125 protein-coding genes (1 of these 125 running past the window's edge) are annotated in these 113,055 nt (G+C 33.9%); 23 read left to right on the forward strand and 102 right to left on the reverse strand.

Annotation, left to right across the window (positions count from 1 at the left end; translation table 11 throughout):
• From AB9K26_RS06650 to AB9K26_RS06700, 11 genes are all read right to left on the reverse strand, one after another.
• A protein-coding gene (locus AB9K26_RS06650) for a hypothetical protein (RefSeq protein ID WP_369971760.1) crosses the window boundary here: on the reverse strand, positions 1 to 791 show its 5' portion. It extends 310 nt beyond the left edge of the window; 791 of the gene's 1,101 nt are visible here — the first part of the coding sequence; the start codon lies at positions 789 to 791; the stop codon falls past the left edge of the window.
• Between the two features lie 90 nt (positions 792 to 881).
• Positions 882 to 1,247 carry a fluoride efflux transporter CrcB gene (crcB, locus tag AB9K26_RS06655; protein ID WP_369971888.1) on the reverse strand — a complete coding sequence of 122 codons (366 nt, stop codon included), beginning with the start codon at positions 1,245 to 1,247 and terminating at the stop codon, positions 882 to 884.
• Positions 1,248 to 1,249: 2 nt separating this feature from the next.
• Complete coding sequence (locus AB9K26_RS06660) at positions 1,250 to 2,269, reverse strand: GyrI-like domain-containing protein (RefSeq protein WP_369971761.1); 1,020 nt, start codon at positions 2,267 to 2,269, stop codon at positions 1,250 to 1,252.
• A gap of 221 nt (positions 2,270 to 2,490) precedes the next feature.
• Positions 2,491 to 3,285 (reverse strand): DUF5723 family protein, encoded by a 795-nt coding sequence (locus AB9K26_RS06665; protein WP_369971889.1) that lies wholly within the window; start codon positions 3,283 to 3,285, stop codon positions 2,491 to 2,493.
• The gene (locus AB9K26_RS06670) at positions 3,245 to 3,814 is read right to left on the reverse strand and encodes a DUF5723 family protein (RefSeq protein WP_369971762.1); all 570 of its coding nucleotides are present in this window, start codon (positions 3,812 to 3,814) and stop codon (positions 3,245 to 3,247) included. The genes AB9K26_RS06665 and AB9K26_RS06670 overlap by 41 nt, the downstream gene beginning before the upstream one ends.
• Positions 3,815 to 3,956: 142 nt before the next feature.
• Positions 3,957 to 5,813, reverse strand: a complete 1,857-nt coding sequence (locus AB9K26_RS06675; protein WP_369971763.1) for a T9SS type A sorting domain-containing protein — start codon at positions 5,811 to 5,813, stop codon at positions 3,957 to 3,959.
• 92 nt (positions 5,814 to 5,905) lie between these two features.
• On the reverse strand, positions 5,906 to 6,529 hold the full coding sequence (locus AB9K26_RS06680) for a response regulator (protein WP_369971764.1): 624 nt from the start codon (positions 6,527 to 6,529) through the stop codon (positions 5,906 to 5,908).
• The gene (locus AB9K26_RS06685; protein WP_369971765.1) at positions 6,526 to 8,295 is read right to left on the reverse strand and encodes an ATP-binding protein; all 1,770 of its coding nucleotides are present in this window, start codon (positions 8,293 to 8,295) and stop codon (positions 6,526 to 6,528) included. The genes AB9K26_RS06680 and AB9K26_RS06685 overlap by 4 nt, the downstream gene beginning before the upstream one ends.
• Positions 8,295 to 8,846 carry a hypothetical protein gene (locus AB9K26_RS06690; protein ID WP_369971766.1) on the reverse strand — a complete coding sequence of 184 codons (552 nt, stop codon included), beginning with the start codon at positions 8,844 to 8,846 and terminating at the stop codon, positions 8,295 to 8,297. Before AB9K26_RS06690 ends, AB9K26_RS06685 begins: the two co-directional genes overlap by 1 nt.
• Positions 8,847 to 8,857: 11 nt before the next feature.
• The gene (locus AB9K26_RS06695; protein WP_369971767.1) at positions 8,858 to 10,021 is read right to left on the reverse strand and encodes a hypothetical protein; all 1,164 of its coding nucleotides are present in this window, start codon (positions 10,019 to 10,021) and stop codon (positions 8,858 to 8,860) included.
• 3 nt (positions 10,022 to 10,024) lie between these two features.
• Positions 10,025 to 10,321 (reverse strand): hypothetical protein, encoded by a 297-nt coding sequence (locus tag AB9K26_RS06700; protein WP_369971768.1) that lies wholly within the window; start codon positions 10,319 to 10,321, stop codon positions 10,025 to 10,027.
• Positions 10,322 to 10,764: 443 nt separating this feature from the next.
• Here AB9K26_RS06700 and AB9K26_RS06705 point away from each other — a divergent pair, with 443 nt between their 5' ends.
• Positions 10,765 to 11,151, forward strand: coding sequence for a hypothetical protein (locus AB9K26_RS06705; protein WP_369971769.1), 387 nt, complete (start codon positions 10,765 to 10,767; stop codon positions 11,149 to 11,151).
• Between the two features lie 26 nt (positions 11,152 to 11,177).
• On the opposite strand, the gene AB9K26_RS06710 is transcribed toward AB9K26_RS06705, so the two are convergent.
• Positions 11,178 to 12,248 carry a branched-chain amino acid aminotransferase gene (locus tag AB9K26_RS06710; protein WP_369971770.1) on the reverse strand — a complete coding sequence of 357 codons (1,071 nt, stop codon included), beginning with the start codon at positions 12,246 to 12,248 and terminating at the stop codon, positions 11,178 to 11,180.
• Between the two features lie 117 nt (positions 12,249 to 12,365).
• Here AB9K26_RS06710 and AB9K26_RS06715 point away from each other — a divergent pair, with 117 nt between their 5' ends.
• From AB9K26_RS06715 to AB9K26_RS06730, 4 genes are read left to right on the forward strand one after another with little or no spacing between them, the layout of a single operon-like run.
• Complete coding sequence (locus AB9K26_RS06715) at positions 12,366 to 12,887, forward strand: DUF4920 domain-containing protein (protein ID WP_369971771.1); 522 nt, start codon at positions 12,366 to 12,368, stop codon at positions 12,885 to 12,887.
• Positions 12,888 to 12,889: 2 nt separating this feature from the next.
• Positions 12,890 to 13,345: a hypothetical protein gene (locus AB9K26_RS06720; protein ID WP_369971772.1), complete on the forward strand. Its 456-nt coding sequence runs from the start codon at positions 12,890 to 12,892 to the stop codon at positions 13,343 to 13,345.
• 5 nt (positions 13,346 to 13,350) lie between these two features.
• Positions 13,351 to 14,025, forward strand: a complete 675-nt coding sequence (mnmD, locus tag AB9K26_RS06725; RefSeq protein ID WP_369971773.1) for a tRNA (5-methylaminomethyl-2-thiouridine)(34)-methyltransferase MnmD — start codon at positions 13,351 to 13,353, stop codon at positions 14,023 to 14,025.
• 53 nt (positions 14,026 to 14,078) lie between these two features.
• Positions 14,079 to 14,987, forward strand: coding sequence for a TIGR01777 family oxidoreductase (locus tag AB9K26_RS06730; RefSeq protein WP_369971774.1), 909 nt, complete (start codon positions 14,079 to 14,081; stop codon positions 14,985 to 14,987).
• Positions 14,988 to 15,043: 56 nt separating this feature from the next.
• On the opposite strand, the gene AB9K26_RS06735 is transcribed toward AB9K26_RS06730, so the two are convergent.
• A complete protein-coding gene (locus AB9K26_RS06735) occupies positions 15,044 to 15,715 on the reverse strand; it encodes a YceI family protein (protein ID WP_369971775.1) in 672 nt (223 codons plus the stop codon).
• Between the two features lie 161 nt (positions 15,716 to 15,876).
• Here AB9K26_RS06735 and AB9K26_RS06740 point away from each other — a divergent pair, with 161 nt between their 5' ends.
• From AB9K26_RS06740 to AB9K26_RS06795, 12 genes are all read left to right on the forward strand, one after another.
• On the forward strand, positions 15,877 to 16,425 hold the full coding sequence (locus AB9K26_RS06740) for a nucleotide exchange factor GrpE (protein ID WP_369971776.1): 549 nt from the start codon (positions 15,877 to 15,879) through the stop codon (positions 16,423 to 16,425).
• A gap of 46 nt (positions 16,426 to 16,471) precedes the next feature.
• A complete protein-coding gene (gene dnaJ / locus AB9K26_RS06745; protein ID WP_369971777.1) occupies positions 16,472 to 17,599 on the forward strand; it encodes a molecular chaperone DnaJ in 1,128 nt (375 codons plus the stop codon).
• 254 nt (positions 17,600 to 17,853) lie between these two features.
• Positions 17,854 to 18,780: an ABC transporter ATP-binding protein gene (locus tag AB9K26_RS06750; RefSeq protein ID WP_369971778.1), complete on the forward strand. Its 927-nt coding sequence runs from the start codon at positions 17,854 to 17,856 to the stop codon at positions 18,778 to 18,780.
• A 1-nt stretch (position 18,781) separates the two neighbouring features.
• On the forward strand, positions 18,782 to 20,095 hold the full coding sequence (locus tag AB9K26_RS06755) for an ABC transporter permease (protein WP_369971779.1): 1,314 nt from the start codon (positions 18,782 to 18,784) through the stop codon (positions 20,093 to 20,095).
• 1 nt (position 20,096) lies between these two features.
• On the forward strand, positions 20,097 to 20,927 hold the full coding sequence (locus AB9K26_RS06760) for a mechanosensitive ion channel family protein (RefSeq protein ID WP_369971780.1): 831 nt from the start codon (positions 20,097 to 20,099) through the stop codon (positions 20,925 to 20,927).
• Positions 20,928 to 20,975: 48 nt separating this feature from the next.
• The gene (locus tag AB9K26_RS06765) at positions 20,976 to 21,848 is read left to right on the forward strand and encodes a DUF6268 family outer membrane beta-barrel protein (RefSeq protein ID WP_369971781.1); all 873 of its coding nucleotides are present in this window, start codon (positions 20,976 to 20,978) and stop codon (positions 21,846 to 21,848) included.
• Between the two features lie 2 nt (positions 21,849 to 21,850).
• Positions 21,851 to 23,014 (forward strand): sigma-54-dependent transcriptional regulator, encoded by a 1,164-nt coding sequence (locus AB9K26_RS06770; protein WP_369971782.1) that lies wholly within the window; start codon positions 21,851 to 21,853, stop codon positions 23,012 to 23,014.
• 9 nt (positions 23,015 to 23,023) lie between these two features.
• Positions 23,024 to 23,905: a PPK2 family polyphosphate kinase gene (locus tag AB9K26_RS06775; RefSeq protein WP_369971783.1), complete on the forward strand. Its 882-nt coding sequence runs from the start codon at positions 23,024 to 23,026 to the stop codon at positions 23,903 to 23,905.
• Positions 23,906 to 23,975: 70 nt separating this feature from the next.
• On the forward strand, positions 23,976 to 25,385 hold the full coding sequence (locus AB9K26_RS06780) for a M20/M25/M40 family metallo-hydrolase (protein ID WP_369971784.1): 1,410 nt from the start codon (positions 23,976 to 23,978) through the stop codon (positions 25,383 to 25,385).
• 1 nt (position 25,386) lies between these two features.
• Positions 25,387 to 25,713 carry a hypothetical protein gene (locus tag AB9K26_RS06785; protein ID WP_369971785.1) on the forward strand — a complete coding sequence of 109 codons (327 nt, stop codon included), beginning with the start codon at positions 25,387 to 25,389 and terminating at the stop codon, positions 25,711 to 25,713.
• 1 nt (position 25,714) lies between these two features.
• Positions 25,715 to 26,278 carry a hypothetical protein gene (locus tag AB9K26_RS06790; protein WP_369971786.1) on the forward strand — a complete coding sequence of 188 codons (564 nt, stop codon included), beginning with the start codon at positions 25,715 to 25,717 and terminating at the stop codon, positions 26,276 to 26,278.
• Between the two features lie 6 nt (positions 26,279 to 26,284).
• Positions 26,285 to 26,659, forward strand: a complete 375-nt coding sequence (locus tag AB9K26_RS06795) for a VOC family protein (RefSeq protein ID WP_369971787.1) — start codon at positions 26,285 to 26,287, stop codon at positions 26,657 to 26,659.
• Between the two features lie 5 nt (positions 26,660 to 26,664).
• Here the strand turns inward: AB9K26_RS06795 and AB9K26_RS06800 are convergent, their stop codons facing one another.
• The 11 genes from AB9K26_RS06800 to lysA all read right to left on the reverse strand — a co-directional run bounded on the left by AB9K26_RS06800 (position 26,665) and on the right by lysA (position 37,385).
• Entirely contained in the window at positions 26,665 to 27,045 is a 381-nt protein-coding gene (locus tag AB9K26_RS06800) for a cupin domain-containing protein (protein ID WP_369971788.1), read from the reverse strand.
• A 9-nt stretch (positions 27,046 to 27,054) separates the two neighbouring features.
• Positions 27,055 to 28,359, reverse strand: coding sequence for an APC family permease (locus tag AB9K26_RS06805; RefSeq protein ID WP_369971789.1), 1,305 nt, complete (start codon positions 28,357 to 28,359; stop codon positions 27,055 to 27,057).
• A gap of 16 nt (positions 28,360 to 28,375) precedes the next feature.
• On the reverse strand, positions 28,376 to 29,773 hold the full coding sequence (locus AB9K26_RS06810) for a short-chain fatty acid transporter (RefSeq protein WP_369971790.1): 1,398 nt from the start codon (positions 29,771 to 29,773) through the stop codon (positions 28,376 to 28,378).
• Positions 29,774 to 29,787: 14 nt separating this feature from the next.
• Positions 29,788 to 31,146, reverse strand: coding sequence for an MFS transporter (locus tag AB9K26_RS06815; RefSeq protein ID WP_369971791.1), 1,359 nt, complete (start codon positions 31,144 to 31,146; stop codon positions 29,788 to 29,790).
• A gap of 3 nt (positions 31,147 to 31,149) precedes the next feature.
• Positions 31,150 to 31,407, reverse strand: a complete 258-nt coding sequence (locus tag AB9K26_RS06820; RefSeq protein WP_369971792.1) for a hypothetical protein — start codon at positions 31,405 to 31,407, stop codon at positions 31,150 to 31,152.
• Between the two features lie 148 nt (positions 31,408 to 31,555).
• The gene (locus AB9K26_RS06825) at positions 31,556 to 32,068 is read right to left on the reverse strand and encodes a nuclear transport factor 2 family protein (protein ID WP_369971793.1); all 513 of its coding nucleotides are present in this window, start codon (positions 32,066 to 32,068) and stop codon (positions 31,556 to 31,558) included.
• Positions 32,069 to 32,123: 55 nt separating this feature from the next.
• Positions 32,124 to 32,555, reverse strand: coding sequence for a hypothetical protein (locus tag AB9K26_RS06830; RefSeq protein WP_369971794.1), 432 nt, complete (start codon positions 32,553 to 32,555; stop codon positions 32,124 to 32,126).
• A 31-nt stretch (positions 32,556 to 32,586) separates the two neighbouring features.
• A complete protein-coding gene (locus tag AB9K26_RS06835; protein ID WP_369971795.1) occupies positions 32,587 to 33,321 on the reverse strand; it encodes a hypothetical protein in 735 nt (244 codons plus the stop codon).
• A gap of 141 nt (positions 33,322 to 33,462) precedes the next feature.
• On the reverse strand, positions 33,463 to 34,215 hold the full coding sequence (locus AB9K26_RS06840; protein ID WP_369971796.1) for a LytR/AlgR family response regulator transcription factor: 753 nt from the start codon (positions 34,213 to 34,215) through the stop codon (positions 33,463 to 33,465).
• Positions 34,215 to 36,101, reverse strand: a complete 1,887-nt coding sequence (locus AB9K26_RS06845) for a tetratricopeptide repeat protein (protein ID WP_369971797.1) — start codon at positions 36,099 to 36,101, stop codon at positions 34,215 to 34,217. The genes AB9K26_RS06840 and AB9K26_RS06845 overlap by 1 nt, the downstream gene beginning before the upstream one ends.
• Positions 36,102 to 36,179: 78 nt before the next feature.
• Positions 36,180 to 37,385, reverse strand: coding sequence for a diaminopimelate decarboxylase (lysA, locus tag AB9K26_RS06850; RefSeq protein ID WP_369971798.1), 1,206 nt, complete (start codon positions 37,383 to 37,385; stop codon positions 36,180 to 36,182).
• Positions 37,386 to 37,583: 198 nt separating this feature from the next.
• On the opposite strand from lysA, the gene sucC reads away from it, so the two are divergent.
• Positions 37,584 to 38,774 carry an ADP-forming succinate--CoA ligase subunit beta gene (gene sucC, locus AB9K26_RS06855; RefSeq protein ID WP_369971799.1) on the forward strand — a complete coding sequence of 397 codons (1,191 nt, stop codon included), beginning with the start codon at positions 37,584 to 37,586 and terminating at the stop codon, positions 38,772 to 38,774.
• Between the two features lie 218 nt (positions 38,775 to 38,992).
• On the opposite strand, the gene AB9K26_RS06860 is transcribed toward sucC, so the two are convergent.
• The 3 genes from AB9K26_RS06860 to AB9K26_RS06870 form a co-directional block, all read right to left on the reverse strand.
• A complete protein-coding gene (locus tag AB9K26_RS06860) occupies positions 38,993 to 39,694 on the reverse strand; it encodes a phosphoadenylyl-sulfate reductase (RefSeq protein ID WP_369971800.1) in 702 nt (233 codons plus the stop codon).
• A 79-nt stretch (positions 39,695 to 39,773) separates the two neighbouring features.
• Positions 39,774 to 40,016, reverse strand: a complete 243-nt coding sequence (locus tag AB9K26_RS06865; RefSeq protein WP_369971801.1) for a DUF1456 family protein — start codon at positions 40,014 to 40,016, stop codon at positions 39,774 to 39,776.
• Entirely contained in the window at positions 40,009 to 40,830 is an 822-nt protein-coding gene (locus AB9K26_RS06870; RefSeq protein ID WP_369971802.1) for an alpha/beta hydrolase, read from the reverse strand. Before AB9K26_RS06870 ends, AB9K26_RS06865 begins: the two co-directional genes overlap by 8 nt.
• Positions 40,831 to 41,098: 268 nt before the next feature.
• Here AB9K26_RS06870 and AB9K26_RS06875 point away from each other — a divergent pair, with 268 nt between their 5' ends.
• Positions 41,099 to 41,500, forward strand: coding sequence for a TerB family tellurite resistance protein (locus tag AB9K26_RS06875; protein ID WP_369971803.1), 402 nt, complete (start codon positions 41,099 to 41,101; stop codon positions 41,498 to 41,500).
• On the opposite strand, the gene AB9K26_RS06880 is transcribed toward AB9K26_RS06875, so the two are convergent.
• The 3 genes from AB9K26_RS06880 to AB9K26_RS06890 form a co-directional block, all read right to left on the reverse strand.
• Entirely contained in the window at positions 41,497 to 41,931 is a 435-nt protein-coding gene (locus AB9K26_RS06880; RefSeq protein WP_369971804.1) for an SRPBCC domain-containing protein, read from the reverse strand. The genes AB9K26_RS06875 and AB9K26_RS06880 overlap by 4 nt on opposite strands.
• Positions 41,932 to 43,938 (reverse strand): excinuclease ABC subunit UvrB, encoded by a 2,007-nt coding sequence (gene uvrB, locus AB9K26_RS06885; protein ID WP_369971805.1) that lies wholly within the window; start codon positions 43,936 to 43,938, stop codon positions 41,932 to 41,934.
• Between the two features lie 64 nt (positions 43,939 to 44,002).
• Positions 44,003 to 45,010: a glycosyltransferase family 2 protein gene (locus AB9K26_RS06890; RefSeq protein WP_369971806.1), complete on the reverse strand. Its 1,008-nt coding sequence runs from the start codon at positions 45,008 to 45,010 to the stop codon at positions 44,003 to 44,005.
• 80 nt (positions 45,011 to 45,090) lie between these two features.
• On the opposite strand from AB9K26_RS06890, the gene AB9K26_RS06895 reads away from it, so the two are divergent.
• Positions 45,091 to 46,995, forward strand: coding sequence for a peptidase M61 (locus AB9K26_RS06895; protein WP_369971807.1), 1,905 nt, complete (start codon positions 45,091 to 45,093; stop codon positions 46,993 to 46,995).
• Positions 46,996 to 47,051: 56 nt separating this feature from the next.
• Here the strand turns inward: AB9K26_RS06895 and AB9K26_RS06900 are convergent, their stop codons facing one another.
• From AB9K26_RS06900 to AB9K26_RS06920, 5 genes are read right to left on the reverse strand one after another with little or no spacing between them, the layout of a single operon-like run.
• Positions 47,052 to 47,834, reverse strand: a complete 783-nt coding sequence (locus AB9K26_RS06900; RefSeq protein ID WP_369971808.1) for a TIGR02757 family protein — start codon at positions 47,832 to 47,834, stop codon at positions 47,052 to 47,054.
• 8 nt (positions 47,835 to 47,842) lie between these two features.
• The gene (locus AB9K26_RS06905; RefSeq protein WP_369971809.1) at positions 47,843 to 48,223 is read right to left on the reverse strand and encodes a Rid family detoxifying hydrolase; all 381 of its coding nucleotides are present in this window, start codon (positions 48,221 to 48,223) and stop codon (positions 47,843 to 47,845) included.
• Between the two features lie 41 nt (positions 48,224 to 48,264).
• Positions 48,265 to 48,552: a hypothetical protein gene (locus tag AB9K26_RS06910; protein ID WP_369971810.1), complete on the reverse strand. Its 288-nt coding sequence runs from the start codon at positions 48,550 to 48,552 to the stop codon at positions 48,265 to 48,267.
• A 17-nt stretch (positions 48,553 to 48,569) separates the two neighbouring features.
• A complete protein-coding gene (locus AB9K26_RS06915) occupies positions 48,570 to 49,286 on the reverse strand; it encodes an acetolactate decarboxylase (RefSeq protein ID WP_369971811.1) in 717 nt (238 codons plus the stop codon).
• Positions 49,287 to 49,326: 40 nt separating this feature from the next.
• Positions 49,327 to 49,836, reverse strand: coding sequence for a DUF3124 domain-containing protein (locus AB9K26_RS06920; protein WP_369971812.1), 510 nt, complete (start codon positions 49,834 to 49,836; stop codon positions 49,327 to 49,329).
• Positions 49,837 to 49,984: 148 nt separating this feature from the next.
• Between AB9K26_RS06920 and AB9K26_RS06925 the strand changes: the two genes are divergently transcribed.
• Positions 49,985 to 50,614: a 2OG-Fe(II) oxygenase gene (locus tag AB9K26_RS06925; protein WP_369971813.1), complete on the forward strand. Its 630-nt coding sequence runs from the start codon at positions 49,985 to 49,987 to the stop codon at positions 50,612 to 50,614.
• Here AB9K26_RS06925 and AB9K26_RS06930 read toward each other — a convergent pair.
• The 14 genes from AB9K26_RS06930 to AB9K26_RS06995 all read right to left on the reverse strand — a co-directional run bounded on the left by AB9K26_RS06930 (position 50,594) and on the right by AB9K26_RS06995 (position 61,109).
• Complete coding sequence (locus tag AB9K26_RS06930; protein ID WP_369971814.1) at positions 50,594 to 51,106, reverse strand: hypothetical protein; 513 nt, start codon at positions 51,104 to 51,106, stop codon at positions 50,594 to 50,596. The genes AB9K26_RS06925 and AB9K26_RS06930 overlap by 21 nt on opposite strands.
• 48 nt (positions 51,107 to 51,154) lie before the next feature.
• The gene (locus AB9K26_RS06935; RefSeq protein WP_369971815.1) at positions 51,155 to 52,120 is read right to left on the reverse strand and encodes a DUF3887 domain-containing protein; all 966 of its coding nucleotides are present in this window, start codon (positions 52,118 to 52,120) and stop codon (positions 51,155 to 51,157) included.
• A 60-nt stretch (positions 52,121 to 52,180) separates the two neighbouring features.
• The gene (locus tag AB9K26_RS06940; protein WP_369971816.1) at positions 52,181 to 53,728 is read right to left on the reverse strand and encodes a TlpA family protein disulfide reductase; all 1,548 of its coding nucleotides are present in this window, start codon (positions 53,726 to 53,728) and stop codon (positions 52,181 to 52,183) included.
• A 131-nt stretch (positions 53,729 to 53,859) separates the two neighbouring features.
• Positions 53,860 to 54,894 carry an ACR3 family arsenite efflux transporter gene (gene arsB / locus AB9K26_RS06945; protein WP_369971817.1) on the reverse strand — a complete coding sequence of 345 codons (1,035 nt, stop codon included), beginning with the start codon at positions 54,892 to 54,894 and terminating at the stop codon, positions 53,860 to 53,862.
• A 3-nt stretch (positions 54,895 to 54,897) separates the two neighbouring features.
• The gene (locus AB9K26_RS06950) at positions 54,898 to 55,530 is read right to left on the reverse strand and encodes a low molecular weight phosphatase family protein (RefSeq protein ID WP_369971818.1); all 633 of its coding nucleotides are present in this window, start codon (positions 55,528 to 55,530) and stop codon (positions 54,898 to 54,900) included.
• A 9-nt stretch (positions 55,531 to 55,539) separates the two neighbouring features.
• Positions 55,540 to 56,007: a DUF6428 family protein gene (locus AB9K26_RS06955; RefSeq protein WP_369971819.1), complete on the reverse strand. Its 468-nt coding sequence runs from the start codon at positions 56,005 to 56,007 to the stop codon at positions 55,540 to 55,542.
• 54 nt (positions 56,008 to 56,061) lie between these two features.
• Positions 56,062 to 56,391: an ArsR/SmtB family transcription factor gene (locus AB9K26_RS06960; RefSeq protein ID WP_369971820.1), complete on the reverse strand. Its 330-nt coding sequence runs from the start codon at positions 56,389 to 56,391 to the stop codon at positions 56,062 to 56,064.
• A 57-nt stretch (positions 56,392 to 56,448) separates the two neighbouring features.
• A complete protein-coding gene (locus tag AB9K26_RS06965; RefSeq protein ID WP_369971821.1) occupies positions 56,449 to 57,291 on the reverse strand; it encodes an MBL fold metallo-hydrolase in 843 nt (280 codons plus the stop codon).
• Positions 57,288 to 57,794 (reverse strand): cupin domain-containing protein, encoded by a 507-nt coding sequence (locus AB9K26_RS06970; RefSeq protein WP_369971822.1) that lies wholly within the window; start codon positions 57,792 to 57,794, stop codon positions 57,288 to 57,290. Before AB9K26_RS06970 ends, AB9K26_RS06965 begins: the two co-directional genes overlap by 4 nt.
• Before the next feature lie 5 nt (positions 57,795 to 57,799).
• Positions 57,800 to 58,546 (reverse strand): sulfite exporter TauE/SafE family protein, encoded by a 747-nt coding sequence (locus AB9K26_RS06975; RefSeq protein ID WP_369971823.1) that lies wholly within the window; start codon positions 58,544 to 58,546, stop codon positions 57,800 to 57,802.
• Between the two features lie 110 nt (positions 58,547 to 58,656).
• Positions 58,657 to 59,565 (reverse strand): mechanosensitive ion channel family protein, encoded by a 909-nt coding sequence (locus AB9K26_RS06980; protein WP_369971824.1) that lies wholly within the window; start codon positions 59,563 to 59,565, stop codon positions 58,657 to 58,659.
• A 121-nt stretch (positions 59,566 to 59,686) separates the two neighbouring features.
• Entirely contained in the window at positions 59,687 to 60,367 is a 681-nt protein-coding gene (locus AB9K26_RS06985) for an ATP-binding cassette domain-containing protein (protein WP_369971825.1), read from the reverse strand.
• Positions 60,364 to 60,639 (reverse strand): hypothetical protein, encoded by a 276-nt coding sequence (locus AB9K26_RS06990; protein ID WP_369971826.1) that lies wholly within the window; start codon positions 60,637 to 60,639, stop codon positions 60,364 to 60,366. Before AB9K26_RS06990 ends, AB9K26_RS06985 begins: the two co-directional genes overlap by 4 nt.
• Before the next feature lie 26 nt (positions 60,640 to 60,665).
• Positions 60,666 to 61,109, reverse strand: coding sequence for a GNAT family N-acetyltransferase (locus AB9K26_RS06995; protein ID WP_369971827.1), 444 nt, complete (start codon positions 61,107 to 61,109; stop codon positions 60,666 to 60,668).
• A 354-nt stretch (positions 61,110 to 61,463) separates the two neighbouring features.
• Between AB9K26_RS06995 and AB9K26_RS07000 the strand changes: the two genes are divergently transcribed.
• The gene (locus AB9K26_RS07000; RefSeq protein WP_369971828.1) at positions 61,464 to 62,195 is read left to right on the forward strand and encodes a phosphatase PAP2 family protein; all 732 of its coding nucleotides are present in this window, start codon (positions 61,464 to 61,466) and stop codon (positions 62,193 to 62,195) included.
• Positions 62,196 to 62,294: 99 nt separating this feature from the next.
• Positions 62,295 to 63,533, forward strand: coding sequence for a hypothetical protein (locus AB9K26_RS07005; protein ID WP_369971829.1), 1,239 nt, complete (start codon positions 62,295 to 62,297; stop codon positions 63,531 to 63,533).
• Positions 63,534 to 63,546: 13 nt separating this feature from the next.
• Here AB9K26_RS07005 and AB9K26_RS07010 read toward each other — a convergent pair whose 3' ends face one another.
• The 53 genes from AB9K26_RS07010 to AB9K26_RS07270 all read right to left on the reverse strand — a co-directional run.
• Positions 63,547 to 64,566, reverse strand: a complete 1,020-nt coding sequence (locus AB9K26_RS07010) for a serine hydrolase domain-containing protein (protein ID WP_369971830.1) — start codon at positions 64,564 to 64,566, stop codon at positions 63,547 to 63,549.
• A gap of 154 nt (positions 64,567 to 64,720) precedes the next feature.
• On the reverse strand, positions 64,721 to 65,512 hold the full coding sequence (locus AB9K26_RS07015) for a DUF6090 family protein (protein ID WP_369971831.1): 792 nt from the start codon (positions 65,510 to 65,512) through the stop codon (positions 64,721 to 64,723).
• Positions 65,513 to 65,554: 42 nt separating this feature from the next.
• Positions 65,555 to 66,016 carry a GNAT family N-acetyltransferase gene (locus AB9K26_RS07020; RefSeq protein WP_369971832.1) on the reverse strand — a complete coding sequence of 154 codons (462 nt, stop codon included), beginning with the start codon at positions 66,014 to 66,016 and terminating at the stop codon, positions 65,555 to 65,557.
• A 97-nt stretch (positions 66,017 to 66,113) separates the two neighbouring features.
• Positions 66,114 to 67,568, reverse strand: a complete 1,455-nt coding sequence (locus AB9K26_RS07025) for a glycosyl hydrolase 53 family protein (protein ID WP_369971833.1) — start codon at positions 67,566 to 67,568, stop codon at positions 66,114 to 66,116.
• 9 nt (positions 67,569 to 67,577) lie between these two features.
• Positions 67,578 to 67,946: a hypothetical protein gene (locus tag AB9K26_RS07030; protein WP_369971834.1), complete on the reverse strand. Its 369-nt coding sequence runs from the start codon at positions 67,944 to 67,946 to the stop codon at positions 67,578 to 67,580.
• Complete coding sequence (locus AB9K26_RS07035) at positions 67,947 to 70,610, reverse strand: BspA family leucine-rich repeat surface protein (protein WP_369971835.1); 2,664 nt, start codon at positions 70,608 to 70,610, stop codon at positions 67,947 to 67,949.
• Between the two features lie 257 nt (positions 70,611 to 70,867).
• Positions 70,868 to 72,037: an alpha/beta hydrolase-fold protein gene (locus AB9K26_RS07040; protein WP_369971836.1), complete on the reverse strand. Its 1,170-nt coding sequence runs from the start codon at positions 72,035 to 72,037 to the stop codon at positions 70,868 to 70,870.
• A gap of 249 nt (positions 72,038 to 72,286) precedes the next feature.
• Positions 72,287 to 73,000, reverse strand: a complete 714-nt coding sequence (locus AB9K26_RS07045; protein ID WP_369971837.1) for a hypothetical protein — start codon at positions 72,998 to 73,000, stop codon at positions 72,287 to 72,289.
• Between the two features lie 168 nt (positions 73,001 to 73,168).
• The gene (locus tag AB9K26_RS07050; RefSeq protein WP_369971838.1) at positions 73,169 to 73,630 is read right to left on the reverse strand and encodes a hypothetical protein; all 462 of its coding nucleotides are present in this window, start codon (positions 73,628 to 73,630) and stop codon (positions 73,169 to 73,171) included.
• Between the two features lie 9 nt (positions 73,631 to 73,639).
• Positions 73,640 to 74,404, reverse strand: coding sequence for a DUF6090 family protein (locus tag AB9K26_RS07055; RefSeq protein WP_369971839.1), 765 nt, complete (start codon positions 74,402 to 74,404; stop codon positions 73,640 to 73,642).
• A gap of 79 nt (positions 74,405 to 74,483) precedes the next feature.
• Positions 74,484 to 75,026 carry a hypothetical protein gene (locus AB9K26_RS07060; RefSeq protein WP_369971840.1) on the reverse strand — a complete coding sequence of 181 codons (543 nt, stop codon included), beginning with the start codon at positions 75,024 to 75,026 and terminating at the stop codon, positions 74,484 to 74,486.
• Between the two features lie 153 nt (positions 75,027 to 75,179).
• Positions 75,180 to 76,475 carry a LamG-like jellyroll fold domain-containing protein gene (locus AB9K26_RS07065; RefSeq protein WP_369971841.1) on the reverse strand — a complete coding sequence of 432 codons (1,296 nt, stop codon included), beginning with the start codon at positions 76,473 to 76,475 and terminating at the stop codon, positions 75,180 to 75,182.
• 83 nt (positions 76,476 to 76,558) lie between these two features.
• Positions 76,559 to 76,843 carry a hypothetical protein gene (locus AB9K26_RS07070; RefSeq protein ID WP_369971842.1) on the reverse strand — a complete coding sequence of 95 codons (285 nt, stop codon included), beginning with the start codon at positions 76,841 to 76,843 and terminating at the stop codon, positions 76,559 to 76,561.
• An 11-nt stretch (positions 76,844 to 76,854) separates the two neighbouring features.
• Complete coding sequence (locus AB9K26_RS07075) at positions 76,855 to 77,358, reverse strand: hypothetical protein (protein ID WP_369971843.1); 504 nt, start codon at positions 77,356 to 77,358, stop codon at positions 76,855 to 76,857.
• Positions 77,359 to 77,379: 21 nt separating this feature from the next.
• Entirely contained in the window at positions 77,380 to 78,252 is an 873-nt protein-coding gene (locus AB9K26_RS07080) for an alpha/beta fold hydrolase (RefSeq protein ID WP_369971844.1), read from the reverse strand.
• 170 nt (positions 78,253 to 78,422) lie between these two features.
• Positions 78,423 to 79,184, reverse strand: coding sequence for a DUF6090 family protein (locus tag AB9K26_RS07085; protein ID WP_369971845.1), 762 nt, complete (start codon positions 79,182 to 79,184; stop codon positions 78,423 to 78,425).
• A gap of 136 nt (positions 79,185 to 79,320) precedes the next feature.
• Positions 79,321 to 79,872: a hypothetical protein gene (locus AB9K26_RS07090; protein WP_369971846.1), complete on the reverse strand. Its 552-nt coding sequence runs from the start codon at positions 79,870 to 79,872 to the stop codon at positions 79,321 to 79,323.
• Positions 79,873 to 79,892: 20 nt separating this feature from the next.
• The gene (locus AB9K26_RS07095; protein ID WP_369971847.1) at positions 79,893 to 80,180 is read right to left on the reverse strand and encodes a hypothetical protein; all 288 of its coding nucleotides are present in this window, start codon (positions 80,178 to 80,180) and stop codon (positions 79,893 to 79,895) included.
• Between the two features lie 140 nt (positions 80,181 to 80,320).
• The gene (locus AB9K26_RS07100) at positions 80,321 to 81,778 is read right to left on the reverse strand and encodes a TlpA family protein disulfide reductase (protein WP_369971848.1); all 1,458 of its coding nucleotides are present in this window, start codon (positions 81,776 to 81,778) and stop codon (positions 80,321 to 80,323) included.
• Positions 81,779 to 81,961: 183 nt separating this feature from the next.
• Positions 81,962 to 82,609 (reverse strand): hypothetical protein, encoded by a 648-nt coding sequence (locus AB9K26_RS07105; RefSeq protein WP_369971849.1) that lies wholly within the window; start codon positions 82,607 to 82,609, stop codon positions 81,962 to 81,964.
• 200 nt (positions 82,610 to 82,809) lie between these two features.
• The gene (locus AB9K26_RS07110) at positions 82,810 to 84,273 is read right to left on the reverse strand and encodes a T9SS type A sorting domain-containing protein (RefSeq protein WP_369971850.1); all 1,464 of its coding nucleotides are present in this window, start codon (positions 84,271 to 84,273) and stop codon (positions 82,810 to 82,812) included.
• A gap of 256 nt (positions 84,274 to 84,529) precedes the next feature.
• Complete coding sequence (locus AB9K26_RS07115; protein ID WP_369971851.1) at positions 84,530 to 85,570, reverse strand: T9SS type A sorting domain-containing protein; 1,041 nt, start codon at positions 85,568 to 85,570, stop codon at positions 84,530 to 84,532.
• A 32-nt stretch (positions 85,571 to 85,602) separates the two neighbouring features.
• Positions 85,603 to 86,196, reverse strand: a complete 594-nt coding sequence (locus AB9K26_RS07120) for a hypothetical protein (protein ID WP_369971852.1) — start codon at positions 86,194 to 86,196, stop codon at positions 85,603 to 85,605.
• 131 nt (positions 86,197 to 86,327) lie between these two features.
• Positions 86,328 to 87,062, reverse strand: coding sequence for a DUF6090 family protein (locus AB9K26_RS07125; protein WP_369971853.1), 735 nt, complete (start codon positions 87,060 to 87,062; stop codon positions 86,328 to 86,330).
• A 166-nt stretch (positions 87,063 to 87,228) separates the two neighbouring features.
• Complete coding sequence (locus AB9K26_RS07130; RefSeq protein ID WP_369971854.1) at positions 87,229 to 88,875, reverse strand: serine hydrolase domain-containing protein; 1,647 nt, start codon at positions 88,873 to 88,875, stop codon at positions 87,229 to 87,231.
• 233 nt (positions 88,876 to 89,108) lie between these two features.
• Positions 89,109 to 89,687 (reverse strand): hypothetical protein, encoded by a 579-nt coding sequence (locus tag AB9K26_RS07135; protein WP_369971855.1) that lies wholly within the window; start codon positions 89,685 to 89,687, stop codon positions 89,109 to 89,111.
• Between the two features lie 295 nt (positions 89,688 to 89,982).
• Positions 89,983 to 90,708, reverse strand: coding sequence for a hypothetical protein (locus AB9K26_RS07140; protein WP_369971856.1), 726 nt, complete (start codon positions 90,706 to 90,708; stop codon positions 89,983 to 89,985).
• 430 nt (positions 90,709 to 91,138) lie between these two features.
• Positions 91,139 to 92,044: a hypothetical protein gene (locus tag AB9K26_RS07145; RefSeq protein ID WP_369971857.1), complete on the reverse strand. Its 906-nt coding sequence runs from the start codon at positions 92,042 to 92,044 to the stop codon at positions 91,139 to 91,141.
• A gap of 302 nt (positions 92,045 to 92,346) precedes the next feature.
• Positions 92,347 to 93,150 carry an alpha/beta fold hydrolase gene (locus AB9K26_RS07150; protein WP_369971858.1) on the reverse strand — a complete coding sequence of 268 codons (804 nt, stop codon included), beginning with the start codon at positions 93,148 to 93,150 and terminating at the stop codon, positions 92,347 to 92,349.
• Positions 93,151 to 93,400: 250 nt separating this feature from the next.
• A complete protein-coding gene (locus AB9K26_RS07155) occupies positions 93,401 to 94,144 on the reverse strand; it encodes a DUF6090 family protein (protein WP_369971859.1) in 744 nt (247 codons plus the stop codon).
• Between the two features lie 201 nt (positions 94,145 to 94,345).
• The gene (locus AB9K26_RS07160; RefSeq protein ID WP_369971860.1) at positions 94,346 to 95,227 is read right to left on the reverse strand and encodes a hypothetical protein; all 882 of its coding nucleotides are present in this window, start codon (positions 95,225 to 95,227) and stop codon (positions 94,346 to 94,348) included.
• A gap of 255 nt (positions 95,228 to 95,482) precedes the next feature.
• On the reverse strand, positions 95,483 to 95,839 hold the full coding sequence (locus tag AB9K26_RS07165; protein ID WP_369971861.1) for a hypothetical protein: 357 nt from the start codon (positions 95,837 to 95,839) through the stop codon (positions 95,483 to 95,485).
• A 239-nt stretch (positions 95,840 to 96,078) separates the two neighbouring features.
• Positions 96,079 to 96,837, reverse strand: a complete 759-nt coding sequence (locus AB9K26_RS07170) for a DUF6090 family protein (RefSeq protein ID WP_369971862.1) — start codon at positions 96,835 to 96,837, stop codon at positions 96,079 to 96,081.
• Between the two features lie 156 nt (positions 96,838 to 96,993).
• Positions 96,994 to 97,653, reverse strand: coding sequence for a hypothetical protein (locus AB9K26_RS07175; protein WP_369971863.1), 660 nt, complete (start codon positions 97,651 to 97,653; stop codon positions 96,994 to 96,996).
• A gap of 235 nt (positions 97,654 to 97,888) precedes the next feature.
• Positions 97,889 to 98,641 carry a hypothetical protein gene (locus AB9K26_RS07180; RefSeq protein WP_369971864.1) on the reverse strand — a complete coding sequence of 251 codons (753 nt, stop codon included), beginning with the start codon at positions 98,639 to 98,641 and terminating at the stop codon, positions 97,889 to 97,891.
• 164 nt (positions 98,642 to 98,805) lie between these two features.
• Positions 98,806 to 99,747, reverse strand: coding sequence for a hypothetical protein (locus AB9K26_RS07185; protein ID WP_369971865.1), 942 nt, complete (start codon positions 99,745 to 99,747; stop codon positions 98,806 to 98,808).
• 215 nt (positions 99,748 to 99,962) lie between these two features.
• The gene (locus AB9K26_RS07190; RefSeq protein WP_369971866.1) at positions 99,963 to 100,505 is read right to left on the reverse strand and encodes a hypothetical protein; all 543 of its coding nucleotides are present in this window, start codon (positions 100,503 to 100,505) and stop codon (positions 99,963 to 99,965) included.
• Between the two features lie 151 nt (positions 100,506 to 100,656).
• Positions 100,657 to 101,382, reverse strand: coding sequence for a DUF6090 family protein (locus AB9K26_RS07195; RefSeq protein ID WP_369971867.1), 726 nt, complete (start codon positions 101,380 to 101,382; stop codon positions 100,657 to 100,659).
• A 175-nt stretch (positions 101,383 to 101,557) separates the two neighbouring features.
• Entirely contained in the window at positions 101,558 to 101,914 is a 357-nt protein-coding gene (locus tag AB9K26_RS07200) for a hypothetical protein (RefSeq protein ID WP_369971868.1), read from the reverse strand.
• A 166-nt stretch (positions 101,915 to 102,080) separates the two neighbouring features.
• Positions 102,081 to 102,380: a type II toxin-antitoxin system RelE/ParE family toxin gene (locus AB9K26_RS07205; protein WP_369971869.1), complete on the reverse strand. Its 300-nt coding sequence runs from the start codon at positions 102,378 to 102,380 to the stop codon at positions 102,081 to 102,083.
• The gene (locus AB9K26_RS07210) at positions 102,373 to 102,624 is read right to left on the reverse strand and encodes a type II toxin-antitoxin system ParD family antitoxin (RefSeq protein ID WP_369971870.1); all 252 of its coding nucleotides are present in this window, start codon (positions 102,622 to 102,624) and stop codon (positions 102,373 to 102,375) included. Before AB9K26_RS07210 ends, AB9K26_RS07205 begins: the two co-directional genes overlap by 8 nt.
• 331 nt (positions 102,625 to 102,955) lie before the next feature.
• Positions 102,956 to 105,331 (reverse strand): hypothetical protein, encoded by a 2,376-nt coding sequence (locus AB9K26_RS07215; protein WP_369971871.1) that lies wholly within the window; start codon positions 105,329 to 105,331, stop codon positions 102,956 to 102,958.
• Between the two features lie 234 nt (positions 105,332 to 105,565).
• On the reverse strand, positions 105,566 to 106,318 hold the full coding sequence (locus AB9K26_RS07220; RefSeq protein ID WP_369971872.1) for a hypothetical protein: 753 nt from the start codon (positions 106,316 to 106,318) through the stop codon (positions 105,566 to 105,568).
• Entirely contained in the window at positions 106,318 to 107,298 is a 981-nt protein-coding gene (locus tag AB9K26_RS07225) for a DNA cytosine methyltransferase (RefSeq protein ID WP_369971873.1), read from the reverse strand. The genes AB9K26_RS07220 and AB9K26_RS07225 overlap by 1 nt, the downstream gene beginning before the upstream one ends.
• A 242-nt stretch (positions 107,299 to 107,540) precedes the next feature.
• The gene (locus AB9K26_RS07230) at positions 107,541 to 108,005 is read right to left on the reverse strand and encodes a hypothetical protein (RefSeq protein WP_369971874.1); all 465 of its coding nucleotides are present in this window, start codon (positions 108,003 to 108,005) and stop codon (positions 107,541 to 107,543) included.
• 23 nt (positions 108,006 to 108,028) lie between these two features.
• On the reverse strand, positions 108,029 to 108,454 hold the full coding sequence (locus tag AB9K26_RS07235; protein WP_369971875.1) for a hypothetical protein: 426 nt from the start codon (positions 108,452 to 108,454) through the stop codon (positions 108,029 to 108,031).
• 178 nt (positions 108,455 to 108,632) lie between these two features.
• A complete protein-coding gene (locus AB9K26_RS07240) occupies positions 108,633 to 109,211 on the reverse strand; it encodes a YdeI family protein (RefSeq protein WP_369971876.1) in 579 nt (192 codons plus the stop codon).
• A gap of 2 nt (positions 109,212 to 109,213) precedes the next feature.
• Entirely contained in the window at positions 109,214 to 109,603 is a 390-nt protein-coding gene (locus AB9K26_RS07245; RefSeq protein ID WP_369971877.1) for a DoxX family protein, read from the reverse strand.
• Between the two features lie 7 nt (positions 109,604 to 109,610).
• Positions 109,611 to 110,075: an SRPBCC domain-containing protein gene (locus tag AB9K26_RS07250; protein WP_369971878.1), complete on the reverse strand. Its 465-nt coding sequence runs from the start codon at positions 110,073 to 110,075 to the stop codon at positions 109,611 to 109,613.
• A 2-nt stretch (positions 110,076 to 110,077) separates the two neighbouring features.
• Positions 110,078 to 110,401, reverse strand: a complete 324-nt coding sequence (locus AB9K26_RS07255; protein WP_303399241.1) for a helix-turn-helix transcriptional regulator — start codon at positions 110,399 to 110,401, stop codon at positions 110,078 to 110,080.
• Positions 110,402 to 110,708: 307 nt separating this feature from the next.
• Entirely contained in the window at positions 110,709 to 111,161 is a 453-nt protein-coding gene (locus tag AB9K26_RS07260) for a hypothetical protein (protein WP_369971879.1), read from the reverse strand.
• Between the two features lie 225 nt (positions 111,162 to 111,386).
• Entirely contained in the window at positions 111,387 to 112,550 is a 1,164-nt protein-coding gene (locus tag AB9K26_RS07265; protein ID WP_369971880.1) for a hypothetical protein, read from the reverse strand.
• A gap of 237 nt (positions 112,551 to 112,787) precedes the next feature.
• Positions 112,788 to 113,055: hypothetical protein (locus tag AB9K26_RS07270; RefSeq protein WP_369971881.1), on the reverse strand; the 268-nt coding region annotated here is incomplete at its 5' end.

Genomic DNA, 113,055 nt, shown 5'->3' on the forward strand with positions numbered 1-113,055 from the left:
CCTCCAGTTGACATATAGCTTATGGAATTATTGATGGTAAGTATTCTTCCCGTTGTTGGAGCAAATAGCGTATTAACACCATTTGAAATGAAAATATTATTGAACACAGTAACATCTCCAGTCATATTAGGAAAAATATTCACGTTGCCCCAAGTAAAATTAATTCTTACTACATTATTGTTAAATACTGTAGTGTCATTAAAGTAGCGTAAGGCATAAGTAGCCGAGGTGCTATTATTTAAAAGTGTAATGTGGTTATTGGTAATTACGGTATTGACGCATTTTGTTGGGTCTGCGTGTAGGTTAATCCCGTAATTAATAACATTACCTCGAATGATCCAATTGTTGTTTGTTGTGGTATGTGAAGCGGTAGCTGAACCAACATATATCGTCTGGTTAATGTAGTTGTCTTCAATCAAGACATTATCTGAAGTAGAAGTGCTTGAATTGTAAGTAATGAAAGTACTGATGTAGAATCCGCTAATTTTAATGTTGTCAGCATCAATTCTAACACTTGATAATTCAGATCTTCTACCATCGTTTAATTCAGGAGCATATCCAGAACCAAAAAGTGTGATTTCTTTGTCAATAGTTACGGCACCATAGCCAGTTATTGAAGGTTGTACATAAATGATATCACCATTATTTGCTGCTGAAATGGCATCAGTGATATTATCAAACATATGTGATGGAGTTGTGTCAACAACAGGATCGTTGTCAACAATTAAAATGCTTTGAGCTTGTGTATAGCTAAGTACAAGAAAAGATAACAGGGTAAATAAATGTTTCATGATAATTAGGTTTTTATTATTGATGGGTCAAAAATCCTAATTATGCGTAAGAAAAAACATACGATAAATGACGTATATTTAAATTTCGAGCTACTTAGCCATGTACAATCCGATAAAAACTGCAAGAAAACCAATGACGAAACTTGCTATGGTATATAAAGCAAATGAGGTAAAGTCACCTGATTTTAAGAATACGTGATTTTCATACGCAAACGTTGAAAACGTTGTAAAACCTCCACAGAATCCTGTAGCGAGAAGCAGTGTTTGGTTAGAAGTTAAAGCATCATTTTTAGCGGCCAAACCTAGTATGATTCCGATAAGCAGACTTCCTAAGATATTTGCAGCAAATGTTCCGTAAGGAATGCCATTTTCAGTACTATTGAGAAATTTTCCTAAGATAAAACGAAGCGAGCTGCCGACACCACCTCCTAAAAATACTAAGAGCAACTGTTTCAGCATTATTCTACGGCAATATAAATTTCAGTAATCCAATCAGCCGGATTTGGATATTCCATTGGGTCGTTAAGATAAGCTTCAAGCATTGGACCAGCTTCTATAATTTTCAGGTTATTGGTAGCGATGTAGCCCATGGTCTTGTCCCAAGCTTCCTTTAAATTTTCATAATTGCCTTTCAGAACAGTTTTAACAGCTTTAAAAGAATCTAACTGACCCGTAAGAACCTCAGGATCGGAAGTAATGACTTTTGATGTGGTTGGGATGCAACAGGAGAACATGACAGCATTGTTTTCTTCATCCCATTTATGGTATAAAACAAAAGGACTACCAGCAAATTTAATATTGTTGGAAATGGCATAACCTCCAATTTTAGGAAACATCTCTTGCATTTTGGCTTCGAAGTCGTCCATCTTACATGAGGTCGTATTATACAGATAGAATCCACCACTGTGTTGTGTAATGCCTTCAATTGAAATGGAATATACTTTCATGCTTTCTACAACAATACTATCGAGCATTTCCAAACTGCGTTCATAGTATGGTCCGACTTGTTTTTCCATATCTCCAGCAAAAGCTGTATAGGCTTTAAATAAGAATGGTAAATCTTGACCCTTAATATTCCATGTGACATCTGTGCTTCCTTCTTCATTGGATTGAAATGTCCAATTGACATCCGATTTTGGAAATTCTCCAAATTGCATCTCTTGTGAAATCGATTTGTTAGGAATTGCATCTATAGTTTTCATAGTACCTACACCATCAGCATCTTCCCAACTGTAGGAACCATCAATTCCCTTAGTTTGCTCATTTAGGGTAATGGTTAAATCAGGATCAGCTTCAGCCCAAGCCGACCAAGCTTCCCAATTTTTTAAATCGATAACATTATTATATATAACTGAGGTAGGTGCATTGATTGTTCTAGTGCGTTCCACCTCAAAGGAATTCGGTTGAACAGCAATATAGATAGCTAATCCTATGATAAGAATTAGCAATAAAAACAAAATATATTTTAAAGCTTTCATTGTTAAAGTTGTTATTGACTAATGACTATTAAATCAAATATAATCAATTTAAACCTAGCTCTAAAAAGTATTTCTTGTACTACAAGGCTATTTTATCTGCCATTGTATTTGTTGATACTGAATTTTAAAAGTATCAGATTAAAAACGATAAGCGTAATTAGGATATAAAACATACTGTTTTTTTCTTATTCATCTGAAAACTCAATAAATGTCATCAATATTTATTTTCTGTAAATAGGAATTTTCAAACCTGCGAAGATATCTGCTGTTTTCGAACTGTCTGAAATCAAATTACTAAATACAGATCCTGATCCAACATATAATGGTCCCAATCTAAATCCGCCACCAATGGCAACATCATTGTATTCTCTAAAACTAATAGGTGTAAAGAAACTAAACCATTTGGTTTCCAATCTTGGTGCAATGGTGACAGAGTTGTTAATTGAGTTTGCTAACTCGTTATTCTTTTTAACCAAGGATAGATTTGCTTGGGCACTAACAAAAAACTTCTTACTTATTTTATAATCAGCCAAAACTCTTAAGGCTGTTGGTAATTGGATTTTAGTACTTTTCTTTTCAGTGGAATTATTGTAATTATCATCTAAAAATTCTTCTAAATCACCATCATAAGATCCAGTATTTACTGTAGCATTCATGTTATAGGTTGTGACTTCAGCGTCTTTGTAATTTATAGCTCCAATATCGGTTACTGAGACACCCACTTTGAGTTTATATCTATCTCTATAAATTGGAACACTATCATTTTCTCTATTAGGATGCCATTGATAAGTGAATCCCAAGTCCATTCCAAACCCAAACGTTAAATTGTCAGACGCAAAATTTTCAGATTCAAAGTCGGCATCAGAAAGCCCATATTTAATGGAGCCTTGTGTTGAAAGTACTTCGGAAGAACCTGTGTAGTTCCCCATGAGTCCTGGGCTGCTAGTGAATAAAGCACCTCCACCTTGAAGAATCTTAAGCGTAGCACCACCTTTTAAGAATGTGATATTGCTTATCTAACAATATTCTACCATAAGCTATTCCAATCTCAGCCCATGTATGAACTGTTGCATTGAGGTTTTGCGAATCGAATGAGAAGTTTTCATCATCTTCGAAGTCGTCATCAATCGCTTCGGCTAGCTCTCCATTAATTTCATTGAGATTTACGAAAGTTCTTCCTCTTGTAATAAGACCAATACTACTTTTCTTGTCAAGATTCAAGAAAAATGAAGGCCCTAAAACATCAGCATTAATAGCAAAATTATTATTGTCGCTCACAAAACGTTCGGTATCATCTTCAATATCAAAACCCGAATTAATTACATTGCTAAAGTTCGTTCCATAATAATCGCTACCTAAAAAGGCGCTTATTGATATAAGATTGATATCTGTTTTGTAATTACTGCCAACAATATTAGACGGATTATAAGTTACACCATGTATGCCAGCATAGTTATCGGCTTCAAGACCTACATAGCTTTGACTGAAAACAGTACTTGAGATTACTAAGAACAGGGTTATTGCAAAAGAAGATTTTAAATTCATAAGTATAACATTTAGTGAGGTTAATTAAAGGTTATTACCTCAAATATAAATTATTTTTGAAAAGATGATAAAATCCCCTTTTGAAAGGGGATTTTAATGGTTGAAATGAATTTTCCCTAATAATTAATAGCATTTCACCTATTTATTGTTTTACAAAGCGTTTGGTTTCTTTTACCGTTTCACTATTAATGGAAACCAAATAAATTCCATTAGGTAAATGATCAATCGCTAAAATAGTTATGTCATTTTCCAATGGTTTTTGTAGTACCAGTTTTCCAATGGCATCGTAAAGTTTAATTTCAGCATTGTTTATTGACTGCGTTTTTATCGTTAACCAGTTCTTGGCAGGATTTGGGTACATGACAAATGAATCAGATTCATACTCTTGCAGATTTAAATTGTCATCAATAGTAACAGTTATATCAGCTCGTACGATAGTCAAGTCTGGAAGAATGGCATTAGTGATTTCACAATGATAGACACCACTGTCAGATTCTTGGGCATCAGTGATGCTATAAGTGTTGGCGTTAGCACCTGAAATAGCTATGTCATCCTTGAACCATTGGAACTCATTGTTCATTGAAGTGCCTTCTGATTCCCTGTTGATATTCGTGTCGTCAACGGTAAGTTCAATATCAGTTCCTGTTGGACTTTCAATAGTTTCTTCATCGTCAGCGGTTTTCTGAGGAGAATAAATCAAGTAATTAAAATTGTTGGTGATGAAAAACGGTTCAATATCACTGAAGTCGAAAAGATTATTGCTAATGTTTATTCCAGCATTCGGACTGTTAAATGGAATGCTGCCACTGAAATTATTTCCTGCAACCGATATGAAACTAATATTGGTGAGGTTAGATAAGTTCGCAGGTAATTGTCCTTCAAGCTCGTTGTTTGAAATTGACAAACTGTTTAAATTTGATAGTCCACCAATCTCAGACCCTAAAGTTCCTGTTAACTCATTTTGATCAAGACCTAGGCTTTCAAGATTGGCCAAACTGCCCACTGCTATAGGAAATGGTCCTGACAACGCGTTATTGAAGAGGTTTATAGATGTCACACGATTGTTCTCATCAACTTCCAATCCGTGCCAAGAGTATAATGGTTTTGATAGATCTAGCCAGTTGTCATTATGATTCCAATTGGTACCATTTGTATTGTTGTAAATTGATTCCAAGGCACTGTAATCAGGACTCATGGTTGGATCTATAAAGCCTGTAGTTAATTTTAGGATTCTCTGTGCGGTTTGTTGTACCAGTAAAAAATCATCATTCAGGAAATCAATGCCCCAAATGGAGGTTAATCCAGATAATAATGTTTCTGGTTCAGCAGTTGGGTTTGTTAAATCTATTGATTTTAAATAATTGTCAGAATAGTAAAGGATATCATCTTTTATAGCGACTTCCAAAACGTTGTTTTCGTCTTCTACAACAACATCTATACTAGGAGTTATGTCTGTTAAGTCTATTTTAGAAACTGTATTTGTAAAAGCAAAGTACAACTCATCTTCTTTGATGGCAATATTGTTTACAGTGCCAGCAATTCCTCCAAGAACAGTTTCAACTGTCGGATTGGTTTGGGTATAGTCGAATCGATGTAAAGCACTGGTTGTGAAATTCCGTTCACTTACGTATAAATAGTTGTCTTTAAAGGCCAACCCATAAGCTGAAGGGACTGAAGCCACAAATTCAACTGTAGGAACAGGTTGGGTTAAATCGATTTTTCTAACAGAACTCAACGATGCAGTAAAATAGAGGTCATCTCCAATAACTACAAATTTTGTAGGGAAATTAATTCCAGTAACATAAGGTTCTAAAGTCAAATTAGGATCCGTAAGATCGACTTTAAAAATGGTTTGTGTTCCAACAGACCCAATATAAAGTGTATTGTCTTTTTGAACAATTCCAACTGCTGTGCTAATACCGTCAATATAAGTCGACACCTGAGCGTTTAAAGAAAAAGCAAAGCAGATTAATAATAAGAGGAGTAAAGATTTTTTCATGATTAAATAGTTGAATTAATAGTTGTCATAAAATTCAACTAAAAAGGAGCACAAAAAAATACCCAATAGAGGGTATTAATCCTGAGGTACTTCTATTTGAATCGATATTTTTTTTCAAGGGCATAGCGCATCAATTCCCCTTTGCCTTGGAGGCCAAGAATACGCGCCATGTTTTTACGATGGGTATCAACTGTATGGATTCCGATAAAAAGTTCGTCTGAAATTTCACGTGAAGTTTTCCCTTGGGCAATTAAGTCCAAAATTTCCATTTGTCGTTTCGTTAAAACGCCTTTAGCTTTCTTATTATCGTCATTTTCTGAGGAAATATCAATATTAGCATCATAAAATGTTTGTCCGTTATACACAGAACGAATCGCTTTTAGAACATTTTCCAAAGGTGAGTTTTTTAATAAATACCCACTAGCACCAGCATCAAGCATTTGTTTTACGGCTTCCTTTTGATCAAACATTGTAAAGGCTAAAACCTTGATGTTAGGAAATTCTGATGTAATCAACTGTGTTGAGGTAATTCCATCTTGTTTTGGCATTCTAATGTCGGTAATCACAACGTTGGGTTGTTTTGACTTTACGATTTCCAAAAGCGCTTCACCATCGTTTGCGGTTCCAACAATTTTGATATCGTCTTCATATTCAAGAAGCAATTTAATGCCATCAATTAATGATTGATGATCTTCTGCAATGGCTAATCGTATCATATTGGTATGTCAATTATAATAGTGGTTCCTTTATGGCGTTCAGATTCGATGGTCATTTTGCCATTGAGATGTTCTACACGTTTGTCAATACTGCTGATACCCATTCCTTTTTTTGTTTTCGTAATTTGGTTGGGATTGAAGCCTATACCATCGTCTTCAACCATAATGTTTAAAGTGTCTTGGTGATTCGTAATATGAATATTGATTTCTGAGGCATTGGCATGTTTGATGACATTCGTAATAAGTTCTTGGATAATCCTGAATATTGTTAATTCTAAGCTGTTTTCAAGTCTATCATCCAATCCGTGGTCAAATACACTAATGTTTAGTTGACTCGTTACGGAAACTTTTTCCGCCATTTGTTCTACAGCTTTAAGTAAGCCTTGCTTCGCAATGACACCAGAATTTTTTGCATGGGCAACGGAACGTACTTTTTGATAAGCCTCTTCAATGAGCGAATTGGTTTTATCAAATAATTCTGGCGAGTTTTTATCTTTCAAGGCATTAAAATGTAGCTTCACGGTTGCCATTAAACCACCAAGATCATCGTGTAAATCGTTAGCAATACGTTGACGCTCTTTTTCTTGACCTTCAATCATGGCATCAATGGCGGTAAGCTCTTGTTCTTTTAAAACCGTGGCAAGTTTTTGTGCTTCCAAAGCCTTTTCCTGTTCGGCAAGTTTTTGCTTTTTTCGAGTGTTTTTCTGAATTAGAAAAGCGGTAATCCCGCCAAAAAGTAAGAGCGCTAATGCAGCAATTAGCAAATTGCGGGTTTGTTTGTTTTTGGCTTCAATGACTAAGTTGTCGGCTCTGAGCTTTTCATTGTCATATTGTTCTTTTATTTCAGAAATAGCAATATTTTGCTTGGTGTCATTTATTGAATCTTTTAGTCTGATAAGCTTGTTTAAGTAAAGTGTAGCGTTTTTGTAATCTTCATTTAAACGAAAAGCCTCAGACATATTTTCGTAAAAAATAATTTTGCTTTTGGCCTCAAATTTTTCAAGAGGAATGGAATCTGCTTTTAAATAATAGGCAATTGCCTGATTGTAATCACCTATATCTTTGTATTGTTGGGCTTGATTGTTGTAATTATAGGCTAGCGTTTGAAAATCTTCATATTTTTTTAAAACTGGAACTGCTTTTTTTGTGTAATATAGCGAGGAATCAGGATTGTTTAAGACAGCATAATAAACCGTGCCAATATTCATTTGGTATTGTGCAATCTTAAGCGTGTCTTGTCTGAGTTTCTGTAACTCGACAATTTTTTTGAAATAGGACAAGGACTTATCACCAATATCATTGTTTAAATAATTTGAAGCCAATTGATGGTATACGGAAATAAGAGCTGAGGTGTCATTGTCTTTAAGCGCATAGGTTTCCAGTTCATTGATTATAGTGTCAGAATTTATATCAAGATTATTTTGATGACTAAGGATTGATAATAATAGAATATTGCAATCGGCTACATCTGAATCTTTATTAAGGGATTTGAATAGCTTTTTTGATTGAATGGCATTTCGATAGGCGAGACTGTGCTTATCTCTATACGATTGGTAATCTGCCATATAAAATAGCCAAGTAGCTTTATCGTAGATGCTGATTGTAGATGTATCTATTTTTTGTAATTCCAATAGTACATTGTCTATTGATTCTGAATCGTAGGCATTTAAAACCCGATCAAAGTTAGTGTTTTGAGCAAAGGAAAAATCAGCAAGTAGCAGGATACTTGCTGATAGAATTAGTTTGTAAATAGTTTTGATTTTCATTAAGGTCTTAAACCAACAATTATAGAACCTTTTTTAGTGTCTGGGTCATGACTTATGATGATATTACCTTTTTGTACTTTAGTTATTTCATTGTAAACAGGAATCTTTTTGCCTGTATTTGTCTCACATTCGTAGATGTATAAATCGCTTTCATTTCCAGTTTTATAATTATATACTACAAATTTAATTTCAAATTCTTCAGAATTTTTGTCAGAATGTAAAAGCAGTTTTTTTTGTTCTTTAAAAGTAAGTTTGTTGTTTTCAGAAGTTAGTTGCGATCCTGTTGCAATATGTAGTTCGAGAGTTTTTCCATCATTGCAAGTGTTGATTTGGAATAAATTTATTTTAAGATTAGCACTTACTTTTTTTAACTCCACATCAATTTGTTCTAAATAGTCTGAGTTATCACTACTGTAGCTCTTAATATGAGACGGCTTTATATCAGCATTCCCATCAATGGAAATAGTGTCGTATGGTTTTTTTGTGCCTCTATACTGACCCAAATTAGTATTTGAGTTTCCATTTTTAATACTTACTTGTTCTTTACTCATGGTATGATATTTTAAGTTAATATGTCTTTTATTTTTAATTCGTTGCTATTGCTTGATTGACTATGACAATCAAAAAATATATCTGTTATATTATTTGCTATGCTTACTTCCTCTGAGTCTCCTGCATGAAGCAATCCAACGATTTCATTATCATCATTAATTATAACAGAACCTGAATCACCTGGCTTACTAATATTCTTAAACAAAATTTGATTCTTAAATATCAATTCTTTTTTTGAATCAAAAGTGCTTTGGACTTTTACCATTGTATTAGTAGATCTTATCTCGGTCGATTTACTTATAACTGTTGTAGAGCCATGAAATTTGACTCGCATACCGATTTTTGGTTTTGCTATCCCTTTAATCATTGGTTGACTAGACGTTTTTAACTTATTATCAATAAACCCACTCGTTATAGAATGAACCTCATAAACCTTTTTTTTATCGATATTAGGAATATCAATTTCATAAATGGTGTTTTCTAAGGCCATGATATTTAGTTGAACAATAGCATAATCAAGTGTTTTGTCATGTATTCCGTTGTTGTCATGATATTGGCCTTTAAAAAAACTTCCAATTAAGTTTTTATAATCAAGGCAATCATTATTAGGTTGAAATATTAATAGGTCAGGATTAGGATTTTGGTCGTCAAATGCTGATTTTTTATAGCTGAATAAATTATGGTAATTGGTAATGAAAAAAATATCATTACTGTATAACGTATCATCTAGAGTGAAAAAGGCTCCTATTGTTCCCACCCTATCACGAGAGAACATACTATTTATAGTTGATCCAGCTATCAAGGGTCTTATTTTAAGTTTACTAATACTTAAAGGTTTAATAGTAGATACTGATTTTGTAACGACAGGATAATTGGGATTTTGTTTAATATTAGAAATAAAATCATTGTTCACCCAATTATATTTTTCCTTTTTAGAATCAAAGTCACATGCAAAAGGAATTTCTAGTATAGACTTCATGGTAACAGATGTCAATCTTGGGATTATACCACCTTTTTTTATCCCTTTTTCAATGTAATAGTTTTTAGGACCTTTAATCTTATCATTTCTAACAACTGATAAGTATACAAGATCCTTTAAAGACTTTAGCCAACAAAACCCTATAGTGTTTACTAAATTATTTGCATCTTTCTCAGAAAAATAAAGAGCTTCCATAACCTACCCAATACTACCAGCCTTAAACAAATACACAATAACAAATACTGCAAATGAACCAGCAGCCGTAATCTTTGGGGAAGCTTCAGCAAAGGTTTTCATGTTTGAATCCTTACCAATATTGATCGATCCCGAAAGCGACATACTCATAGCTGCTGCAGCTAATGCCGTGACTACACGCAAAAACCAATTAAATTGTTCGGTGTCATTATTTCTATTAGTAATGTGATAAATGAAAATAAACACTAAAATGATTAAGGAGATGTAAAGCATCTTTCTCGATTCGAAATTGTCTTTCATAACTGAGGGATTGGTTGGTTAACATAACAAAGATGCAAAGTAGGAAGACATCAAAACATACCCATTATTGGGTATATCGACTCTAATTTACCAAAAAAAATCCATTTAATAGGAAAAAGATGACAACTGAAAAGCTTCCTAATGAAGAAGAGTGTCTAAACGAAAATAAACTTTATAGTAGCAATCAATGCTATAAAAGAAATGAAAGCAATCAAAACCCAAATGCTTCCTTTGTAATATTTTCTGTGCAGTTTCAAGTCTTTTTTGTAAGCAAAAAATAGCACCACAATAAAGGCTATTGCGAATAAAATCCCGAAAATCAATTGACCGTTACTAAACATATACTTACTTTTATGCAAAAGTAATGAATATCTATTCATACTAAAAAAACAAAACAGTATCTCCTAGATATTAAATAAAAACAACCGATTTAAATTTAAAGCATGAAAACTAAAATTGAAGCAGTAAAAGCATTCCATACAGCTTTTAAAATAGGTCATAGAGAATCACCGAAAGCAGATTTAGGCATTGAAAAAAATATGTTGCGGTATAAGTTAATGAGAGAAGAAAATGAAGAATATCTTGAAGCTGCCAACGATAATGATTTGGTTGAAGTGGCTGATGCTTTGGGTGACATGCTTTATATTTTATGTGGCACCATTATCGAACATGGCTTACAATACAAAATAGAAGAGGTGTTCGATGAGATACAACGCAGTAACATGAGTAAATTAGGTGAAGATGGAGAGCCAATCTACAGAGAAGATGGCAAGGTGTTAAAAGGGCCCAACTATTTCAAACCCAATATTGAAAAAATACTGAAATCATAAAAAAAAGAGGCTCAAGGCCTCTTTTTCTATAAAACTTCATATCTCCAACCGTGTTTGTCCTCGGCTAAATTGTGTTGTATATTCAACAAACGTGTTTTGAATAATGTCGCATAAGAATCGTCTACTTCTGGAATCTCAAACACATCTCCTCCGTGTTCAAAAGCTGATATCGGACTGATAACTGCAGCAGTACCAGCTCCAAAAATTTCCTTCAAAGTTCCATTTTGAGCAGCTTCCTTGATTTCTTTAACACTAACACGTCTTACATCACATTCAATTCCTAGATCTTCTGCAAGTTGAATGACACTTTTTCTTGTGACACCATCCAAAATTCGATCGTTATTTGGAGCTGTAATTAGTTTGTCACCTATTCTAAAGAAGATGTTCATAGTACCAGCTTCTTCTAAGTATTTATGTGTGCTCGCATCCGTCCATATAACTTGCTGAAAGCCTTTTTTCTGTGCCAATGATGTTGGATAGAATTGTGCAGCGTAATTACCGGCAGCTTTAGCAAAACCAACACCTCCATTAGCTGATCGACTATATTTTTCAGCAAATAAGACACGAACTCTATCGGTGTAATAAGCTTTGGCAGGAGAACAGATGATCATAAAGCGATAGGTGTTTGCTGGAGAGGCAGAAATAGCTGCTTCCGTAGCAAATACAAAAGGTCTTAAATATAAAGAGTTTCCTAAGCCAGGCTTGATCCAAGACTTGTCCAAATTTAAAAGAGTTGAAAGTCCCTCAAAAAAATAATTTTCAGGAAACTCAGGAATAGCTAAACGTTTAGCCGATTTGTTAATACGCTTGAAATTCTGGTCTGGTCGGAATAAAAATACGTTTCCGTCATCATCTTTATAAGCTTTCATGCCTTCAAAAACAGCTTGACCATAATGGAATACTCTAGCAGATGGTTCAATGGTCATTGGTCCATAAGGTACAATTTTTGGTTGTTGCCATTCACCATTTACATAATCACAATAAAACATGTGATCTGTAAATGTTCTACCGAAGACTAGATTGTTAAAATCTACTTGATCAATTTTAGAAGTTTCTGATTTTACTATATCGATTTCGTAAGTTGAAAGTTTTGTCATTATATGAATTTTAGCTTTTGCAAAACTACTCATTTTAACCAGTATAAAAAACTTAAAATTTAGCTAAAAATTTCGTATCTTTACAGCTATAAAAATTTTAAAATTTCACTATAAATTATGAAAAAATATCTTTTAGCAATTTTGCTTGTAAGTCTTATGTTTTCTTGTAAAAATGAATCTAAGCAAGCTGAGGAAACTAACGAAACTGAAATGGCTTCTACTGAAAGTCAAGAGTTAGCTTATAGCTCATTTGGTATGGAAATTTCTCCAGCTGATGCCTTAACCGCAAAGCGTATGGCGACACACTATGAGAAAATGACCGTTGGTGATTCTATTGACGCCAAAATGATTGCTAAAGTTGATGAGGTTTGCCAAGCAAAAGGATGTTGGATGAAAGTTGATCTTGAAAATGGAGAACAGGTGATGGTTAAGTTTAAAGATTACGGTTTCTTCATGCCAAAAGACATAGCTGGTAGAGAGGTTGTGATGAATGGAAAAGCTTACGTTAACGAAGTTTCTGTTGACGAACAACGTCACTATGCTGAAGATGCTGGTCAATCTGAAGAGGAAATCGCTAAGATAACGGAACCTAAAAAGACCTATTCTTTTCTCGCTGATGGTGTCCTTTTAAAGGAATAATCATGTTAAAACAACTTGCCCTAATTTTAGTGTGTGCTATAACTTTAGGTTGTCAGCAACACCCTGAAACTAAAAAGGAGAAAGAAGTTAGCATTGTTGATGGTACCTCAAAATATGAGGTGTACCAATCTTCTGAAATGGCTTCATTGATGAAAGGAATGCATGCCTATAATATGCAACTTAAAGCCGAAGTTCAAAAAGGAGAGGTCACTAGTGAGTTTCCGGAAGAGTTTCTAAAAATCCATTCGGCTGAATTTTCTGAAAATAAATCCAGAACCCAAACGTTCGATCATTATTCTGGAAAATTCATTGAGGCACAAAAAGCTGTTTTTGAAGAAGGGGTTAAAGACTCTTTATTGGTAGGTCGCTACAATGAGGCTATCAATATGTGTTTGTCATGTCACAAAACGGAATGTACAGGTCCAATTCCTAAAATTAAAAAACTACTTATTAAGTAAGTGTTTTGAAGCGAAAAATCATAACCACGGCAGATGGCTCCAAAACCATTCAAATTGAAGAATGGAACGAGCAATACCATTCTGTTCATGGTTCCATAAACGAAGCAATCCATGTCTATATCAAACATGGATTGCTTTTTTATTATACAGAATTTCATAATGCCCAGAATCCTATTTCTGTTTTGGAAGTAGGCTTCGGAACAGGTTTAAATGCGATTTTGTCACTCAAGGAATCTGAGGCGTTAAATATTATGGTTGATTACACAGGAGTTGAAGCCTATCCTGTTTCCCATTCAGAATTAGAACAACTCAATTACATTGAGGCTTTAAATTTAGATGCTGCCATATTCAATGTATTACATGAAGTGCCTTGGGAAACCAAACAACAAATTACTAATAACTTTTTATTAACCAAACAACAAAAGACCTTTGACAAAATTTCTGAATCCGAACGCTACGATGTTATTTACTACGATGCTTTTGGCGCTAGGGTTCAACCCGAATTATGGACTGAAGAAATGTTTGAAAAAATGTTCAAAACCTTAAAGCCTGATGGTGTGTTGGTAACCTATTCAGCTAAAGGCAGCGTAAAGCGAGCATTGACTTCTGTTGGTTTTGAAATTGAACGTTTAAAAGGACCTCCAGGTAAGCGCCATATGCTTAGGGCAATCAAACGTTAAACCCTTCATAAATATTAGTTACTGCAACAGACTTTCTTTAATTTTATATCATTATGAAGAGGGTTTTAATTACAGGTGCGACAGGTCTTATTGGTCAGGAGATTGTAAACGTATGTAAACAGGAAAATATACCTGTTCATTACCTTACAACGTCTAAACATAAATTAGAAAACCAAGCATATTACAAAGGCTTTTATTGGAACCCAAAAACAAAAGAAATTGATCTCAATTGTTTTGATGGGGTTGACACCATAATCAATTTAGCTGGAGCAACTATCTCTAAAAGATGGACTTCAGATTATAAAAAAGTCATACTTTCCAGTAGAACCGAAACCGCTCAATTACTTTATGATGTGATCCAAAAGCACAAGTTTCCTGTGCAACAAATTGTGTCAGCTAGTGCCATAGGTGTGTATCCAGATTCGCAAACAAATTATTATGAGGAATCATTCGAAGGTGTTTCAGACTCATTTTTAGGGACTGTGGTCCAACAATGGGAAAATGCCGTAAACCGATTTGAGCAACTTGGAATTACAGTCTCTAAAATAAGAGTAGGTTTGGTATTGTCAGATAAAGGAGGTGCGCTTCCGCAGATTGTTAAACCAGTTCGTTATGGAGTTGGAGCTGCCTTTGGAACGGGAGAGCAATGGCAATCCTGGATTCATATTGACGATCTAGCAAAACTCTTTTTCTTTTTAGCGGAAAACAAACTTGGTGGTATTTACAATGGTGTTGCACCAAATCCTGTATCTAATTCAGAGCTAACAAAAACTGTTGCCAAAGTACTGAAAAAACCTTTGATATTGCCTAATATTCCGAAGTTTGCTATGAAATTGGTTTTAGGCGAAATGCACATTCTTTTATTTGAAAGTCAGCGAGTCAGTTCCTCTAAGACGGAAAGCAAGGGATTTGATTTTGAATATCACCACCTAGAACCAGCATTGGAAGATTTATTGGCATAAAAAAACCATCCCGTTTAAAGGATGGTAAAAAATAATTTTTTTAGGATGCTATTAATCTAGGCTTTTTTAGCTTTTATGCTAATCTTAAGCTCAATATCGTCATTAATAAACTTATCGCCTAAATTATCAAAAATAGATTTTGATCCATAATTGACATTCCATTTCGTTCTGTCAATGGTAAATGGTTCACTTTCAATAAGCATATCATCACCAGAATTTGTGATTGTCACAGGAAATGAAATATTATGCTTCTGACCTTTTACGGTTAAATTTCCGGAAAGCGTGGTTTTACCTGCAGCCATCGATTCTGTTCCTGTAATTTCAAAGGCTGCTGTTGGAAATTTAGCAGTATCAAAGAAATGATCTTGCTTACCTTCAACAGTTCCTTTTAAATGGGCTTCTAGATCTTCTTTACCGTTTCCAGCCTCTAAATCCTCAACCGTAATCGAATTCATGTCAATCAAGAAAGTACCACTTTGTAATTTTCCATCTGAAGTTTGAAAAATCCCATTATCAAGCATTAACTTTCCATTATGTGTTCCCGTTGGTTTGAAACCTTTCCATTCAATTACAGATTCAGAAGTATTTACAGCATATTTTTGTGAATTACTTTCGCTAACTGCAGCTGCTTCAGCATCACTGGTGTTAGCTTCATTTGCTTTATCCTTACAAGAGCTAATAACTACTAAAAGGGTGAAAGCCATAAATAGATTGAACGTTTTTTTCATAGTATTAAAGTTTTTTGGTTTATATGTAGTCTAACAAAAATAATGAATTTGTTACACTCTTCAAATGGAAAAAAATTTTTTGGTGACATTTTGACATTTTAATAATAATGGCAGTACTTTTGCCAAGTTTAAATCGAAGATTTATAAATATTACCAAGATAATGGGCAAAAAAGATAAAGATCAAGTTGTAAATGAAAAAGAAGTTATCGAAAAAGATACTGATACAACTGTAAATGAAAACCAAGAATCGGAAGTTTCTGTTGAAGAACAATTAAAAGAGAATTTAGACAAAGAGAAGGAAAAGTTTTTACGTCTTTTTGCTGAATTTGAAAATTATAAAAGACGTACAGCTAAAGAACGTATTGAGCTCTTCAAAACAGCCAGTGAAGACGTAATGTTGGCTATGCTGCCTATTCTAGATGATTTCGAACGTGCTTTGACACACATTGAAGAGGACAAGGAAGCGGAAGAGTTAAGAAAGGGTGTTTTATTGATTTACAATAAGTTATTGACGACATTGAGTCAAAAAGGACTGTCTAAAATGGAAGTTGAGGCTGGTGACGATTTCAATGCAGACATACATGAGGCAATTACCCAAATTCCTGCACCTAGTGAGGATTTAAAAGGTAAGATTGTCGATGTAGTTGAAAAAGGATACAAACTAGGAGAAAAAGTTATACGTTTCCCTAAAGTGGTTATAGGTCAGTAATTGATTCAGATCTAGAAATTGAATTCGATTAATTAGGAATTAAAAGATGGCAAAACGAGATTATTACGAGATATTAGGAATTGATAAAAATGCCTCTCCAGCAGAGATCAAAAAGGCCTATCGGAAAATGGCTATTAAATACCATCCCGATAAAAATCCTGATGATAAAAATGCTGAAGCAAAATTTAAGGAAGCTGCAGAAGCCTACGAGGTTTTAAGTAATGCCGATAAGAAAGCACGTTATGATCAATTTGGTCATCAAGCTTTCGAAGGAGCTGGTGGCTTTGGTGGTGGAGGCATGAATATGGACGACATATTCAGTCAGTTTGGAGACATTTTTGGAGGTGCTTTTGGAGGTGGAGGATTCTCTGGTTTCGGAGGTGGCTTTGGTGGTGGAGGCCAAAGACGCGTCAAAGGAAGTAACTTGCGAATAAGAGTTACGCTCACTCTTGAAGAAGTAGCCAACGGTGTTGAAAAGAAAATAAAGGTTAAACGTAAAGTTCAAGCGCCTGGAACGACTTATAAAACTTGTAGTACTTGTAATGGTACAGGACAGGTTACTAAAATAACAAATACTATTTTAGGTCGTATGCAAACGGCTTCTACTTGTCCTAGCTGTGGTGGTGCAGGTCAAAGTATTGATAAGAAGCCTAGTGATGCTGATGCACACGGATTAAAAGTTCAGGAAGAAACGGTTTCAGTTAAAATCCCTGCAGGTGTTGTTGACGGTATGCAATTAAAAGTTACGGGAAAAGGAAACGAAGCTCCTGGTAATGGTATTTCTGGAGATCTTTTGGTGGTTATTGAGGAAAAGGAACACCAAACTTTGAAACGTGAAGGTGATAACCTGCATTTCGATTTGTATGTAAGCTTGCCAGATGCTGTATTGGGAACTTCAAAAGAAATTGACACAGTTACAGGTAAAGTTCGAATCAAGATTGAACCTGGTGTGCAATCTGGTAAGATTTTGCGTTTAAGAGGGAAAGGGATACCTAGTATCAATGGGTATGGAACAGGAGATTTACTTGTACATGTCAATGTTTGGACACCGAAAACGCTTAGTAAACAACAGAAAGACTTTTTTGAAAGTATGCGAAATGATGAGCATTTTGAGCCTAAACCTGAAAGTGGTGATAAATCCTTTTTTGAAAAAGTCAAAGATATGTTTTCATAACAAAGTCTTATTTAATAAAAAACACTATATTTGAATATCACTAATTTACTTTAGTGGTAATTTTTCTTTTTCATAGCAATTTTTTCCCATCCTTAATTTATTTAAGGGTGGGTTTTGTTTTTAATAGTTTTCTATTTCACTTTTGATTGCAGATTATTAGCTTAAATTTCAAAATTTAGTGGTATAAACTAAATTTTCAATTCGATCATTTATATCTTTACAGGTCTAAAGAATTAACCTTACAAATTAAATTTATGGATAACCTGCTGGTCGCTGAATCGTTAACCAAAAGTTTTGGTCAGTTTAAAGCGCTGAACTCGGTATCGGTTTCTGTTCCTAAGGGAAGTATTTTCGGATTATTAGGTCCAAATGGTGCAGGAAAGACAACATTGATACGTATTGTAAACCAAATCACAATGCCTGATTCTGGACATGTTTTTCTAGATGGAGAACCTTTAAAGCCTGAGCATATCCAAAACATTGGCTATCTTCCTGAAGAACGCGGATTATACAAATCGATGAAAGTTGGTGAACAGGCTTTGTATCTCGCACAGTTAAAAGGACTTTCTAAAGAAGATGCCAAAAAGCGATTGAAATATTGGTTTGATAAATTGGATATTGGAGATTGGTGGAATAAAAAGATCCAGGAACTCAGTAAGGGCCAAGCACAAAAAATACAGTTCATTGTCACGGTTTTGCATCAACCTAAACTATTGATTTTTGATGAACCTTTTTCAGGCTTTGATCCTATAAATGCCAATTTGATTAAAGATGAAATCCTTCAGTTAAGAGATGAAGGTGCCACAGTGATTTTTTCAACACATCGCATGGAATCCGTAGAAGAACTGTGTGATCATATCGCTTTGATTCATAAGTCCAATAAGATTTTAGATGGTAAATTAACCGATATTAAACGTGAGTTTAAAACCAATACTTTCGAAGTTGGTTTGCAAACTAATGAAGTTGAGCAAGTAACGCAGGCCATTAAGGAAAAATTCAATGTGTTGCCAGCAACTTTCAAAAACCTCAATGATGATGTAAAACTTAATATCAAGTTGAGTCCTGATGAAACTTCAAATGATTTATTGTCATTTTTAACTTCAAAAGCTGAGGTGCATCATTTTGTGGAAGTTATTCCTAGTGCTAATGATATTTTTATTCAAACTGTAAAAAACAATTAAGATGAACCATTTGCCACTTATTATCAAAAGAGAATATTTAACAAAGGTTAAAAACAAATCGTTCATCATCATGACCTTTGTAAGTCCTTTAATCATGGTAGCTTTGATAGCTTTGGTAGCGTATTTATCCCAGCTTAATAATGATAAGGAACGCCATATTACAGTTCTGGACGACTCTGGGATTTTAGCTGATGTGTTTGAAAATACAGAACATACTACCTATACCGTTTTGCAAAATGTCGATTTGGAATCTGCCAAAAAACTGGTTCAAGAAAAGGAAGAGTATGGTTTACTACATATAGAGCGGACAGATGATATTATTAATGTCTTGCCTCAAGTAAGATTTTATTCTGAAGAATCTCCTTCGCTATCGATCATTTCAGGTTTAGAGCGAAAAATTGAAAAAAAGCTATCAGATACAAAATTGCGCTTCGATGGTGTTGATGTTTCTAAAATTGAAGCTGCCAAAACCAATGTCAATATTGCCCAAGAAACATTTTCGGGTGAGACCACATCAAAAATAGATAGTTACTTAAAATTGGCTTTTGGTGGAGCTGCAGGATACCTTCTATTTATGTTCATTATTATTTATGGAAATATGATCATGCGAAGCATTATTGAAGAGAAAACAAGTAGGATTATTGAGGTAATCATTTCCTCGGTCAAACCAATTCAATTAATGATGGGTAAAATCATTGGAACCTCATTGGCAGGAATTACCCAGTTTGCTATTTGGGTGATTTTAGGAGGTATTCTTGTTACGGTTCTTTCTTCCATATTTGGAATCAATATGGCTGAAATGCAGACGCCTCAGCAAGATATGATGAATCAAGCGATGCAAAATCCTGAAGTCGCAAATGAGATCCAACTTGCCATGCAATCGTTTTTTAATTTACCAATGACGAATTTAATCGTAGCTTTTATCTTGTTTTTTATAGGAGGCTATTTATTGTACAGTTCTTTGTATGCAGCTGTCGGTGCAGCAGTAGATAACGAAACCGATACGCAACAGTTTATGATGCCTATTATCATGCCATTGATTTTGGCAGTTTATGTTGGTGTATTCACAGTAATTGAAGATCCACATGGAACGGTTTCAACAGTATTTTCATTTATACCTTTTACGTCACCTGTGGTAATGTTAATGAGAATTCCTTTTGGAGTACCACTATGGCAACAAGGTTTGTCTTTTTTAATTCTTGTTGGTACTTTTATGTTCACGGTTTGGTTCGCAGCCAAAATTTATCGTGTTGGTATTTTGATGTATGGAAAGAAACCAACCTATAAGGAATTATATAAGTGGATGAAGTATTAGTATGAAAGAGTTGCTTAAATTTTTAAATAAGTCCTATAAACTTACCGAGCATATCTCTGTGAGTATAATGGATATACTCATTTTGATCATAGTTCTGATATTAGTGAGTATTGTATTGGGCGTGCTGAGGAAACTGATAACGCGAAAAATGCCCTATGATGACAAAAAGAAGTTTAAGGTCATTTTTAGTTATGCGAGATGGCTTATTTATGTCATCATTATACTCTTGACCTTTCATGCATTAGGAGTTAATGTTACTGGTATTTTTGCAGCTTCAGCAGCATTGTTAATAGGTGTTGGTTTAGCTCTTCAGACCTTATTTCAAGATATTATTTCGGGAGTTTTTATTCTGATTGACCAATCGGTTCATGTAGGCGATATTATCGAAATTGAAGGGAAAGTCGGTCGCGTTGAAGAAATAAAATTACGCACGACTAGAGCGGTTACTATTGACAATAAAGTGTTGGTGCTTCCTAATCACTTATATCTAGAAAACAGTTTGTATAACTGGACTCAAAATGGAACCCTTACTAGGGAAAGTGTTGAAGTTGGTGTAGCCTATGGAAGTGATGTACAACTGGTGAAGAAGTTATTGTTACAAACAGCGAGTACGCATCCTCAAGTTTTAAGTGAGCCTGAGCCAATCGTTTTGTTTACAGATTTTGGTGATAGTTCTCTTAATTTTAAACTGGTATTTACGATTAATGACAGTTTTAAGGCGGTATTTCCAAAGAGTGATATCAGATTTGAAATTGATCGACTCTTCAGGGAAAATAATGTTACGATTCCATTTCCTCAAAGAGATATTCACATTATTGAAAAGTCTAAGTAACTTATTTCAAAAAGAATCCGTATTTTTTAGCTTTTAAATGTCATTGCGTTGCGTAACTATTCAATTGTAATTTGTTTATTTTTACTTGCTTTCAATGCGTCAGCTCAATTGACAGACTTAGCTAGACTGGAATATTCATTTATTCCGAAGAGTAATTCAGGAGATCAATATACACGCTTACGTGCTTTAGTAAATTATCCTATCAAGATTAAGGACAAGGATTATTTGGTGGTTGGTGCCGAATACAATAGGGTTATTCTGAACCTAGAGGATAGCTATCCGTTTGATCGCACACTTTTAGAAACCATATCGATAATCGATTTAAATATTGGTTACACCTTTAAAACGAATGAGTTTTGGCGCTTCGGAATGAAATTCAATCCTAGATTGGCTTCAACATTGACCAATAAAATCACTTCTGATGATATTTTCTTGAATGGAGGTGTGTATGCCATTAATGATCGTACTGATGATTCCAAAGCCAAAAGACCATATCGATTAATTTTAGGACTTACATATAACACCACAGTTGGTATTCCAATACCACTTCCTTTTGTGAGTTATTATAGAAAGTTAAGTGAAAATTGGTCTTTTAATGTTGGTGTCCCAAAATCTAACTTGAAGTATTTTTTTAATGAAAAGCAAATGATTCAAGCATTTGCGGGATTGGATGGTTATTTTGCACATTTGCAGAGACCTCAAGTGGTGAATGGAAAACAAGTAGACAATATTTCATTATCTATTGTAGTTGGCGGATTGGGTTATGAATATTGCTTTACAAAAAATTTAGTATTATATACCTATACTGGTTATACCTTTAGGTTGAACAATGTATTACGAAATTCAGATCGGGAAGATGTCTTTAAATTAGATGATTTGAATGCGTTTTACTTAAGAACAGGAATAAAATTTAAAATTTAGATATGTCAAAAATTTTAGTAATTGAAGATGAAGCAGCTATCAGAAGGGTTTTGGTTAAAATCCTCACGGAAGAGAGCGATAGCTACCAAGTTGAAGAAGCTGAAGATGGTTTGGTTGGAATCGAAAAAATAAAAAAAGACGATTACGATTTGGTGCTTTGCGATATCAAAATGCCAAAAATGGATGGTGTCGAAGTGCTGGAGGCCGTTAAGAAGATCAAGCCCGAAGTTCCGATGGTCATGATTTCTGGTCATGGCGATTTAGATACAGCAGTCAATACGATGCGTTTAGGCGCCTTCGACTATATTTCAAAACCACCAGATTTAAATCGTTTATTAAATACGGTAAGAATAGCCTTAGACACCAAAACACTGGTTGTTGAGAATAAGATGCTCAAGAAAAAAGTGAGCAAGAAATACGAAATGATTGGTGAAAGCGAAGCGATTTCCCATATTAAAAATATGATCGAAAAAGTTGCTGCTACTGATGCAAGGGTTTTGATTACTGGTCCGAATGGAACAGGAAAGGAATTGGTTGCACACTGGCTCCATCAAAAAAGCGCGCGCTCTAAAGGTCCGATGGTAGAAGTGAATTGTGCGGCTATTCCAGCTGAATTGATAGAGAGTGAACTGTTCGGTCATGTAAAAGGTGCTTTCACCAGTGCTGTGAAAGATCGAGCAGGAAAATTTGAAGCCGCTAATGGAGGTACTATTTTTCTTGATGAAATTGGTGATATGAGTCTTTCAGCACAAGCGAAAGTACTTCGTGCACTCCAAGAGAATAAAATTCAACGTGTTGGTAATGATAAGGATATCAAGGTTGATGTTCGCGTTGTGGCTGCTACAAATAAGAATTTAAAAAAGGAAATTGAAGAAGGTCGATTCCGAGAAGATTTGTACCATAGATTGGCAGTGATTCTCATTGAAGTACCAGCGCTTAACGATAGACGCGAGGATATTCCGTTATTAGTAGAGCATTTTTCAGCAAAAATTGCTGAAGAACAAGGTAATGCACCAAAACAATTTTCAGAAAAAGCCTTAAAATTATTGAAAGAATACGATTGGACTGGTAACATTCGTGAACTGCGAAATGTTGTAGAACGTCTCATCATCCTTGGCGAACAAGAAGTAAGTGAAAACGATGTCAAACTTTTTGCTACTAAATAAAATTCGGTTATGAAGAAAGATGTAAATATTGAAGACTTTAAAATTAAATCAGCAATTAAGCTTAGCGATATTTCGACCACATTAGATTTGGAAGCGAATCATAAGCGAATCGAAAAAGAGTTACGAGCGGTTAGGGAAGACCTTGGTGATTTTCAAAACACCATGTATGCCCATGGAAAATATGCCGTTCTGATTTGTATTCAAGGCATGGATACTGCTGGGAAAGATAGTTTGATACGAGAAGTGTTTAAGGATTTTAATTCACGAGGTGTTGTAGTTCATAGTTTTAAGGTGCCAACCAAACTCGAGTTGCGACATGATTATTTGTGGCGACATTATATTGCCTTGCCAGAACGTGGAAAGTTTTCCATTTTCAATAGAACCCATTATGAAAACGTATTGGTCACGAGAGTACATCCTAATTACATTTTAGGCGAAAACTTGCCTGATGTGACTTCTGTAGAAGATGTTAATGAAGAGTTTTGGGAAAAACGATTTGAGCAAATCAATAATTTTGAAAAGCATATTGCTGAAAACGGAACCATAATTTTCAAATTTTTCCTGCATATTTCTAAAGATGAGCAAAAAAACCGATTGCTTCGCCGACTTCATAAAAAGAATAAAAACTGGAAATTTTCTCCTGGTGATCTAGAAGAGCGCAAACTTTGGAGTCAGTATCAGGAATGTTATGAGGATGCTATCAATAGAACCTCAAAACCGTATGCACCTTGGTATGCCATTCCATCAGATGATAAACCGACCGCTAGGTATTTGGTTGCCAAAATCTTGCACGATACTTTAACGGCTTATAAGGATATTGACGAGCCTGAATTAGATCCAGAGGTCAAGGCCAATATTGATGACTACATCAAACAGCTGGAATCTGAATAGATTTTAAGATTTATTTAAAATGTTCAGGTTTTTTAATACATTATCTTTAAGCTTTACTAAAACACAATTGATGAAACGCATTTTTCTTTTACTCTTTTCTATGACGCTTCTTAATGTTTCAGCACAAACCGATGCTGATAATGTTAAGGCAATTTTTGATAATTCTTTATTGAACGGGATGAGCTATCAGTGGTTAGATCATTTATCGAATCAAATTGGTGGCCGACTTTCAGGTTCACTAAATGCGGAAAGAGCAGTTGCGTATACCAAAGAAGAATTCGAGAAATTAGGTTTGGATAAAGTTTGGTTACAACCTGTTATGGTGCCAAGATGGGTTAGAGGTGCTCCTGAGTATGCTTACATTGAAACCAGTCCAGGGAAAACCACTAGCGTAAATATTTGTGCGCTTGGAGGTTCTGTGGCCACGCCTAATGGTGGTGTAAAAGCGAATCTTATCGAGGTTGAAACTTATAAGGATTTAGAAAAGTTAGGTAGAGAAAAAATAGAAGGAAAGATTGTTTTTATCAATCGACCAATGCAAGCTAATCTGATCCATACGTTTGAAGCTTATGGAGGTTGTTCAAGCGAGCGTTATTCTGGTGCCAAAGAAGCAGCAAAATATGGAGCCGTTGGTGTTATAGTGAGATCTCTTAACTTGAGACTAGATGATTATCCACATACTGGCAGTATGAGTTATGGCGATTTGCCAAACCATTTACGCATTCCTTCCGCAGCAATCAGTACAAACGATGCAGAACTTCTTAGTGGCATGTTGGCTTTAGATAATAACATCAAGTTTTATTTTAGCCAGCATTGTAAGAAATTAGAAGATGTACAATCGTATAATGTTATTGGTGAAATTACTGGTACTGAATTTCCAAACGAAATCATCCTTGTAGGTGGTCACTTGGACTCTTGGGATTTAGGTGATGGTTCGCATGATGATGGAGCAGGTGTGGTGCAATCTATGGATGTTTTACGCTTACTAAAGGAAAGTGGAATAAAACCGAAGCGAACGATTAGAGCTGTTTTATTCATGAATGAGGAAAACGGATTACGAGGTGGAAGAAAATATGCTGAAGAAGCCAAACGAAAAGGTGAAAACCATGTCTTTGCTTTAGAAAGCGATTCTGGCGGATTTACACCTAGAGGATTTAGTTTCGAATGTAATGATGCTATGTTGGCTAAGGTTCAAAGTTGGAGAGATCTTTTCAAACCGTATCTGATTCATTTTTTTGAAAAAGGTTACAGCGGAGCAGATATCGGTCCGTTGAGAAAAAACTATGAAAATATTGTTTTAGCTGGTTTAAGACCTGACTCGCAACGCTACTTTGATCATCATCATGCTGCTAATGACACCTTTGAACATGTTAACAAGCGTGAACTCGAATTGGGTGCTGCCACAATGACGTCCTTGGTGTATTTAATTGATAAATACGGAACAGATACCATAAGCAATACAGCAGAATTGAGAGATTGATATGAACTATCAAGAAACGCTTAAAATTTATGATGAGTTGGTCAGTAAATGTCCAAGATTCGAGCGTAAAGGAAAAACCATGCCTTATACATCAGCTAACGGACATATGTTTTCCCAATTGAATAAAGATGGGGAAATAGGTATTCGCTTTTCAAAGGAGGTACAAGAACAATATCTCAAAGCCTTCCAAACAACACATTTTAAATCTTATGGTGCCACTATGAGAGGTTATGTATTGATTCCTGAAACGATGCTTTCAGATTTGGACATCTTGGCAAAATATCTAAATGAAAGTTATGATTATGTCATGACTTTAGAACCTAAATAAAATGAAATACATCATCACTTTAATCCTAGCATTATCAATGTCAATAGAATCTCAATCACAAGACTTACCATATCGTGAAGTTCCAAAATATCCTGATACTTTTACTGCGGGAACTGTTTCAGCTAGAATGATTGATGGACTCGGATTTCGATTTTATTGGTCCAGTGAAGGTCTTACAGAAAAAGACTTAGACTACAAACCTAATGATGATTCGAGAACGACAGCTGAAACCATAGATCATATTCTGGATTTATCTTATGTGATTGTCAATTCCACTTTAAAGAAAGAGAATTCAAAAGTGGATAGCTCAGGTTTATCCTATGAGGAAAAGCGAGCGCAGGTTTTGAAAAATTTAAAAACGACTGCTGATATTCTCAGATCAAGCGATGATATCTCTCAATACAAGATTGTTTTTGGAGAGCGAGAGTTTCCTTTTTGGAATCAAATCAACGGACCAATTGCTGATGCCTTATGGCATTGCGGACAATTGGCAATAAATCGAAGAAGTTCTGGAAATCCTATCAATCCGAACATAAGTCATTTTACAGGAACCGTTAAGGAATAGTTTATTATGTCAGCTTTTCTTAAACAAATCCATCCTGTATTACCCGTTAAAAATGTAAATGAAGCTATAGATTTCTATGTTACAAAACTCGGATTTAAATTGTTTTTTAAAGATGAAGGCGATGATCCGAAATATGGAGGCGTTACTAGAGATGCTGTTGAAATTCATTTACAATGGCATGACGAAAAGGAATGGGATCTTCACATTGATAGACCCTTGCTGCGTATTTATGTGGAAGAAGTAGATGCGTTGTTCGAGGAATACAAAACCAAAGATGTATTTCACAAAAATACTAGTATTAAAGATACCGCTTGGAGAACGCGAGAATTCGGATTTTACGATTTGTATGGAAACGGACTGGTGTTTTACAAGGATATCTGAATCTATTATTTAGGCTCAATGATTAAAAATACGGCAGTACTATCGCCTATATTCAACACTTCGTGCCATTCAATAAAATCATTATAAAAGCTATAACCTGTCGGTACATCAACTTCTCGAGTTCCTGTTGTATCTGTGATTCTGAATTTGCTTCCAGCTAATGTATAGCCAAAATGTGCGCTGTGAAAATGACGTTCATGGCCGACACCTGGGGCAAATGTACATTTTAGGGTTCGTAACTGGTCATTTTCCTCTAAAACCTCACAAACGGCTTCGTTATTCCATCCAGCTTCGAGTGGATCAGGAAGTTTGGGTTGTTTTTTGCAAGCTACAAAAACCATTAAAAATACTATTAGAACTGTTATTTTGCTGTTGATTTTAATCATAGGACTAATTTATGGATTTGATTTTCGCTTTTTTATAGTAACGATACCTTTAAAAATAACAGAGAGAATCGCTATAAATATTCCAGTGCCAATGAGTTCTTTAGATGATAAATTGGAGAGAAAGTATATAATTATTGCAATTGAGAGTAGAGGGATGATAATACCTCCCGGAATTTTAAACTCACCTGGTTCAGGTGCTATTGTTTTACGAAGTTTGATAACAGCACAGGCGACACCTAAGTACACTAATAAAATAGATGATGTAGCAAGAATGACCAGTTGTTCAAAGCTTCCTGTTGTGGCGAGAAGAAATGTAATTGATGCGTGCGTCATGATCGCAATGTGAGGCGTTGCATATTTTGAATGTATTTTAGAAAGTGCTTTGAAAGGAATTACTTGATCTCTAGATAGGGCATACAAAACTCTTGGTGTGTTTAATAAATCGCCACTTACCACACCAAACATAGAAATAGCAGCACCTATGATTAACAAAATATAGCCTAAAGGTCCCATGACAATACTCGCTGTTTCAGCTAAAGGAGCTGCTTTATGATCTACCAATGCATCTCCCATAACACCTTGACAAATGGTCTGAATTAATATATATAAAATAACAACGGTACCAATACTTATAAAAATAGAACGCGGAATGGTACGTTTGGGATTTTTAATTTCACCACCTACAATCAATCCGGTTTCGCAACCCAAAAAGGCAAAAAACAGAATCAAGGACGATTCACCTAACTGATTGAGGCTCGGCAAGGATTCAATATGTAAATTGTCTAGAGAGACATCTTTCCACCCTATAAATACAAGCAGCAGTAAGGGACTCACCTTTAATATTGTATTCAATTTCACTAAACCAACCCCTTGCTTTAGTCCTTTAATATTGATTAAAGCTAGACTGGAATACATAATAAAAAGAAAACCAAGACGAATCCATTGTGTCTCGAATATAGGGTTGATGGTCGCTAAAATATTAAGAAGTGCAATAGCGACAGCAGCACTGGCAATCATATTGCTTCCAGAGGCAAAAATACCAGCTAGAAACCCAGCATAATCACCAAAGGCAGTTTCTATATAGGTATATGGACCTCCGGAATTATTAACTTTACTTCCTGCTTCAGCAAAACAAAGCACGATTAAAACAATAAGTATACCGCAAAAAATATAAGAGAAAATACTTGCAGAACCCATGATTCCTGTAATAATTGCTGGTAAAGCAAAAATACCAGCGCCAATCATGATATTGACAATATTGGCCGATAAGCCAAATACACCAATTCGTCTTTTTAAACCATCATCATTTATCATATATATTTATGGGTTTTTATAATGGAACATAGGTTACTAACAAAGCTTGAATAATAAAAAAGACAATAAAAGGAATCACTAAATAACCCATCACATCACGCGCCTGTATCTTTAGTCCTGCTCCCATAATTGGAAACACTAATAATAGAAAAAACGGTTGCAGTAAATTAGTGAGACTTTCTCCATAAGCTATTGCTAAGGATGCTCTAGCAATCATTCCTGTAACCTCACTAGCAGGTAAACCGCTGCCTATATCTTGAATGGCATTAATAATACTTGGTCCGACAACTGCAAATTCACCTCCAGCTGAAGGAATAGCAAAATTGACAACACCTCCAGTGAGAAAAGCCAAAAACGGATAGGTTTCAACAGTAGCAACAGATGCCATTATATTTGCTAGTTCTTTACCAAGTCCTGTATGTTGCATAATACCCATGATTCCAGCATAAAAAGGATATTGGTAAATGACACCTGAAATATTACTGCTCGAACGTTTCATGGCAATAACATAGCGCATAGGCGTTTTGTGTAGTATCATTCCAACAATTAGGAAAATGAAAATCATAATGTTGAAATTGAGTTCAAAACCTTTGGTGTAAAAATGATGTATGATATAGGTCATTCCCATACCTATGATAATGGCTTGAAACAAAAACCCATTATTAAGCATATCAGATAAGGCTTTTTTATGGAGATTTAAACTTAAGGCTTCTTCTCGTATTGAAATAGGTTCTTTGGTCTCGGTTCCATCAGACATGTCCTTAAACTCCTTGAAGTTTTTTATTCTAGGAACAATCAGTAAAATGAATACAGGTGTAAATATCACAAACAATCCAATAGTTACAATATTTAAGGTTGAGCCCAATGTATATGTTGTTGGAATGGTTTCTTGAAGGACACCAGATTTAATAAGGTAGTTATCCTTTGTTCCTAATAATAGAGGAATGGAACTTGAGAAACCGCATACCCAAGCACAAAAGGTAAAATATACACAAGCCACTAAAAAAGGGTAATTGATACCTTTAATTCTTATAGCTAATTCTCTAGCTAAAACACAGGTAATAACTATCCAACCAAAACTAATTAAGGATAAGCATACACCAATAAGAACCACAAAAAAATATACCTGACTTGGTGTCTTGATATATTTAGTCAATTTGTCAATGCCTTTGTTGATAATAGGTGATAAGGCAATAGCAAAACCTGTCACGATAATAAGAACGATCTGCATTCCAAATTCCAGAAGTGACCAAAAGCCTTCGTACCAAGAGGTTATAATTTTTAAAGGTTCGGTGTCTAACCAAAACAATGCGGTTAGAGCCGTAACGATTGTGAGTAAAATGGCAAAAACAAAAGCATCTGGCATGAACTTTTGAAATAAAGAGGTGAATTTCTCTCCAAGTTTGGTAAGCATATTTCTGAAGTTGGTTAATCCTTAATTACCTGTGGTGCAATCAAGGTTTGCTTTAAAAGTACAAATTTGTCTACGATTTCCCTGTGCTTTTTAAAATTAATGAATTGTACCATTAATCCCATCAATAATGGTGATGCAGCTATGATTACAAAGATATATTCCCATGTAAAATTTGCTTCCAATGTACCCAGAAGTGCTGAGCCTGCTGCACGTCCCATATTTGAAACGGCCATATAAAGTGTGAATTGAGTTGCTGCAACGGTCTTCCAACACAACTGCATTCCAGAGGCAAAAACAGCAATGCTTAAGAATATGTATAAGATATAATAAACGAGAATGAAACCACAAACAAATACAGTATTAGACCAAAATCCGTTGACTAAGCCAAAAGTTGAAATAATGGTAGTTAGTAAAGCGAGATAAATGGTTAGCATTTTCAGTTTTCCGAAGTAATCTACTAAATAACCACCAATGAGCATTCCTAGTACGCCTGCAATGATATTAATTGCAGAAAATAGTTGTGAAAAATCAGAATTGGTCCAATCCAGTTCCTGGATCGTAAAAATGGGTAAGGCTGTATCCATGAGACCGAACATCATGCCTATGATAAAAGAAGCAGCTATAAAGATTAAGCTCGATCGTAATTTCGTAACGCGATAAAGACTTTGTAAAATTTTTGACCAACTTCTTAACTGATTGGATTTAGATTCTTGATTTACTTCTCCTTTACTCCAAGGCATTCGTTTTTCGCCTGGTCGTTCAGTAAAATAAATTGGAACGATCATAATTAAAGCCACCGAAATAGATAGCAAGGAGATTGCCATTGTAAATCCGAGATTATTAATTAAATAGGTTCCAACAACCAAGGATAATGAAGTGCCTACAATCTTTGTTCCCCACATTAATCCGTTAGCCCTTGCTTGTTCGTTTTCAGGAATCACGTCAACAGCCATGCCATCGGTCGCCACATCTTGAAACGCTCCAAAAAAGCTAATGCAAAACCCGATAGCCATTAAGCCAACATTGTTATTCAATGGGTCTGGCACAAATCCGATACTTAAAAAGCTTAGGATTAAACCTAATTGACCAAAAATCACCCAAGGTCGCTTTCGTCCCATAGCTAATATGGTAAAGCGATCCATCAAAGGAGCTACGATAAGCTTAAAACTCCATGGAATTAATATGATACCCAAAAACGCTGCGATTTCAGTAGCGGGTTTATCGTTCATGGCTAACCAAGCAGGTATGGCAAAAAACAAAATCCCTTCAGGAATACCTTGAGCGATATAAAGTGCTGAAAATGAAAAATATCTTGATAAAGCACTTTCGGTTAGATTTTTTGCAAACTTGAATTTTAAGCTTAACTTTTTCATATTCTATTTGATGTCTGATGGATCAATAAATACTACAAAATCACAGTCTTTAGTAAAATTGCTTAAATCGGTTTTTGAAGACGTGTCCAACTCACAAACATATAGGTTGTCAGAGTTTTTTAGATCCATGAGGTGTTGATAATTTACTTTCTTGGTAATATCTGAAGTAGAGATCTTGACATCGTATTGTTTTTCCAAAAAGGTTGAAATGATATCACTTTCAATATAACCTGAGCCACCTATTATGCCTATTTTTTTCATAGTTTTAAGACTTTAAAAAACAGGCAGCGTGTAATTGACTGGGTTGATTTTCTTACTAATTTTTTAACACTAAACTAAAAATCGTTGTCATTACAGTGATTCTCTCCACAAAATCAATCTGCCTGTTTTGGTTGGTTAAGACACGCATTTATTCTTCGGTGTTTTCTTCTGTTTTGGATTTTTCAGCGGCTTCAATAGCCTGAAGATTAAGAACGACTTCAGTAGGATCCCAATATCCCAATTCTCTAACAATTTTGCCGTCGATAAACTGATAGGTAAGATGTATTGGTATTTCAATGACTTTTCCGTTTCCAGCCATTGTGCCTTTCCAAAGTAACCAGCAGTTTACCCAAGTTTTACCTTCGTCTGTTACTACCATCTCATATTCTGGATCTTCTCCTGTAAAGCCTCTAGTAGAGTAGTTCTTGTCATTAGCCTTATGATAGGCTTCAAGATCTTTTTTAAGTATTGGTGTTTTACTGTTAAAATACGTCTTTGCAGTATCGGCATAAATTGAAAAGTCATATCTTTTTGAATTGTAATTTTCAATATGGGTCTTTACACTTTCAATCTCAGGTGATTGTTGTGTGTAACGTTTCTCTTGCTGTTGGCAAGCGGTGAATAGAACTATTGCAAGTCCTAATAAGATGAGTTTTTTCATTGTTTTAGATTAAACAAGCCTTCAAACGGTAATCCATTAGAAGGCTTGGTGTTGGTTAGTTTTTGTCAAAGTTGTTAATGCCCGAATAAATTTCATCGGTATGCATTATAAAATATTTGTTGAACTTTTTGAAGAAAGCATCTCGAGCTTCGTCAGATTCCCAAGCAGAATCAATAAGTTCTTCCTGTCTGATACTAGCGGCTTCAATATCGTTCCAATTGGCATATTCTGTAATGAATACCAAATCTCTTGAATCATCACCTGATAAGTGTCGCATAGCACGTTCACTAATGATTTTTTCATTTGGCTGTGTTATTTTTTTCTGAAACTCAGCCATTAGCGTATTCAACTCTTCACGAGTACCATCTTCAGGAATATGGATTTTCCAAGTTGTAATGGTAAATACAGTATTGTCTTGGGCTTGAGTGATTGCAGGTGCAAGCAATAGGAATAGGACTAAGGCTAAAGTGATTTTCAATGTTTTCATGATTAATAGTTTTTAATGGTTTAATGATGGTTTATTGTTGCATACTCAACTCTTTTTCTAAAGTGTATGTGTAACTCCAGACATCGTCTAATGACTTATTGAATTTTTTGCGGATATCCATTGTTTTGGTTTTTCCATGAACACTTTCATAAACTTCCCAAACACCAGCCATGTCTTTATCTAAGTCGGCAAAATCCTTAAAAGGAGTTGAGACGAAATAATCTGCGCCTTCGCCACCCATATATCGATACCAGTAACCTCTACGATCACCTTCTTTTTTAGCAATAGTTGAAGATACTTCATCGACCACTTCATTAAATGCCATTTGGTCATTCACCACAAAACTGGTAACCCAAACGATAGTCATATCTCCTAGGTTTGCTTTTTTGCTAATTTTAGGCATTGAGCGTGTCGTATTGTACTCAGTGCTTTCAATATGTGGCATAATAAAGTTCATTGCCACAGGGCGACATGCTCTTGCAGCGGCATCACTGTTATCCATTTCAGCCCAAGTGTTCATTCTTGATGCCAAAACATATACATTGCCTTTGCCTTGTAATCTGTGCCAAACATTCCATGAGTCCTTACCATTATTTTCTTTGTAGCATTTGTTCCACTTTTTAACGCCATCAGTGAAATTGGCATCCTGACCAAACTTTACCGTAAATTCTGTAAGACTTAAAATAAAACTTTCATTCTCTTCTTGAGCATTGGAAGTAAAAGGAAGGATTAATAGAAGTCCGATTAATACTAAAATTGATTTCATAGTTTTCATAATAATTGTATTTAAATGGTTGATTAATTAACTGACTCTAAATACGTGATTATGTATGATTTATAAAATCAAGCAAGGACGAACAGACTCAAATACTGTCCGAAGAAATAGATATTCTTATCTAAGTAAAAATTAGATGGTTTGAAGTCGTTTTAACAATTCCTCTTTCAGGGATTTACTCACAGGAATGGCCTTTTTTCCAATAACAATATGGCTTTTGGCGATTTCCTCAATCTGGGATAAATTAACAATAAACGAACGATGAACCCGAAGAAAATGTTTGTTGGGCAATTTTTCATCCATATCCTTCAGGGTCATGACAAGAAGGTATTCTTTGTCTTTGGAATAGATGCGGCAATAATTGCGTTCAGCCTCAATGTAAAGTACATCCTTAATGTCCACTTTTACCATTTTCTCATGGTGTCGTACAAAAATGCAGTTGCTTAAAATAAATGGAGTTTCTTCATTTGCTGAAGAGGGTTCAGAGGACTCAACATCATTATTTTCCTGTTTGAGTCGATCAACCGTGAGTTCGAGGGCACGTTGCAAATCCAATTTTTTGTATGGTTTCGAAATAAACGCATAAGGATGTGTTTCCTTGGCACGATTGAAATTATAATCATCTGCGTTTGCTGTTAGATACACAATGGCTACATCGTGTTGCTCTTGAATAATTTTACTGGTCTCAACACCATCAAGTTCACCTTTGAGATTGATATCCATCAAGACAATATCTGGCTGATCTTTTTCTACACATAAAATGGCTTCCTCAGCTCTAGGAACAATACCAATGACCTCGTAGCCAAGATTGGTAAGTTGTAAGGAGATATTGGCGCCAATAATCATTTCATCCTCAACAATTAATATTTTAACAGGTGTGTTCATCAAGCTGCAGATTTAATGTTAAATTCAAATAAGAAGGAAGTACCATTTTGATGTTGCTCTTCCATTTTTCCATTGAGTTGATGGGTTAGAAGTTTGATCAGCTGTGTTCCGAATCCAGTTCCAGTGGCAGAGATACCTTCGGTTTTTCCAATGCCATCATCCTTTATTTTCAAGCTTAGAGTATCTTGATTTACACGTGATAGACTGATTTCAATGTTTCCTTTTCTATCTTTCGGAAAGGCATACTTAAGCGCATTGGTCAGAAGTTCGTTCACAATGAGTCCGATAGGAACTGCCGTATCTACATCCAGTTCCAATTGTTCCATGGCACATTCAATTTTTACTTTGTCCTCAGCATCAAAGGTATCTAGAATACCATCACCTAAATTTATGAAATAGGATTTCATGTCGATACTTCCTAAATTTTCACCTTGATACAATTTCTGGTGAATGATTCCCATAGATTGTACACGGTTCTGACTCGCAATCATGGCGTCTTTGGTAGCCGAATCCTCTAATTGTGCCGATTGCAATGCAATCAAACTCTTGACCAGTTCAAGGTTGTTTTTAACACGATGGTGGATTTCCTTCAGAAGTAATTCATTTTGCTGATTTTTTTTATCCAATTCAGAGTTTAAGGACACCAATTGCTCGTTTCGCTTTTTACGTTTACGATAGTTGTAAAATAATCCGAATAAAATAATGGCCAACAATCCTGTTAATATGATGTAAAGTATTTTGGTGCGTTGTTGTTGGTCTATTTTTTCATCCTGAAATAGAATGGTGGCATTTTTTTGTCCGACTTCATATTTGGCTTGGGCTTCGTTTTCTAAGCTTAAGATCACATTGTCCTTAAACGATTCGTGTTCTGAGGCATATAATTGATGATAGTACAAGGCATTCTTGTAATCACCTAAGGATTCATAAATCTCAGATACGTGCATATAGTTTTCCCACAGGTTTCTATTTCGGCCTGTTTTTTTGATAAGATCTATGGCTTGTAAGTTGTAGGGCAAAGCTTTCTCATAATTACCTTGCATGACATAAACGTGTCCGATATTACCAAGTGACGGAATGAGATAGCGTTCCAAGCCCATCGCTAAGGAATTGTCATAATTGGCTTGGTAATCAGCAATTGCTTTATCATAACGTTCCATGTATTTGTAAACATTTCCTCTCCAGTTAAGGGATGCCATATATGGTATTCCAGTTTCTCCCAATTCTTGATAGATATCAATAGAAGCATTTATGGATTCCAATGCGTTTTCCAAATCAAATCCGGTAAACAATTGACTATTGGCTTTAAAGCGATAAGAACGCGCTAGATCTTCCTTGGCGTTGATCTTTTTTTGAATTTCAATCGCTTTATCACAATATTTTATCGCTTCGTTGTAATTGTTTTCGTAATACAAAAGATCTCCAATATGCGCATAACAATTTGCTATTCCTCTCTTGTTGTTTTGTTGTTCGTATAGGTCTAAGGCCTTATAAATGTTTGCCTTAGCTTCATTATAATCGGCCTTTGCTGTGAACAATGCCTTCAGATCAATATAAGTATGTGCCAATGCATTAAGATCATTTTCTTCTGAATAAATAGCTTTTGCTTTGTTGTAGTAATAGGATGCCGAATCGATGACGCCATACTCTTTATGATAAAGCGCCATAAAACTATAAGATTTGGCTAAATCAGTAGTTTTGTCTAGTGTTTTTGAAAGCTGAATTGCTTTATAAGCACTTTGTTTTATTCCTAAAGTATCCTGAGGAATCGCGATATGGTTGTCTAACCAAACCAATAAAGTATCCAATCGGACTTCCTTTGGGTTTTGGGTAAACAAGATGCTTGTACTAAAGCAAAGTACAAGAAGAATATTGGTTAGTGTTTTCATGCCTTTTAATTAGATTTAAAAGACTTGAGGTTGTCCAAAGATAAAAAAAGCACAGCAATTACACTGTGCTTAAACTATTTATAGTTTGATGTCTACTTGATTGTTTAATATATCATCAAAGGTTTCCCGTTTTCTGATGAGGTGTGCTTTGCCTTTATACCAAAGTACTTCTGCTGGTCTGTATCGCGAATTGTAATTACTTGACATGGTAAAGCAATAGGCTCCTGCATTTTTGAAACAAAGTATATCATCTTCTCGGACTTCATTGATACGTCTGTTATTGGCAAAGGTATCGGTTTCACAAATGTAACCTACAACAGAGTAGAAGCGCTCGCGACCTTCGGGATTTGAAATGTTCATGATTTCGTGTTGTGAGCCATATAGCATCGGACGAATTAAATGGTTAAATCCAGAATCAACTTGTGCAAAAACCGTAGACGTGGTTTGTTTCACAACATTTACTTTCGTCAAGAAATGACCAGCTTCACTTACCAAAAACTTTCCAGGCTCAAAGGCGAGCGTCAAGTCTTTTCCGTATTCTTTACAAAATTCGTTAAAGCGCTTCGAAAGTTTTTCGCCTAATTCCTCAATATTGGTTTCGATATCACCAGCTTTGTACGGTACTTTAAAACCAGATCCAAAATCTATAAACTCTAAATCAGGAAACTGTTTTGCGGTTTCAAAGAGGATTTCACTTGCGTATAAAAAGACATCAATGTCCAGAATATCACTTCCAGTATGCATATGAATCCCGTTGATATTCATTTTAGTGTTCTCCACGATTCGCAATAAATGCGGAATTTGATGTATGGAGATTCCGAATTTACTATCGATATGGCCTACGGAAATATTGGTATTGCCTCCAGCCATGACGTGCGGATTGATACGAATACAAACAGGAATCTTAGGATGCTTGGTTCCAAACTGTTCCAATATGGAAAGGTTGTCAATATTGATTTGAACACCCAATTTTGCTGCGGTTTCAATTTCTTCCAAAGACACGCCATTTGGTGTGTAGATAATGTCACTTGGTTCAAATCCTGCATGCAATCCTAATTTGACCTCCTGAATAGAAACCGTATCCAATCCAGAGCCTAATTGATTGAAAAGCTTTAAAACCGAAACATTTGACAATGCTTTTACGGCGTAATTAATTTTTAACTGTTTGACCTTACCAAAAGCTGAGGTTAAGCGTTTGTATTGCGACTGAATTTTTTCAGCATCATAAACGTAAACCGGACTTCCATAGTCCTTAGCAATCTGTAGTAAGGTGTTTTGTTCCATTGTTTTAAAATTAAATAAGCTGTAAAAGTATAAAGTAAAATCTGTAAATCCTTGTTCTTAAATCTACATTAACTTATTAATAACATAATCTTGAATCCCTTGAAAAAATATTGGTAAAAAGCCGAAGTATGATTACTTTTGTCAACGTTAAAATTCTTCGGAATCTCAGTCGAAGACAAATCTTAAATTTCTTACTAAATGAATTTACACGAATATCAAGGAAAAGAATTATTAAGCAGTTTTGGTGTACGAATCCAACGTGGTATTGTAGCTCAAAATGCTGATGAAGCGGTTACGGCAGCAAAGCAATTAACTGAAGAAACCGGAACAGGTTGGCATGTCATTAAAGCTCAAGTTCACGCTGGTGGACGAGGAAAAGGAGGAGGCGTCAAGCTAGCTAAAAGTTTGGATGATGTTAAAACCTTAGCTGGACAAATCATTGGTATGGATTTGGTAACACCGCAAACCTCGGCTGAAGGTAAACGAGTACATCAAGTATTGGTTGCTGAAGATGTGTATTATCCTGGAGATTCTGAACCTGAAGAATATTATATGTCAGTATTGTTGAACCGTTCTACAGGTCGCAATATGATCATGTATTCTACCGAAGGTGGTATGGATATCGAACAGGTTGCTGAAGAAACACCACATTTGATCTTTACAGAAGAAATTGATCCTGCAACAGGATTATTGCCTTTCCAAGCAAGAAAAGTGGCTTTCGACTTAGGCTTGTCTGGAGCAGCATTTAAAGAAATGACTCGTTTTGTAACATCTTTGTATAAGGCTTATGTGGAATCTGATTCCTCTTTGTTTGAAATCAATCCTGTATTGAAAACCAGTGATGATAAAATCATGGCTGTTGATGCAAAAGTGACTTTAGATAACAATGCGTTATTCAGACATAAAGATTTAGCCGAATTAAGAGATGTTCGTGAGGAAAGTCCGATTGAAGTCGAAGCTGGTGAATTAGGCTTAAATTATGTGGACCTTGACGGAAACGTAGGTTGTATGGTAAATGGTGCTGGATTGGCAATGGCTACGATGGATTTGATCAAGCAAGCAGGAGGAGAGCCAGCAAATTTCTTGGATGTTGGTGGTACTGCTGATGCTGCTCGTGTTGAAGCGGCTTTCAAAATCATTTTAAAAGATCCTAATGTAAAAGCCATCTTGATTAATATTTTTGGAGGAATTGTACGTTGTGATCGTGTAGCTCAAGGGGTTATCGATGCATATAAAAACATGGGTAATATCAATGTGCCTATTATTGTGCGTTTACAAGGAACCAATGCTGATGTAGCAAAAGATTTGATTGACAATTCTGGATTGGATGTATTAAGTGCAACCGAATTCCAAGAAGCTGCCGATAAAGTGCAAGAGGTATTGTCTTAGATCTCTCATCCATAATATTCTAAAGGAAGAAGCTGTCCTTAAACACATTTTTCGTCAACCTGAATTTATTTCAGGTTCTCATCAAAAACTTATGAGATGTGATTCTGAAACAAGTTCAGAATGACGATTTTAGATGATTTTAAGACAGTTTTTTTAATGGCTAATATTTAGCTCTATGAGAAATATGAGCGTACAATATTTTGGATAAAATTAGTTTTTTATAAATGTAATCCACATTCGGTTTTCGGATTGTTGTTCCAGCGTCCTGTTCGGTCTTCTCCTGGAACTGTACAATGTTTGCAACCAATAGAATGGTATCCTTTGGCAACGAGTGGATGAAAAGGTAAATCGTGTTCTTTAATATAGGCATCACGTTGTGCTTTCGAGATATCCAGTAATGGATAGAACTTTAAAATCTCACCTCTAAGCTCAAAAATGTCCAAAGTCGAACGATGATCACTCTGCCACTCCATAAGTCCGGAAACCCAAACCTTGTACTTGTTTTTTATAATATCTAAAGGTTTGACCTTATTGATAGAACAGCAGAAATCCGGATTTTTTTTCCAGGTTTCATCTTTGGTAGTAAACTCGTGCTCTTCTTTTAGTGCGCTTATTGATTTAACATTCAAGCCGTACTTTTTAGTGAGTTCTTCTTTATATGTTAAAGTATCATCGAAATGATAACCAGTATCAATAAAAAAGACTTCTTGGGCTTTGTTTTCTTCGGAGAACAATTTCAATAGAAAGGCAGAAGTAGCCGCAAAAGAGCTAGTGAGCATCACTTCGGTAACCTCAAAATCTTTATAGAGTTGAGCAATACGTTCTCGTGCAGAAAGCGGTTTATACTTTTTGTTAAGTGCTGCGATCTCGCTTTCAGAAATATTTGGAAGTACTTTATGAACTGGTGTCGTTTCAAACATAAGTTTAAATTAGAAGCGCAAGTTACCACTCCTATTTAAACGAAAAGAGGAATTAGAATATTTTTAGGAATTTGATAAATTAAGGCTTCTTTTTTTGCGGTTTTGGCATTGGACCGCGAAGATGGATAATTAATCCGTTAAGGAAATTTCTCAAAATTTGATCACCGCATTCTTTGTATTTAGGATGGTCTTCACGTCTGAAAAATGCACCAAGTTCACTTTTTGAAATTCTGAAATCCACTAGAGCAAGGATTTCCACGATTTCGTCATCACGTAATTGATGTGCTACACGAAGTTTTTTGAATATGTCGTTATTAGTCATTCTTTATAGATTTTTGAAGTAAAAGCCATTGGCAAGCCTCGGGAAAATTATTCTTCCAAAGCGTTTCATTATGCTTACCACCTTCGACGATTTTCTTTTGGATGTGATCTGAAGGAATACCTTGTGCTTTTATAATAGAGATCATTTGTTCTAAATTGGAAACCATGGTTTCACTTTCTTCGGTTCCAGCCATAAAATAAAACTCAGAACGAGAATTGAGTTGGCTTTCAGAAGCAAGATTAAATATTTCAGGATTGATCCAAAATGCTGGAGAGAAGATTCCTGCCTTACCAAAAGTTTCTGGGTATTTAATAGCGGCATAAAACGCCATTAATCCGCCTAGCGAAGATCCAAATATAGTCGTATGTTGTGCTTCCGATTTGGTTCTAAACGTAATATCGATATGTGGTTTTACAGTATGTCTAATAAAATCAATAAACAAATCTCCTTTGCCACCTCCATATTTTTCATTCTGATAAGGTGTTAGTTCTTCAATGCGTTTCTCATTTCCGTGTTCAATGCCAATAACAATAACATCTTGGTTGGCTTTATCAAGATATTCATCAATTTCCCATTCACCTACATAAGAAGCTTTGGCGTCGAAGAGATTTTGGGCATCAAACATATAAATAACAGGATAGGTCTCTTTTGACGTTTCATAAGACTTTGGAAGATACACCCAAATAGTCTTGTGGCTGTCAAGTTGAGGAGCTTCAATTGTAAACGTCTGCACTTGTTTAGAAGCTGTACTCTGACCCAATACAAAAGCTTGACCTACAAAAAATAGTATTAATAAAAAGAGGATTTTTTTCATTATAAATCAGTTGAAGCGAAAGTACATAAAATAATAATGATTTGTTAACGTGCATTTCATCGATAATTTATTTAGGACATTCAAAAATCGATGAAATACATCGTCTTTTTAAATATCTAATTATCAGATGATTACACCTAAAAACAACATGAAAGTAGGAAAAAACCGATGAAAAGCAATTTATTTTTCGATAAGCGACCGTTTATCAAGGTTTACGGCAAAACAATCTTAGTAACTTTAAAAAAGTAAAAAATCATAATCCCTCGTCATGATAAATCGCGTTGAAAAACTGAGCTTACTTTCTGAAATGATCGCCTTCGCTCAAACCAATGATAATATTAAATCCATTGAATATAGATTCCTATTAGGTGTTGCCAAGCAATTAGATATTTCACAAGAAGATTTCGATTATTTAATTAAGCATCCTGTAACTTATGTACATTTAAAATCACACAGTGAACGAATAGTACAATTCCATAGATTGGTGTTATTGATGAACCTTGATAGTGAAATTTCCAGTAAAGAATTGGTGAAGTTGCATAATTTCGGATTGCGTATGGGCTTGAGCCATGAATCCATTAATCGCGTACTGGATTTAATGGAAAGCTTCCCAAATAAAGTCGTGCCACCAGATTTCCTTATAGATATCTTTAAGGTGCAGTACAACTAAGCTTTAAGATAGTTGGTCAAGTTGGTTTTTATGAAATAATTCCAACCACCTAAACAGCTTTCTCTTTTGAATTCAGGTATATCAGTAGGGAAATCCTCAAGCACCTTATGTGTTAAGGTTAATTTGGTATGATTATCCTCTTCGGAAATTAAAAAGCTAACTGTTGAATCTCCAGGATATTCTTGGTAGTTCCAATTCAGTGTCAACTTTTCATTTGGTACATATTCTAAAATTTTCCATTGATGTGTGAAGATTCTCTCTCCAGAACGGACTTCAAATTGTGTTTTGAAGCCAATATCTGTATTAAAATCAGGAATATTTTCAAAAAACCATTGGCACATCTCGTCAACATTGGTAAGAGCAGACCATAATCGTTCCTTTGAAGTGTCAAAGGATGCAGTAACTATTACAGGAAGTTCAGTAGTTTTCATTTAAGACATTTTTACTTTTTCCAATTTATCTTGATAGCCTTTGATTTCATCTCTAATTTGAGCGGCAACAATAAAATCCAATGCTTTTGCAGCCTGTTCCATGGCTTTGCGTTTGTCTCGGATTTTCTTTTCCAACTGACTTTTAGTGAGGTATTCGCTTTCAGGTTCAGCGGCTTTTGCAGCTTTCAGTTCATAACTATACGTGCTTACCGAATTTTTAGCTAAGGCATTATCCAACGTTTTGTTTAAAGCCTTTGGAGTAATGTTGTGCTTGGTGTTGTAAGCTATTTGCTTTTCACGACGGTAATTCGTCTCATCAATGGTTTTCTGCATACTATTTGTAATCTTATCGGCATACATAATAGCTTTTCCATTAAGGTGTCGTGCTGCACGACCTACGGTTTGTGTCAATGATCGGTTCGATCTCAAAAAGCCTTCTTTGTCTGCATCGATAATGGCCACTAAAGAGACCTCTGGTAAATCCAGACCTTCTCGTAATAAGTTAACGCCAACTAAAACATCAAACAATCCTCGTCGCAAATCCTGCATAATTTCAACGCGTTCCAATGTGTCTACATCACTGTGAATATAGCGACAACGAATTTGAATACGTTCAAGATATTTAGTCAGTTCCTCTGCCATACGTTTGGTAAGTGTCGTCACTAAGGTGCGTTCGTCTTTTTCAACACGTAATTGGATTTCCTCAATCAAATCATCAATCTGATTCAAACTCGGTCGCACTTCAATTTCTGGATCCAATAAACCTGTTGGACGAATCACTTGTTCCACATACACACCACCAGTTTTTTGTAACTCATAATCTGCAGGAGTCGCACTAACATAAATAACCTGATTTTGAAGCGCTTCAAATTCTTCAAATTTTAAAGGCCTGTTGTCCATAGCTGCAGGTAAGCGAAACCCATATTCTACCAAATTTTCCTTGCGACTTCGATCTCCACCGTACATGGCATGAACTTGAGAAATCGTTACATGACTTTCATCGACCACCATTAAATAATCTTCTGGAAAGTAATCCAATAAGCAGAAAGGCCTCGTTCCAGGCTCTCTTCCGTCAAGATATCGAGAGTAATTTTCAATGCCAGAACAGTAACCCAGTTCACGGATCATTTCCAAGTCGAATTCGGTACGTTCCTTTAAACGTTTGGCTTCCAAATGTTTGCCGATATCTTTGAAATAATCGTGCTGTTTTACCAAATCATCCTGAATTTCCTTAATGGCATTTTGAAGAATATCAGGAGAGGTCACAAACATATTCGCTGGATAAATATTCAATCGGTCGTAATGTTCAATAACTTCATTGGTTTGAACATTGAATTGCTCAATATCTTCTATTTCATCCCCAAAAAAATGGATTCTAAAGGCATGATCTGCATAACTAGGAAAGACATCAACCGTATCGCCTTTTATTCTGAAGTTTCCATGGTTGAAATCGGCTTCTGTTCTCGAATACAAGCTTTGAACCAACTTGTGAAGTAATTTGGTTCGCGAAATTTCCTGATCTACTTCCAAGGAAATCACGTTTTTTTGAAATTCTACAGGGTTTCCAATACCATATAAACAAGACACCGAAGCTACTACGATTACATCACGCCTTCCAGATAAGAGGGAAGAGGTGGTGCTCAATCGCATTTTTTCAATTTCCTCATTTATGGAAAGATCTTTTTCAATGTAAACACCAGAAACTGGAATATAAGCCTCTGGCTGATAGTAGTCATAATAAGATACAAAATATTCGACTGCATTATTTGGAAAAAACTGTTTGAATTCCGAGTATAATTGAGCTGCCAAAGTTTTGTTATGAGCTAAAACCAAGGTAGGTCGCTGTACATCTTCAATAACGTTTGCAATGGTAAATGTTTTTCCTGAACCCGTTACACCGAGAAGCGTTTGGTATTTTTCATCAGAATTGATGCCTTCCGCTAATTGCTGAATGGCTTGTGGCTGATCACCAGTGGGTTGAAAATCGGATGTTACTTTGAATCGCATGAAACAAAGTTAATTAAACTTTTATGAAAACAAGTGTAGTTTAAGAAGCCTTTAAGTCCGTTTCCTAACAAAAGAAAAAATAGTCAATCATGGATTGCATTCCTAGATTTTCAAAATAATTCTTAATGCGTTTTTGCTCTTTTGAATTGGCGACAGTAATAATACTTTGTGGGTTTTCAAGTGACTTTAATTGGTCAAAATTAGAAAGTTCCATACCGTAAATTTCCTTCCCGATTTTTTTCGGATTATCGCAAATCCAATAAAATGGAATGTTTGCTTTTTTCAATAATTTGGCGGCAGTTTTTCCTTTATTGCCAGCTCCCCAAATAGTTAATGGTCTTGAAGCATCATAATTTAGTTCCAGAAAGTAATGGATTTTCAGTTCTAAAAAATGATTCAAGGCATAATGCTCATGGGTTCTTGAGGTTCGCGTGCTGTAGTCTCTCCAAAAATGTAAGAGATGGTTCGTAGGAATACATTTGAGGTTGTATTTATAAAACCGAAAGGTAAGATCGTAATCTTCAGGATAACGATTAGGATTAAAAGCATCACAGGCTATAAAATCATCACGATGAACCATCCAACAAGGAGAAGCGATAACACATTCCTTATAAATTTCAGAATAGTTGGTCCCTTTTTTAGTGAGTTTATTTAACCATGTTTCATATTTAGCATAACCTTCACTGATACCTGCATCACTAAAATACTTTACCAACCCTAATGCCACATGTTTTTTTCCATTTGTGAGTAAATCATTTAGCATACATGAGAGCTTTTCAGTAGCCATAATGTCATCACTATCCATACGCGTGATGTACTCTCCTGAACTTTTTGAGAAAGCAGTTTGCAAAGCGTCGATAATTCCTGAGCCTTCATTCCTAAAAAGCTTTATCCTTGGATCATTATTTGCGTAGCTCTTTACAAGATCGAAACTATTGTCTGAAGAGTGGTCATCAACTATAAGCAACTCCCAATGCTTATATGTTTGATTACAAATGGATTCTAAACATTCTGGAAGGAATTCAGCGGTGTTTTTAAAAGGACTTACAATACTGATCAAGGGTTTCGACATGTGCTAAAATTAACAAAACCTTTGCTAAATTATATGTAACTACATGTAATTTTGTGCGACTCAAAATCAAAACAATTATCATGAAATACTTTTTTTACACTGCAGTACTTGGAGTGCTACTCGTATCATGTGGTACGTCCAATACAAAATCTGCAGATCTAGCAAGTGCAAATCCTATTCAAACTACCATCGATTTAACACAAGTTGTTGATGATAAAGCACCTGTGACAATCAATCCTGGAAGGTTTGTTCAAGATACTGTCATTTATAGATTGCCTAGGGTAATTCAAGGCAGTTATGCAGTGAACGATTTCGGAAAATATATCGATGATCTGAAAGCCTTAGATTATAATGGAAATACACTTCCTGTTACAAAATTAGACGATAATACCTGGCAGATTGTCAATGCTAAACAACTTGACAAATTAACCTATTACGTTAATGACACCTTTGATCTTGAAGTAAGAGGAGGTATTGGCGAAGAATTTCCGTTTTCTCCAGGAGGAACTAATATCTCTCCAGATAACTATGTGTTAAACCTTCATGGATTTATCGGATACTTCGACTCTTTGAAAAATGCACAATATGCATTAGATGTTACTGCACCTGCAAATTTAGAACGCACTTCTGCTTTACAAAACACCAATGTACAGTCAAGTATGGATGGCACTAAAATTACCACAAGTTATTTTGCACCACGTTATTTCGATATCACTGATAATCCGATGATGTATGGAAAACTGGATGTTGAGGAGTTCATGGTTGGTGATATTAAAATTGTACTTAGTGTGTACTCTCCAAACAAAAAACATAAAGCATCAACATTAAAGGAGACTGTTTACAAGATGATGCAGGCTCAAAAGGCTTATTTAGGAGATATCAATACGACTTCGCGATATGATATTTACTTATATCTTACCAATAGAGGTGAAGGTGAGCCAAAAGGCTTGGGAGCCTTAGAGCACCATACTTCTACAGTTGCTGTTTTAAGGGAATCAAGTACGGAAGAATCCCTAGCAAATTCAGTGATTGATGTGATTGCCCATGAGTTTTTTCACATTGTGACACCATTGACTGTGCATTCTGAAGATGTGCACTATTTCGATTACAACCAACCTACTTTTTCAAAACATCTTTGGATGTATGAAGGTGTGACAGAGTATTTTGCACAACATTTCCAGGTGTATGAAGGTTTGGTTACTCCTGAAGATTATTACAATGAAATTTACTCACAAATGATAAGATCTCAAGTGTATTATGATGATGCCATGAGTTTTACTGAGATGAGTGAAAATGTTTTGGAAGCTCCATATAAAGATAACTATGGGAATGTGTACCAAAAAGGTGCATTAATTGGAATGTGTATGGATATTATTTTACGTGAGGAGAGCAATGGTAATAGAAGTATGTTGACCTTAATGAAAGAATTGTCCAATAAATATGGTATAAACAAACCATTCGATGATGATAGTTTAATTGAGGAGATTACAAAAATGACTTATCCTTCCGTAGGAGAGTTTTTAAACACCTATGTCGTTGGAAATACACCAATTGATTATTCTCAATTTTTAAGTAAAGTAGGTTTGCTATTTGAAGAAACTGAAGTGGAGACTAATTATATCCAATCTGGCTCAGGCGTCATTTTTAGAGCAGATAGAGAAAATGGAACATTTTTGTTTTCATCACAGGTTAGTAATAATAGTTTTTGGGCAGATAAGGGAGCACTCCCGAACGATATCATAAAATCGGTTAATGGGACAGATGTTACGATTCAAAATGCGAGATCTGTTATCGGACAAATGTATGGATGGAAAGTTGGCGATGATATTAATGTTGTTTTGGAACGCGATGGAAAAGAGGTCGTGATTTCAACCAAATTAACACAAGCCTACACCATAACCAAAAAAATTGCTGAAGATCCTGATGCAACTCCTGCTCAAATCAATTTAAGAAAGGCATGGATTAATGCTAGCGATAATTCTTAAGTTTATAATGATTTAAAAAACATAAAGGCTACTTAATTAAGTGGCCTTTTTTGTGTTCAAAAACCTTCAAAGACACCTAATCCGAAAAGTGCAAAGTCATATTTTACAGGATCTTGACAATCTAATTCTCTAAGGGAATGATCTAGTTCTACTAAAGCCTTACCGTCATTTTGCTTACGTTTTAATAAGCCTAATTTTCGGGCAACGTTTCCAGAATGAACATCTAACGGACAAGACAATGAACTTGGAGGAATGCGTTTCCAAATCCCAAAGTCAACACCATTTTTATCGGTTCTTACCATCCATCGTAAATACATATTGATGCGTTTGGCTGCTGAATTTTTTAATGGATCGCTAATATGCTTTTGGGTTCTTGGTAAATGATCAATTTCGAAGAAATGGGTTTTCAATTTATGGATGGCAAGCTGAAGCGAATCGGCTTCTTGATAGTTTGAAAACACAGCTTCCAATCCGTTATGGTTCTTATAAATATGTTGTAAACTTCGAATGAATTGCACGAAATCCAAACCATTGAAAGTGCGATGAACAAAACCGTCCAATTTTTCTAAATCTGAAGCTTTATGGTTTTTTACAAAATCATAAGGCGAAAAATCCATTAGCTCAACCATTTTCTTAGCATTGTTGATAATGCTTTTGCGATTTCCCCAAGCAATGGTCGCTGTAAGGAAGCCAGCAATTTCAATATCTTCCTTTATGGTGAATTGATGAGGTACTTGTATGGGATCTGTTTCTATAAATCGAGGATGGTTGTACGTTTCCACTTTCTCATCCAAAAAATCCTTGAGCTCTTGCTTATTAAGTTTGGTTGTTTTAAGCACGATCTGTTTTACTTTACAGCAATCATACTGATTTCAACATTGACAAACTTTGGTAAGTTAGCAACTTCAACGGTTTCCCTAGCTGGTGCCGTTTCAGTATCAAAGTATTGGGAATAGATAGCATTAATACTTGAGAAGTTGTGCATATCACTGATAAAAATGGAGGTTTTTATCACATGTTCAAAGGTCATTTCAGCAGCTTCTAAAACCGCTTTTAAATTTTCCATGACTTGCTTAGTTTCAGCTTCAATGGAGTCCGTAATCAAATCTCCGGAATTGGCATCAATAGCGATTTGTCCTGAAGTGTAAAGTGTATTTCCTGATAAAATGGCCTGATTGTATGGACCAATTGGAGCAGGCGCTTTAGGTGTATTTATAATTGTTTTCAATGGTAATGAATTTATGATGTTAAAGGTAATTAAAATTGAAACTAACTTCCAGAAATAGGACTTCCAAATATGCCTACAGCAAGTTCCAGCCATAACAAAACAAATAAGATGACCAGAGCAAGAACTGCAACATATTTTAATAATGGTTTTTTGAGTTGCAAGAATAAAGCTCCCAAAAACAGAAATACAAAGAGCAGAATTCCAGCAACAATAAAATCAAACAATGACCATTGTACTTCTTCCGTAAATTGCATGGCTATGAAAGGAATTAATAACATAACTACAATACTTCCGAATATGTAGAGAATATGTTTTTTGTCAATTGCCATAAGTTATTTGGACTTGTTTATTCTTTTGGAAGATATAGTACAATATTATCAATTTCTACAGCATCTAAATGTCCCATTTTTGTTGCATTACTGTTGATTAGATGCATGTGCAAAAAGGAATCATGATGTGTGAAAACTCCTTGGTGTTCTGTAGAGAAAAACCCAATAATTTCAACATCTTCATCTATGAGTTGGTAATTTGTTTGTCCTTGATGTGCTTCCTTTGGAGAACTTACCTTGGTTCCTTTAGGTAGGTTTTGGATGTGGATATCGGCTTCAGCAACTTTACCTATAAGCTTGAATGCAAATGGTCTTTTGAAATTTTTGGTTTCTTGATCAATAAAAGATTCTATATCTGAAATGTTTTTAATGGAAGCAGGTAGCGCCATCGTTTCCCATTCATTTACATTGGCATACACAAAAAAAGGTGCTGAAGTATCAAAGGTTTCTGTGACGATCATCGTTGAATCAGACGTCACTTTTGACACATAGCTTTTTCCATTATTGATAAGCAGCTCTCCAGCAAGGAAACTTTCAGGACCCAATCCGTAAAGCCCTTTTTTATTTGAAACCGTATCCAACTGAATTTTCCCATCCAATTCACCTTTCCACATCACATTTTTCATGGCACTCACAACTTTGACGTCAGGATAAGTTTCCGTATGGTTTTCGTTGGATTTACAATTAAAATAAAGAAATATGAAAGTCAATATTATAATGATTCTAATTTTCATTATGTTGTTTTTTATAATCGTTAAATTAATAATAAGGTAATTATTTTATGCGTTTCCCTTGGGTTGTAAAGGAAAGTCCTTGCTGTCCATAGGTAGAGATCATTACGCCTTCAAATAAAGGTTCATGTGATTTTTGATGCACTTTCCAATCAAATATGAAATTGGCACCTGTGCCACCTTCTTGATCAACTTCATCAATGACAATTTCAACGGTTTCCATAGGAGCAATAAAAATGGTTTTGTCAAAGTAACTCCTAATGAGGTTTCCATTTGTATTATAGTAATCGGCTTTATTGATATAAATGGTATCATTTACATTCGTATTCCTCAAACTAACAGTTGCTGTTAGGTTATGGATTCTGTGTTCGGTCTGACTATAAATTTGGGAATAAATAGATAAATATGTTTGTCCGGAAACCAACAGAGAATCCACAGGTAAGTTTTTAACTTCTCTTTTATCCCAATTAACAGGATCAATAGAACTGATGTCATTTTTTTCCTGACATGACACAAATGCGACTATAATTAGAAACAAAAGTAAATTCTTCATATGCATGCAAAACTATACGTAAAACGAACTCCAAAAATAAGATGTTATCTCAATGGTGATAAAGATAGTAAATGTTTATTTGAGATTTTTGATTTCTTGTTTCACGTGATTGATTATTATTTATATTTGCGCGCTATTTTTTAGATTATTGAATCAGTATCATGATGTGGAGCAATGGCTATCCTGGATGGATGAGCTCTCCAATAAGGACTATGTTGTCATAGATGATTTTTTGGATAAAAATTTGTTTGATGACATTTCTTCATTTTTTGAAACCACATTGCCACTATTTTCTAAAGCTGGAATTGGTGCTTTGGACAATAATACCATTCGTCATGACATTCGTGGTGACTATACCTATTGGTTGGATCGAAAACGAGATGTTTCATTGTTAGAGTTTTGGACTTTAGTTGATGAAGCTATTTTTATGTTTAACCGTTATTGCTATTTGAGTTTGTCAGGTTACGAATTTCATTTAGCTAATTATCCACCAGAAGCAAAGTATAAAAAGCATTTAGACCAGTTTAATAGCAGAACAAATCGCATGATTACGGTCGTTATCTATCTCAATAACAATTGGAAGCCAGGTGATGGAGGTGAGTTAGAGCTCTTTTTAAAAGATGGCACGTCTAAAATTGTTGAACCAATAGGATCGAGATGTATCCTGTTTAAAAGTGCAGATCTACCACATCAAGTTTTGAAGTCTAATATCGATAGACATAGTTTAACGGGATGGTTGTTGTATGCGCCATCTGCACTAGGACAGTTTTTCGGATAGATGTAACCATTCTTGTTTTTTGGCTCTCTCTACAAGGCGTTTGAGTTCGTCTTCTTTTTGAGTGCCAATGAGAAACTTTTTCCCATTATTTAGTTCAATAGCGAGTCCTTTGCTGCCTTTCACGTTATAGACTGTTCCGTATTTGGTCCAAATTCTTATTCCCCAACCACCAACAAAACCATAATCTAAAACCTCAGCCGATTTGACGTCAGACCATTGGGTGGTTTTCTTTACAAATGGGAAAAACGCGAGTCTGATTTCTTTTTTATCTATATGTGTTCTCAATCCCATCACATAGAAAAGAAGTAGAAACAAGAAGATAAATACGGCAAACACGACTACTCCAGTATCTGATAGTGGCTTAGTTCCAAATTTTTCACCAAGAATCAATTGCTTGTAAATGGCAAAAATGGGTATAAAGGCAATTCCAATTAGAATCAACCATAGCCACCATTGCGTAAATTTCTGTTCTTCTTTAAATTCGGTAATCATGTTTTTTAACAGCTGGGTTCAATACTAAAGTTACTAAAAATGAATGGACTATTTATTTTTGATTTTATCCCCTTTTATTGGAGAATACTCCTTTTCAATCTTTCCATTGACATAAATTTCATCAAAGAAGCATTTTACACCTGTTGCGTGGTTCATGTTTTCAATATTTTGAATATGAAAATGTAGATGTGCTTCTGAAGAATTGCCTGAATTTCCGCACAGACCCAATAATTCACCTTGTTTTACTTGTTGACCTTGTTTCACTACAATTGAATGTTGTTTGAAATGGGCAAAAAACAAATATTCATTGTTGTCGGTTTTAAGAATTACAGTATTACCTGGTACATAAATAGGGTTCAACTCTCCAGGTATATTATCTTTTATGCCATCAACGACTAATACAACCTCGGCATCACAAGGTGCGATTAGTTCTTTTCCAAAAGCATAATAATCTTCATTGGTTTTACCATCTGTTTTAAACGACTTACCTTCAGCATCAGTGATGACAATATCAAAGGCATGTTTTTGGGCTTCATTTTCCACGTGATAATTCAATGCCTTGGTGTCTCCGCCCCAAACAACATCCCATTCTCCTTTAAAAGGAAGTATAAGTGAAGTCGTGTTTCTATCGAGTTTTGGATGATTGCTTTCAACAAACGGTTTTACAAACAGACCATTAATTTCTGCTTTGGCATTTAGTGAAATATTTACCGATAAAACCGCTTTTTCAAATTGTGTTTTGTACGATGCATACGATCCCTTTTCATATTTGATAAACTCACGGTTCTTGATTTTACCAACTTGAAGCATCAGTCCTTTGAGAAAATCGGTTGTTTGTTCCAGTGGTAAGGCACTTTTCATTTCCGATGAGAAAAGGTTAAAAACGTTTTGATAATCTTCTGCATTATAATATTCCACAAATTCGTCAGATACTTTTTTGTACGTTTCTTTTTCAGATTGTGAACAAGCACCAATAGGAAGAATTAATAAGATTATTAGGATTAATTTTTTCATTAATAATAAGTATTTATTTATTAAGATTTAAATCTATTATAAAGATAAGTTTTTAGTTGTCTATTCTATAACTAGGTCTATTAATTGAGTTTTAGCACCATCTCCAGGACGATTTGCATAACCGTTGACTAAGGTTCCTTCGGGATTGTAAATTAAGTAATGTGGAATGGTTTTGATACCAAGATCTTCAATTACTTTAGAAGTATTTCCATTTTCTACGAAATAATTTTGGCTTTCAGAAAGTCCTTCCGAAGTAAGTACTTTCGACCAATTTTCTCGTTTGTCATTTAAACCAATATAAATGAATTCAATATTCTTGTCCTTGAGTTCGTTTTTTAGTTGCCTTGAAGCAGGCATCGCTTCTAAGCAAGGCTTACACCAACTTGCCCAAAAGTCGATGTAAAGCCATTTTCCTTTGTTTTGTTTTAAAACTTGAGTGTAGGTTAGTGTATCTTTTTCAAGAGTAGTTAAAATCAATTGTTCTGATTTATTGAAGTCTAAGTTATAGGTGTCAATCAATCGATCTATTTGCTCTGTATTTGTGCTATGCTTTTGTAGTTTTTCAAGATATTTCTCTTTGTCGGCTACTTTAAAATCCCTTCCGATGCCATGGTACGCATCATGTAATAAAAAGTTTTTTGCAGTCTGATTGAATCTTTTGTCTTTTAAAATCGAATCGAAACGAATTCTGGAATCAATATAATATCCTCCTGAATTTCCGTTGTTTTCTTTTATGAAAGGTATCTCATATTGAGAGATATCGATTAAATAATCCCTAAAGAATGAAAAGGTCATTAATGAATCTGTTTGTGAAAGATCAAATCCGTGAACTATATCGATTGTTTCGTCTCCTTTCAAGGATTGATTTAATTCCAGCCATTTTTTCACACCTTTATTTTTTTTGTGTTTTTCCATTAACATGTTCAAGGCTTCTTTCCTATAATCATAATTCAGTTTTGATATTTGTCCATTTTGAAGTAAGGAATCCAAAAGAGTTATCTCTCTATGGAAATCGTTTTGGGCTTCCATGTAGTATTCAATCGATTTTTGCTCATGTTCATCAATTCGATCATTAAGAAATAGGTTTCCAAAAACTAAGTAATGGCTGGTGTACTTGTTGTCAAATAAGGTTTTTAGTCTATAGCTGTTGTAGTTTAGCTCCTCATCATTAACGGTTCTGTTTACAACTGTTGCTTTGGGAATACTGTGCTCATAATTAAAGATTACAGTATCTCCATTTTTAACCAAAAAAGTTTCTTTTATTGAGGTGTAAAAATTGTTGGTTGAGAGTTCTAAAAAATCAGAATAGCATTCAATTGTAATTGTATCTCTGGTTTGGGGCTTTGGTATCCAATTTTGAATGCTATTCATTTTATCTAGATAAGAAAAGCCATTGTTACTGTAGAATGTTCTCGGACCAGTACTGTCGATTAATTTTTTTCCAATACTATCCTGTTTGATAAAGTGTAAATACTTTTTTGGAGCGTTAATGGAGATAAGAACAATTCTGTTCGGTTTTGGTTCTTCAATAACGGAAACCTTTTTGTCATCTTTACAACTAAAGACTAAAAATGTAAGACATAAAATAATTCCTAGCTTAAGATTCATGCTGTTTCTTCATATAGTTTTTAGAAAACACTAAAAAAGGAAAATTTAGTTCTTTGGTTTTCCTAAAGATTAGTAGAATTAAAGGTAACCATTATAAATGAAGAAATTCCTGAATCTATTCTAAAAGAGACTTATCTGAAATATTTTTTTCGCAACCAAAAAGAAACCCGAACCAATAAGATCAGTGCTGGAACTTCAACCAAAGGACCAATGACTCCCGCAAATGCTTGACCAGAATTTAATCCGAAGACTGCAATCGCCACAGCTATGGCTAACTCAAAATTGTTTCCTGCAGCTGTAAATGCTACTGAGGTTGTTTTATCATAAGTGCCACCAGCAGCTTTAGTAATAAAAAAGCCAATGATAAACATCAGTGCAAAGTAAATCAGTAACGGAATGGCAATGATGACTACATCCATAGGAATGTCAACAATCAATTCTCCTTTAAGCGAAAACATAATCACAATTGTAAATAACAGAGCGATCAAAGTGATAGGAGATATTTTAGGAATAAAGGTTTTGGTGTACCAATCTTCACCTTTCAGTCGAACCAGAATCAATCGACTTAAAAAGCCCATTATGAATGGGATGCCTAAATAAATGGCAACGCTTTCAGCGATGGTTCCAATGGAAATATCGACAATAGCACTTTCAAATCCAAAATAGGGAGGAAGTACTGTAATAAAAATCCATGCATAAAAACTATAGGCAAAGACTTGAAAAATACTGTTTAAGGCAACCAAACCAGCACCATATTCACTACTGCCTTCCGCGAGGTCATTCCAAACCAATACCATAGCGATACATCGTGCAAGTCCGATTAAAATTAAACCAACCATGTACTCAGGATAATCTCTTAAAAACGTAATTGCCAAAATGAACATCAGAACAGGTCCGATAATCCAATTAAGCAGTAATGAAATCGATAAAATTTTTGTGTTTCTGAACACTTTTGGCAAGAGTGCATAGTTCACTTTAGCCAAAGGAGGATACATCATCAAGATCAAACCAATAGCTATTGGAATGTTTGTGGTACCACTGTTGAAAGCATTAATGATATCAGGAAAGTTTGGAAAAAAATATCCAATTCCGACACCCAATGCCATGGCAACAAAAATCCATAATGTTAGATTCTTGTCTAGAAAACTCAGTTTTTTGGTTCCCATATCTTACGGTTTTAGTTGTGAAAACGCATAGTGTAATTCGGTAGCGATTTGAAGACTACGTTCCATATATTTTTCCTTTTGCTGAGGTGTATTGTCAAATGCTTTTGGATCTTCAAAAGTTATAGGTACACGCTTTTCAGCACCTGTAACAAACGGACAGGCTTCATTGGCCGAATCACAGGTCATGATAGCAATAAAGTCTGATTTCGGATTAAAATCATGGTCCAATGTTTTTGAAAATCCTATGATTGGATGCTCATTTTCAGCGTATTTGATGCTGTAGACTGGATTTGAGGTATCAGATAATTTCTGTACTTGAAATCCTGAATCCGTTAAAGTTTCAGCAACCATAGGAAACAATGCTGTAGCTTCCGTTCCAGCAGAATAACAATACACATTTTTTAATTCAAAATAATGTGCTATGGTTTGTGCCCAAATTTGTGATAAATGACTTCTGCGTGAGTTGTGGGTGCAAATAAAGTTGATACGAATTGTTTGATCGTTTGAGAGTTTTAATTGCATAAACTCAATTAAAGGCTGTAGAATAGCTTTCCTATCTTCTGAAATTGATTGGACATTTAGCGAGTTTGTCAAGTTTTCTATTTCAGGAAACAAAGTTGATTTTGTTGGTGTCATATCAAATGATTAGCAGCAATTACCATCTGGTGAACAACATGGTTCATTACTAAGTTCGGATAGTTTTACCTTTTGTTTTTCCATTGGAACTCCACATTTGTCTTTAGCCAAACAGTCAGTTTTTTTTGACGTCAGCAAGAAATTCGTTCCATCAAACTCAAGTCCGAATTTACCAATGGTATCTGTTTGGTATTCCACTTCAATTTCAGAATCCTCAATTTTTAAGACTTCTTCGGAAAGCTCGATGATGTTCAATAATTTCTTCGGATGTAATCTATGGTCGTAATCATTGGCATTCCATAGTTGAAAGTTGACGACGTTTTCAGTTCTTACTGTTCCACCACAATCAATGAAGTGTTTTGAGATTTTACCGACTTCAGTGACGTGGAAATGACTTGGAACTAGGTCTCCATTTGGTAATTGAAAGCCTATGGTTTCCAATTCTTCTAATGCTGATTTTACTTCTGATAATTTCATTGTATTTTATATATTTGTTTATTGCGATTTTACGATTAATAGATTTAAATTTTTTTAGCAGCAACTTTTTTGAGATATATCTTGATCAAGAAACTCTAACATAACAGCTTTCATAGTGGACCAATTTTCTTTGTCGATACAATAACAAACGCTCGTACCTTCAACATTTCCTTTAATTAATCCTAAGTTTTTCAATTCTTTAAGGTGTTGTGAAATAGTAGGTTGTGCCAGACCAATTTCATCTACCAAGTCACCACAAACACAGGTATTGATCTTGAAAAGGTGTTGTAAAATTGCCACTCTTGCAGGATGTCCAAAAACCTTTGCAAAACGAGCAATTTCATTTTGATGGTCGGTAAATATTTCAGTTTTAGCTAAGCCCATGTGTTTTATTTGTATATTGCAATATTACGATTAATAGTTTTAATGTGCAAGTTAATTTTATTGTCCGATGGATTTTTCCATTAAGATTCGCCAAACATTCATGTGTAACCACTCATCATAAAAGAGAAAGTGTTTGTATTGAGGAAGCTTGACCTTATTTGGAATTTCAAAGAATGGTATGCCATCTTGTAGAGCTTTTTCAGTTGCTCGATACAGATCTTCAAAATATTGGATTTGAAGCTCTATATCTTTTCTGCTTCCTATAGGTCTTACATGCGCCATATATAAGTCATTAAACTCCAACTTTTCAATTTCATATAAATCTTCAAGCCATTGTTTAGGTTTAGCATCTGGCAAATAGGTGTATAGTACACGATCTGGTACAACCAAGTCAACTGTAAACACAGCGTTGTATTCTGGAAACCTAAAGATAGTCATACCGCTACCATGGTTTCTTCCATAATAGAACAATTCAACTTGTTTGTTTCCCAAAGTGATTGAGTTTTGATTGCCTTTCCAAATGGAATCTGGTGTGATGATTTTTTTGTTTTCAGCTAAATTTTTAAAAGCTTCTCCATGCATTATGAATTCTGCACCTTGATCTTTATATGTTTGTCCGCCACCATTATGGTCCCAATGGTTATGACTGTAAATGACATATTTTACTGGTAGATTGGTCTTTTCTTTAATGAGTTGCATTGTTTTTTTAGCAATGGCATCGTTAATGGGATCAATCACAATAACACCATCAGGAGTAATATAATAGAGTGAAAACACGCGATCACCTACAAGATATATATGGTCATTGGCTTTGTACTCCTTGATAGTGGTTTGCGCAATGCATACATTACTGAACAGTAATGCTATAATTAATAAAAGGGTATTCTGTAATTTGATCATTCGTGAGTTAATTTTGATATGATTTCTTGATGTTCAGGAAACTCTTTGAGCAGGTCTTGACGCTTGGCAAGTTGAAAATCGTCAAAATCAAAACCAGGCGACACCGTACATCCTATTAAGGCATAAGAATCCTTAGGTTCGATTTCTGCGGCAAACCAACTTCCTGCCTTAACAACAAACTGTGGGACTTGCTTATTTAAAATATCCGAACCAATCATTTGTTTTAGATAGGTGCCATCTTCTGATATCAGGTGTAAGCTAATTGGCGATCCATCATAAAAATGCCAAATCTCATCTTGATTGATTTTGTGAAATGCTGAAAAATTTTCTGAGGTCAGTAGAAAATAGATACAGGTGGAGTAGTTTCTTGTTCCGCTATAATTTTCAGATAAGTGTTCCTTTGGAATACGTTCACGGCATCTATAGGTTTCCTTGAAAAATCCGCCCTCAGGATGTGGTTTCAGATCTAGTTCAGTAATAAGTTTTTTTAAGTGATGGTTCATGTTTTTTATTCAGCTTGGGTAAAATAAATCTTTAATAAAGTAGCGATACCTATCAAAAGGATAAAAATCAAAGATAATTTTCGAAATTTAGATTGCGGAATGTAAGCTAAGATCTTTTTGCCAATGTATGAACCTATTAATCCAATGACCAATAAAAAAGGTACATATTTTAAATCGTGCTTATGAATGTACCCATTGTTGTAATACACAAAGGTTCTTGAAAAGTCAATCATAAAATCAATAAAGGCAGAGGTGGCAATAAACACACTTTTTTCTAAGTTGAAAGCTGCCATGGTTAAGCCACGAATGGCGCCTCCAGTGCCAAGTAAGCCTGCTGAAAATCCGGAAAGGGTTCCACCAATAATGGCGTTTTTATTTTTAGCATGTACAACTACTTTGCTTTTAATTAAAAAAAACAAACTCAAGGCTACGAGAAACAATCCCAAAAAGATTTCTAAAAAGTAAGTGTTGAGGTATTTGGATATGATACCACCTATTATAACAAAAATCACAGAAGGAACGCCAATATAGAGGAGGAGTCTTTTGTTCAAGCCTTTTTTGAACAGGAAAATTTTACTCAAATTACTCGACAAATGAAAAATGGCGGTCAGGCCAAGGACGGAATAGAAATCAAAGTAAAAGTTACCAATAGGGACAAAGAATACCGAAGAACCAAAGCCACCAATCGTACCAATTATTTCAGCTACCAAGGCTAAAAATAAAAACACAAAGTTGATATCAATATTTCTCATCTAGACAGGCTACAGTAGGAGAATAGGTGTACATTCACAAATTACATAAATAAAATGAATTAGCAATTTGAAAACTGCACCAAACATAACTTTTAGTAGCTACTGTTTTGTTAGTCTCCTTTATCTATATTGATATTAGGAATTTTGATGATTTCTACGGTTGTAGAGGCCAATTGTACTTTGCCTTCAGTCTTCATGATGTCATTTCCGATGCGTTCATTCAACAGGTGTTTTGTAGATCGTCTCTTTTTGTAATCAACTATATAACGCAAATTGAATTGCACCCAATTGTCGGTCATTGTAATGGCTAAGGTTGGTTCCACCTGAGCGTTTTCTATGTAATATTTATTGACCACTTGATTCCATTCTGAAATGGATTGGTTTACATATTCTGAAAGGATTTCAGAAGCGGTTTTCACCACAATGGATTTAGCCAATTCAAGATCGGAACCATATCGAATAGGGATGTTGAACTCGTCCCAAACAAATGGAAAATCCCTTGAATAATTGTAAACAGGACCTTTAAATACAAAGGCATTACTCAATTTAACAATTCTGCCACTGTAATTATCGCTCGATACCCATTCACCAATTTCCATCATGGTCGTGTAAATACTATCGATATCAATCACATCGCCTTTAATATTATTGATTTCAATTCGGTCGCCTGGTTTATATACGCCAACAAAAAAGATGTAGAAGGAACCTGCCACACTTAAAATCAATTCTTGCAAGGTAATCGTGATTCCAGCTGTGAGCAGTCCTATGGCCAAAGCAAAGTCTTTGATGCTTCCTGTAAAAAAAGAAATGGTAACAATGACGAGTAAAAAGTAACCGAAAATTTCAACTGCTTTTTGCGATTTGTATCGAATGCTATTATCAGGAAGTTTACGTCTAAGGTATCGTCGTAAAAAAGCGATGGTAAGTAAAATAAGAACAGCCCAAATAATGTATTTAAAAATATTTGAGGTTACTGGATATTTGTTAATCCACTGGTTTATTTGTTCAAATAGTTCCATAGGTTTCAATAACTACTATGATATTACTTATTTTTTCTGAAAAACGTTATCATAACTTACGGTTACTAGAGTAAACAAGTTAATTAATTCCAGCGAATTTTCAATAAGGAAAATGATGTGGTTATTTATAAACGTTATCGAAAGTCGCTCGTGATATATATCCTAAGTCTATCAATTCACTTTTATCATCAATTGGTTTTAGATAGCCATTTTGTAGGTAAACGATTGTGTCGGCTAAACTTATCACATTTTCATAGTCGTGGTCTGTAATGATGAATCCTTTTGAAGCTTTCAATTTCTTGATGTAATCAATGATGTAGGTTTTGATGATCGGACTCACTCCGTTGAAAGGTTCATCCAATAATATGAATTCTGCATCAGAATGTACTATGAGCAATATTTCAACCATTCTTCTTTCACCACCAGATAAGTGTTGGTTTTCTTTGTATAATAAGGGTTTAATATGTTCATTTTCCAGAAGGATAGGTCTGTTTTCCTTTCTTAGAAACAAGTGTATTAAGGTTCTTATAGAAATATTATTCGGTAAAAAGTTGTCTTGAGGTAAATAATTGATCAGGTTCTTTCTGTCTGAATTGTTTTTGATGACTTTGTTGCCAACTCTAACGAATTTAGATTCTGCTTTTTCAGTTCCAAAGATGATTTTAAGAAGTGTGGATTTTCCTGAACCGTTACGACCAATGAGGCCTTTGATTTCTCCTTTATTGCAAGACATGAAAATATCACTCAGAATAATTTTATTTCCAAAGGATTTTGTGACGCTATCTATATGAAGTGAGTTCAAATTATGGCCAAGATTAAAACATTTATAATTCCGAAAACAACAGTTGAAATCCAAAGTTTCGTATTGGTTAATCCTAAATTATAGTAGTAATAGTATTGGTTTTTATTCTTGACTTCATAGAAAAAGAAGTGCACAAAAGGAGACACGCAAAGAAAGATCAATCCGATAACTTTAAGGTCACCACCAAATACCAATCCTATTAAAACAGCAATGGCATAGGATATAAACACTATTTTTCTTTGAAATAAAAGGATGTTTTTAAGGAATCTCAAAAGTGGCTGTTTTCAAATTAGTGGTGTTATGATAAGGCTTTCCTAAATCCGATACGACTACTGCCATCAGAATACCAGTTTTCCATTTCAGTAAATTGTCTATAGCCATGTCTGTTGTAAAATCGGATGGTTGCAGCTCCTGAAGTCCATAACCAAATGTTCTGAACACCGATTGCTTTAGTGTGATGTTCCAATGCTTCCAAAAGATCAGAACCGATGCCTTGATCTCGAAATTCTTTATCGATAAATAAATCGGTTAAATGGAACCAACCAGAATAGCGATCTCCATTTTTATGAGCTAATCCTGAAGCGCATCCCACAAGTTTGTTGTCTTTCATAGCCACAAAGCTCATTTGTTGAGTACTTTCAAGTGCGATCCCTTCTTCAATAGAAAGCTTGTCAAAGCCAGTATTCACATGTTCGATTTCCTTTGAGGTTAATTCGCGATTGACAATTTTAATTCCCTTCATGTCATACTATAGTTTATGTTTATGTGACAATACCAAAACTATGGATAAAAATGCTTTGTATTTATTCATTTAACCAGTTTGTTTTTTGATAGATTTAATTAAAAGTACAAATTTTAAAAAAGAGGATTCTCTTGGTTAGAATAGAAGTATCTGATTTTTGTAGTCTAAACAACGTATGTAATTTGTGTTATCTAATGAATTATTATTTAACTTAATATTTTTAAGTCAGCAATAAATGTTAAACTGGTATTAAAGTAGCAGCAGTAAAAGTGGCAAGTATACGTAAAGTTATATATTAAGTTAATAAAAGAGAACAATCACTTTTTATACCTATTGTTCAAAATAATGCAGTGTATGGTAAAATGGCTAACAATACTTGTAGAATGGGTGCGAAATAAAATAGTTCCGCGCTTTAGTAAATACCGATCTAAGCTACCCTATATAATTATTGTTGTTTTTGCCCTTATAGTTGTTGTCGTTGGGATTAATGTTTTTATAGAACTTACAGATACGCTCAGTTCTGATAAACTTATTGCTTATGACACTAAAATAACAAACTATATCACTTCTTTCCGTAGTCCAGCACTTGATAGTTACTTCATTACGATGACCAAAATTGGTGATGTTCATGGCTATCTCATTATATTAGGGATTGCACTTCTGCTTACTATTTTGGTCTTTAGAAAGTGGAAATATATCGGACAGATTACCCTTGTTTTGTTTTTGGCTAGTTTTTCAAATGTAATTTTAAAACGTGTTATAGATCGTGCTCGTCCAGACGACATTGAACATCTTGTGGTTGTGAATACCCTTAGTTATCCTAGTGGTCATGCGATGAGTGCCATGGCATTTTATGGATTTTTAATTTTTTTGGTCTCTTTTCTGAACGTTCATAAATTACTTAAAATGATAATCATATCATTATTACTGTTACTCATCCTTAGTATAGGTGTTAGCCGAATCTATCTTGGAGTACACTTCCCTTCGGATATTGCTGGAGGGTTTATAGCGGGATTAATATGGGTATTCTTCTGTATCTTTATCTTTAACGTGATTGAAGTATTCCGAAGAGATCCAAGTACCTAAATGTTTAAAAATTACTATTTTTTATTGAATTGAAATACTAACTGTTCCATGCGTAAAATTTTATTTTTTCTGGTTGTCATACTAATCGTGTTTATTGCGATGGTTTATCTTTCACTTTTTGAAACCAAGAAAACGTTTGCTACTTGTAAGATTCTAAGTGTAGATGATATAACTCGAACTGATTTTAAAGAGTTTGATTCTGTTACTGTGGCAGCCAATCTTTTATACGAAGCCAGTTTTCTAAAAGAAATTATGCAGGGCGAACAGTATCGTGACGCATGGAGTACACCAGTTACAGTACCGATTGTGTTTTTGGACACTCTAAAAGGCGGTATGAGGATTGTGAAAGAAGGTGGTGGCAATCAAACCCATTCAATTAAAATAGCAGATTCGAAAGGAGTTTTGTATACCTTGCGAAGTTTGAGCAAAAATCCAGAACCACTAATTCCCGAAATAGCTGAAGATTTACACCTAGAGAACATTGTCGTTGATGGTGTTTCGGCACAGCATCCTTACGCTGCCTTATTGGTAGCGCAGCTTGCAGATGCTGTAGATGTACTTCATACGCAACCTCAATTGGTTTTTGTTCCTGAGCAAGAGGCTTTGGGTGATTATAATAAAAAATATGGCAATAGATTGTATTATTTAGAGTACGAAAGTGAAGGACCCGTTAACTGGACACGGCTAACCAATGTTAAAGAACTTATTGACACAGACGACTTACTAGAATTACAAAACAAAAAAGAAGTTCCTGTGATACTAAATAAAAATGCCTTGATACGTGCGCGTCTTTTTGATAATATTATTGGTGATTGGGATCGCCATGCCAAGCAATGGGGTTGGGCCATTCAAGAACACAATGGAATATCAACAGCAACACCTATTCCAACCGATCGAGATAATGCGTTTTTTAAGGGAGATGGTATCATTCCAACGTTAATAACTAACGATAGTTTTCATCCTGAAGTTCAAAGTTTTGATTCAGAAAAAGTTTTTGATGAAGGATTGGTTTCCAAGTTTGATATTTACTTCCTTAGGAATACTACTTTAGCTCAATTTACAGATGAAGCGCAACAACTTTCCCAACTTCTCACCAATGAAGCGATAGATAACGCTTTTAAGATTTGGCCTGCTACAATTGATAGTTTAGATGGTAAAATGCTTCGTGACCAAATAAAGCATCGACGGAATAATATTGTTAATACTGCAGCTCAATTTTATAAAACTATCCAAGCGCAACCCAAAGAAGAACTAACTTTAAAGGGATGTGAAGATGTACCTCTTGAAGGGCTTATGCGCTATTGTTTTGATTGTAATCAGCTTCTTGAAAAGTTATAAATAAAGAACACATCTATTCTTTTTTCTTCAAAATCTTAACAATTCGATTGATAGTGATTTCTGATAAATTCCACTCATAACCATTAAAATCTGTTGTATTTATAAATTGCACAACAACGGTGTCGATATCGTCATGGTATTCGGCAAGACTTTGGTACCCAGGAACCAATCCTCCATGTTCGTATTCGTAAATAGAAGCGTAGATTTCTTCTTCACCTTCTTTAAATACCGAACCATCATTTAACGCTCTTAAGAATATTCCAACATCTTGTGCAGTAGCGAGCATGCCGTTTTCATTTTCCTTAAAATCTTGCTCCAAACCTACATAATAACCACTCATTACATCGTCTAAATTGACTTCTTTCAAAGAAAAAAATGTATTGTTCAGTTCAAGGGGTATTAATATGTGCTCCTTGATATATTTTTCATGGCTATAACCTAAAACCTTATCCATGATTTTTCGTAGCAATAAATAATTGGTGTTTGAATATGCATAGCCTTTATCAGGTTCGAAATGTGCTGGTAAATCGAGCGCAAATTCAAGCGCCTTTTTACCATTTTCTTGTTCATTTTCCCAATAAGCAGGATTATCTGTGAAATTTGGAATTCCACTACGATGTTGAACCATGTGCCTCAATGTGATATGTTCAGCATTTTCAATTCTGCCTACTAGTTCTGGAAAGTAATCTGATAAAGCATCATCTAAAGATAAGCGATTGGTATGGGCTAGTTTTGTGATGGCAACTGCAGTATACAGTTTACTGATGCTTGCAATTTTAAATAATGATTGTGGGTCTGCAGGGATTTTATTTTCCCGATTTTTCCAACCACCTGTATAAAATGCTGGAGGTTCTCCTCCCTTATCTACATACACTATCATTCCATCAAAACCATGACCAATTGCTTCATCAACTTGTTCTTGAACCGTATTTGGCAAGGGTAAAATCCATGCCCAAACCAAAATCCATGGTACAAAGTACAAGGAGATTGCTGTTCCTACCAGTAATACGATTCTAAATATCTTTTTTTTCATAATGTTATTTGTCTTTCAGAAGCATGGGATATTTGTAAATGTCGTAGACAAATTTCCTTTTTTACATTTTTAAAGGGAAGTATTAATTTCTGAATTGTTGAATCCTATTGATGAACTGTTCATTCACTCTTGGATTTCTTCCATAGTATTAATTTTACTGATGTTTTTGAATCTCTTGTTCGAGTATTGACAACATATTGGTAATTCTGTCCCTTAATGTTTGAGATTGAAAATTAGCGATTTGGCTAAAGGTTATTACTTGGCTAACGATGCCTTCAAGTTCTGTGTCTGAAAGAACATTGTTCAGGTCTACATTCTTTTTTGACTGACCAATACTGAATTTATAATTGTAATTTTTGTCTAGGGCTTCTGTAGGTGTGTAACCATCTTTCCATACATTATTGTTGATATTTCTAGAAACGCCGAGTCTAATAGCACAAGGAATGATCATTTCCGTTCTAAATTTTTGGTATTCTAACTCTATTTCTTGCACTTGATATACTTCTGAAGACCAATTTGATAAGATCCTAACGAGTTCCTGGTTCCGAATCAGTCGTAATTTATCAGTACCAACAATATCATTCTTAATTGGGTCGAATGTAGGATCTCTTATAATTTTTGAAAAAGAGTTGTAAAAGAGGTCTTCATCAACTGAATTAGGGTCGTCAATAAAATTTAGTAATTTATTACAAGCCACTAAAGCTTCATTTCGCATCAGTATTTTTTCATCTAACTGTAAAAGATTGCTTTGATACTCGTTTTGCAATTGCTTGAGGATTAAGCCCTCTGTTTCTAAATCTTTTTGGTTTTCATTCCAATTATTAATACTTAAAGCGATTAATATTCCAATTACCACAAGTACAATTTCACCTATAGCGTAAATGAGATATTTTCTGAATTTATTTTCGGAGAGGAGGCTTTGCCTGATTTTTCTAAAAAACTTCATTGTTAAAGGTTAGTGTCTCTAAAGATATGATTTTTAGTGAATTCAAGTTCTGCTGTGCTTTTCCCAATTTTCTTTGGTCATCACAAACTTTATTTCACCATTTCCATGTGTGCCGATTTCGGTCCATCCTGTTTTTCTGTAAAAATTTTCAGCCCTTGTTTTCTTGTCTGTACTTAACCAAATATTATCAGAGGTTTGACTAAAATACCAATCTAACATGATTTTCTGTAATTGCTTTCCTATGCCATTGCACTCAAAATTTGGTTCTATGAAAAGAGCCCAAACATTCCGTTCTTTTAAATCGACAATAGAAAATCCGATGATTTGGTTTTCAATTTCACCAACCCAACCCTTTCCACGGTTGGTTATGAACTCTAAACAAAGCTCATCTGTGACTAAATTGGGATTTGATAATATGTTTTCTCTAACTGAATTTCTTACACGTTGAATTTGTTTTATATCATTTGCAGTAGCTACTCTAAAATTCAATTTATTGAAATTCATGTGTTTCATTGAATCAATTACTTCTAGTAGATAACATCTTTATAGAAATGGCTTTTTGAAAATCGTGTCGCTGCGTTAGTTTTATGATGAGCGCTTATTACTGGTTAGTCATAAATGTTCCTTTAATATCATCATAATAGTACAATTCTTTCAGTGGTAGGCCATTTTCATCAAAAATTTTGCTCCAAGTGTTTAAAGGTTCCCAAATACAGGTACCATTTCCTCTATTGTTTGGTAAATTGAATACCATATCATTTACCGCTTTTTTGAAAGCGCTGTATTCAACAACATTCACATCTTTTTTATATCGATCAATAATGTCCAGCATATTACTGTTGAGATCATCTAATGTACAGTGCCATATAGGGTAGTAGGAGAGTCCAATGATATCAAATTCGACTCCACGTGCTATCATGTTGTCAAACCAAAATGTCGTCTCCTTATTTTGTCCGCCTAGCGCCAAATGCATCATTATCTTTGTGTTTGGATCTACTTCTCTTACAGCTTCTGAACCTGCTTTTAACAAGCTCGCTAGATTATCTAAATTTGAAATATGACCTTCTGGCCAAACTATACCATGATTAACTTCATTTCCTATTTGTACCATCTCTGGCATTGTGCCTTGGTTTTTTAGTTCTTGGAGCACTGATTTTGTATACTCCTTAAGCGTACTGGTGAGCTCATTAAATTCCAATCCTTCCCAAGCTTTAGGTTTAAACTGCTTTTGTGGGTCGGCCCAAGTATCGCTGTAGTGAAAATCTAATAGCAAATGTAGTCCTGCATCTTTAATACGTTTTGCCATTTGCAAGGTATAGTCCAATCCGCAAAACCCTTTTTCTGGAGAATAGCCATTTTCATTTTCAGGATTGACAAACACTCGTAAGCGGATATAATTAAATCCATGGTTTTTTAGAATCTCAATGGCATCCTTTTCTTGACCATCATCATGAAAAACCATTCCTCTGGCTTCAAGTTGAGGTAAAAAGGAAATATCGGCACCCAACATCTCTGGTTCAATTTTAGGTCCTTTGGTAATTTGCGAGGTTGTAGGTTTCAATAATTCTACATCGGCTGAAATGGTGTGTATTTCGTGAGAAGCTGGCCAAAGACTGTCTGTTACTACTTCAACTTTTATTTTATCGGTTGTATTTCCAGCTCTAAGCCATAATTTTTTTACACCATTCGAAATTTTTGATTTCCAAATGGAGAGGGTATCAGATTTTAAAACTGATTCGATCTCTGAGCTATCAATATCTATAATTGTGGCATCTCCTTTAACACTAATGCGAAAGGGTAATGACGCATCTTTAATTTCCATTCCTGTGCTGTCTACAGCGCTTATGCGTAATAAAGATTGATCTTTACCATTGGCTATCATTGTAGTTTTATAACTTGCAAATACAAGCGCGTTGGGTTTGCCTGAAGCGACTTGGTACCAATCTGAATAATCCTTGGCTGGTTGTTTGGTTTCATCTGGTTTTTTATCCGTTTTTTGATTGCAGGACACAAAAAACATAAGAAAGATGAAACTTAAAATGGCGTGGTTTTTCATCTAAATTGATTAATTGTCGATTTTTTCAAAATCTACTTTTGCATTTATCTTTTCCTTGGAGTTGGCATCGAGATATAGTTCATGCTCTTTCAGAAGCTTAATTTTCTTAACTTCTTTGCTGGCAATAGTGATTGTGTTTATTATTTTTCCTTTTTGCTGAATTCTAATAGAAAAGCTGCTTTTTCCAATATTTTTTACAATTGCAAAACAATCTTTTCCGTAATAAGGATTGATAGCACCATCTTGTCCTGGGCCTTTGCCAGTCATCAACATGCTTTGCGAAGGTTCTAATTCAAATTCTGATTCTGATTCTGATTGTGCAATTAGTTCATATTGACATAGAAAAGCGACACATAGTAATAAGAGGTATTTTTTCATTTAAAATTTTACTAGTTTTTTTGTTACCTCTGATTGATCTGTTTTTATTTTCAAAAAATACAATCCAGGGCTTAAATTACGTATAATATATGTTTCCGATTTAGAATATTCCTTAATTAATTTTCCAGAGACATTAAATAGTTCAATTGATTCTATGGTTACGTTAGATGGGATATCTATTTTAAAATAGTCATTCGTCGGATTGGGATAAATTTTTAGTGTATGGTCTAATGAATATTCATTAATACTCAAATTATCAACGACCTGAGTAGACACTGTATTGGTAATAATAGGTTGGTTGTAGTCAAAATAGATGCTTGCATTTCCACTCATTATATCTCCAATTTGGATGGTTGATTTAGGTTTGATTTTATAAGCAATATACCCTTTGCTGTTAGGCTCATCTAAGGCTTCATAAGGCAAGTTTATGTTGTTGAAAAGAAATTCTACCTCATTGTTGTTTGTTATGTTTACTTGATAATCGTGACTTGCACTTACCATTCTTAAGGTAGTCCAATCTAATTCTGGATCTAATACATCTTCAATTCTAACAAAAGTAGCGTTAGCATTACCCGTGTTTTGAAATCTAATAATGTAATCTAAATAATTATCTGATTCATCAATAGTAATAGTTTCGCCCTGTAAGACTCTTTTATCATTAGGATCAAATGCATTTACAACTATTTGTTCTAAGTTATATAAGTTGTCATTTGGAGAATAATCGTTCGCATCTGGCAGTACTAATCCAGTAAAGTTTAAGGTGTCATCAGCATTTAAAGTCGGAGGTGCAAAATTTTGCATGGCGATATCAACCTCTATGCTTTCAAATGGTTGTATTGTTCCTAAGTTGAAATTTAAGTTGTTTGGTAAAGCACTTGCTTCATTTGGAATAGCAGATAAAAAGGATTGTTTCGTATTGTCAAAAGTGAAAGTAGCTGAAACATTCTCAATGATTTGTGTGCCTATATTTTTTATTACCAATTTATAATACGACTCAAAACCAGGTCTTGCATCGTTCAAAGGTATGATAGACATGTTTAAATCATCAACAACTTGATTTGCGGTCAGGCAAAAATCTATTACATCGGTTGGGTTATTGGTGTCTAGTGTCAATATCTCATTCAAAGGAGAGGATGTAAAGTAATCTGGCAGATTCATAAGACTTATATCAAATACGCCTTGATTTGCTTCAATGGAATAATTTCCATTTAGAATCATTGATCCATAATCAAAATTATCACTTGTTGCCGTTACTAAAATCCCATCTATTGGTATATCATTATTGTCACATCCATTAGTATCTAGATCAAATAGAACTGTTCCCGAAATTGAATAATCCACACAATCATTGCTCAAATCATCTCCTATAATCCACCAATTGGCTTGGTTTTCCAAATAAGATCTAACTTGCGTGTTGCAATACGCAACACTGTAAGCCTGAAGCACTTTGTTTTGCAGTCCAGATTGCGCTAATGCTAATAGTAAAGCATCATAATTATCTGTATTCATAGAAGTATATCCAACAAAGGATTCATCGGTAAAACCATTTGTGAAATCAGTTACATTTTGGAAATTCCAATCAGAGATATCTTGGTTGAAATTTGATGCATTATGAAAAACTCCCTTCATATAAATCACATTTGTGGTATCCCAATTATCTAAGGGTTGATTAAATGAAATCGCATCTTTAAACATTTCCCTAATGCTTGAATTGTTAGACAAATCCCAGTCATTTACAGGTTCGTTAAATGACGATGCACCTTGAAACATGCCTCTTGTAGACATGGCGTTTTGGGTATTCCAACTATTGATATTTTGATTAAAAGAAGAAGCATTCAGAAACATATAACCAAACTCAACAACGTTAGAAACATTCCAATTGTTTAGTGGCTGGTTGAAGCTAATGGCATTTCGAAACATCCAGTACATGTCGGTGACATTAGATACATTCCAATTATTTAAAGGCTGATTAAAACTACTGCTGTCTTGAGGAAAGCAACTAAACATCCCAACCATATTTGTTACATTGGACACATTCCAATTATCAATATTTTGATTAAAGGCAGATGCTCTTCCAAACATAGCTTGCATATTGGTAACATTAGACACGTTCCAGTTGTCTAGAGGCTGATTAAAAGCGAATGCTTCATAGAATAAGCTAGACATATTTGTTACGTTGGATACATCCCAATCATTAATAGGTGAATTCATAGAATGACAACCATTGAACATACTACTCATATTTGTCACTAGACTTAAGTCTGGAACATCAGTAGCATTAATTGTTAAATTCTGTAAGCCAGCAAAAGCATTTTCCATTGAAATCCATTGAGCAGAACCCCATTGTTCAATTGATTTCACTTTTTCATCCATATTGTATCCTGAGCCACCATCGTAGTTTATTCTATTGATTCCTCCGGTAACAACAATTGTATATATTCCTGGTGCACTATAGGTATGGTGTATTCCTGTTGTATTGACGTCGTCATCTGTTAAGGTGTTTCCATCTCCTAAATCTATAGTAAAACTGTTTCCGAAAAAGGGGTATTGAACATATAACCCTGTGCTGTTGTTCACTTCGTAAGTAATTATGAAATCATCAGCGGATTGCGAGAAACTGAAACAAGAAATTAAAATGGCTATGAGTGTAGTGTAATATTTCATCAAATTGTTTTTGTGTCTTTATTTAAAATGACTCACAGCGTGTTTGTAGGCGATTTGGAAAAGATAAAGATGTGAGTCGTTCATCATTAAGCAAACAAGTTACTTAATTCCTACGAATTTCCAACGAGAAAATTTTGATGCAATAGTTAGGAGGCTATTTGGCAATTGGGCTTTTTTCTATCGTAAATAGTTCAATGGTTTCCGTTTTGCCTTTTAGTTTTTTTGCTGTTATATGTGTATAAAGTTTATTCGAAATTTTACCTGTCGTTCCATTGCTCAACTTTTAACGACACCTCCTTATCTACATTAAAGATTATAATATTTTCTCCGTCATTGGTTGTTTGGTTTGTAAACGCTTGAGATTCCCAATTCCCTCTTGTGATCTTAAACTCCAAAGGGAATTGAACTTCTAAAGTGATTTCGCGTTCTAAAGTAGATGTTTTTGTTAACTTCACTTTGGACGGATCCCAATTTCCAAGACTTTCTTGGTTTCCTGTTATATAAGCGTTGTCATTTTCTTCCAAAACCCGGACTTTGAAAGTGATTTGCTTTTTATTTCCGTTAGGTATGTAAGGGTTATTGTTAACGAACTCTTTAAAGTTATTCATGGCAAAACTAAGGGATGGCAGATATACACTCCAATGGTTTTCGTTGGGGTATTCTTTAAGTAAAACAGTGTGTTTTTCAGTTGCGTTTTGATGTTCAATAAATTCCTTTACTTTCTCATATGCCTTTACCCATTTTTCACCAAAGGAAAAATATTCATTTGCCTGACTTATATAAATGAATTTACCATCCGAGATTTCATCAAATTTAGTATTGATAAAATCTTGAGCCAATCTATTTTCATCATAAGCCAAATTAGGAGATATGGCTATGACACCTGTAAAAAGATCAGGATGCTTTATTAACTTATCCAATACAAAAGAGGCACTCATTGAGTGTCCGATTAAATACACTTTATTTGTTGTTCGGTAGGTTTCTGATATCAGAGGAAAGACTTCTTGATTCACGTATTTCCAAAAATTTTCAGCATTGGGATTCTGTACATTGTAACCCTCTAAAGGCACATTGATAGGCATAGGGAACAAGTCGTTATTTCTGTAGTAATCTATTTCTGGGTAACCAGGAGACTGAATTCCAACAACAATAAATTTCTTTGAACCCATAATGAAATTGGAAGCTGAATGAACCAAATCAAATAATTCCCGATGTTGTGAATCAAATACATAAATGACATCAAATGAGACCAAATCTCTTTCTTCATAAAGCCATGGTGTATAAATTAAGATTTCCCTTTCTTGACTTAAAAACTTTGATTTGATGCTAATGATATCAAGTTTAGCAACTTCTTGACCAAATGTGGTATTTGAAAAGACAATAATTAAAAAAAGGAGAAAGCTTCTTAAAGTGTTCATTGAGGTCATTTGAGGGTGTTTGATTAGTTAAGTGATTCGTTTAGAAAGATAGCAAAAAAACGAAATAGACGTATAGTAGTGGTTATTTGAATTCGATATGTATTTTAATCTATCTTTTGAATTATTATGTTAAGTATCACTAGAATCAGAAATTCATAACTACTTGATTTATAATAAGTTTATTTAAATAAAAAAAGACTTTAGCAAGTAGAGAATTCTACCTAAAAAAGTCTTTAAATGAGTTGTTGATTTTCTCTTTTATTCACCAACGATAACGGTAACTCTAGCTGTTGCATTAACGGCTTCGCAATTAGCTATCGCATCATTAAGATAAATTAAGGAACCGCTTCCAGTACTGGTATTGGCATGATACACGCCAGGAGTATATTCTGTTAGATGGCTCGAACCTGAACCGACATTATTTCCAGTTGGCAAATTTGAATTTGGTGTCCAAGAATAGGTTCTACCAACATTTGAAGGTATTGGGTCAGGACTGTATTCTAATATTTCTACATAATAACTAATGGCATCTGGCACAGCATTGATTTCAAAATAATTAACGATACCATAGCCACCTGCGCCTTCCCACCATCTGCATTGTATGTCTACCTCAAAAATGAGTACTTCTGGTTCTGTAGTAAAGAAATAAGGTGCTTGTGAAGTACCACCATTTCCATCCCTTGCTTCTACATAACCTTCATATAATGTTTCAGGTTCTAAACCAGTGAAGCTATAGGTTAGTGAAGTACCACCAGAAGCTATTTCCTGTCCGTCTAGTATAATGGCATAAGTCACCTCGTCTCCATCAGGATCATTAGATTCAGTCCATTCAATAGTTGCTCCATTAAACCTTATCTCTGTTGTGTTGGCAGAGAAAATGCCGGGATTTGTATTGTTTGGGGAATCTTCATTGCTTGAGCATGCAGTAAGGAGAAACACTGTGATGATTAATAGAACATTGTAATTTTTCATGATAATTGATTTTGAGTTAATTACTTATTCTATTATATCGGATAACTTTTAAAATGTCATCATCTCTTTGATTTTGTTTCTCAAGAAATTTTTACATAGCCTACACCTAATTCCTTCAGTTAAACAACAAATCAATAAACATCATGCGTTATTGGCAATGGTCTTTATTTACAGTATTAGGAATATCAGGTCTGCAATTAAAAGTATTTGTAGTATTAAAACTACCATCACGATATCCTTTTTAAATCGATAGACTATAAAAATTGCAATGATAGCTAGTAGTGGAAGTACGAGTCCTGAATAAATCCTCAAAGAATAGAAAGATTTGCTTTCAGAAGGAGGTAATCGATACCAGTTTACGTCTTTAAATATTCTAGAAACTGAGTATTCGATTTTTTTATTAGTCAATTCTAATTCAGCAAAATCTTCAGTTACCATAAACTCATGTTCGCTTGTGATTACTTTATAAGTGTAATGGTAGTTTTTTGCAGCATTGTAATATTGTTGTACGTCACTATCAACATTGCGTATTCTATCATTTATTATTTTACCTGGAAAAGCAAAGTCTGTTAAGATTAAAAGTGCAAGAAACACAGTTAAAGAATATGCTACTCGTCTTAGTTTACTCATGGTTTGAACTTATTGACATTTTTTCTTTTTTAGTAATTCTATCGGTTCTTGCATTTCCTTTTTCAAATTAGATAAATGTTGTTTTTGACGAATTAACATAGCGATAAAAAACACAAGATTGTCTTGAAACTTCAAGAATATCGGATTATTAGGCTCATTTGTCCAATCGTTTTTTGGCAATAAATCCAGATGTTCTTTATCGAGTTCTTTATTTAGATATTCAATATCTTGATACCCAAAATCGCATACCAAATCATAATCACCCATTCTTTCAATAATCTCATTTCGATTCTCTTGAAGTAGATTTAAAATATTGTTCAAAAAAGTACTATGTTGAATAAGTCTGTTTTTAAGTTTTAAATCTGTCAATAACTTCAACTGGCCTGAAGAGGTGATATCTTCAAAAGCAATAGTACTGGGCACAAACACGTCTTGTCTTAAGGCAAGAACGAATTTATCAAGTATTTTACCTCTTTCGTTAGGTATTTTGTTTAAATCTAATATCAACTCTTTGCAGAGCTTTATTTTATTTGTTGTGAGTTTAGAGGTTTCGTCGATTAACTTTTGATTGAGTTCTAAGTCGTCAAGAATTCTACAGTAATAATCGGCTTCAGTGATTTCGTTTTTTCGGTTTTCATTCCAATTATTTATTTGAAGTGCGATCAAGATTCCAATAACAACAAGTACAATTTCTCCAACTGCATATTTAAGATATTTCTTGGTTTTTCCTTCGGAAAGTAAGTCTTGTCTAATTTTTCTAAAGAATTGTATCATCAAGTGTTGGTTTTCTATAAAGATATAATTTTAATTGATTTAAGTTCTTAATGAAACTCAACCTTGGTGGAACCTACTTCTATTCAATAGCATTGAATTTTTTTAAATTAGTGTCACTTACACTGTTGAGGAAGTTTCTAAAATTAAGTTCTTCTTTTTCAACAAGAGAAGATCCCGTCAAAGCAATGTAAGACTTTGTAAATAGGTTGTTTCCTTTATAGGTTATTTTTGACGTTAGATAGGTGGTATCATTGTGTTCAACGGCACTAAGCTGATATTCTACATTTTTGAACTTGGATTCAGATAAAATAGAAATGGACTTATTAGGAGTGATTTCCGTAATCACCTGTCTAATGATTTGATGATTTCCGTCGGAATTGATGTAGATATCAGATGCTGATCCGATGGTTCCGGGATTTCCATATACGTATTCTGTTTCCTGTACATCCTCTAACAAATTAGACAAATTGAATTTGTCTTGAAGTAAAGGCCAGGATTTTTCTATAGGCTTATCAATTTTAGCAAAAAGTTCAAATGAAACTTTTGGTTTTAATATACCGTTTAGGCAGAATAGCAGCAGCAAGGTAGCAATTACTGCAAGTGCATAATTTAGGGCTTTCATTTATCTGGTTTATTTAGTTAGTGTCAACGTGTTCATGTAGGTTAAATGCCTTGAGACAAAGCTATTTTGAATTTGAATAAAATCGATGTCTCGAAAATTCTTTAGGCAAAAATAGCAATGAATTTACATCTTGTAAGTTGCGGTTGGTTGAATTTAGTTACTGTATATTTCAACTATGTCATCAAGACATAATGCTCTATCGTAAATTCTAACATCATCAATAATACCTTTGAATGTATCTGAAGGTAAGTTCAGCCTTGTTCCAATTAGTAAAGGAGAATCATCATAATTAAAATTGCCATCGACATCTTCAATTGCAGATAATTCATCATTAACATACAAGTACAATTTTTGGTTTTTGAAAACTCCAGTTATTAAGTACCATTCATTGATATTGTAACCTTGTTTTCTTGCTTGAGTAAGCGTACCATCAGTTGTTATTGAAAAAATAATTTCATTGGTTCCTGACAAGCTTAAACCATATGGCCAAGAGTAAATTCCATTTACTGCTGTACCCTTTCTAATGATTTGATGGGTTTTTATTTCTTCTGGATAAACCCAAGCCATTAAAGTGAATTCATTGGTCAATCTTAGCTGGTTGCTATCAGGAATTCTAATCTCATCATCATTACCATCAAAATGATAGGCTGAATTACTGTTTCCCAATCTGTCATTCGTAAGAAGGGGACCATTGACATTCCCGTTATTATTGAAACCACTTTCATCAGAAGCATTTGAGTTCATTGGGTAAAATGCTAAGAGCTGCGGGTCTTCATTAGAATCACAAAGTGGAATTAGATTAACAACTACAGAAATATCTTGATAAACATTTCCATTTGAAACTCGGACTGAAGCTGTAATGAATGGATTTCCAGTAAAGACTGAATTATTGAAATATACTAAATGTAATTCACCTGTAGTCGTATTAATTTGTAGGATTTCATTTGGACTCTGATTTAAAATTTCAAATGTTAGATTCCCTTCATTAGTTTCGGCAATAACTTGACCAATAATTTCATTTTCAATTGGAATTTGGCTTAGGTCAATTTCTAAATCTGTAGCAGTTACCGTTATTTCCTCTAAATCAATTAAATTGATTGTAATAAAAGCTATATCTGAAATATCTCCGTTAATTACTTTTACTGTTCCTGTTATTTGAGGATTGGTTTCGAAATCAAATAAATTTGGATTTGCCACTGTAATTTCTCCAGTTGAGGAATTCATTGAAATACTATTGCTAGGATTCTGTTCAATAATTGAGTAAACTAAGTTTCCTTGATTTGTAGTTGCATTTATAAATCCAATCGATTCATTTGCAGAAGGGTTTTCGTTAATACTCGTTTCAAAATCTGAAACTGAAACTGTAATTTCAACGCTATCATCATTACTGCTTTCACAAGTAAATAATAGACTTATAAAAGTCAATAGAAAAATTTTACCTAGCTTCATTTATAGTTATAAGTTTTAAAATGGCAACCAGCTGTTCTTATATGGCGAGTTGTGTTAATTGTTCAGTAAGATAGTAAAAACAGTTATGTTTTTATTCGTAATTTATGTGGACTTGTCTTGGGAATTCTTTCAATTATATGTCTAGCTTCTAAATCCAATTTGACCGTAACAATATACCAAATTACCTTTCCATCAAAAGTTTTACTCAATTTTTTTACTGCAATATCTGACAGTTTATCGTAACTTATCTCATCGTACTCCTCAATTGTATTTAATATAAATTCTTTAATCGTATCATATCTTCTTTTTAAGATATTTACACCAGCCTTACCTTTAGGGTGTTTAGTTAAAATTCTTTCTTCATCCATAATTTTAGAAACTATATTTTATCCAGAGTCATTTCAAAAAATTGAATCCAATTTTCACCTCTCTTATATTCGCCTTTTTCGTACCATTTTTCTTGTTCATTTTTCCAAATAATATAACGTACGTTATCATTAGGATACCAGTACAGTTTATTTTCAATTATTTCAGCTCTAAATTCGGCATTCATTCCACTTGGTAGGTAAGACCTAAAAGTGTAGTTTTCATGCGTTTTATTGTAGGTTAGAATTGCTAGCGCATTATGAACAACTTTACCGTTAGATATTCCTTTTCCTTCAATTAAAATTGCTGTTGAATCTAACTTGAATTCTATTTTTTCTGTTTGTTCAAACTCAGATTTTCCATTTCTACCCATCATCCAACCATTACCTTTCCAATTTCCTACCATAAAAGCCAATTCTTTAATTTTGGCTTTAGATATAGAATCGGTTTCAGATGTTTGGGAAAAACCTGAAAAGGAAACTAAAAGGATTAAAAGAATTGTCAATGAATTTTTCATAATTTATATATTTAATTGGTTTTACTTTTCAATTATTTGGCTAAGGATGGAGTTAAACTCTTTTGGGTTTTCCATATTTAGTAAATGGCCAACGTTCTCCATTTCTATTTTTTGGGAATTTTTTATTCTTTGGTGGTATTCTTCCGCTATCAGTGAAATGTCTTGAGCGTCTTGATTACCAAAGATAATGTAGGTTGGCACAGTTATATTTTCAAGTCTCTTACGAGCAACTATCGTATCTAACCTCGACCAATCTTCTTGCCAGTGGTTTCTTGTATTCTTTAAAATCATATCCAAACTTTTTGAATAGAACGATTCGCTCAACTGTTGCATTTGTCTTCTAGGTCCAACCACCCAGTTTTGGTGAAATAACTTAGAAGATTCTATTGTGTCCAAATTTTTTATAGCTTTTTGTCTGAGTTTATAATTTTCTGAAGCCAAACTGTCTTTAAAGTAATTCCAGCCGTTTAGACCAGGTGAAACCAAGATTAATTTATCTACTCTGTCCTGAAAATTTAAGGTAAAATCTACACATATCATTGCACCCCAAGAAAGTCCGATAAGAGTGATTTTTTCATTAGCATGGCTAGATGTTATTTCGTTGAGTATTTCATAACCAAACAATGGTTCTTCCCCTTGAATTGTTTTTCCATGGCCTAAATCTGAAAATCTAATTAAGTGGTAAGAATCTTTAAATTCGTTTATCTGCTCGTCCCACATCTCTAAATCAAGGTATCCACCGTGAACAAATACTACTGTTTTTCCTTTTCCTATTGATTCTACATGTATTTTATGTTCATTTATCGTAACAAAACTCTCGATAGAATCATTTTTTACTTCATTGCAGGAGATTAATATAATCGCTAATGAAAATGTAAATCTCAAGAATTTCACTTAGTAAGTTTTTTTAATACAAGCCAACGTGTTGGTTTATGGCTAATTATGTGATGTGTTCAGTAAGATAGCAAAAAATCTTAATAGGAGGAGAGAGGGACTCTCTATAACTCCGTGAAGGGTTCTTTATGCATAATGAGTTTACACCTTGTTATACATTTGTTAAAGCATCAATTATCATATGAATCTATTTCCTTGATGACGTTTTCACCTACATCATCAAGCTGACCATATAGATCAATCATCCAGTCAAACTGAAAAGCCGCTAAGTTAATTACATTTCTATAGGATGCTGATGAGGTGTACTCTTTGAAATCCTGATAATATTCAGATTGTGGTGTCGCTCTTACGTTTAATGAATCTGGAGGGAGGAAAGCGGTGGCGAGTACCAACGATTTATCAAACTGAGTGGAAAGATAATTTTCTTGACCTTTAAGATAGCCATTATAACTTTCTTCATTTTGCGAAATGTCATCTACAAGTCGGTGGTAGCGAATCAAAAGAGAGTCTAAATCCGTATTGTTTATTTTGCCAAAGTAATTAGAGTTTTTTAAAGCTTCATAGCCACCTGTGTTGGGTTTGAAATGAAAATCCATGAAGGCAGAGCCACAACCCATGAGCAGAAGCAGGTTTTCTTCATCCTTTTTATCTAGAATTGCCGTTCTTGCTTTCTTACAGAGATTTCCAATGTTTTTTCTATACTTAGTTAATGAATCTAGCATTCTCATATCTTCTTGGGTGTGCAATTTTATTTTTCCCAAGTATTCCCTTAAAGCTTTGTCATCTTTCTTTACCTGATTCCAATTGTTTATCTGAAGAGCAATCAAAATACCTATTACAACCAATAAAATCTCACCAATTGCATATTTCAAATACTTACTGGTTTGACTATTTGAAAGTAAGTCGTATCTGATTTTTCTGAAGATTTTCATATGGGTTAGTATTCGGTTTTAATGCAGTAGAAGGCGTTCGAGTTTTTTCAGTTTTGTTGTATTGAATAAATGTATGAAAAATTCCTTGTATTAACCTAGAGTACAATTCCCATTGACCATATACGTTGTTGTGGAGTTATTTCAATAATCTAAAAGAATCTATAAAGGAATCAATGTTCTTATCATTTTCTCCTAAATATGAAATGTTGTAAACTCTGTTTTCGACTCTGAAAATCCTACCAAGTGCCATTCCTTCAACTCCTTTTTCTTTTAATTCTTGATTTGTTTTCAACACGTAATACTCACCACTTAAACCATTGTGCTCAATACTTTCTTGATAATCAAGGAAAAATGATTCTTCCATTTTATGAGTTAAGTTATTGATGCTTTGAGTATAAATTTGTTCATCAGTCATTGATTTTATCATATGTTCTGGGTAGTCGACATATTCTAAAATGAATAGCTTATTGACACCGAGAGTAGAGCGAAATATATGGATTTGAAACTCATCCAATCCCAATTTATTATCAATCACTGAGTATTTAGGTTCAGTTGGGAAATCAGCGACGAAATTACCGGTTTTAGAGGCGTATTCTCCACCTTTTGTTTTATAAATGTTATCATTAGTTGTCTTTCCACATGAAAAAACAACCAAGAGAATTAAGGTGATTAAGGATTTTTTGATCATATCGAATTTGTTATATACAGTTATTTAAGTCCTTGTTCAATCGCGTTTTTATATTCAACTAATCTTTCGGCTACTTCAATATTTTTTGTTTTATTAAGTAACAAACCCATAGCAGTTGTCTCAATTTTTCCGAGTTGACTGGAAATTTTATGAACATCTTCCTCTATAGTATACTTCAAAATTGTTTTTACGTAGGAACTGTATTCTCCTCTTGCGCCAGGAATATCTGAAACGCCAATTGGATCCCAAAGATAATAAAGTACCTCATCTATCCTTTGCGCTAGTTCCTGTGTTTTGTGACTGTTCATAATAATTACAGAATATGTGTCCGTTTAAGGCTAGTTGAGCGATTTGTTTAGTAAGATAGCAAAAAACGACATAGGAGTAGAGTGGAATTCACCAGAATTCCGCAAACGTTCTTTAAAGGACTTATTAGCTATGCACGCTGCTATATGCTGGACTTTATCAGTTCAACAAGATCTTTTTCACTTGGTCTAGGTGCATTTTCATCTATTATTTTGCCGTCCTTGCCAAAAAGTAAATACCTGGGAATAGTTTTAATGTCAAAATTTTTATAAAGACTGGATTTTTCCCAGTTTGCTATTATATAATTATCTACATCATTAGAGATATTCTCTAATTTTGATGCTCTTATCCAGGCTGAATAATCCTTGTCAATAGAAATTTCAATTATACTCAGTTCTGTTTTATTGAACTGCGATTTTAATTCCTTTAAATATGGCATTTCTTTTCGGCAAGGTGCACACCAGCTTGCCCAAAAATCTACAAGAACAATTTTTCCTTTATGTTTTGAAAGTACTTGTTCAAAGGTCAGTTCGTTGTCGTCAACTAGATTGGTTAAAATTCCAACAGTTCTATTGGTTGCGTTGAGTTGCTTTGCGTTCAGCTTTTGTTTGTCAACTACAGCATTCCATTTGTTTTTAAATTCTTGATTATGATTAACGTTGTTAAACGTTGTCAGATGCTTATCAAATTTTGCTTTTTCATTAAAATATATGCCCTTCAGATAGGAGTCCAATAAAACCTCTTTTGTGGATTCATTTAAAAATGTTTCTTGTTCATTAATAAAGTCAAATAGAACAGAATTCTTAACACGTTTATCATCTTTAAAATAGGAGTATAAAATCAAAGCTCTCAAAAAACTTACATATTCTTTGTTGTCAAGCAATTCTTCTTCATTAAGGTTTATGTCCAAACTCTTAATGTCTAAATTCATATTTCGATTTTTAGCTTCTCTTAGTTTAGAAGTAGCGAATTTTAATTTTTGACTAATCTTTTGGGTTGCATAGAATTTTGCTGAAATGCTATTGTTGGACTTTAGACTATCTAACAATTTAATTGAGTTTTTATATATTTTTTCTAAATCATAATTGTTGTTTTGGAATTTTTTATCATCAATCACTATTGCTTTGTTATTAATATTGTCATTGTATAACAAATAATCGAAGTTGGTCTCACTCCAAGTTTTATTGCCATTCAATATTGTGAAAGTTGGGTATTCTATTTGTTTAGATTGATTAACATCTATTTTTTTAATATCGATTAAAAGACTATCCCCTTTTTCAAGTTGCAATTCATAGAAAAATGAAATGAATGGATCTCCACCAATTATTTTGATAGTTTTAAGCGTAGGTATGGTTACTGATGTTTTATTTTCTTTCTGTCCGAGATAGAGCATGTCAGGCTTGTCCTGCATTTCATCTAGGTAAAGGTTTGTGAAAAATGAATTTATAGTATCATTTACGCTAATTACAACCTCATTCTTTTTTTCAATTTTTTTTTTCTTAATTATTGAAATTTCAGTCTTGTTTTCTGTCTTATTTTCTTGACAGCTAAATAATGATAAAAGTAAAAGTATGAGTAGGATGTGTTTATGGGCTTGCATATAACATGTTCGTATAAGGTTTGCTAACGCCAGTTCGCTTCGCTCGTGTGTTTCGAAATTTCAGTCGAGGGCTTAGCGTTTGGGTGAGCCCTTTTGCGACTGGCGAAAATTCCGTTGGAAAAATTTGGTAGTATGAACTATACATGTTGTTGGCTCACGTTTTTTAAACCATCATTTTATGATCTAATTGCAAATAGAATTATATAGATCGATCATTTCCATGAAAGGTTGTTCATCAGTACTAAAATCTCCGTTGTACTGATTATTGAATGCATTACATTTTTTAAGATAAGGTATTATGTGTTTTTTCATATTCTTCTTACTGTTTATTTTGTAAAAAGTACCATTTGGTAGTTTGAGGAAAAACCGATAAACTCCAACACGACCACTCGTAGTTTGTATAGATCCATTTTGTGGGCGTGATACAGTGCTGTTATTCATCGTTAAAGGATTTGGTGCATTTGAACGATAAGAACTTCGACCAATGTTTATGGGATTATCACTATAAACCTTTAATTTTCCATCTACAGTTCGTTCAGTATATCTGATATAACTGTCTGGTTTGTTTGCTTTTTGAGGTACTTTGTCAATAAAAACTCCTTGTCTGTAAAAGGTAAGTACATCTGGCACTTCTTTACGTCCTTTAATAACAATGTTATTTCCGTTTGCGTCTGTATATCTAACAGATTTCAGATAGCCTTGACCGGTTGTTCCATATTCTAGATTTGTACAAAATGTGGTATCATTTGCAACTATGAAATAATCTTGGCTATAACAAATTAAACTATATATTGTTAGATTAATTAACAGGATTGTTTTTTTTAAGTTCATATTTTATTCTGATTTTAAATAATGTGTGCCAACATGTTCATGTAAGGCTATTGTGTGATTTGTTTAGTAAGATAGCAAAAAACGACATAGGAGTAGAGTGGAATTCACCAGAATTCTGCAAACGTTCTTTACGCACTATTTGATATACACGTTGTTAAGAACAGGTTTTTAGATTAGGAACAATAATTTTTATATAAAAATTAAAACAATAGGATTTTTTTTATTGTAGTGACATCGTTTATTGAAATATTAAAAATATATACGTCTGAATTATAATTCGATAAATCAATACTTGTTTTAGACGTACTCTCTAATAATTGACCTAAAGTATTATAGATTGTAATCGAATTAAGTGATTGGTTTTCCTTTAATTTTAAACGAAATACTTTGTTTACTAGTGAATAGTTTAGAGGTTTAACTGTAAAACTATCAACAGAAAGTAAAGAAGATAAGTCATAAACTCTTGCAGGACCAAGCATACCATCTAGGTTTCCACTAAATCCACCAAAAGCTATGATGTTTCCTTGACTAGATAAATCCATACTAATGCCGGAAACATCACCGACATCACCATAAATTGTATTACCAATTTGCGACCAATCATTATCTGTTTGTTCATAAATTTTAATAGCGCCATTTGATCCTCCATCATCATCGTTAAATGGCGCGGCAATTGCTAAAATATTCCCATCACATGACAGGGAAACTCTAAATCCAAATTGGTCACCTGCATTTGTTCCATTTAAAGCATTTCCAAATTGCGTCCAAGTATCGTTCTCATATTTATAAACTCTTACTTGACCAGATGCATTACCATTAATATCATTAGAAGAAGCACCAATTGCGACTAATGTTCCATCACAATTCATAGAAAGTCCTCTTCCCGATGCCTCATTAAATTCTACACCAACAATTGTGCTTCCTTGCTGTGTCCAATTATTATTAACATATTTAAAAATTCTAACGTGACCATTTCCATCACCATTTAAAGATCCAATAGCTACTATATCACCATTCATCGAAAGTGAAACAGATTCTCCTGAAACATCACCAGCTGCCTCACCGTTAATAACGCCACCTATTAAAACCCAACTTTGAGAAATATATCTATAAACGCGAACCTGGCCTGATCCATTTCCGTTAGCATTACTGAAACGAGCACCTAGAGCAACCACATTTCCGGCACAGGACAATGATAAACTATATCCTGACTGAGAATTGTTGTTACCACCTGTAATAGTATTTCCGATTTGAGTCCAAACATTATTAACAAATTCATATACAGTTACAGCTCCTGAATCGATATTACTACCATCATATAATACTGCGCTAATTGCTAAAATATTACCGTCACAAGACAATTCTACAGAATGCCCAAAGACATCATCATCATTCTCACCAAAAATTGTATTTCCGATTTGAGTCCAAACATTATTTATATTTCGATAGACCCTTACTTGGTCTATATATATACCTGAACCTTGCCAAACATTATTTCCAACTGCAACAGTGCTTCCATCAGATGATAGTGATACTACTCGAGTTGGAGCTGCACTAGTTTCTGGTTGCGGAATAATATCATCTCCAATTTGTATTTGAGCGAAAGTGAAAATTGGAAAAATTAATGAAAGCAAAATAGTTTTCATGAAGAATATATGTTTCATAGTTTATTTTTATACTAAAGATATCAATTTAATTTGGCTTAAAATTATCGTAATTTTTTGAAAAGTTAACTCTTAGTTCAGCTTTAAACTTGTGCCTAACGTGTTCGTGTAAGTTTTGCTAACGCCAGTTCGCTTCGCTCGTGTGTTGCGGAATTTCAGTCGAGCGCTTTTGCGATTGGATGAGCCAGCTTTGACTGGCGAAAATTCCGTTGGAAAATTTGGTAGTATGAACTGTACATGTTGTTGGCTACAGTATTCATTTCACCAAAATCTTTTTTATAATACTACTTTTTCGTTCAGAGAATTTTATAAAATATAAGCCAGGGTTTAAATTGAATTCACCCATATTAACCGTGTCAGAACCTCTTACATTTTTATGAAATAATATTTTGCCATTCAAATCCATGATTTGTATTTCTTCTACTGGGAACTTTTCATCTATTTTAATCACTGATGTCTCTACAATTGGATTAGGAACTATAGATATCAAATCCTTTGGGTTTTGATAATCTGTTATAGATAATTCAGGCTCATCACAAATCAATTCTACCAAGTTTAAAGCTTCTGGGAAGTCATGCAGATATGGCATCATAAGATCATCATTTGATTTGACATATAATGTTTTCCTATTATCGGTTTGAGATGCAGGAAAAGCTACATAAGCCTCAGAGATTGAATTTTCCAAAAACATCAAATCCGAATTAGAAGGGTTGCTAGAGGTTTGAATATGATTAATAAAATCTGTTTTATCAAAATCTAAAGAAGGCCAATCATCAATGACTAAACGGACATAATAATGATAAAATCCATCTGACCATAAGCAATCACAGTAAATCACTGCCTGATTTATAGAAGCATCTAAGGAAATTAGAAATGAATCTAAGGTATGATCTGAGGCAACTATACGCAATAATTTGTTAGCTGGGTCAGAATCTAAGAAAGGTAGAGATCGGTATACTTCAACCAAATTTTCCTGAAGAAAATTAATATCTGAAACAGAAATACTACTATTGATTTCTAAATAAGTAATGAAATCTTGCTTGTCAAAATCGATTGGAACATCGTCTTCTAACCTAACGAAATAATGATAGTTCCCGTCAGAAAGCGTACAGGATTCATCTTGAGTATTTCCTTTAAAAGAAACAAAAAGTAATAATATGATTATTGCATTCTTCATCATTGTAGCAAAACTTGTTCGTGTAAGGCTATTGTGTGATTCGTTTAGTAAGATAGCAAAAAACGGGATAGGAGTAGCTTGGAATTCACCAGAATTCCACGAGGGTTCTTTTACAGACAATTAGTTATGGAAGTTTTTGTGCTTTCGTTTATTTATTCTGGTTTTGAATATTCGATTAATTCCTCCACGTAGTGAAAATCACCTTGATCTTGAGTAAGTTTTATGAAATTTTTTACAGCAGGCGCATATAACCATACTTCTGTTTCATTTGCATTATATCCTCTGGAATTCGTCGTTTTTCCAGTGTATTTAATCGTATAGGCCATAAATGTTCCCGCTTCTACTGTTTCTTCTTGGTATGATAGTACTTCAGCATTCTGACTTTGGTTTCCAGTAGTTCCGTCTTGACTTGTCCAACTGTTTTCATATTTCCATTTTTTGCCTACTTCAAGAGGCCAGTCGTACTTTGGTGTTTCACTTACTTCTGGTTTAACGATTTCGGTTACAGGAATAGTGTCTTTACCAATAGTCATACCTAGGGCTCCGTCAAAACTTACTATTTCTCTTGTATCTGTCCCATCAGAGCGTACTTCTCCTTCAGTAGTCACTCCTTTGTATTTCCAGACCCATTTTTCACCAAGTTGATAATCAGTTAGAGTAGGCTGGTTGGTTGTATTGGATTTAGTTGAGTTGTTACAGGCACTAAATAATACTAATGCAAGTAATAATAGAATTTGATTTTTCATTTATATTGTTTAGAACAATAGGACGTGAAAGCTTCAAATTTGTTACAATTAATAAAGGTAAATGCCAAGTATAGACACGAGCATATAGTGCGAACTGTGCGTTTGCAAATTAAATACGTCTGAAGTTAGCTTTAGTTATTCTTTTCCAAAGATTGGTATTCAATATCTATTAGCTCGATTAATTCTGTTATGCTCTTTTTTAATAAAACGGATTGCCTTGTATAATAATTAAGTTGTCTCGATGAAATATAAATATCAGCTAATATTCGTTTGTCTGTAATTGTAATTGGTGAGCCAAAATCACCATATTTTATTTCATAGGCATATTTATTTCTTAACTCTGTAGAACGATCCAACACATCTTCACCAATAGCTATGATATTTTGGACTTCCAATTCATAGATATTTTGAATATTATTAAATAGCTCACGATTGCTTATTATATTTGATTTTCCTTCAGATATCATTGAATTATAAGTTCCGATTTTTGGTCGAAATTTTCTGTCTGTAAAGAAAATATATTCTAATTCAGATACTCCTTCCACTTTAGGAAGCTCACCAATTATTTCCTCGAATATAAAGTCAATGGTTGTGTCTTGAGACATTAATTGAGCAATTCGCCATTTATGATCATTAATTATTTGAGACAAGAATAATGTATCTTGCATTAAATCACTTTTTATTTCCTTTAGATAGACTTTCTCTGCATCTCTTGTTTTTTTTAATTCATTCGAATTATTGATATTTAGCGCAATTAAAATTCCAATAACCACGAGTATAATTTCTCCAATAGCATAAAGAAGGTAATTAATGACCTTTTTATCTTTAATCATATTCTGTCTTATTTTTCTAAAGATTTTTGCCATTGGTTAATGTTTAATTTAAATGAAGCACAACGTGTTCGTATATGGCTAGTTGTGTGATTTGTTTAGTAAGATAGCAAAAAAACGGAATAGGAGTAGAGTGGAATTCGCTAGAATTCTGCGAGAGTTCTTTAACGCACTATTTTATACACTTTGTTAGACTTAGTAATTATACTTTTTTAAATACAATTCCCATAATTTTCAAACCAGTTATTTTCTTATAGTCATCTCTTATGAAGATCATTAGGTCTGATGAATAGTCAAAAGCATCTTTGTAGAGTGGTTTTATTTTGTTTTTCCAAGCACCATTTCTGCTAAAAACAAAAAGTTTACCGTCTATTAGTTTTATTTTTTTACTGATTTGAAAATCTGCATTAAAGTATTGTCCTTCAAATTCTTTTAATTGCTTTTCGTTGTAAATAGTGGGATTGTATTCTTTAAATAGCCAAGGTAATTCGTTTTCGGAATCATAGTATTTATAACTTTTTCTATCAAATTTTAAGTCAAATACAACTAGTTTATCATTAAACATAAATTGATGATTTCCAATAGGTTTTAATCTTGTTATTTCTTCTCCATCAGTCGTAAGCACAGTAAGATCTTCGTTATTAAGTTGTATTGTGTTTGTTTTGATAGTCTCGACATCGCTACCAGTAAAAAGATAGCTTCCTTCATACAATTTTAACTCTTTTTTTGAAAGCTTTACTTTTTTCTTTCTATCGTTATTTTTCGTTTTATTATTGAAATTATTGTTCGGAATGTATAAGTCAACTAACTGAAAAAACTGTTCTTCAAAATCTGAATCAAAGGTATTTTGTGTAGTGAAAAACATCATATCTAATTCTGGAAAATAAAGATACTTGGATACAAAGCCGCCTAATATCATTCCGTCAAAACCAAATGCTTGATAGTTATTATAAGTTTCAAACTCTACGCCTAAACCATAATCGATAATATTACCATTATTTAACTTGGCTTTGGTATGCATTTTTTTATATAATTCTGAATGTTCATTTTTTACTTTCTGTAAACCTAGATGCCACTTAAACATATCTTTTGGGGTGGTAAGTACTTGTCCGTCTCCATCATAAATAAAGGCGTGTAAATGTGTTTTATAGAAATCGCCTTCATCTTCTATATATCCTATTGCCCTATTTTTAATTATAGTATAAGTGCTTGTTTTCTTTATAGTATTTTCCATTCCAAATGGTTCGAAAACATCTTCTTGCATAAAATCCGCAAATGATTTCCCAGAAACTTTCGATATGATATCAGCAAGTAAAATATAGTTTGAATTGGTGTATTGAAAGTACTCTCCCGGTTTAAAATTTAATGATTTCGTTTTTGTAATGAAATTCATCATTTGGGATTGAGTAAGTAAATCATTTCTGCCTAAATCCGCAATTCCCGCAATGCCGTCGACTTCTTTAATACCACTTGTTTGATTCAATAATTGCTCAATGGTTGGGTTTCCCTTTTGGTAACGAGGTAGATTTTTGATGTATTTATAGGCAGGTTCTTTAATGGATAATTTACCTTGTTCTTCTAGTAATAGTATTGCGTAAGCAGTAAATTGTTTAGCAATTGAACCAATATCGAAAACTGTTTTATTTGTTATTGGTATGTCATAATCCAAATTAGAAATTCCATATTGTTTTTCTATCAAAATTTCTTCGCCTTTAGAGATTATAATAGAGTAACCAGGTATGCTATCTTCTACTTTATATATTTTGTCTATTTGAGCATCTAAATTTTGGCAAAATCCAAATGTTGGTATCATTGTAAGCAAAATAAGTAGAGTTCGTGTTATGTTCATTTAATTTCTTTAATTGTAAAGACTGAGTAAATTTTCGGTTGTTACAGTTGGTGTTTTTATTATGGCTAACGTGTTCGTGTAAGGTTTGCTAACGCCAGTTCGCTTCGCTCGTGTGTTGCGGAATTTTAGCCGAGCGGTCGTGATTTTTCAGTTTAATTGTTTGAATTAAAAGTAAGAAAATTCTTCTACTTAGCCAACAGTAGAAATACACTATACACGTTGTTAGCAAATGTTTAAGGTGTACTTGTAAAATCTACTGGTCCACTATAATTGCCAACTACAACTGTTCCATCTGTACCAGTGAATGTATACTCGATATCGATTTCTGTTGTAGTATAGAACCCATCCATGTCTAATACGTTGGTTATTGAGTTTATAGTTACTGTTCCTGTATTATCTGTATTTTCAGAATAAACTAGTATGTCAAAACCAGGACCACTATTGTCTCTAAACTCAATAATTTTTTCACTAACAGTTCGTGGAGTACCAGGTGAGTTGAAGGTGTTACTGTTATCTGTAGGATAAGTACCTGTTACTAATTCTAAACTTGTACTAGTTCCATCTGGATATAATGCAAACCTTCCTAAAAAGTCCAAATCAAAATTAGAAAACAATTCTATATAATATGAAGGTAAAGAGTTGCCAATCTGACTATTAACTTTAGGGATAGCAACATAATTAGTTTCGTAAAATTGTCCATTTACTACAAATCCATTATTGAAGTTGTTATTGTTGTTACTGTCAGAGTCATCACTAGAGCATGCTAATAAAATGAATGAAATTAGAATTATGTAAACTTTTTTTCTTGTCATATGTTTAAATTTTTGTTAACGTGTTCGTGTGAGGTTTGCTAACGCCAGTTCGCTTCGCTCGTGTGTTGCGGAATTTCAGCCGAGCGCTTTGCGTTTGCAAGAGCTAGTCTTTGGCTGGCGAAAATTCCGTTGGAGAAAAATAGCGAGGCTTTGCCTTGTTATTTTTCAGTGTAGTAAATATACGAAATTGCGTTCTACTCTTCCTCTTAACCAACAGCTACTATTTGCCATACACGTTGTTGTACGATGTTTTTTATTCAGTTCAAATAATATTTATGTTTTCCTTAGGTTCCACTTATTGTTTTCCACTAGGTACTACATCCATAGTTTCCACAATTTCGCCCTTAGGGTGTTCTTTAGTGTATTCATTAATTATGAGATCACTTATTTTTGAGTCCTTATCTAAGTTATAAACGATGTCTAACTCAAATACATGATTGGTGTCTCTGATGTCAACTAATTGAATAGTAAAATGATTAATTTTACGCCATTCAGGTATTATATTTAATGAAGCAGTCCATCGTAAATTTTGTAAATTATCAAGGTTCGGTTGTAACTTATTTTTAAAAGTATCCCATTTACTATCATTAACGTAATTCTGGATATTAGTAATTGAGTCTGCTTGCATAAGGTCTCTCATAAAGTCATGCAACTTAATAAATCGCTTACGTTTTAGCTTATTGTCTAAATGCTTAGTATTAAAAGCAGTAAATAAACGGTTATAATCTGAGCAGGCTTGGGATAGATATAAATTTAGATATCCATCGTATAAATGATTTTTAATGCCTTTCTCTTCCAATTTTCTCTGATGCCTTACACTTTCATTAGCTGGCTCGAGACCTTTTTCTATTGTTAACATAATTGCTTGTCTGGAATGCATGTCTTCTATAGCGATTTCACTTTGTTCAATCTGTTGGCATATAAAATTTGCTTTAGCATTCAAGTAAGTGTCTGTTCCAGATTGTGTATTTTGAGCAAATATAAATCCCGGAAGAAAAGAAAGAAGTAATAGTAGTCTCATTTGTGGGTTTTATTGATGATTTAGATTTTACTTATTTATTATTCTGGTAAAAAGATTTAAAATTTAGTTCTATTTTATTGGTTTTATCAAAATTACTTACAACGTGTTCGTGTAAGGTTTGCTAACGCCAGTTCGCTTCGCTCGTGTGTTGCGAAATTTTAGCCGAGCGCTTTGCGTTTGGGTGAGCCAGCTCGTCTGGCGAAAAATCCGCTTGGGGAAAACAGCAAGGCTCTGACCTGTAAGTTTTCCGATTAGATAAATATACAAATTGTAGGAATAATTCTTCTACTTAACCAACAGTAGAGATACACTATACACGGTGTTGTAGCCAGTTATTTTATTCGATTTATTGGAATTTCTTTTTGTAATTCTATGTTCTTGAGTTCGTTTTATCAAGTCCATTTTTCTGTAAAAGAGAGAATTACTATCATTACTTATCATCTTTTTCAATTTTTCCTGAAGCAGTTACTTTATCCGTATATAAGATATGTGTATATTCATTTTGTTTTTCAGGAAGTTTCTTATATAAAAACATATCATGAGATAAGGTAGTATTATAGATATTATCCTCTCTTTCAATGGTACTAATTTTAATTCCGGTGCCATCATTATTAAACATGGTTCCTTCACTGTACACATGATTAATGGACATAATCTTTTTGGAATCGAAATTGGCAGTATCTTTTACCAAGTATCCTCCAATTCTTACTTTGTCAAAAAGTGGGATAAAAGAATTATGTACATTTCCTGTTAGAGTAACTATTTTCGTGTTCGGATATTTATTGTGGATGTTCCGTATTTCCCTGTACATGGACGAATCTCTGGTTGAAGATGGGTAATGATTATCAATGAATTTTAAAATGATTCTTTCATTTTGATTGCTCTTGTATATTAAATTCAGCATTGATACACCATTTCTGCCATCAAAATTTTCTCTGCGAAAAAAATCCAACTCTTTTAATTGGGCAATTGACATTTCATCTGATAAGTTATTCATTTGTGAACTACGAATTTCCAAAGCTAAGACTACATTTTTTTCAGACTTAGTTATCAGATTACATAATCCATAAGCAAATTCGGCGGGCTCATTTGTTCCATGCATTTCTCCAATCATTATTATTTCATAACTTGCGATTTCATCGTATATCTTGCCGCTCAGTTTGGATAAGTTTTGAATGGGTATCGCATTCTTTTTTAAATCCTTTTGCTCTTCTGTCAATTCTACAGAATTATCAATAGAATTTAGTGTTTCATCAGATGGTGTTTGTTTGTTTGGTAAATCTTTACAAGAAGATAATCCAATCAAAATAATTAATAAGTGTAAGATATTTTTCATAAAACAAAATATTTAATTTCCACAATTGAATAACTATTTTTTTACGAATCTATAACTTGTTGCGTGAATGTTTTTTAATTGGCTACAACGAGTTTGTTTATGATTTGTTGCGGATTTTCATCCTTAAGCTTTTGCGATTGGATGTGCCAGCTTGACTGGCGAGAATTCCGTTGGAGAAAAAGCGCGAGGTTGAACACGTGCTTTTTTATCCGTTTAGATAAAGATAGTAATTTGTAGGAATATTTGTTCTGCTTAAATCACTAACCGAGCAATTGACCTTACACGTTGTTAGGCATAGTTGTTTAATCTTTGACATTATCAACCATTTCCATAATTGCGTCGATAACCAATTGAGGTTCGGAATAATGTATATAATGTCCACTTTCGGTTGTAATGATAAGCTTAGCTTGAGGAGCTCTTGTAATCCAATCATTAAATAATTCCTTTTTTATCTCTATGTCTTCTGGACTGAATGGAGGAGGAGGTGTCTGATAAGATGCAAGAATAGTAATTGGTAAATCCTTAGGTAATAATATTGTTTTCATTTCTTTTTCGGCAGCTGACAGTTCTTTAAATTCGTTTTGAATTGCAATAGGCTGGTTAGCATAAAATCCCTTCAGCCCATTACGCATCATGTCTGCTTGTTCTTTAGGTTTACTATCAAATATTCTTTCAAATAAAGATTCATGCGAAGGATCAACCATTATTAAACCAAAAACTTTTTCAGGGTAAGTATTCTGAAATTTTCTAATAATAAAACCACCTAAAGAATGCCCAACTAATATAAATGGACCTTCAATATTTTCATTTTTAAGAAGGCTATTTAATTCAGTGACAAAATTCTCTAACGTTCTTGGTTCTTCGGTTGGTGAAGATTTACCAAGTCCTATCCTATCATAGCTAACAGTTGTTGTTATTTTCGAAACACTATCTTGTATAGTTTTCCAACCTTCCAAAGTTTCCCCAAGACCAGATTCAAATAGTACTACTGGACTTCCATTTCCTTTTTTTTCAAAGTTAAAAGTTTGTTGATTTGTATCAGTTTGTGCATTGGAGACAGATGCAACGAAGCAGAAGATTCCAATTAAGAATAGTTTAGTTTTCATATGATTTCATCTTTGATTAATAATTATGCCTAACGTGTTCGTGTATGGTGTGTTGCGGATTGAGCCGAAGCTGTTTTGGCTTCGGATGAGCCACTTGTGGCGAAAAATCCGCGTTGGAAGACAAAAGCGAGAGGCTGAGCCATCGAAATGCTTCCTAAAATAAATATAGTTAATTAAAGTGAGAATTTTTCTGCTGTAAAAATTCGAAAGTATAAACTATACACGTTGTTGTGCTTTCGTTATTTATAATTTAATCATATTGAGTTTCCTTAAGAATTTTATCAATCAATTGGTCTAATTCTATAAACAGATTTTTGTTATCTACCATCCAGTATAAAAAATTGTCAGTAAGATTTTCGAATTCAATTTCTTTAAAAATTTGAAATTTATTCACCTTCAGGTTTGATTTTTCTTTCCAATTTAATGGACCATAGGCATCGATATCTTTGTAGGAATATTTTTTTGATAAGTAGGGAGAAATCTCGTTATCAGATATTGAAGTAAATCTTGTTGTTCTATCTGTCAACGCCTTCATCGTTCGTCCCCAATTATATATTAAATTAACTAATTCCTTATTTTGGAGCAAATCCAAACGTCCTGATTGTATGAGGCCAGAAATGGTATTTTCCGAGGGTCTGAATATAGGAGGGTCAAATGCAAAAAAAAGTAAACTGTCGACATTTTGCTTTTTAAGATAATCTTCGTCTTTACCCATAATCTTCATTAATTGTTTAAGGGCTGCCTCACATAATTCAGCTTCCTCAATTCTTCTTTTTAAAATCGATTTGTTTTGCAAATATTCATTATGAATGTTTTTTACAATGGTTTGTTCTTCAAGCTTCTGGATTCTTTTTTGGTTCCAATTATTGATTTGAAGCGCAATCAAAATACCAATAACCACAAGGATAATTTCTCCAATTGCATATTTTAAATACTTTCCCATTTTTCCTTCCGAAAGTAAGTTTTGTCTAATTTTTCTAAAGAATTTTATCATTTAGTAAAGGTTTGTTGTGGGATTTCAGCCGAGCGCTTTTGTGATTGGATGAGCCAGCTTGACTGGCGAAAATTCCGCTGGAAAAAAGTATAAGGCAGAGCTAACGAATTGATTCCTGAAATAAATATAGTTAAATAATGCGAGAATTTTTCCAGCGGAAAAATTCCGAGCAATTAACTTTACACGTTGTTGGCAAATCGTTTATTGATATTCTACAACTATTAGTTTAGAAACTTCTCCATCAGATATTTCTCTATATTCAGTAACATAGCCATTTGAAGTTTCTAATATTTCTGTGTATCGAATAAGGTTTCCACTAGAACTATTTTCCCAACTAGAAATTAAGTTGTTAGAAAGTCCAAGTTCTTCTATTAATGTAAAGGGATTGCTATATGTAATTGAATCAAATCCATAATTAATTAAAAAGTTGTTTTTTCTTCCATAAGTATTAGTGAATATTAAAAAAAATGGATTTTTTTCTGGATGATAATTTAAAATGTTTTCATTATCAGTACTAGTTATAAAGTTTTGGTTAGAATATGAATATTCAAATTCCGCGTTCTCGATTATAGATGTTATCATATTTTCGTTGTTATCGAAGAGCCACTCTCTTGAAGAGTTCAATGAGGCATGTGAGTCGTTAACCTCATTATATCCTCTAAATTCATTAATAATTACAGTGTTATTTTGGGTATATTCAAACTTCAATGTGAAACCACCGTTATAGCCAACTCTATATGTTTTTAATCTACCACTGGTATCATAGCTCAGTTTCGTTCTTAATAAACCATCATTTTGGCATTTAATGCTTATTAATTGACCACAAGAATTATAATTATAATCAAACCAGCAATTATTATACAATGAAACGACTCCACCTCTAGACTCAGTAATTCTATTGTTTTCTATAACGTATTCTCTTAAAAGTGAGGTTTGATTAGATCCATAAACTAAAATTCTGGTTATATTGATATTAGTGCTTAGAGGAGTTTGATTATTAATACAATTTGAGGTTTCATCATTTTCATTATCATTTGAACATGAAAAAACTATTAATAAAATGAGAATGTAGATTTTTTTCATTGATTTTTAATTAAATGTTTGCCAACGTGTTCGTGTATGGCTAGTTGTGTGATTTGTTTAGTAAGATAGCAAAAAAACGGAATAGGGATTGAGTGGAATTCGCTAGAATTCCGCAAGTGTTCTTTAACACACTATTAGCTATACACGTTGTTGGCAAATCGTTTTTTGATTACTTTTTTTTGTCAGTCATTCTAATTGTCAAGTACAATTTTATTCAGTTTTTCAGTTTTCAGTATGGCTAAGTTATTGTTAGATTTAATCATCCCTTTTTTGAAGAAAAAGATTAGGTTTTCTAATGTATGAAGAAAAAACAGTCGCCATTACAATTAAAATTGTTACTTCATAAGGTTTTCCTTTATACATATGAATAAAAACAATCAAAGTCATATAGAGAGCTAAAAGAGAAGTTCCAATTAGTATTGTTCTATTGTACAGGAATAACGCTGTTGAAACTAAAAGGAATATTCCAGTAGCAATCATAATACTGCTATTTGCTACAATTTTATCAGTTTGATTAGAATTCAGGATTTTATCCAGAGCGTTTGGGATATAGAACAAAGTGATTATTACTGAAGGTAACCATATTAATAATGTCCTTAAAATTTTATTCATTTTCATTCAGTTACTGAGTTAGGTTAAAATGTTTGCCAACGTGTTCGTGTATGGTTTGTGCGGATTGAGCCGAAGCTGTTTTTAGCTTCGGATGAGCCGCTTGCGACGAAAAATCCGCTGGAGGAAAACAGCAAGGCTTTGGCTTGTAAGTTTTCCGATTGTTTTAATGTTTTTTAAAAGTAGGAAATTTTCTTCTAGTTAACCAACATAGCATTAACCATACACGTTGTTAGCCTTAGTTATTTATTCAATTCTTTCTCTATTTTAGTAATAGCATTATTCTGACTTTCTTCTATCATTCTTGAAACTGCTAAAATATCTGCAGCACAGATTCTTCTTAGTTCCAAAGTGTTTTCAAATTCGATATTCTTGAAAATAGAGCTGTAATCATATTTAGGAAACTGTTCACGATATTTTCCGAAACTAGTCAATCTCCCACCCAAAATATCTTTCATCAAATATCCTTCATCATCAATTATTTTATGAAGTCTTTTAAATGTAACATCTTCGACTCTTCTTGAAGTCATTTTGTAAAGAGGTAATAATCCAATGGTGTTTGAAATAGCAATTTTTAGGGAATCATTTTTAATTAAATCAAACTTACCTGTACTGATTGCTAAATTATAAACGCTCTCAGAGGGATAGTATTCAGGTACATAAAGAATTCCACCCATTAATGAGTCAAGCTTTCTTCGAGGTAGCGTGTTAAGTTTTTCGCCATAATTTCCAATCAAGTAGTCTGCAGAATTATATACCCATTCATAATCTGAAATTAAGCCTTCAAGTTGACTTTGATTTAATTTAAATTCTGTTAACAGTGATCGTAATATTGTATGTCCTTCAGTATCTTGTTTTTTTTGTTCATAAATTCCGTTTACTTGAATCGCAATAAAAATTCCAATGACAACCAATAGGATTTCACCAATAGCATATCCAAGATACTTTGATAATTTGGAGTTGTTGAAGGACTTATATCTTAGTTTTCTGAAAAATCTCATAATTAAGGCTAACGTGTTCGTGTATGGCTAGTTGTGTGATTTGTTCAGTAAGATAGCAAAAAAACGGAATAGGAGTAGAGTGGAATTCGCCAGAATTCCGCGAGGGTTCTTTAACAGACTATTAGCTATACACGTTGTTGTGGCTTGTTTTTGTATTTAATGTCGATGTTGACTCTGTTCTTTAATAACCCTTGCGTAACTTTTCTCTAATAGATAATACAATCTAGTGTCTCTTTTCTTGAGTTTCGCTAACATCTCATGATAAAGCGCTATATTTTCTTCATTATATGCTGGATGAGTTTCATCAAAAATAAAATAAAACACAGCTTCAATGTCCTGATCGTTCAACTTTTTAAGCTCTTGACAAGCTGTTTCGCTGTCATTTAAGAATCGTTTATAAATCTCAAAACCAGCAACCATGTGATCCGCACCATACTCACCACCAATACAAATATTAAAGTACTTTTTGTAATAAGATTGTTTATCAAAGTAATCCATTTTGCTCAGGTAATCAACCCAAGGATGCGGAACATTGATAGGTGGTATTTTGTTCATTTCTTTGTATTCAACATGTTGTTTGTGTAGATGTATGTACATAGCATCACTCATTTCATAATGGTTATTTGGTAAAGATTCAAAGAATAGTTTTTCAAGTTCTATCTTTTCATCTCCTTCACTTTCAAGCATTTTATTAAAGAAATAAGTTATACTGTCAACATGACTTTCGGAAACACTAAATATGGAATAGTCTAATTCTTCTTGAGCATTGCAAAAATTGAAAAGAATAATAAATATTAGTGCTATTTTGACTTTCATGGAATTATTCAAAAATTTGCCACAACGTGTTCGTGTAAGGTTTGTTGCGGAATTTCAGCCGAGCGCTTTTGCATTTGGGTGAGCCAGTCTACGACTGGCGAAAATTCCGTTGGAAAAAAAGCGTGAGGCTAGGCTAACGAATTGATTCCTGAAATAAATATAGTTAAATAATGCGAGAATTTTTCCGCTGGAAAAATTTGAAGCAATTGACCTTACACGTTGTTGGCTGTAGTTATTATCCGTAAGATGCAAATTGTCCTTTATTGCCAAACATAGAAAATGAATATCCTAAAATACTTTCGTGATTATTTTTGTCAAGACCTTTTGGAATAGGATGAGGAACATTATAGCCTAAAATATGACTGTGAATTAAAAATTCAACTACTTTAAATTCAAAGAATGGATCTTCTTTTTCAATTTTGCTGTCATCTAAAACAATAAGATTAACTTTAAAACCTTTTTCTGTAGGAATATAGTTTGAAAAATATACTAATTCACCTGTCCAACTACGAACAAAAAAAAGAAAGTTTACATACTTGTAAATATCCCATTTTTCTTCCATTGCGGATGCTTTGTATACTATGCCATCTTGAATTTGTTTTCCTCTTGTATCAAAATTTAAGTCAACTTCGCACTTTGCTCCATTTTCAGGGAATTTTCCAATATATTCCTTTCCGTCACTTTCCCTTAAATTTAAAAAGTTAGTTGCAATTTTAGGGTCTTTGGTTGTTGATGTCATTTTTAGTGCATATTCTCTACAGTCAAACACTTCTAAGTTATATGGATTCTCATTGGATTTTAGCCATTTAGGTTCATATGTTTTTTCTTCCTCTTCTGGATTTCCAAAACTTATTGTATCTCCAACTTTTAAATTAGCTAAATCTGAAGCAGAAATTGTTGCTGTTTTATATGAAGTCTCACTCTTCACTTTAACGTCTTTCTTATCCTCTTTTGATTTTCCTCCGAAAAGTCTTTTTAAAATATTCATATTTATTCTTTCGTCATAATTACTGCCAACGTGTTCGTGTAAGGTTTGTTGTGTGATTCGCTTAGTAAGATAGTGAAAAAACGGAATAGGAGTAGAGTGGAATTCGCTAGAATTCCGCGAGGGTTCTTTAACGGACTATTAGCTATACACGTTGTTGTGGCTAGTTATTTTTTCGTAATTTCTCTTCCAATTCTTTCATATTCCATTTTTACGTTTTGAGGCATTCCTCTTGCTCCGATGGATTCAGGGAAATCAAATCCGTTTGGCCAAAAGTATCCTAAAATCCCAATGACCTTTTCGTCATTTTTTGCTAATTGATAATAGTTTTTAGCTACGTCACCCATTTGGTTCAAATCGATGTTACCAAATTCTCCGTGTGCCCAATTTATATAATGACTATCGAGAACGACCATTATTCTTTGATTCTGATTTGAGATTTTTGTCTTTAATATTTCCCAGTCTTGTTGAAATTCAGTGTTTGTATTTGGGTTTTTAACAAAATAACGGTCAAATCCTATCCAATCAATAGTTTCTGGAATTTGTAAGTCATTCAATGATGGATAAGCTTCAATTATCATCGTGGGAATATTTGGAAATTCTTCTTGTAGTAGTTGAGCCACGGAATCCAATTCCAAATAGCTTATTCCATTCCAAGTTGGTTCCTCTCCAATGTAAAATGCACCTGTGAAATTGGCATTTAAGATTGATTTGTTAATGGTTTTAAATTCATTCCACCTTTCTTGGTAATCAGATCTTAAATCATAATTTGATTCAGACGGACTGTTGTTATCGACTAATTCAAAGAATAATTCATTGAGGTGCAAAATGGACTTTAAATTTAAATCAGCGAAGGTTTGTGTTCTTTGAACAATGTTGTCATTTGGATTTATGACTAAAATATCTGCTATGTTGCTAAAATTATGAATTTCATCTGCATAGTTTGTTTTGGTTTCGGAATCAGTTGGGTCATCCCAAAATGTGTCAACTATTGTAAAACCAAAATATTCGATGTGTGTGTTTGTGTTTTCAAACTTAACCGATGCATCATCTTTTTTACAAGCAAATAGAATGTAGAAAATCAATATGTAAGCTAAAATGTATTTCATTTCGTATAATTAGCCACAACGTGTTCGTGTAAGGTTTGTTGCGGAATTTCAGCCGAGCGCTTTTGCGACTGGATGAGCCAGCTTTGACTGGCGAAAATTCCGTTGGAAAAAAAGCGAGAGGCTATGCTAACGAATTGATTCCTGAAATAAATATAGTTAAATAAAGCGAGAATTTTTCCGCTGGAAAAATTCCGAGCAATTAACTTTACACGTTGTTACCTGCTGGCTTTTTTTATTTCTTCTATCAGTCTGTGTTCATTCTGTCCATTCCTGCCCATTGAAACCAATGAACTTTTTTTGTCAAGGTCACATATGCTATTTACAAGTACTTTTTTGTTATCAAATAATATTGTAATCTGCTCGCCCCAACTGCCAGACAAAAATCCTGGATGTGTTTTTGCTACTATTGCTTTTGGATTAGAAAAATGAAAATCCCATTCCAATTCCTCAGCAACTTTTTCTATAATTTTATTCAATTGTATTTTGTTGAGATTGGTATTCACTTCTTTAAATTTCAATCTGCTTTTTTGTAAGTAGAAAAATATAATTCCTAATAAAGTTGGTATTATTAAGAAACAAATTTCTCCAGATTTAATTGGTTTAGGTGAATTTTCAAAATAATCTTTAAGATGCATTACGGTTAATGTAATAGGTATTACAAAACAAAAGCCCACAATTCCATAATGCTGAACAGTTTCCCAAAAACTCAATTTAAGTTCTCCATTTTTCAATCCATATTTTATTTTTTCAACTGTCATTTGAGCTTGCAGGTAACTTGTTCGTGTATGGTTAGTCGTGTGATTCGTTTAGTAAGATAGTGAAAAACGGAATAGGGATTGAGTGGAATTCGCCAGAATTCCGCGAGAGTTCTTTAACGGACAATTAGTTATACACGTTGTTGTGCTATCGTTATTTTTTTATTTCCGATTCGATTAAAACATTGATTTTTTTAAGAAATTCCAATAGTTCATATTCTTCGTCTAACCCTTCTTGCCTAACAGTAGTATTGAAATCTATCCACCAAATAAACTCAGGATTCTGAAAAGATTTTTTGTTATCTCTAGAGAGCTTGTTATAATCGACTATTTCTCGTTTTGCTGCTATCATTGGCCAATAAAATTCTCCTCTTAATTTTTCTATAACTTTAGTTGATTCGTTTGCATCGATAATAAATTCATTAATTGAAGACAGCATATATCTTATTTTTTTATTCTGTATGAGGTTGATTCTGCCTGAATTTATTACTGAATTCAAAATACCCAGTTTCGGATCATAGGTATAGTTGTAATTCATGATAATTAATTTGGATTTCAAGCTATCATTTGAGATGTTTTTAAGTTTATTGGTGTCAATTACCATAGATTTAATTTCCTCTCCTGCAACCAAAGATCTTTCATGCTCATCTATTATCATTTCTAATGTCTTAATATTAGATTTTATCTCTGTATTTAAATCAAAAAGAACTTCTTGTTCGAAATCAGAATCCATTCTTTCCTTATTCCAATTACTAACTTGCAATGCAATCAAAATTCCAATAACGACAAGAATGATTTCTCCGATTGCATATTTAAGATACTTTCCTGTTTTTCCTTCAGAGAGTAAGTTTTGTCTAATTTTTCTAAAGAATTTTATCATTTAGTAAAGGTTGGTTAAATAATGAAGCACAACGTGTTCGTGTATGGCTAGTTGTGTGATTTGTTTAGTAAGATAGCAAAAAAACGGAATAGGGATTGAGTGGAATTCGTTAGAATTCCGCGAGAGTTCTTTAACGGACAATTAGTTATACACGTTGTTGTGTACTGTTAAATAATTAATTAAAGAAGTAAATAAATCCGACAAATAGGTTAATTAAAACTCCTATTATTCCTAATTTGAATTTTAGGTTTGGCTTTCTATCTATAAAGATTAGATAAGTGCTTAGAACCAATAATCCACAAGTGGTCGGACCAATAATGTAATCAAATCCACCAAATCCAATATCATCTTTAATATCAGATTTTAATGCGATAAATATCGATATCAAAATCGATATGAGAATTGCAAAGGACATTAATCCAGTTACAGAAGTGTAAGCTTTTTTATTGTTGTCTTCAGATAATTGTGATTTGGCTGAATAAATAGCAAAAAGAAGAAATGTCAGTAATATTCCAATAAAAATGTAAGACAATATTTTTCTAATTTAATTGTACACAACGTGTTCGTGTATGGATTGCGCGGAATTTCAGCCGAGCGGTCGTGTTTTTTCGGTTTATTGTTTAGCTTAAAAGTAAGAAAATTTCCTCTACTTAGACACAAGCAGCAATGAACTTTACACGGTGTTGTGGTGTCGTAAGTTATTCGGTTATTCTATTTTTCAAATCCATTCTGCCATGAAGTATTCTAGTGATCTCGATCGGTTCATTGATTTGAACTCGATAGAAAATGATATGTCTATTGGCTTTGTAACCGAACAAATCCTTAGCAATTCCGTCATATTTCTTTCCGATTGTTGGATCGTTGGCTATCTCCTGACAAAATTTCCTAAGTTGTGAATAGTATCTATCGGCTTGTTGTTCTGACCATTTGTAAACGGTGTAATTCCAAATATCGTTCAAGTCCTCGACAGCTTTTTCAGTCAGGTTGAATTTAGCCATTGGTTTGTCTTTTGGCCTTCAATTCAGCTAAGTTCTTCTCCCAATCGAAATCGTGAGCGATTCCACTGTCAACTCCTTCCTTGATAGCATTTTTGAGGGCAATGACTTTGCTTTCTTCGTTCTCCAATAGACGTAAGGCAGCACGAATGACCTCACTGACGTTTTTATATCGTCCAGCAGATATTTGAGACTGCACGAATTGTTCAAAATAGTTACCGAGTGATATGGATGTGTTTTTGCTCATAGGAAATTCCTTTTTTCAAAAATACCAAAAATTGGTAAAAAATCCAATTCGAAATTTTCTGTCAGAAAAATTCCTCTTCTTATGCACCACAACGTGTTCGTGTATGGTTTGTGCGGAATTTCAGCCGAGCGCTTTGAGTTTGGATAAGCCAGTCTTCGGCTGGCGAAAATTCCGTTTGGGAAAAAGCGCGACAGCTGAGCGGTCGTGGTTTTTCAGTTTAGTTGTTTAGCTTAAAAGTAAGAAAAAATCTTCTGCTTAGCCAACTGTACGCATTAACTATACACGGTGTTGTGTGCAGTTTTTAATTATTACCTTAAATTTTCTAATTTAATTAATCATATTCTAAAAATAGAGTCTCATTTTCATTCTGAATTAAATTATTAATAATATTGAGATTATCTTGAGATAATTCATTAGGTATATTATCACCATTAAAGCTTGTAGTTACATCTAAAGCATAATTAAACTCATATGATAAATTTCCAGTGTTACATTCTGGGTTGCCTGTGCCTGATGGAATCCGTTTAGAAGCATTTGCAACAAGTAATGTGTTATCTGAAATTGAAACACCATCACTAACGTACAAGCTACCTAACGAAAAAATATTAATTAAATTTACACTTGGGAAATTTGGATCTGGACCGAGATCTTCTTGCCAACCAATAGTAACCCTTTTGTAAAGACTTGAAGTCATATTGTAGTAAAGTGACTCTGGATAAATAGTTGTTTTTCTGTAGATATTTGGGAAATCTGCAAAGATTGATTTGTAATAAGCTACAAATATCAAATTGTCACCATCTTGTTCTACTTTGATAAATATATCACCAGTCTGACCAATTTGATTTCCACAATTTAGAACGTTACCTTGAATTGGATTTTGTACTGAATAACTTCCCACATACCAACCAATAACAGAATTTGAATTTATTCCATTACCGTTAATTAATATCGTATCACCTTCAGGATTTATTATGCTAATTACGTTTAATTCACCTGAATACTCTTGTTCTTCAGTTGGTTCGAATGTAATAATAACATCTTGACTGCTATTACCTACAATATTTCCTGAAATCCAGTCAGCTGTAAATCCTTCAGGTAAACTTATGGAAGTAACTTCGACTGAATTTGATGTAGGATTCGTTATCGTTAAAATTCTTTGTGCAGTTTGTCCAACCTCTACATCTCCAAAATTTAGATCACCACTCAATTGTAAGTTCTGGTTTGTGGCAGTTACATCAAAAATTACAAAGCTTTCTATAAATGTGCCGTCAGCTTTTTTTACTTTTGCCTCGACCTGTTGAACTTCTTGGTTTCCCAACGTCCAAAAAACTTGTGCAATTCCATTTTCATCTGTTATAACGGTCTCCTCATCTAAACTTCCTCCTCCTTGTATTACTGAAAAATAGACTGGAACGAAAGGTAGAGGATTATCCAATAAATCTGTTACTTTGACAATTAAAGGCTCGTCCAAAAGTTGTCCTTGTGTTCCTGTTTGATTGTTACCAGATTCAATTGCCAGTGAATTAGGCGCATTCCATATTGGCTCTTCAAAACTATCAGTAGATGAGAAGTCAGCAAGTGTATTTCCAAAAATTGTAATATCAACACCAGTAGTCAAGTCCAATCCTGTTTTTAATTCTGCATCCCAATCCAAAGATGGCGTAGCTAGATTGAATGTAAAATCTTCAGTAAGTTGTGGCTGGCAATATGGGCCAATAACTCCATAAAATTTTAAACTGGCTCTAGGAGTAATAGTTAGGTTTTGTACAATGTTCACTTGTCCATTAAAATCCATTGAGTTAATTTCCAAATTAGGATTTAAAACAAAGTTTCCATTCCAATTATCATTTTCATACTTAACTCCAGTTGTTACTCCAAAAGTACTTGTCCAACTTGATATATTGGAAACACTTGCATCAACCGATGCACTCAGTTCAGCAACTAATTGAGTATTAACAACAACCACTACTGGAACGCCAGCCACAGGAAAAGTTAAGTACTTGTCATAGTCAACCAAAGTCTGTGAAAATTCAGATAAAGTTAGATTTTCTGCAACAGTTAAATCCAAATCGCAATTTATTATAAGGTTTGCGTTATTTGCCTTAAACTCTAAAAAGTCCAATCCACCAAGTAATGAATAATCAGCGTCAAAAGTGAAATTAGGGTCAAATGTTGCATTTCCGTTTGTTATTGTTAGAGAAGCGTTACCGTCATCGTAAAGCACTGTATTTGAAAAATCATATCCCAATCCATTTTCATTTAAACTTACTCCTTCTCGTAAATAATTGATTTGAGTTTTTTGATTTGTAGGGTTAGCCATTCTTGAGCTTTCTGAAATATCAGTACTGAACTGAATGGAAACATTGTTGAAAACATCATCTATTGTTGCTTGTGAAGTTTGCAGAGACACATTATTTCCATTTGAGGTTATTGAAACTACTTTTCTCAAAAAACCTTCTGCCTCATCTCCAACAATGATGTCATTTGTATTTATTTCTGGTACGTTACTTAAAAACTCAATATTATAAACACCATTGTTCAGATCTGTTTCGGAACTCGTAAGATTAGAATTTTCGTCCAATATAATCACAACATTTTCCGCAACCTCAGGATCTAATTGATTGTTGGGATTTTCATTAGTATTAGAATCATCATTTGAACATCCAAAAAAAATCAAAAGTGAAAAGAGAGCGGTTAGCTTTTTCATAAGGAAATAATTTATTGATTAATAGCTTGTTAAAAGTAGGAAAAATATTAACAAATGTAAATACCCTTTACTGGGTATGCAGTTTCTCAAATTGCACACAACGGTCTCGTATAAGAATAGTAGCGGATTTTTACGCACTTACTTTTCGGTTAAACACAGACCTTTTTTATATTAACTTACTTTCATTTTAGCGATTAAACCGCTATTATTTTTATACAATGTTGTGCCCAGTTTTTATTTCCGTTCAATTGTAACCCAAGATTTGTCAAATCCGATTGCTTCAAGGATTTTTTCCTTGTCAAGCGTTTCGGGTTGCTTGATTTTCAAAATCAAAGTTTCTTCGGGTACTTTTTCAATAATCGTAAACTGTGAGCCGTGAGGTTGCCAAACAAATTGTTTATCCCGAGTTCCCTTTACAAAACCCTCTAAATTCCCTCTTTTATTCCATTCAAAGTCGAAAAGTTCTGCGTCGTAACGGATTGTATCAAATTCAAATACTGCTACTTGCGAAAGGTCATTTGATTTTACTAAAACAACTGTTCGCAAGTGTTTATATTTTTCTCTTATCGCGGAAACTCTCTCATTCCAAATTTCTAATACTTGTTCTCCAATCTCATTTGGGTCAGCAGAAGTGTCAATTGTTCCGCCATACGAATAAACAGGTGAGTTTCGACCAGAAATCAGTCGTACTTGCTTTAAATTTTTGAAGTTTTTTATTCCTGATTTTACCGTTTTTGCGCCCCAAGCTGTATTTCCCATCACGACATCATCTAAACCTACATTTGAAGGTTTCCAATCGGCACCAATACATAAAGCAAAAATTTGTTCCCACTCATTTCCTTGCAAATCTGCTCGTCCTTTACTTGCAAGAAGGTAGACTATTTCTTGTCCAAGGATGTATGGAAAATCAGAATTGAATTTATTTAGTGGATAAGCTGAAACAGATTTGCTTACCGTTCTTAATCTCGGTGATTTTTTCTTTGCCATTAACTTGCATTATATTTTAAATCATATTCTCTTAAAACCAATGTTTGGTCAACAGTTGAGGCAATATATGGCAGTAGTTTTTGAGAAACGGCCTTAATCATATTCACAGGAACAGCATTTCCAGCTTGTTTTTTTGCTTGAGCATCACTAACAACAATCTTATACCAATCTGGAAAGCCTTGTAATCTGAACATTTCACGAGGTGTCAATCTTCTTTCTCCGTTTACTAAAAGATAGTTATGTGAAGCACCAGAACGTAAAGCGCACGAATAAGGATATGAACAAATATTTCCAGATTTGTTCTCGTGCCAAATCGACGGATAATAGGATGAAGCGTGTTTTTCTTTGCGCTTATTTCTTATGTATTCGGAAGCATAATATTTTTCATCGACTTTGTTTTCCAAAATTTCGGTCAATGATTTATAAGGCTTTTCAGGATTTGGAAAAGTAAATAAAATCGGTTCTTTGTGTCCAACAATGACAACTCGCTCACGCTTTTGAGGAAGTCCAAAATCAAGAGCGTTTAAAACACTATACTGAACGTGATAGCCTAATTCTTGAAGTGATTTTACGATAACCTTTAGGGTTTTTCCTTTATCGTGTCCAACAAGCTGTTTTACATTTTCTAAAATGAATGCTTTAGGTTCTTTTTCTTTGAGTATTCGGGCAATGTCAAAAAACAATGTTCCTCTTGTATCATTTAGTCCTTTCATCTGTCCGATTATGCTAAATGGTTGGCAAGGGAAACCAGCAAAAAGTATATCGTGGTCAGGAATATCTTTTTCGTCAATTTTGGTAATATCTCCAGCTGGTTTTTCTCCAAAGTTGGCTTCGTAGCTTTCCTGTGCATATTTGTCTATGTCAGAAGAAAATACGCATTCAGCTTGAATTTCGTTTTCCTCACAAGCTTCTTCAAATGCTACTCGAAAACCTCCAATTCCACAAAAGAGGTCGATAAATTTTAGTCTTTCTTTATACATATGGTAAAGTTAAAAATATGTTCCGAACATTCGGTTTGGAACTGAATTTTTAATCAACAACGAAATGTTAATCAAATTGGGCACAACGTGTTCGTGTATGGCTAGTTGTGTGATTCGTTTAGTAAGATAGCAAAAAAACGGAATAGGGATTGAGTGGAATTCGCTAGAATTCCGCGAGAGTTCTTTAACAGACTATTAGCTATACACGTTGTTGTGGTGTCGTTTTTTCTATCTGTTGATCTTTAAATGATACTACCTATTGGAATAATTCCAATGATGAAATAAAAAATTAAATAAAACAGAAAGATAGTTCCAAAGGTTATTGCTGTTCTTTTATAAAATGGCTTTCTAGTTGTTTTTTTATAACCTATAGTTTGCCAAACTAAATTCATTAATGTTTGAAATCCAAACAAATGAAATAATGCTATTCTTACTTTGATGCATTGCTGTTTATATTCCTTTATTTCTTGCCATACTCCAACATCTCCCATTTTTTCTCCTTCAGCACTTTTTAAGTACTGACCATTAAGGTCATTTATCTGCTCATTTTGTACTAGTAGGATAATAAGGATGATTGTTATTATAATTGTCCAGATAACTACTGGAAATTGCCAATATCTGTTTTTAGATTTTGACAAAAACAAAAATAGATTTATGATTATAACAATTCCGATTAATAACCTCAAATCAAAAATAATATCACTCATTTTAATTGTCTTAAATCGCTCAGTTATTGGTCAAAATTATTCTTACTCTTACTATATTTATATTTTCCAGTTCCAAGTTGCCCAAATTTTCCAATGTCTACAATCCAATAATCTCCACCACTTCTGAAGTTCCAATCTCCTTTTTCGATTTCAACATTTCTTTTTAGTACTGAATAAGTATTGTTTTTTTTTAGTTTCAATATACACGTTTTACAATTGGGATAATCAGTTAGATTATAAGTTCCAACATATCTTAATTCTGCTTGTCTATGATTGTTATACTGACTGTAACTAAAAAATATGAGTGGAATAGAGGAAACAAGTAGATAAATGAAATATTTAGTTTTGATTTTTTTTCGTTTTACCAGAATCAAACCAATCATAATAATTATTGGAATGGTAAGAATAACGTATATTAAAACGACAAAAAGTTCTCCCAATGCTGACATAGTTTATTTAATCTTCAGATATTTCTCAAAATGCACCACAACGGTTTTGTATATGAAAAGTAGCGGATTTTACTCACTAACTTTTCGGTTTGGTACTGACATTAAATTTATGAAAACCACTTTAGATTAAGCACTTAAACCGCTATTTTTTATATACGTTGTTGGCGGTAGTATTTTTTTATCTTTCGTTGTGACCTTTTCCGTCAAAGATTTTCGGTTTAGCCTTTTCAATTCTTGAACTTCTTGTTTTAGATTGTTTGGCTTCTGAAAAATAGAGCAAATAACCTCTTTGTCGTCCTGGTGTCAGATTGTAAAATGCAGTTTTAAATTCCGAGTCGTTCTCAAATTCTTGTTCAAGTTCTTCAGGCATTTCATATTCCGAAGTCTTTTTCATTTTAACTTCCAAACCTGCTTTTTCTGCTTCTATTGCTTCAAAAATATAGGCTTTGATAATTGCTTTTGTGTCAATAATTTGCTCTTTGTTTGTAAATCGAATTTGTCGAGCAGATTGAACATTTTCAGTCTGTTGCACCAAAATATTATCGTTGTCATTTAGCAAAGCTCCTTTGTGAAAAAGTAAAGCACAATATTCCTTAAATCCGTGAATTAGCACAATGTTTTTGCCTTGAAAAGTGTAGCAAGGGTGCATCCATTTAAAATCTTCGTCAAGTCCACATTCCAAGCAAATTTCTCGTAGCAAAATGGTTTCTTCTTTCCAATTCTTGATTTTGTCTATGTATCTGTCAACCTTTTCCATATTTAGTTTTGTTTTTGTAATTCAATGATTTTTCGGTCGTTCGGTCTGAAATACCAAGACACAATTGATACTAAAAGCAAAATAATTGAAGGCATTGCTTCTGTTATTGGTTGTCCAACTACTAAATGCGATATGGTTGCTCCGGACATTGCAAAGAAAAACCCTGCATAAGTCCATTCTTTTAGCAAAGCTTTTTTAGGAATTAAAATGGCGATTACGCCCAAAATTTTCCAAGTCCCGAGAATTGACAGCAAGTAGAGTGGGTAGCCAAGTTGGGTAACTATTTCGTTGTATACACCAATTTGAAGCATTTGCTGTATTCCGCCAGCCAACATTCCGAATGATAGGAAGATTGTTGAAACCCAATAGGTTATTTTTTTCGTTTTTGTCATTTTGCAATTATTTTGATTTTGTCAATATTTCTTCCAATCGGTTATGTGCCCAATTGATACCTTGCTTGAATGGAAGTTTTAGGTTTTGGTCTCTGTGGTTCACGGATTGATAGATTACATTCTGTTTTAATCTGCTTGTGTTTTCGGACAATTTCTCGAATTCGTAAATTTCGAGTTGAACGCCAAAAGGCATATTTTCCATTTCAAAAGTCCTTATGATTTTTTGGTTTGTTGTGAAGTCGTGTATTGTACCATTAAATCCAATTTGGTTGCCTTTTGGGTCGGAAGTTGAGAATTGGAAACTACCGTGTTTCTGAAAGTCGAACTTTAGCACTTTCGTTCCCATCCATTGTTCAATTATTTCTGATTCTGTGTAGGCTTTGAACAATAGTTCTACAGGCAAGTCAAACGTTCGTGTTATGAGTATTTCCTGTTTACCATCTTCGGCTATCACGTTTGTTTTTAGTTCCATATCTATTTTTTTGATTGATAGTTTTTCATCACCGATTCCAATTTGTTAAATCGGTCGTCCCATAGTTTTCTGAAAGGCTCGATAAATTCCGCTATTTCTTTCATTCCGTTTGGGTTTAAGTGATAGTAGATTTCTCGCCCTTTTTGTTCCTGCTCTAAAATTTCACATTCGGTGAGTATTTGAATGTGCTTTGAAATCGTTTGCCTTGAATAATCAAAATTTTCGGCAATCGCAGTTGGTGTCAAAGCTTGTAGTGCAACCAAAGAAATGATTGTCCTTCGAGTTGGGTCAGCAATGGCTTGGAAAACATCTCGTCTTAATTTCATTACGCAGTTATTTGACTGCAAATATAAGTGCAACTATTTGACTGCGCAAATTTTTCTCTTTAAATTTTTGGAAATTAGTGGTCTGTTTTCGGTTCCGTTATATTACCGCCAACGTGTTCGTGTAAGGTTTGTTGCGGAATTTCAGCCGAGCGCTTTTGCGATTGGATGAGCCAGCTTGACTGGCGAAAATTCCGTTGGAAAAAAAGCGAGAGGCTAGGCTAACGAATTGATTCCTGAAATAAATATAGTTAAATAATGCGAGAATTTTTCCGCTGGAAAAATTCCGAGCAATTAACTTTACACGTTGTTAGGGCAAGTTTTTTGTTCTGTTAATATCATCATCAGTTCCAAGTATTCCATCTTTCCCTTTTGAAATCAAGACAAAACCCATTCCGTTTTCAGTTTGTTCATAGAAAAACTCATTTTTCCAATAGTCTAGAGTTATATCTTTCCTTAGTGGATTATTTCTAATTATATCTGTGAGGTTTGCAGGATAAGATTCGAGATCGTTCTTTTCCTTTTCAAGAATCATTTGGATTTCTGCTATTTTTTCTAAAGTAACTTTATTTCCGTTAGGAAGTATGAAGTAGATAATAGGGATTGCTACTAAAAATAGTATTCCGAATAATTTCCATACAGGATGAATCATTAATTTCTTAGGAAGGTTATTCTGTTTTTCGAACTCACGTCTTTTCTTTTTCCGCTTAGAAAACTTGTAATCTTCATGCCACCAAAGTAGTTCTGAAATAATGTCTAACATTCAATTTTTCTAATTTGCCCTAACTTGTTCGTGTATGGTTTGTGCGGATTGAGCCGAAGCTGTTTTAGCTTCGGATGAGCCACTCGTGGCGAAAAATCCGCTGGAGGAAAACAGCAAGGCTCTGGCCTGCGAGTTTTCCGGTTGTTTTAATGTTTATTAAAAGTAGGAATTTTTCTTTTAGTTAACCAACATAGCATTAACTATACACGTTGTTAGGTGTAGTTTTTATTCTATATTTATTTCTGGTTTTAATTCAAAAGGACCTTGCTTTAAAGATATTATATCATCTAGCATAAGTACAGTTCTAATTAGACACCTTCTCGTTTCATCTCTAAAAACTTCAGAATGAACACCTTTGTTTGCCAAGTTATTTAATTTAGACCATTGAGAAAATAGAACTTCTGTTGATGCGACAACCAAATCAACATTTGTTGAACTGGCTCTATTTATTTTGGCATATTCAAATATCCTATTTTTATACTTATTAGCTTTTAATGAATTTCCAGTTTCACTTGGTTCATCTTGTGGTGGAAAAATACAATCAGTAACATATTCGAATATTCTTCTGCATGATGTTACTACTTGCGCATATTGTTCATTAGTTTCAGCACTATCAAATGTATTTAAAGCTGACCATAATTTATTACCTAAATCAGGTGCACTATCAATTAATTCAGAAACAACATTATCAGCAATATATGCTAATGAAGAACCGAATCCTTTTTTCCATTCTGCTATTCTTCTTGCATGTTCATAGTTGTTAAATACATCAAAAATTGTATATTTTAATTTTAAATCTTCAAATTCTACAGAGTCAAAACCCAAAGCAAGAAATTCTTTTTGCATTTCAGTATCTAAATCATCACTAGTCATACTGTCATGAAACATATGTAATTTCCTGTTTATTATTCTAGTATAAGGAATTAAGGATTGACCGTATAACATCCAATGAGTTTTATTACTATCATTAATTTCCATTGCTCCAATGAATGGGTCGTAATTTTTTAAGTTTTCAAATAAATATTCTGCGTTTTTTAGGTCTATACTTTCAAAACAAACTACAAATATATTTTGAGATAAAGACTCTTCTAACTTTACTTCATTAAATTTTTTCCAATTGTTTTCTTCTGAAAACAGCCAACTATTTATTAAGTCTATGTATTTTTCTTCGTTGACCTGATAACTCGTTTTAGTATTATTATCAACAGTTTCTTCTGAAACCTTTTCTCGGCTATATAGTAGAAACAATAGGTCACCAACAAACATTTTTGAAGAGATATTTAAGTTTCTATGATTTAATAAGACTTTAAATATTTCATAATATATTGGATAGCTGTAAAACCCAGGAAACATTTCGTGGTCAGCATTAAAATGTAAGGCAATTTTCATTTTCGGGTTGCGTTTCGTTAAATTACACCTAACGTGTTCGTGTATGGTGTGTTGCGGATTGAGCCGAAGCTGTTTTGGCTTCGGATGAGCTACGAGTGGCGAAAAATCCGCTGGAGGAAAACAGCAAGGCTCTGACTTGCAAGTTTTCCGATTGTTTTAATGTTTGTTTAAAAGTAGGGAATTTTCTTTTAGTTAACCAACAAAGCATTAACCTTACACGTTGTTGGCAATAGTATTTTATTCGGTCACACTTTCTTCTAACTCATCTTTTTTGGATAAAACTTTTCCAATTATCATTGGTGTTAGAATGCAAGCAATTCCAATTATAGAATTCCAACTAAACTGTGTAATAAAATTCATTACAATTAAATAGATTCCACAAATTGTAAGCACTATTTTGAGTTTTATGTTATCGAAAGCCCATGCAAAAGCTAAGTAAGCAATTCCAATTAAGCAAAACATAGTTATGTTAAGTATTTTGTTTGTTTCGTAATCGAAATTCAAA

This window comes from Psychroserpens sp. XS_ASV72 (genome assembly GCF_041224425.1).
GTDB lineage: Bacteria > Bacteroidota > Bacteroidia > Flavobacteriales > Flavobacteriaceae > Psychroserpens.

Coding starts and splice junctions, on each gene's coding strand:
- AB9K26_RS06660 (WP_369971761.1), bottom strand. CDS start 2,269: ATGAAAGCTTTAAAATATATTTTGTTTTTATTGCTAATTCTTATCATA.
- AB9K26_RS06670 (WP_369971762.1), bottom strand. CDS start 3,814: ATGAATTTAAAATCTTCTTTTGCAATAACCCTGTTCTTAGTAATCTCA.
- AB9K26_RS06675 (WP_369971763.1), bottom strand. CDS start 5,813: ATGAAAAAATCTTTACTCCTCTTATTATTAATCTGCTTTGCTTTTTCT.
- AB9K26_RS06680 (WP_369971764.1), bottom strand. CDS start 6,529: ATGATACGATTAGCCATTGCAGAAGATCATCAATCATTAATTGATGGC.
- AB9K26_RS06685 (WP_369971765.1), bottom strand. CDS start 8,295: ATGAAAATCAAAACTATTTACAAACTAATTCTATCAGCAAGTATCCTG.
- AB9K26_RS06690 (WP_369971766.1), bottom strand. CDS start 8,846: ATGAGTAAAGAACAAGTAAGTATTAAAAATGGAAACTCAAATACTAAT.
- AB9K26_RS06695 (WP_369971767.1), bottom strand. CDS start 10,021: ATGGAAGCTCTTTATTTTTCTGAGAAAGATGCAAATAATTTAGTAAAC.
- AB9K26_RS06700 (WP_369971768.1), bottom strand. CDS start 10,321: ATGAAAGACAATTTCGAATCGAGAAAGATGCTTTACATCTCCTTAATC.
- AB9K26_RS06705 (WP_369971769.1), top strand. CDS start 10,765: ATGAAAACTAAAATTGAAGCAGTAAAAGCATTCCATACAGCTTTTAAA.
- AB9K26_RS06710 (WP_369971770.1), bottom strand. CDS start 12,248: ATGACAAAACTTTCAACTTACGAAATCGATATAGTAAAATCAGAAACT.
- AB9K26_RS06715 (WP_369971771.1), top strand. CDS start 12,366: ATGAAAAAATATCTTTTAGCAATTTTGCTTGTAAGTCTTATGTTTTCT.
- AB9K26_RS06720 (WP_369971772.1), top strand. CDS start 12,890: ATGTTAAAACAACTTGCCCTAATTTTAGTGTGTGCTATAACTTTAGGT.
- AB9K26_RS06730 (WP_369971774.1), top strand. CDS start 14,079: ATGAAGAGGGTTTTAATTACAGGTGCGACAGGTCTTATTGGTCAGGAG.
- AB9K26_RS06735 (WP_369971775.1), bottom strand. CDS start 15,715: ATGAAAAAAACGTTCAATCTATTTATGGCTTTCACCCTTTTAGTAGTT.
- AB9K26_RS06740 (WP_369971776.1), top strand. CDS start 15,877: ATGGGCAAAAAAGATAAAGATCAAGTTGTAAATGAAAAAGAAGTTATC.
- dnaJ (WP_369971777.1), top strand. CDS start 16,472: ATGGCAAAACGAGATTATTACGAGATATTAGGAATTGATAAAAATGCC.
- AB9K26_RS06750 (WP_369971778.1), top strand. CDS start 17,854: ATGGATAACCTGCTGGTCGCTGAATCGTTAACCAAAAGTTTTGGTCAG.
- AB9K26_RS06755 (WP_369971779.1), top strand. CDS start 18,782: ATGAACCATTTGCCACTTATTATCAAAAGAGAATATTTAACAAAGGTT.
- AB9K26_RS06760 (WP_369971780.1), top strand. CDS start 20,097: ATGAAAGAGTTGCTTAAATTTTTAAATAAGTCCTATAAACTTACCGAG.
- AB9K26_RS06770 (WP_369971782.1), top strand. CDS start 21,851: ATGTCAAAAATTTTAGTAATTGAAGATGAAGCAGCTATCAGAAGGGTT.
- AB9K26_RS06775 (WP_369971783.1), top strand. CDS start 23,024: ATGAAGAAAGATGTAAATATTGAAGACTTTAAAATTAAATCAGCAATT.
- AB9K26_RS06780 (WP_369971784.1), top strand. CDS start 23,976: ATGAAACGCATTTTTCTTTTACTCTTTTCTATGACGCTTCTTAATGTT.
- AB9K26_RS06785 (WP_369971785.1), top strand. CDS start 25,387: ATGAACTATCAAGAAACGCTTAAAATTTATGATGAGTTGGTCAGTAAA.
- AB9K26_RS06790 (WP_369971786.1), top strand. CDS start 25,715: ATGAAATACATCATCACTTTAATCCTAGCATTATCAATGTCAATAGAA.
- AB9K26_RS06795 (WP_369971787.1), top strand. CDS start 26,285: ATGTCAGCTTTTCTTAAACAAATCCATCCTGTATTACCCGTTAAAAAT.
- AB9K26_RS06800 (WP_369971788.1), bottom strand. CDS start 27,045: ATGATTAAAATCAACAGCAAAATAACAGTTCTAATAGTATTTTTAATG.
- AB9K26_RS06805 (WP_369971789.1), bottom strand. CDS start 28,359: ATGATAAATGATGATGGTTTAAAAAGACGAATTGGTGTATTTGGCTTA.
- AB9K26_RS06810 (WP_369971790.1), bottom strand. CDS start 29,773: ATGCTTACCAAACTTGGAGAGAAATTCACCTCTTTATTTCAAAAGTTC.
- AB9K26_RS06815 (WP_369971791.1), bottom strand. CDS start 31,146: ATGAAAAAGTTAAGCTTAAAATTCAAGTTTGCAAAAAATCTAACCGAA.
- AB9K26_RS06820 (WP_369971792.1), bottom strand. CDS start 31,407: ATGAAAAAAATAGGCATAATAGGTGGCTCAGGTTATATTGAAAGTGAT.
- AB9K26_RS06825 (WP_369971793.1), bottom strand. CDS start 32,068: ATGAAAAAACTCATCTTATTAGGACTTGCAATAGTTCTATTCACCGCT.
- AB9K26_RS06830 (WP_369971794.1), bottom strand. CDS start 32,555: ATGAAAACATTGAAAATCACTTTAGCCTTAGTCCTATTCCTATTGCTT.
- AB9K26_RS06835 (WP_369971795.1), bottom strand. CDS start 33,321: ATGAAATCAATTTTAGTATTAATCGGACTTCTATTAATCCTTCCTTTT.
- AB9K26_RS06840 (WP_369971796.1), bottom strand. CDS start 34,215: ATGAACACACCTGTTAAAATATTAATTGTTGAGGATGAAATGATTATT.
- AB9K26_RS06845 (WP_369971797.1), bottom strand. CDS start 36,101: ATGAAAACACTAACCAATATTCTTCTTGTACTTTGCTTTAGTACAAGC.
- lysA (WP_369971798.1), bottom strand. CDS start 37,385: ATGGAACAAAACACCTTACTACAGATTGCTAAGGACTATGGAAGTCCG.
- sucC (WP_369971799.1), top strand. CDS start 37,584: ATGAATTTACACGAATATCAAGGAAAAGAATTATTAAGCAGTTTTGGT.
- AB9K26_RS06860 (WP_369971800.1), bottom strand. CDS start 39,694: ATGTTTGAAACGACACCAGTTCATAAAGTACTTCCAAATATTTCTGAA.
- AB9K26_RS06865 (WP_369971801.1), bottom strand. CDS start 40,016: ATGACTAATAACGACATATTCAAAAAACTTCGTGTAGCACATCAATTA.
- AB9K26_RS06870 (WP_369971802.1), bottom strand. CDS start 40,830: ATGAAAAAAATCCTCTTTTTATTAATACTATTTTTTGTAGGTCAAGCT.
- AB9K26_RS06875 (WP_369971803.1), top strand. CDS start 41,099: ATGATAAATCGCGTTGAAAAACTGAGCTTACTTTCTGAAATGATCGCC.
- AB9K26_RS06880 (WP_369971804.1), bottom strand. CDS start 41,931: ATGAAAACTACTGAACTTCCTGTAATAGTTACTGCATCCTTTGACACT.
- uvrB (WP_369971805.1), bottom strand. CDS start 43,938: ATGCGATTCAAAGTAACATCCGATTTTCAACCCACTGGTGATCAGCCA.
- AB9K26_RS06890 (WP_369971806.1), bottom strand. CDS start 45,010: ATGTCGAAACCCTTGATCAGTATTGTAAGTCCTTTTAAAAACACCGCT.
- AB9K26_RS06895 (WP_369971807.1), top strand. CDS start 45,091: ATGAAATACTTTTTTTACACTGCAGTACTTGGAGTGCTACTCGTATCA.
- AB9K26_RS06910 (WP_369971810.1), bottom strand. CDS start 48,552: ATGGCAATTGACAAAAAACATATTCTCTACATATTCGGAAGTATTGTA.
- AB9K26_RS06915 (WP_369971811.1), bottom strand. CDS start 49,286: ATGAAAATTAGAATCATTATAATATTGACTTTCATATTTCTTTATTTT.
- AB9K26_RS06920 (WP_369971812.1), bottom strand. CDS start 49,836: ATGAAGAATTTACTTTTGTTTCTAATTATAGTCGCATTTGTGTCATGT.
- AB9K26_RS06930 (WP_369971814.1), bottom strand. CDS start 51,106: ATGATTACCGAATTTAAAGAAGAACAGAAATTTACGCAATGGTGGCTA.
- AB9K26_RS06935 (WP_369971815.1), bottom strand. CDS start 52,120: ATGAAAAAATTAATCCTAATAATCTTATTAATTCTTCCTATTGGTGCT.
- AB9K26_RS06940 (WP_369971816.1), bottom strand. CDS start 53,728: ATGAATCTTAAGCTAGGAATTATTTTATGTCTTACATTTTTAGTCTTT.
- arsB (WP_369971817.1), bottom strand. CDS start 54,894: ATGGGAACCAAAAAACTGAGTTTTCTAGACAAGAATCTAACATTATGG.
- AB9K26_RS06950 (WP_369971818.1), bottom strand. CDS start 55,530: ATGACACCAACAAAATCAACTTTGTTTCCTGAAATAGAAAACTTGACA.
- AB9K26_RS06955 (WP_369971819.1), bottom strand. CDS start 56,007: ATGAAATTATCAGAAGTAAAATCAGCATTAGAAGAATTGGAAACCATA.
- AB9K26_RS06960 (WP_369971820.1), bottom strand. CDS start 56,391: ATGGGCTTAGCTAAAACTGAAATATTTACCGACCATCAAAATGAAATT.
- AB9K26_RS06965 (WP_369971821.1), bottom strand. CDS start 57,291: ATGATCAAATTACAGAATACCCTTTTATTAATTATAGCATTACTGTTC.
- AB9K26_RS06970 (WP_369971822.1), bottom strand. CDS start 57,794: ATGAACCATCACTTAAAAAAACTTATTACTGAACTAGATCTGAAACCA.
- AB9K26_RS06975 (WP_369971823.1), bottom strand. CDS start 58,546: ATGAGAAATATTGATATCAACTTTGTGTTTTTATTTTTAGCCTTGGTA.
- AB9K26_RS06980 (WP_369971824.1), bottom strand. CDS start 59,565: ATGGAACTATTTGAACAAATAAACCAGTGGATTAACAAATATCCAGTA.
- AB9K26_RS06995 (WP_369971827.1), bottom strand. CDS start 61,109: ATGAAGGGAATTAAAATTGTCAATCGCGAATTAACCTCAAAGGAAATC.
- AB9K26_RS07000 (WP_369971828.1), top strand. CDS start 61,464: ATGGTAAAATGGCTAACAATACTTGTAGAATGGGTGCGAAATAAAATA.
- AB9K26_RS07005 (WP_369971829.1), top strand. CDS start 62,295: ATGGTTTATCTTTCACTTTTTGAAACCAAGAAAACGTTTGCTACTTGT.
- AB9K26_RS07010 (WP_369971830.1), bottom strand. CDS start 64,566: ATGAAAAAAAAGATATTTAGAATCGTATTACTGGTAGGAACAGCAATC.
- AB9K26_RS07015 (WP_369971831.1), bottom strand. CDS start 65,512: ATGAAGTTTTTTAGAAAAATCAGGCAAAGCCTCCTCTCCGAAAATAAA.
- AB9K26_RS07020 (WP_369971832.1), bottom strand. CDS start 66,016: ATGAATTTCAATAAATTGAATTTTAGAGTAGCTACTGCAAATGATATA.
- AB9K26_RS07025 (WP_369971833.1), bottom strand. CDS start 67,568: ATGAAAAACCACGCCATTTTAAGTTTCATCTTTCTTATGTTTTTTGTG.
- AB9K26_RS07030 (WP_369971834.1), bottom strand. CDS start 67,946: ATGAAAAAATACCTCTTATTACTATGTGTCGCTTTTCTATGTCAATAT.
- AB9K26_RS07035 (WP_369971835.1), bottom strand. CDS start 70,610: ATGAAATATTACACTACACTCATAGCCATTTTAATTTCTTGTTTCAGT.
- AB9K26_RS07040 (WP_369971836.1), bottom strand. CDS start 72,037: ATGACCTCAATGAACACTTTAAGAAGCTTTCTCCTTTTTTTAATTATT.
- AB9K26_RS07045 (WP_369971837.1), bottom strand. CDS start 73,000: ATGAAAAATTACAATGTTCTATTAATCATCACAGTGTTTCTCCTTACT.
- AB9K26_RS07050 (WP_369971838.1), bottom strand. CDS start 73,630: ATGAGTAAACTAAGACGAGTAGCATATTCTTTAACTGTGTTTCTTGCA.
- AB9K26_RS07055 (WP_369971839.1), bottom strand. CDS start 74,404: ATGATACAATTCTTTAGAAAAATTAGACAAGACTTACTTTCCGAAGGA.
- AB9K26_RS07060 (WP_369971840.1), bottom strand. CDS start 75,026: ATGAAAGCCCTAAATTATGCACTTGCAGTAATTGCTACCTTGCTGCTG.
- AB9K26_RS07065 (WP_369971841.1), bottom strand. CDS start 76,475: ATGAAGCTAGGTAAAATTTTTCTATTGACTTTTATAAGTCTATTATTT.
- AB9K26_RS07070 (WP_369971842.1), bottom strand. CDS start 76,843: ATGGATGAAGAAAGAATTTTAACTAAACACCCTAAAGGTAAGGCTGGT.
- AB9K26_RS07075 (WP_369971843.1), bottom strand. CDS start 77,358: ATGAAAAATTCATTGACAATTCTTTTAATCCTTTTAGTTTCCTTTTCA.
- AB9K26_RS07085 (WP_369971845.1), bottom strand. CDS start 79,184: ATGAAAATCTTCAGAAAAATCAGATACGACTTACTTTCAAATAGTCAA.
- AB9K26_RS07090 (WP_369971846.1), bottom strand. CDS start 79,872: ATGATCAAAAAATCCTTAATCACCTTAATTCTCTTGGTTGTTTTTTCA.
- AB9K26_RS07095 (WP_369971847.1), bottom strand. CDS start 80,180: ATGAACAGTCACAAAACACAGGAACTAGCGCAAAGGATAGATGAGGTA.
- AB9K26_RS07100 (WP_369971848.1), bottom strand. CDS start 81,778: ATGCAAGCCCATAAACACATCCTACTCATACTTTTACTTTTATCATTA.
- AB9K26_RS07105 (WP_369971849.1), bottom strand. CDS start 82,609: ATGAACTTAAAAAAAACAATCCTGTTAATTAATCTAACAATATATAGT.
- AB9K26_RS07110 (WP_369971850.1), bottom strand. CDS start 84,273: ATGAAACATATATTCTTCATGAAAACTATTTTGCTTTCATTAATTTTT.
- AB9K26_RS07120 (WP_369971852.1), bottom strand. CDS start 86,196: ATGAAAAATCAAATTCTATTATTACTTGCATTAGTATTATTTAGTGCC.
- AB9K26_RS07125 (WP_369971853.1), bottom strand. CDS start 87,062: ATGGCAAAAATCTTTAGAAAAATAAGACAGAATATGATTAAAGATAAA.
- AB9K26_RS07130 (WP_369971854.1), bottom strand. CDS start 88,875: ATGAACATAACACGAACTCTACTTATTTTGCTTACAATGATACCAACA.
- AB9K26_RS07135 (WP_369971855.1), bottom strand. CDS start 89,687: ATGACAAGAAAAAAAGTTTACATAATTCTAATTTCATTCATTTTATTA.
- AB9K26_RS07140 (WP_369971856.1), bottom strand. CDS start 90,708: ATGAGACTACTATTACTTCTTTCTTTTCTTCCGGGATTTATATTTGCT.
- AB9K26_RS07145 (WP_369971857.1), bottom strand. CDS start 92,044: ATGAAAAATATCTTACACTTATTAATTATTTTGATTGGATTATCTTCT.
- AB9K26_RS07150 (WP_369971858.1), bottom strand. CDS start 93,150: ATGAAAACTAAACTATTCTTAATTGGAATCTTCTGCTTCGTTGCATCT.
- AB9K26_RS07155 (WP_369971859.1), bottom strand. CDS start 94,144: ATGATAAAATTCTTTAGAAAAATTAGACAAAACTTACTTTCGGAAGGA.
- AB9K26_RS07160 (WP_369971860.1), bottom strand. CDS start 95,227: ATGAAAAAAATCTACATTCTCATTTTATTAATAGTTTTTTCATGTTCA.
- AB9K26_RS07165 (WP_369971861.1), bottom strand. CDS start 95,839: ATGAATAAAATTTTAAGGACATTATTAATATGGTTACCTTCAGTAATA.
- AB9K26_RS07170 (WP_369971862.1), bottom strand. CDS start 96,837: ATGAGATTTTTCAGAAAACTAAGATATAAGTCCTTCAACAACTCCAAA.
- AB9K26_RS07175 (WP_369971863.1), bottom strand. CDS start 97,653: ATGAAAGTCAAAATAGCACTAATATTTATTATTCTTTTCAATTTTTGC.
- AB9K26_RS07180 (WP_369971864.1), bottom strand. CDS start 98,641: ATGAATATTTTAAAAAGACTTTTCGGAGGAAAATCAAAAGAGGATAAG.
- AB9K26_RS07185 (WP_369971865.1), bottom strand. CDS start 99,747: ATGAAATACATTTTAGCTTACATATTGATTTTCTACATTCTATTTGCT.
- AB9K26_RS07190 (WP_369971866.1), bottom strand. CDS start 100,505: ATGACAGTTGAAAAAATAAAATATGGATTGAAAAATGGAGAACTTAAA.
- AB9K26_RS07195 (WP_369971867.1), bottom strand. CDS start 101,382: ATGATAAAATTCTTTAGAAAAATTAGACAAAACTTACTCTCTGAAGGA.
- AB9K26_RS07205 (WP_369971869.1), bottom strand. CDS start 102,380: ATGGCTAAATTCAACCTGACTGAAAAAGCTGTCGAGGACTTGAACGAT.
- AB9K26_RS07210 (WP_369971870.1), bottom strand. CDS start 102,624: ATGAGCAAAAACACATCCATATCACTCGGTAACTATTTTGAACAATTC.
- AB9K26_RS07215 (WP_369971871.1), bottom strand. CDS start 105,331: ATGAAAAAGCTAACCGCTCTCTTTTCACTTTTGATTTTTTTTGGATGT.
- AB9K26_RS07220 (WP_369971872.1), bottom strand. CDS start 106,318: ATGGCAAAGAAAAAATCACCGAGATTAAGAACGGTAAGCAAATCTGTT.
- AB9K26_RS07225 (WP_369971873.1), bottom strand. CDS start 107,298: ATGTATAAAGAAAGACTAAAATTTATCGACCTCTTTTGTGGAATTGGA.
- AB9K26_RS07230 (WP_369971874.1), bottom strand. CDS start 108,005: ATGAGTGATATTATTTTTGATTTGAGGTTATTAATCGGAATTGTTATA.
- AB9K26_RS07235 (WP_369971875.1), bottom strand. CDS start 108,454: ATGTCAGCATTGGGAGAACTTTTTGTCGTTTTAATATACGTTATTCTT.
- AB9K26_RS07240 (WP_369971876.1), bottom strand. CDS start 109,211: ATGGAAAAGGTTGACAGATACATAGACAAAATCAAGAATTGGAAAGAA.
- AB9K26_RS07245 (WP_369971877.1), bottom strand. CDS start 109,603: ATGACAAAAACGAAAAAAATAACCTATTGGGTTTCAACAATCTTCCTA.
- AB9K26_RS07250 (WP_369971878.1), bottom strand. CDS start 110,075: ATGGAACTAAAAACAAACGTGATAGCCGAAGATGGTAAACAGGAAATA.
- AB9K26_RS07255 (WP_303399241.1), bottom strand. CDS start 110,401: ATGAAATTAAGACGAGATGTTTTCCAAGCCATTGCTGACCCAACTCGA.
- AB9K26_RS07260 (WP_369971879.1), bottom strand. CDS start 111,161: ATGTTAGACATTATTTCAGAACTACTTTGGTGGCATGAAGATTACAAG.
- AB9K26_RS07265 (WP_369971880.1), bottom strand. CDS start 112,550: ATGAAAATTGCCTTACATTTTAATGCTGACCACGAAATGTTTCCTGGG.